Source organism: Streptomyces sp. NPDC017890 (assembly GCF_044328675.1).
Taxonomy (GTDB): domain Bacteria; phylum Actinomycetota; class Actinomycetes; order Streptomycetales; family Streptomycetaceae; genus Streptomyces.
Genome location: NZ_JBIRHU010000002.1, coordinates 56121 through 170354, shown reverse-complemented (window position 1 = coordinate 170354; position 114234 = coordinate 56121). Strand labels below are relative to the sequence as shown.

107 protein-coding genes, 2 pseudogenes and 1 riboswitch (2 of these 110 running past the window's edge) are annotated in these 114234 nt (G+C 69.9%); of the genes and pseudogenes, 45 read left to right on the top strand and 64 right to left on the bottom strand.

Translation table 11 applies throughout. The features are described from left to right. From ACH4F2_RS03640 to ACH4F2_RS03600, 9 genes are all read left to right on the top strand, one after another. Positions 1-287, top strand: partial view of a sensor histidine kinase gene (locus ACH4F2_RS03640; protein ID WP_398131043.1) — the end only. The gene continues 943 nt to the left of window position 1, outside the view; the window shows 287 of its 1230 coding nt (coding positions 944-1230); the start codon falls outside the window, past its left edge; the stop codon is at positions 285-287. 194 nt (positions 288-481) lie between these two features. Beyond that, positions 482-1849 carry a sensor histidine kinase gene (locus ACH4F2_RS03635; protein WP_398131042.1) on the top strand — a complete coding sequence of 456 codons (1368 nt, stop codon included), beginning with the start codon at positions 482-484 and terminating at the stop codon, positions 1847-1849. A gap of 510 nt (positions 1850-2359) precedes the next feature. Continuing rightward, a complete protein-coding gene (locus tag ACH4F2_RS03630; RefSeq protein WP_398131265.1) occupies positions 2360-3019 on the top strand; it encodes a LuxR C-terminal-related transcriptional regulator in 660 nt (219 codons plus the stop codon). A 290-nt stretch (positions 3020-3309) separates the two neighbouring features. After that, positions 3310-5247, top strand: coding sequence for a 2-oxoacid:acceptor oxidoreductase subunit alpha (locus ACH4F2_RS03625; protein ID WP_398131041.1), 1938 nt, complete (start codon positions 3310-3312; stop codon positions 5245-5247). Further along, positions 5240-6319, top strand: a complete 1080-nt coding sequence (locus tag ACH4F2_RS03620; RefSeq protein ID WP_398131040.1) for a 2-oxoacid:ferredoxin oxidoreductase subunit beta — start codon at positions 5240-5242, stop codon at positions 6317-6319. The genes ACH4F2_RS03625 and ACH4F2_RS03620 overlap by 8 nt, the downstream gene beginning before the upstream one ends. 225 nt (positions 6320-6544) lie before the next feature. Further along, positions 6545-7399, top strand: coding sequence for an SDR family oxidoreductase (locus ACH4F2_RS03615; RefSeq protein ID WP_398131039.1), 855 nt, complete (start codon positions 6545-6547; stop codon positions 7397-7399). Between the two features lie 115 nt (positions 7400-7514). Continuing rightward, the gene (gene rarD / locus ACH4F2_RS03610) at positions 7515-8555 is read left to right on the top strand and encodes an EamA family transporter RarD (protein ID WP_398131038.1); all 1041 of its coding nucleotides are present in this window, start codon (positions 7515-7517) and stop codon (positions 8553-8555) included. A gap of 47 nt (positions 8556-8602) precedes the next feature. Next, complete coding sequence (locus ACH4F2_RS03605) at positions 8603-9079, top strand: VOC family protein (protein WP_398131037.1); 477 nt, start codon at positions 8603-8605, stop codon at positions 9077-9079. Positions 9080-9296: 217 nt separating this feature from the next. Next, the gene (locus ACH4F2_RS03600; protein WP_398131036.1) at positions 9297-10286 is read left to right on the top strand and encodes a M28 family metallopeptidase; all 990 of its coding nucleotides are present in this window, start codon (positions 9297-9299) and stop codon (positions 10284-10286) included. 77 nt (positions 10287-10363) lie between these two features. On the opposite strand, the gene ACH4F2_RS03595 is transcribed toward ACH4F2_RS03600, so the two are convergent. Further along, a complete protein-coding gene (locus ACH4F2_RS03595; protein ID WP_398131035.1) occupies positions 10364-11605 on the bottom strand; it encodes a tetratricopeptide repeat protein in 1242 nt (413 codons plus the stop codon). 326 nt (positions 11606-11931) lie between these two features. On the opposite strand from ACH4F2_RS03595, the gene ACH4F2_RS03590 reads away from it, so the two are divergent. Next, entirely contained in the window at positions 11932-12537 is a 606-nt protein-coding gene (locus tag ACH4F2_RS03590) for a flavodoxin family protein (RefSeq protein WP_398131034.1), read from the top strand. On the opposite strand, the gene ACH4F2_RS03585 is transcribed toward ACH4F2_RS03590, so the two are convergent. The 4 genes from ACH4F2_RS03585 to ACH4F2_RS03570 all read right to left on the bottom strand — a co-directional run bounded on the left by ACH4F2_RS03585 (position 12527) and on the right by ACH4F2_RS03570 (position 17154). Next, positions 12527-13492: an ABC transporter permease gene (locus ACH4F2_RS03585; protein WP_398131033.1), complete on the bottom strand. Its 966-nt coding sequence runs from the start codon at positions 13490-13492 to the stop codon at positions 12527-12529. The genes ACH4F2_RS03590 and ACH4F2_RS03585 overlap by 11 nt on opposite strands. Continuing rightward, on the bottom strand, positions 13479-14465 hold the full coding sequence (locus ACH4F2_RS03580; RefSeq protein ID WP_398131032.1) for an ATP-binding cassette domain-containing protein: 987 nt from the start codon (positions 14463-14465) through the stop codon (positions 13479-13481). The genes ACH4F2_RS03585 and ACH4F2_RS03580 overlap by 14 nt, the downstream gene beginning before the upstream one ends. A gap of 52 nt (positions 14466-14517) precedes the next feature. Next, positions 14518-15762, bottom strand: a complete 1245-nt coding sequence (locus ACH4F2_RS03575; protein WP_398131031.1) for an outer membrane lipoprotein carrier protein LolA — start codon at positions 15760-15762, stop codon at positions 14518-14520. Between the two features lie 381 nt (positions 15763-16143). Further along, positions 16144-17154: a polyprenyl synthetase family protein gene (locus ACH4F2_RS03570; RefSeq protein WP_398131030.1), complete on the bottom strand. Its 1011-nt coding sequence runs from the start codon at positions 17152-17154 to the stop codon at positions 16144-16146. A 688-nt stretch (positions 17155-17842) separates the two neighbouring features. Continuing rightward, positions 17843-18010: riboswitch (cyclic di-AMP (ydaO/yuaA leader) on the top strand. A gap of 5 nt (positions 18011-18015) precedes the next feature. Here ACH4F2_RS03570 and ACH4F2_RS03565 point away from each other — a divergent pair. Next, on the top strand, positions 18016-18516 hold the full coding sequence (locus ACH4F2_RS03565; RefSeq protein WP_398131029.1) for a transglycosylase SLT domain-containing protein: 501 nt from the start codon (positions 18016-18018) through the stop codon (positions 18514-18516). 214 nt (positions 18517-18730) lie between these two features. On the opposite strand, the gene ACH4F2_RS03560 is transcribed toward ACH4F2_RS03565, so the two are convergent. Further along, entirely contained in the window at positions 18731-19540 is an 810-nt protein-coding gene (locus tag ACH4F2_RS03560; protein WP_398131028.1) for an HAD family hydrolase, read from the bottom strand. 266 nt (positions 19541-19806) lie between these two features. Here ACH4F2_RS03560 and ACH4F2_RS03555 point away from each other — a divergent pair, with 266 nt between their 5' ends. The 3 genes from ACH4F2_RS03555 to ACH4F2_RS03545 all read left to right on the top strand — a co-directional run bounded on the left by ACH4F2_RS03555 (position 19807) and on the right by ACH4F2_RS03545 (position 23206). Beyond that, positions 19807-20892: a GNAT family N-acetyltransferase gene (locus ACH4F2_RS03555; RefSeq protein ID WP_398131027.1), complete on the top strand. Its 1086-nt coding sequence runs from the start codon at positions 19807-19809 to the stop codon at positions 20890-20892. A 29-nt stretch (positions 20893-20921) separates the two neighbouring features. Next, positions 20922-22349 carry a glycosyltransferase gene (locus ACH4F2_RS03550; RefSeq protein WP_398131026.1) on the top strand — a complete coding sequence of 476 codons (1428 nt, stop codon included), beginning with the start codon at positions 20922-20924 and terminating at the stop codon, positions 22347-22349. A 101-nt stretch (positions 22350-22450) separates the two neighbouring features. Continuing rightward, positions 22451-23206, top strand: coding sequence for a polysaccharide deacetylase family protein (locus tag ACH4F2_RS03545; RefSeq protein ID WP_398131264.1), 756 nt, complete (start codon positions 22451-22453; stop codon positions 23204-23206). Between the two features lie 50 nt (positions 23207-23256). On the opposite strand, the gene ACH4F2_RS03540 is transcribed toward ACH4F2_RS03545, so the two are convergent. The 5 genes from ACH4F2_RS03540 to ACH4F2_RS03520 form a co-directional block, all read right to left on the bottom strand. Next, complete coding sequence (locus ACH4F2_RS03540) at positions 23257-24387, bottom strand: glycoside hydrolase family 26 protein (RefSeq protein ID WP_398131025.1); 1131 nt, start codon at positions 24385-24387, stop codon at positions 23257-23259. Next, positions 24384-24836, bottom strand: coding sequence for a hypothetical protein (locus tag ACH4F2_RS03535; protein ID WP_398131024.1), 453 nt, complete (start codon positions 24834-24836; stop codon positions 24384-24386). The genes ACH4F2_RS03540 and ACH4F2_RS03535 overlap by 4 nt, the downstream gene beginning before the upstream one ends. Continuing rightward, entirely contained in the window at positions 24833-26689 is a 1857-nt protein-coding gene (locus ACH4F2_RS03530; protein ID WP_398131263.1) for a glycosyltransferase, read from the bottom strand. The genes ACH4F2_RS03535 and ACH4F2_RS03530 overlap by 4 nt, the downstream gene beginning before the upstream one ends. 588 nt (positions 26690-27277) lie before the next feature. Then, positions 27278-29884 carry a lipopolysaccharide biosynthesis protein gene (locus ACH4F2_RS03525; RefSeq protein WP_398131023.1) on the bottom strand — a complete coding sequence of 869 codons (2607 nt, stop codon included), beginning with the start codon at positions 29882-29884 and terminating at the stop codon, positions 27278-27280. Beyond that, entirely contained in the window at positions 29877-31133 is a 1257-nt protein-coding gene (locus ACH4F2_RS03520; protein WP_398131022.1) for a DegT/DnrJ/EryC1/StrS family aminotransferase, read from the bottom strand. Before ACH4F2_RS03520 ends, ACH4F2_RS03525 begins: the two co-directional genes overlap by 8 nt. A 404-nt stretch (positions 31134-31537) precedes the next feature. Between ACH4F2_RS03520 and fahA the strand changes: the two genes are divergently transcribed. Together fahA and ACH4F2_RS03510 are read left to right on the top strand one after the other, a co-directional pair. Then, positions 31538-32770 carry a fumarylacetoacetase gene (gene fahA / locus ACH4F2_RS03515; protein ID WP_398131021.1) on the top strand — a complete coding sequence of 411 codons (1233 nt, stop codon included), beginning with the start codon at positions 31538-31540 and terminating at the stop codon, positions 32768-32770. Between the two features lie 242 nt (positions 32771-33012). Next, positions 33013-33951 carry a M56 family metallopeptidase gene (locus ACH4F2_RS03510; RefSeq protein WP_398131020.1) on the top strand — a complete coding sequence of 313 codons (939 nt, stop codon included), beginning with the start codon at positions 33013-33015 and terminating at the stop codon, positions 33949-33951. A gap of 46 nt (positions 33952-33997) precedes the next feature. Here ACH4F2_RS03510 and recQ read toward each other — a convergent pair whose 3' ends face one another. The 15 genes from recQ to ACH4F2_RS03435 form a co-directional block, all read right to left on the bottom strand. Next, positions 33998-36010, bottom strand: a complete 2013-nt coding sequence (gene recQ, locus ACH4F2_RS03505) for a DNA helicase RecQ (protein ID WP_398131019.1) — start codon at positions 36008-36010, stop codon at positions 33998-34000. Between the two features lie 390 nt (positions 36011-36400). Further along, the gene (gene nuoN / locus ACH4F2_RS03500) at positions 36401-38059 is read right to left on the bottom strand and encodes an NADH-quinone oxidoreductase subunit NuoN (RefSeq protein ID WP_398131018.1); all 1659 of its coding nucleotides are present in this window, start codon (positions 38057-38059) and stop codon (positions 36401-36403) included. Further along, a complete protein-coding gene (locus tag ACH4F2_RS03495) occupies positions 38056-39627 on the bottom strand; it encodes an NADH-quinone oxidoreductase subunit M (protein WP_398131017.1) in 1572 nt (523 codons plus the stop codon). The genes nuoN and ACH4F2_RS03495 overlap by 4 nt, the downstream gene beginning before the upstream one ends. A 5-nt stretch (positions 39628-39632) precedes the next feature. Beyond that, positions 39633-41597 carry an NADH-quinone oxidoreductase subunit L gene (gene nuoL / locus ACH4F2_RS03490; protein WP_398131016.1) on the bottom strand — a complete coding sequence of 655 codons (1965 nt, stop codon included), beginning with the start codon at positions 41595-41597 and terminating at the stop codon, positions 39633-39635. Positions 41598-41611: 14 nt separating this feature from the next. Beyond that, positions 41612-41911 carry an NADH-quinone oxidoreductase subunit NuoK gene (gene nuoK, locus ACH4F2_RS03485; protein WP_003974374.1) on the bottom strand — a complete coding sequence of 100 codons (300 nt, stop codon included), beginning with the start codon at positions 41909-41911 and terminating at the stop codon, positions 41612-41614. Beyond that, a complete protein-coding gene (locus ACH4F2_RS03480; RefSeq protein ID WP_398131015.1) occupies positions 41908-42765 on the bottom strand; it encodes an NADH-quinone oxidoreductase subunit J in 858 nt (285 codons plus the stop codon). The genes nuoK and ACH4F2_RS03480 overlap by 4 nt, the downstream gene beginning before the upstream one ends. Beyond that, a complete protein-coding gene (nuoI, locus tag ACH4F2_RS03475) occupies positions 42762-43403 on the bottom strand; it encodes an NADH-quinone oxidoreductase subunit NuoI (RefSeq protein ID WP_398131014.1) in 642 nt (213 codons plus the stop codon). The genes ACH4F2_RS03480 and nuoI overlap by 4 nt, the downstream gene beginning before the upstream one ends. Next, the gene (nuoH, locus tag ACH4F2_RS03470) at positions 43396-44772 is read right to left on the bottom strand and encodes an NADH-quinone oxidoreductase subunit NuoH (protein WP_398131013.1); all 1377 of its coding nucleotides are present in this window, start codon (positions 44770-44772) and stop codon (positions 43396-43398) included. Before nuoH ends, nuoI begins: the two co-directional genes overlap by 8 nt. Beyond that, positions 44769-47285 (bottom strand): NADH-quinone oxidoreductase subunit G, encoded by a 2517-nt coding sequence (locus ACH4F2_RS03465; RefSeq protein ID WP_398131012.1) that lies wholly within the window; start codon positions 47283-47285, stop codon positions 44769-44771. The genes nuoH and ACH4F2_RS03465 overlap by 4 nt, the downstream gene beginning before the upstream one ends. Beyond that, entirely contained in the window at positions 47282-48631 is a 1350-nt protein-coding gene (gene nuoF / locus ACH4F2_RS03460) for an NADH-quinone oxidoreductase subunit NuoF (RefSeq protein WP_398131011.1), read from the bottom strand. The genes ACH4F2_RS03465 and nuoF overlap by 4 nt, the downstream gene beginning before the upstream one ends. Next, complete coding sequence (nuoE, locus tag ACH4F2_RS03455) at positions 48628-49500, bottom strand: NADH-quinone oxidoreductase subunit NuoE (RefSeq protein ID WP_398131010.1); 873 nt, start codon at positions 49498-49500, stop codon at positions 48628-48630. Before nuoE ends, nuoF begins: the two co-directional genes overlap by 4 nt. Continuing rightward, positions 49497-50831 (bottom strand): NADH-quinone oxidoreductase subunit D, encoded by a 1335-nt coding sequence (locus ACH4F2_RS03450; protein WP_398131009.1) that lies wholly within the window; start codon positions 50829-50831, stop codon positions 49497-49499. Before ACH4F2_RS03450 ends, nuoE begins: the two co-directional genes overlap by 4 nt. Beyond that, complete coding sequence (locus ACH4F2_RS03445) at positions 50828-51607, bottom strand: NADH-quinone oxidoreductase subunit C (RefSeq protein WP_398131008.1); 780 nt, start codon at positions 51605-51607, stop codon at positions 50828-50830. Before ACH4F2_RS03445 ends, ACH4F2_RS03450 begins: the two co-directional genes overlap by 4 nt. Beyond that, positions 51604-52158: an NADH-quinone oxidoreductase subunit B family protein gene (locus ACH4F2_RS03440; protein WP_018528252.1), complete on the bottom strand. Its 555-nt coding sequence runs from the start codon at positions 52156-52158 to the stop codon at positions 51604-51606. The genes ACH4F2_RS03445 and ACH4F2_RS03440 overlap by 4 nt, the downstream gene beginning before the upstream one ends. A gap of 12 nt (positions 52159-52170) precedes the next feature. After that, on the bottom strand, positions 52171-52530 hold the full coding sequence (locus ACH4F2_RS03435; RefSeq protein WP_019755222.1) for an NADH-quinone oxidoreductase subunit A: 360 nt from the start codon (positions 52528-52530) through the stop codon (positions 52171-52173). A gap of 790 nt (positions 52531-53320) precedes the next feature. Between ACH4F2_RS03435 and ACH4F2_RS03430 the strand changes: the two genes are divergently transcribed. Together ACH4F2_RS03430 and ACH4F2_RS03425 are read left to right on the top strand one after the other, a co-directional pair. Further along, a complete protein-coding gene (locus ACH4F2_RS03430) occupies positions 53321-54151 on the top strand; it encodes a C40 family peptidase (protein ID WP_398131007.1) in 831 nt (276 codons plus the stop codon). A gap of 95 nt (positions 54152-54246) precedes the next feature. Beyond that, positions 54247-54570, top strand: a pseudogene (locus tag ACH4F2_RS03425) (peptide deformylase); the annotation flags it as partial. A gap of 11 nt (positions 54571-54581) precedes the next feature. On the opposite strand, the gene ACH4F2_RS03420 reads toward ACH4F2_RS03425, so the two are convergent. After that, positions 54582-55916: a geranylgeranyl reductase family protein gene (locus ACH4F2_RS03420; protein WP_398131006.1), complete on the bottom strand. Its 1335-nt coding sequence runs from the start codon at positions 55914-55916 to the stop codon at positions 54582-54584. A gap of 47 nt (positions 55917-55963) precedes the next feature. On the opposite strand from ACH4F2_RS03420, the gene ACH4F2_RS03415 reads away from it, so the two are divergent. Next, positions 55964-56491, top strand: coding sequence for a GNAT family N-acetyltransferase (locus tag ACH4F2_RS03415; protein ID WP_398131005.1), 528 nt, complete (start codon positions 55964-55966; stop codon positions 56489-56491). 145 nt (positions 56492-56636) lie between these two features. Here ACH4F2_RS03415 and ACH4F2_RS03410 read toward each other — a convergent pair whose 3' ends face one another. Genes ACH4F2_RS03410 through ACH4F2_RS03395 form a run of 4 tightly spaced genes read right to left on the bottom strand, consistent with a single transcriptional unit; the run spans position 56637 to position 61185 of the window. Then, the gene (locus ACH4F2_RS03410; RefSeq protein ID WP_398131004.1) at positions 56637-57347 is read right to left on the bottom strand and encodes a demethylmenaquinone methyltransferase; all 711 of its coding nucleotides are present in this window, start codon (positions 57345-57347) and stop codon (positions 56637-56639) included. Positions 57348-57370: 23 nt separating this feature from the next. After that, positions 57371-58477: an acyltransferase gene (locus ACH4F2_RS03405; protein ID WP_398131003.1), complete on the bottom strand. Its 1107-nt coding sequence runs from the start codon at positions 58475-58477 to the stop codon at positions 57371-57373. After that, positions 58474-60732, bottom strand: a complete 2259-nt coding sequence (locus ACH4F2_RS03400; protein ID WP_398131002.1) for a bifunctional polysaccharide deacetylase/glycosyltransferase family 2 protein — start codon at positions 60730-60732, stop codon at positions 58474-58476. Before ACH4F2_RS03400 ends, ACH4F2_RS03405 begins: the two co-directional genes overlap by 4 nt. A gap of 18 nt (positions 60733-60750) precedes the next feature. Beyond that, positions 60751-61185 (bottom strand): hypothetical protein, encoded by a 435-nt coding sequence (locus ACH4F2_RS03395; RefSeq protein WP_398131001.1) that lies wholly within the window; start codon positions 61183-61185, stop codon positions 60751-60753. A 192-nt stretch (positions 61186-61377) separates the two neighbouring features. Between ACH4F2_RS03395 and ACH4F2_RS03390 the strand changes: the two genes are divergently transcribed. Continuing rightward, complete coding sequence (locus ACH4F2_RS03390; RefSeq protein ID WP_398131000.1) at positions 61378-62400, top strand: chitinase; 1023 nt, start codon at positions 61378-61380, stop codon at positions 62398-62400. 43 nt (positions 62401-62443) lie between these two features. On the opposite strand, the gene ACH4F2_RS03385 is transcribed toward ACH4F2_RS03390, so the two are convergent. From ACH4F2_RS03385 to ACH4F2_RS03370, 4 genes are all read right to left on the bottom strand, one after another. Further along, on the bottom strand, positions 62444-63043 hold the full coding sequence (locus tag ACH4F2_RS03385) for a hypothetical protein (protein ID WP_398130999.1): 600 nt from the start codon (positions 63041-63043) through the stop codon (positions 62444-62446). 7 nt (positions 63044-63050) lie between these two features. Further along, positions 63051-64250 carry a cyclic dehypoxanthinyl futalosine synthase gene (gene mqnC, locus ACH4F2_RS03380; RefSeq protein WP_398130998.1) on the bottom strand — a complete coding sequence of 400 codons (1200 nt, stop codon included), beginning with the start codon at positions 64248-64250 and terminating at the stop codon, positions 63051-63053. A gap of 88 nt (positions 64251-64338) precedes the next feature. Further along, entirely contained in the window at positions 64339-65247 is a 909-nt protein-coding gene (locus ACH4F2_RS03375) for a prepilin peptidase (RefSeq protein WP_398131262.1), read from the bottom strand. A gap of 16 nt (positions 65248-65263) precedes the next feature. Then, positions 65264-68248: a BTAD domain-containing putative transcriptional regulator gene (locus ACH4F2_RS03370; RefSeq protein ID WP_398130997.1), complete on the bottom strand. Its 2985-nt coding sequence runs from the start codon at positions 68246-68248 to the stop codon at positions 65264-65266. A gap of 273 nt (positions 68249-68521) precedes the next feature. Between ACH4F2_RS03370 and ACH4F2_RS03365 the strand changes: the two are divergent. Next, positions 68522-68794 (top strand): annotated as a pseudogene (locus ACH4F2_RS03365) (hypothetical protein); the annotation flags it as partial. Here ACH4F2_RS03365 and ACH4F2_RS03360 read toward each other — a convergent pair. Both ACH4F2_RS03360 and ACH4F2_RS03355 read right to left on the bottom strand, forming a co-directional pair. Beyond that, positions 68784-69677 carry a hypothetical protein gene (locus ACH4F2_RS03360; protein ID WP_398130996.1) on the bottom strand — a complete coding sequence of 298 codons (894 nt, stop codon included), beginning with the start codon at positions 69675-69677 and terminating at the stop codon, positions 68784-68786. The pseudogene ACH4F2_RS03365 and the gene ACH4F2_RS03360 overlap by 11 nt on opposite strands. Positions 69678-69710: 33 nt before the next feature. Continuing rightward, positions 69711-70136, bottom strand: coding sequence for an ATP-binding protein (locus ACH4F2_RS03355; RefSeq protein WP_398130995.1), 426 nt, complete (start codon positions 70134-70136; stop codon positions 69711-69713). A gap of 216 nt (positions 70137-70352) precedes the next feature. On the opposite strand from ACH4F2_RS03355, the gene ACH4F2_RS03350 reads away from it, so the two are divergent. From ACH4F2_RS03350 to ACH4F2_RS03325, 6 genes are all read left to right on the top strand, one after another. Next, complete coding sequence (locus ACH4F2_RS03350) at positions 70353-71204, top strand: helix-turn-helix domain-containing protein (protein WP_398130994.1); 852 nt, start codon at positions 70353-70355, stop codon at positions 71202-71204. A 10-nt stretch (positions 71205-71214) separates the two neighbouring features. Further along, complete coding sequence (locus ACH4F2_RS03345; RefSeq protein ID WP_398130993.1) at positions 71215-71406, top strand: DUF397 domain-containing protein; 192 nt, start codon at positions 71215-71217, stop codon at positions 71404-71406. A gap of 82 nt (positions 71407-71488) precedes the next feature. Continuing rightward, the gene (locus ACH4F2_RS03340; RefSeq protein WP_398130992.1) at positions 71489-73027 is read left to right on the top strand and encodes a putative T7SS-secreted protein; all 1539 of its coding nucleotides are present in this window, start codon (positions 71489-71491) and stop codon (positions 73025-73027) included. A gap of 2 nt (positions 73028-73029) precedes the next feature. After that, positions 73030-73350: a hypothetical protein gene (locus ACH4F2_RS03335; protein WP_398130991.1), complete on the top strand. Its 321-nt coding sequence runs from the start codon at positions 73030-73032 to the stop codon at positions 73348-73350. Positions 73351-73379: 29 nt separating this feature from the next. After that, positions 73380-74006 carry a hypothetical protein gene (locus tag ACH4F2_RS03330; protein WP_398130990.1) on the top strand — a complete coding sequence of 209 codons (627 nt, stop codon included), beginning with the start codon at positions 73380-73382 and terminating at the stop codon, positions 74004-74006. A 17-nt stretch (positions 74007-74023) separates the two neighbouring features. Beyond that, entirely contained in the window at positions 74024-74374 is a 351-nt protein-coding gene (locus ACH4F2_RS03325) for a hypothetical protein (protein WP_398130989.1), read from the top strand. A gap of 57 nt (positions 74375-74431) precedes the next feature. On the opposite strand, the gene ACH4F2_RS03320 is transcribed toward ACH4F2_RS03325, so the two are convergent. Then, positions 74432-74584: a hypothetical protein gene (locus tag ACH4F2_RS03320; RefSeq protein ID WP_398130988.1), complete on the bottom strand. Its 153-nt coding sequence runs from the start codon at positions 74582-74584 to the stop codon at positions 74432-74434. A 136-nt stretch (positions 74585-74720) separates the two neighbouring features. On the opposite strand from ACH4F2_RS03320, the gene ACH4F2_RS03315 reads away from it, so the two are divergent. Further along, a complete protein-coding gene (locus ACH4F2_RS03315; RefSeq protein ID WP_398130987.1) occupies positions 74721-75146 on the top strand; it encodes a hypothetical protein in 426 nt (141 codons plus the stop codon). A 24-nt stretch (positions 75147-75170) separates the two neighbouring features. Here ACH4F2_RS03315 and ACH4F2_RS03310 read toward each other — a convergent pair whose 3' ends face one another. The 11 genes from ACH4F2_RS03310 to ACH4F2_RS03260 form a co-directional block, all read right to left on the bottom strand. Then, complete coding sequence (locus ACH4F2_RS03310; RefSeq protein ID WP_398130986.1) at positions 75171-76220, bottom strand: hypothetical protein; 1050 nt, start codon at positions 76218-76220, stop codon at positions 75171-75173. Continuing rightward, positions 76220-76882 carry a hypothetical protein gene (locus ACH4F2_RS03305; RefSeq protein WP_398130985.1) on the bottom strand — a complete coding sequence of 221 codons (663 nt, stop codon included), beginning with the start codon at positions 76880-76882 and terminating at the stop codon, positions 76220-76222. Before ACH4F2_RS03305 ends, ACH4F2_RS03310 begins: the two co-directional genes overlap by 1 nt. A gap of 58 nt (positions 76883-76940) precedes the next feature. After that, complete coding sequence (locus ACH4F2_RS03300) at positions 76941-77402, bottom strand: pilus assembly protein TadG-related protein (RefSeq protein WP_398130984.1); 462 nt, start codon at positions 77400-77402, stop codon at positions 76941-76943. Continuing rightward, complete coding sequence (locus ACH4F2_RS03295; RefSeq protein WP_398130983.1) at positions 77399-77842, bottom strand: TadE/TadG family type IV pilus assembly protein; 444 nt, start codon at positions 77840-77842, stop codon at positions 77399-77401. The genes ACH4F2_RS03300 and ACH4F2_RS03295 overlap by 4 nt, the downstream gene beginning before the upstream one ends. After that, complete coding sequence (locus ACH4F2_RS03290; protein ID WP_398130982.1) at positions 77843-78304, bottom strand: TadE family protein; 462 nt, start codon at positions 78302-78304, stop codon at positions 77843-77845. It abuts the gene before it with no gap. A gap of 58 nt (positions 78305-78362) precedes the next feature. Further along, complete coding sequence (locus ACH4F2_RS03285; protein ID WP_386281809.1) at positions 78363-78623, bottom strand: hypothetical protein; 261 nt, start codon at positions 78621-78623, stop codon at positions 78363-78365. A gap of 76 nt (positions 78624-78699) precedes the next feature. Then, complete coding sequence (locus ACH4F2_RS03280; RefSeq protein ID WP_398130981.1) at positions 78700-79620, bottom strand: type II secretion system F family protein; 921 nt, start codon at positions 79618-79620, stop codon at positions 78700-78702. Next, on the bottom strand, positions 79617-80636 hold the full coding sequence (locus ACH4F2_RS03275; protein WP_398131261.1) for a type II secretion system F family protein: 1020 nt from the start codon (positions 80634-80636) through the stop codon (positions 79617-79619). The genes ACH4F2_RS03280 and ACH4F2_RS03275 overlap by 4 nt, the downstream gene beginning before the upstream one ends. Before the next feature lie 112 nt (positions 80637-80748). Continuing rightward, positions 80749-82056, bottom strand: a complete 1308-nt coding sequence (locus ACH4F2_RS03270) for a CpaF family protein (protein WP_398130980.1) — start codon at positions 82054-82056, stop codon at positions 80749-80751. Further along, the gene (locus tag ACH4F2_RS03265; protein ID WP_398130979.1) at positions 82053-82946 is read right to left on the bottom strand and encodes a hypothetical protein; all 894 of its coding nucleotides are present in this window, start codon (positions 82944-82946) and stop codon (positions 82053-82055) included. Before ACH4F2_RS03265 ends, ACH4F2_RS03270 begins: the two co-directional genes overlap by 4 nt. A gap of 17 nt (positions 82947-82963) precedes the next feature. Further along, entirely contained in the window at positions 82964-83707 is a 744-nt protein-coding gene (locus ACH4F2_RS03260) for a hypothetical protein (RefSeq protein ID WP_398130978.1), read from the bottom strand. A 544-nt stretch (positions 83708-84251) separates the two neighbouring features. On the opposite strand from ACH4F2_RS03260, the gene ACH4F2_RS03255 reads away from it, so the two are divergent. The 14 genes from ACH4F2_RS03255 to ACH4F2_RS03190 all read left to right on the top strand — a co-directional run bounded on the left by ACH4F2_RS03255 (position 84252) and on the right by ACH4F2_RS03190 (position 95600). Then, positions 84252-84992 carry a hypothetical protein gene (locus tag ACH4F2_RS03255; RefSeq protein WP_398130977.1) on the top strand — a complete coding sequence of 247 codons (741 nt, stop codon included), beginning with the start codon at positions 84252-84254 and terminating at the stop codon, positions 84990-84992. 92 nt (positions 84993-85084) lie between these two features. Next, the gene (locus tag ACH4F2_RS03250; protein WP_398130976.1) at positions 85085-85255 is read left to right on the top strand and encodes a hypothetical protein; all 171 of its coding nucleotides are present in this window, start codon (positions 85085-85087) and stop codon (positions 85253-85255) included. Positions 85256-85306: 51 nt separating this feature from the next. Next, positions 85307-85612 (top strand): hypothetical protein, encoded by a 306-nt coding sequence (locus ACH4F2_RS03245; protein ID WP_398130975.1) that lies wholly within the window; start codon positions 85307-85309, stop codon positions 85610-85612. 2 nt (positions 85613-85614) lie between these two features. Next, complete coding sequence (locus tag ACH4F2_RS03240) at positions 85615-86865, top strand: enoyl-CoA hydratase/isomerase family protein (RefSeq protein ID WP_398130974.1); 1251 nt, start codon at positions 85615-85617, stop codon at positions 86863-86865. A 41-nt stretch (positions 86866-86906) separates the two neighbouring features. Then, complete coding sequence (locus ACH4F2_RS03235) at positions 86907-87827, top strand: hypothetical protein (protein ID WP_398130973.1); 921 nt, start codon at positions 86907-86909, stop codon at positions 87825-87827. A gap of 180 nt (positions 87828-88007) precedes the next feature. Further along, positions 88008-88586 carry a hypothetical protein gene (locus ACH4F2_RS03230; RefSeq protein ID WP_398130972.1) on the top strand — a complete coding sequence of 193 codons (579 nt, stop codon included), beginning with the start codon at positions 88008-88010 and terminating at the stop codon, positions 88584-88586. 786 nt (positions 88587-89372) lie between these two features. After that, positions 89373-90044 (top strand): hypothetical protein, encoded by a 672-nt coding sequence (locus ACH4F2_RS03225; RefSeq protein ID WP_398130971.1) that lies wholly within the window; start codon positions 89373-89375, stop codon positions 90042-90044. 59 nt (positions 90045-90103) lie between these two features. Continuing rightward, a complete protein-coding gene (locus tag ACH4F2_RS03220) occupies positions 90104-91126 on the top strand; it encodes a hypothetical protein (protein WP_398130970.1) in 1023 nt (340 codons plus the stop codon). A gap of 279 nt (positions 91127-91405) precedes the next feature. Beyond that, a complete protein-coding gene (locus tag ACH4F2_RS03215) occupies positions 91406-91699 on the top strand; it encodes a WXG100 family type VII secretion target (protein WP_398130969.1) in 294 nt (97 codons plus the stop codon). A 4-nt stretch (positions 91700-91703) separates the two neighbouring features. Beyond that, positions 91704-93065, top strand: a complete 1362-nt coding sequence (locus tag ACH4F2_RS03210; protein WP_398130968.1) for a hypothetical protein — start codon at positions 91704-91706, stop codon at positions 93063-93065. 58 nt (positions 93066-93123) lie between these two features. After that, a complete protein-coding gene (locus ACH4F2_RS03205; RefSeq protein WP_398130967.1) occupies positions 93124-93507 on the top strand; it encodes a hypothetical protein in 384 nt (127 codons plus the stop codon). A 34-nt stretch (positions 93508-93541) separates the two neighbouring features. Continuing rightward, a complete protein-coding gene (locus ACH4F2_RS03200) occupies positions 93542-94150 on the top strand; it encodes a hypothetical protein (RefSeq protein WP_398130966.1) in 609 nt (202 codons plus the stop codon). After that, positions 94147-94749: a hypothetical protein gene (locus ACH4F2_RS03195; protein ID WP_398130965.1), complete on the top strand. Its 603-nt coding sequence runs from the start codon at positions 94147-94149 to the stop codon at positions 94747-94749. Before ACH4F2_RS03200 ends, ACH4F2_RS03195 begins: the two co-directional genes overlap by 4 nt. Before the next feature lie 212 nt (positions 94750-94961). Further along, positions 94962-95600, top strand: a complete 639-nt coding sequence (locus tag ACH4F2_RS03190; protein WP_398130964.1) for a hypothetical protein — start codon at positions 94962-94964, stop codon at positions 95598-95600. 303 nt (positions 95601-95903) lie between these two features. Here the strand turns inward: ACH4F2_RS03190 and ACH4F2_RS03185 are convergent, their stop codons facing one another. The 12 genes from ACH4F2_RS03185 to ACH4F2_RS03130 form a co-directional block, all read right to left on the bottom strand. Then, positions 95904-96473 (bottom strand): hypothetical protein, encoded by a 570-nt coding sequence (locus ACH4F2_RS03185; RefSeq protein WP_398130963.1) that lies wholly within the window; start codon positions 96471-96473, stop codon positions 95904-95906. Positions 96474-96889: 416 nt separating this feature from the next. Then, positions 96890-97483 (bottom strand): hypothetical protein, encoded by a 594-nt coding sequence (locus ACH4F2_RS03180; RefSeq protein ID WP_398130962.1) that lies wholly within the window; start codon positions 97481-97483, stop codon positions 96890-96892. After that, positions 97476-97862 (bottom strand): hypothetical protein, encoded by a 387-nt coding sequence (locus ACH4F2_RS03175; RefSeq protein ID WP_398130961.1) that lies wholly within the window; start codon positions 97860-97862, stop codon positions 97476-97478. Before ACH4F2_RS03175 ends, ACH4F2_RS03180 begins: the two co-directional genes overlap by 8 nt. A gap of 43 nt (positions 97863-97905) precedes the next feature. After that, entirely contained in the window at positions 97906-98109 is a 204-nt protein-coding gene (locus ACH4F2_RS03170; protein WP_398130960.1) for a hypothetical protein, read from the bottom strand. Between the two features lie 38 nt (positions 98110-98147). After that, on the bottom strand, positions 98148-98720 hold the full coding sequence (locus ACH4F2_RS03165; RefSeq protein ID WP_398130959.1) for a hypothetical protein: 573 nt from the start codon (positions 98718-98720) through the stop codon (positions 98148-98150). Positions 98721-99488: 768 nt separating this feature from the next. After that, positions 99489-100196 (bottom strand): hypothetical protein, encoded by a 708-nt coding sequence (locus ACH4F2_RS03160; RefSeq protein ID WP_398130958.1) that lies wholly within the window; start codon positions 100194-100196, stop codon positions 99489-99491. An 85-nt stretch (positions 100197-100281) separates the two neighbouring features. Continuing rightward, positions 100282-100839 (bottom strand): hypothetical protein, encoded by a 558-nt coding sequence (locus tag ACH4F2_RS03155; protein WP_398130957.1) that lies wholly within the window; start codon positions 100837-100839, stop codon positions 100282-100284. Continuing rightward, positions 100836-101537, bottom strand: a complete 702-nt coding sequence (locus ACH4F2_RS03150; protein WP_398130956.1) for a hypothetical protein — start codon at positions 101535-101537, stop codon at positions 100836-100838. The genes ACH4F2_RS03155 and ACH4F2_RS03150 overlap by 4 nt, the downstream gene beginning before the upstream one ends. Further along, positions 101534-102043: a hypothetical protein gene (locus tag ACH4F2_RS03145; protein ID WP_398130955.1), complete on the bottom strand. Its 510-nt coding sequence runs from the start codon at positions 102041-102043 to the stop codon at positions 101534-101536. Before ACH4F2_RS03145 ends, ACH4F2_RS03150 begins: the two co-directional genes overlap by 4 nt. Positions 102044-102119: 76 nt before the next feature. Then, complete coding sequence (locus tag ACH4F2_RS03140; protein WP_398130954.1) at positions 102120-103364, bottom strand: putative T7SS-secreted protein; 1245 nt, start codon at positions 103362-103364, stop codon at positions 102120-102122. 32 nt (positions 103365-103396) lie between these two features. Beyond that, a complete protein-coding gene (locus tag ACH4F2_RS03135; RefSeq protein ID WP_398130953.1) occupies positions 103397-103708 on the bottom strand; it encodes a hypothetical protein in 312 nt (103 codons plus the stop codon). A gap of 98 nt (positions 103709-103806) precedes the next feature. After that, positions 103807-104106 carry a WXG100 family type VII secretion target gene (locus ACH4F2_RS03130; RefSeq protein WP_398130952.1) on the bottom strand — a complete coding sequence of 100 codons (300 nt, stop codon included), beginning with the start codon at positions 104104-104106 and terminating at the stop codon, positions 103807-103809. A 278-nt stretch (positions 104107-104384) separates the two neighbouring features. Between ACH4F2_RS03130 and ACH4F2_RS03125 the strand changes: the two genes are divergently transcribed. Next, a complete protein-coding gene (locus ACH4F2_RS03125; RefSeq protein WP_398130951.1) occupies positions 104385-109034 on the top strand; it encodes an FtsK/SpoIIIE domain-containing protein in 4650 nt (1549 codons plus the stop codon). Positions 109035-109139: 105 nt separating this feature from the next. Here the strand turns inward: ACH4F2_RS03125 and ACH4F2_RS03120 are convergent, their stop codons facing one another. Beyond that, entirely contained in the window at positions 109140-110867 is a 1728-nt protein-coding gene (locus ACH4F2_RS03120) for a serine/threonine-protein kinase (RefSeq protein ID WP_398130950.1), read from the bottom strand. Between the two features lie 122 nt (positions 110868-110989). Next, entirely contained in the window at positions 110990-111838 is an 849-nt protein-coding gene (locus ACH4F2_RS03115) for a menaquinone biosynthetic enzyme MqnA/MqnD family protein (RefSeq protein ID WP_398130949.1), read from the bottom strand. A 301-nt stretch (positions 111839-112139) separates the two neighbouring features. Between ACH4F2_RS03115 and ACH4F2_RS03110 the strand changes: the two genes are divergently transcribed. Together ACH4F2_RS03110 and ACH4F2_RS03105 are read left to right on the top strand one after the other, a co-directional pair. Further along, on the top strand, positions 112140-112343 hold the full coding sequence (locus tag ACH4F2_RS03110; RefSeq protein ID WP_003974443.1) for a cold-shock protein: 204 nt from the start codon (positions 112140-112142) through the stop codon (positions 112341-112343). A gap of 125 nt (positions 112344-112468) precedes the next feature. Then, the gene (locus ACH4F2_RS03105) at positions 112469-112774 is read left to right on the top strand and encodes a hypothetical protein (protein WP_398130948.1); all 306 of its coding nucleotides are present in this window, start codon (positions 112469-112471) and stop codon (positions 112772-112774) included. A 17-nt stretch (positions 112775-112791) separates the two neighbouring features. Here ACH4F2_RS03105 and ACH4F2_RS03100 read toward each other — a convergent pair whose 3' ends face one another. Beyond that, positions 112792-114234, bottom strand: the 3' portion of a protein-coding gene (locus tag ACH4F2_RS03100) for an AMP-dependent synthetase/ligase (RefSeq protein WP_398130947.1). Its footprint extends 528 nt past the window's final position; the window shows 1443 of its 1971 coding nt (coding positions 529-1971); its start codon lies off the right edge, out of view — the gene reads right to left on this strand; its stop codon occupies positions 112792-112794.

Genomic DNA, 114234 nt, shown 5'->3' with positions numbered 1-114234 from the left:
CGGAGCTGCTCCAGAACGTCAGCAAGCACAGCGGGGCGAAGTCCGCGTCCGTGGAGGTGTGGCGGTCGTCCGACCGGCTGCTCATACAGGTGGGGGACGACGGCCGCGGGGGCGCACGCCTCGACGGCGGTACGGGGATGAAGGGCCTCGCCGACCGGCTGACAGCCGTCGACGGCATCTTCGTCGTCGACTCGCCCGAGGGCGGCCCGACAGTGGTCACGGCCGAGCTGCCGTGGCGCGACCGCGAGGGCGTCCGGGACGCCTCCCGCACCTCCGCCAGGAGGTGACGGGCACGAGGAATCCGACCACGAGACAGCTGACGTGGACCGCCCGCCCCTTCCGACTCCCTGCTCCCCACCTCTGGGGGGTGGGGAAAACCCCCCTCTTCAGACGCCGACGAGCTCCATGGCCCGTTGGCGTGCGGCCGAGGAGGGTGGAGTTACGACAGCACAGCCGTAGGACGAGGAGAAGGACGGCACCGATGGCCACGGAACACGCACAGAGTTACGGGTTCGGGAGCGGGCCCGGCTTCCCCGGGGGCACCGGTGCGCGACGCCACCGGCTGCCGGCGGGGCTGCGGGCACCGTTCGAGGCACGCAGTTGGCGGGAGTTCGGCTACGTGCTGCTGAGCCTGCCGATCAGCGTTCTGCTCTTCACGTACGCCGTCACCATGGTGTCGCTGGGAGCGGGCCTGCTGGTGACGTTCCTGGGGGTCCCGGTGCTGGCGGCGGCACTCGCCGGGTGCCGCGGTCTCGGCGCGGTGGAACGGGCGCGGGCCCGCGCCCTGCTGGGTCTCAAGGTGTCCGCCCCGGAGCCGCTGCGGCTGAAGAAGCAGGGCGCGATGGGCTGGATGGGAGCCGTACTGAAGAGCGGCACCTCCTGGCGGAGCCTGCTGTACGCGGTGCTGCAGTTCCCGTGGTCGGTGTTCTCGTTCGTCGTCGCCGTCAACGTCTGGGCGTTCGGCTGGGCGATGCTGACGTACCCGCTGTGGTTCTGGGTCTTCCCGATGTACGCCGGCCAGGACGGGCTCCAGCTGTACGGCGACCAGACGCACCGCATCTACCTGGACAACCCCTTCGAGATCACCGTGACCGCGCTGGTCGGACTGCTGTTCACGCTGGCGACGCCGTGGATCGTCCGGGCGCTGACGACGGTGGACCGGCTGATGGTGCACGGGCTGCTCGGACCGTCGCGGCTGGCGACGCGGGTGGTGGAGCTGGAGTCGGACCGCGGCGTCGTGGTGGACACGGCGGCGGCCGACCTGCGGCGCATCGAGCGTGACCTGCACGACGGAGCACAGGCCCGCCTGGTCAACCTGGCCATGGATCTGGGCCTGGCCAAGGAGAAGCTGAGGGAGGACCCGCAGGCGGCGGCGATCATGGTGGACGAGGCGCACGGCGAGGTGAAGACGGCGCTCCAGGAGCTGCGGGACCTGGCCCGGGGCATCCATCCCGCCGTCCTGACCGACCGGGGCCTGGACGCGGCGCTCTCCTCGGTCGCCTCCCGCTGCGCCGTACCGGTGCGGGTCGAGGTCGACCTGGTGGAGCGCCCGGCGTCGGCGATCGAGGGGATCGCGTACTTCACGGTGTCGGAGCTGCTGCAGAACATCAGCAAGCACGCGCGGGCCACGTCGGCCGCCGTGGAGGTCTGGAGGGTGGAGAACCGGCTGATGCTCCAGGTCGTGGACAACGGTGTGGGCGGGGCGACCGTGTCGGCCGGGTCGGGGCTGGCGGGGCTGGCGGAGCGGCTCGACGCGGTGGACGGCATCCTCGTGGTGGACTCGCCGGCCGGCGGACCGACGCAGGTGACGGCGGAGCTGCCGTGGCGGAGCGAGCCGGTGGCCAGGTGAGCCGCCGCGTGACCGGCCGCTGAGGCCCTCACGACGCGGACGCCACGTCCGTCAGCACCGCACCACGCCACGTCCTCGCGTCGCCACGTCCTCGCGTCGCCACGTCCTCGCGTCGCCACGTCCTCGCGTCGCCACGTCCTCGCGTCCGCCATGACGTGCCGTACCGTGCCGCGCCACATCCGCACCGTGCCGTGACGTGCCGAGCCCTGCTGTGTCCGTGCCGTGCCACGTCCGTGCCGTGCCGTGCCGTGCAGCACCATGTCGCGCAATCGACTGGAAACGCCGGCGCCCTCTCCCCCGGGAGCCGGCGGCGTGATCGGAAACCGGCCATCAAGCGGCCGGACCCGGACTGACGCACCGCTCTTCCCGCTGTCTTCCCGTTGCCCGAACCCATCCGGTCTCCGATGGTGGAATGCTGGACCTGTCGCACGGACGGTTCGTGGGCGCGGCGCGGGCCGCGCGGGCCGTGCGGCGACGGGCTGTGGGGGGCCGAGGATCGTGGAGGACAGGGTGCGGGTGGTCATCGCCGAGGATTCAGTGCTGCTCAGAGAGGGGCTGACCCGGTTGCTGACGGACCGCGGGCACGAGGTGGTCGCCGGTGTCGGTGACGGTGAGGCACTGATCAAGACCATCACCGAGCTGGACGCGCAGGGCGAGCTGCCGGACGTCGTGGTGGCGGACGTACGGATGCCGCCGACACACACCGACGAGGGAGTGCGCGCCTCGGTGCAGCTGCGCAAGGCGCACCCCGGCCTCGGCGTACTGGTGCTGTCGCAGTACGTGGAGGAGCGCTACGCGACGGAGCTGCTGGCCGGTTCCAGTCGCGGCGTCGGCTACCTGCTCAAGGACCGGGTGGCCGAGGTGCGGGAGTTCGTGGACGCGGTGGTACGCGTGGCGCAGGGCGGTACGGCCCTGGACCCGGAGGTGGTCGCGCAGTTGCTCGGGCGCAGCCGCAAGCAGGACGTCCTCGCGGGGCTGACCCCGCGCGAGCGGGAGGTTCTGGGCCTGATGGCCGAGGGCCGGACGAATTCGGCGATCGCCAGGCAGCTCGTCGTGAGCGACGGCGCCGTCGAGAAGCACGTCAGCAACATCTTCATGAAGCTGGGGCTGTCCCCCAGCGACGGTGATCACCGTCGGGTGCTCGCCGTACTCACCTATCTCAATTCCTGACATCGGGCAGCCCGCACCTCGGAAACAGCGGTCGGGCGCGGCGGCCCGCCGCCCATCCGGACGCATGAGTAACCGCGGCAACAGCAGGGTGCGTCTTCACTGAAGTCACCAGTGCCGGGGGGTGCCGGGGTGTGGGAGAACCCTGGAATGCCGGGGCTGCGGGCCATCTCGAGTTGTGTCCATCATGCGAATGTCCACCGGAAGTCAACCCCCCCGGACGTAGGGTTGATCCTGGGACGTTCGGTGCGAGACCAGTCCTCTGACAGCCGCCTCGAGGGAGGTCCAGTTCAGTGACCAGCCAGGTCAGCAGCCCAGCGGAGCAGGCCGACGGAACCGACGAGACCGTCATGGGAGCGCAGCGCAAACCGGTCGGGGCGAAGGACGTCCGCCGGCTGGACCGGGTGATCATCCGGTTCGCGGGGGACTCGGGCGACGGGATGCAGCTCACCGGCGATCGTTTCACCTCGGAGACCGCGTCGTTCGGCAATGACCTGTCGACGCTGCCGAACTTCCCGGCCGAGATCCGCGCACCCGCCGGCACCCTGCCGGGTGTCTCGTCGTTCCAGCTGCACTTCGCCGACCACGACATTCTCACCCCCGGTGACGCGCCCAACGTGCTGGTCGCCATGAACCCGGCCGCGCTGAAGGCGAACATCGACGATCTGCCGCGCGGTGCGGAGATCATCGTCAACACGGACGAGTTCACCAAGCGGGCGATGCAGAAGGTCGGTTACGACACGTCGCCGCTGGAGGACGGTTCCCTCGACGGCTACCACCTGCATCCGGTGCCGCTGACCACTCTGACCGTCGAGGCCCTCAAGGAGTTCGACCTCACTCGCAAGGAGGCCGAGCGCAGCAAGAACATGTTCGCGCTCGGGCTGCTGAGCTGGATGTACCACCGGCCCACCGAGGGCACGGAGAAGTTCCTGAGGGCCAAGTTCGCGAAGAAGCCCGACATCGCCGCCGCGAACATCGCCGCGTACCGGGCGGGCTGGAACTTCGGTGAGACCACGGAGGACTTCGCGTTCTCCTACGAGGTGGCTCCCGCGGTCACGGCTTTCCCGCCGGGCGTGTACCGCAACATCTCCGGGAACCTGGCCCTGGCCTACGGCCTGATCACCGCCTCCCACCAGGCCGACCTGCCCCTCTTCCTCGGTTCCTACCCCATCACCCCCGCGTCGGACATCCTGCACGAGCTGAGCCGGCACAAGAACTTCGGCGTGCGGACCTTCCAGGCCGAGGACGAGATCGCCGGCATCGGTGCCGCGCTGGGGGCCGCCTTCGGCGGATCACTGGCCGTCACCACCACCAGCGGCCCCGGCGTGGCACTGAAGTCCGAGACGATCGGGCTCGCGGTCTCGCTGGAGCTGCCGCTGCTGGTCGTCGACATCCAGCGCGGCGGCCCCTCCACCGGCCTGCCCACCAAGACCGAGCAGGCCGACCTGCTGCAGGCGATGTACGGGCGCAACGGCGAGGCGCCGGTCCCCGTCGTCGCCCCGCGCACCCCGGCCGACTGCTTCGACGCCGCTCTGGAGGCGGCGCGGATCGCGCTGACCTACCGCACCCCGGTCTTCCTCCTCTCGGACGGCTACCTGGCCAACGGCAGCGAGCCGTGGCGGATCCCGGAGCCGGGCGAGCTGCCGGACCTCGCGGTGCAGTTCACCCAGGCCCCGAACCACACCTTGGACGACGGCACCGAGGTGTTCTGGCCGTACAAACGCGACCCGCACACCCTCGCCCGCCCCTGGGCCGTGCCGGGCACCCCCGGGCTGGAGCACCGGATCGGCGGCATCGAGAAGCAGGACGGCACCGGGAACATCTCGTACGACCCGGCCAACCACGACTTCATGGTCCGCACCCGCCAGGCGAAGATCGACGGCATCGACGTTCCTGACGTCGTCGTCGACGACCCGGACGGGGCGAGGACCCTGGTCCTGGGCTGGGGTTCGACGTACGGGCCCATCACCGCCGCCGTGCGCCGGCTGCGCAGCGCGGGGGAGGCGATCGCGCAGGCGCACCTGCGTCACCTCAACCCCTTCCCGCACAACCTCGGCGCGGTGTTGAACGGGTACGACAAGGTCGTGATCCCCGAGATGAACCTGGGCCAGCTCGCCAGTCTCGTCCGGGCCGAGTACCTGGTCGACGCCACGTCGTACAACCAGGTCAACGGCATGCCGTTCAAGGCGGAACAGCTCGCCACGGTCCTGAAGGAGGCCATCGATGGCTGAGACGTCCACGGAAGGCACGGGCACGATCGAGGCGCTTTCCCTCGTCCCCAGGGCAGAGGGCAAGCAGTCCATGAAGGACTTCAAGTCCGATCAGGAAGTGCGCTGGTGCCCCGGCTGCGGCGACTACGCCATCCTCGCCGCCGTACAGGGCTTCATGCCCCAGCTCGGCCTGGCGAAGGAGAACATCGTCTTCGTCTCCGGCATCGGCTGCTCCTCCCGCTTCCCGTACTACATGAACACGTACGGGATGCACTCCATCCACGGCCGCGCCCCCGCCATCGCCACCGGACTGGCCACATCCCGCCGCGACCTGTCCGTCTGGGTCGTCACCGGCGACGGCGACGCCCTCTCCATCGGCGGCAACCACCTGATCCACGCCCTGCGCCGCAACGTCAACCTCAAGATCCTGCTGTTCAACAACCGGATCTACGGCCTGACCAAGGGGCAGTACTCCCCCACCTCCGAAGTCGGCAAGATCACCAAATCGACCCCGATGGGCTCACTGGACGCGCCCTTCAACCCGATCTCCCTCGCCATCGGCGCGGAAGCCTCCTTCGTCGCCCGCACCGTCGACTCGGACCGCAAACACCTCACCGAGGTCCTGCGCCAGGCCGCCGAACACCCCGGCACCGCCCTGATCGAGATCTACCAGAACTGCAACATCTTCAACGACGGCGCCTTCGAAGCCCTCAAGGACAAGCAGCAGGCCGAGGAAGCCGTGATCCGCCTGGAACACGGTCAGCCCATCCGCTTCGGCACCGACGCGGGGAAGGGCGTCGTCCGTGACCCGGCCACCGGCGACCTGAAGGTCGTCACCGTCACCGACGGCAACGAAGCCGACATCCTGGTCCACGACGCCCACGCCGCCTCCCCCACCACTGCCTTCGCCCTCTCCCGTCTGGCCGACCCCGACACCCTGCACCACACGCCCATCGGTGTGCTGCGCTCCGTCGACCGGCCCGTCTACGACACCCAGATGTCCGACCAGCTCGACCACGCCATCGAGAGGGACGGCAAGGGCGACCTCGCGGCCCTGCTGGCCGGCGGCGACACCTGGACGGTCGTCGGCTGAGACCGAGGGCGGTTCACACCCGGAAAGAGGCCCGGACGGATGCGTCCGGGCCTCTTCCCATGCGGCTACAGGCTCAGCTCATCGGCTGACTTGTCCAGTCGACTTACCCAGCCGACCAGCTGACTTACCCAGACGTAGGTACCTTACTTAGAAGTGGGCACTTTCCAGCAGTTAGCGTAGCTCCTATGGTGAGTGACATCGCCCCCCGCAAGGAGTACAGAAGTCATGAGCATCGTCATCACCGGAGCCACCGGAAACCTCGGCCGCCACGTCGTGCGGCAACTGCTGGAGAAGGTGCCGGCCGACCAGGTCACCGCGGTCGTCCGCGACCGCGACAAGGCCGCCGGGCTCGCCGCCCGAGGCGTACGGCTCGCGGTCGCCGACTACAACGCCCCCGAGACCTTCGCCAGCCTGTTCGGGGCCGGTGACCGGGTGCTGCTGATCTCCGGCAACGAGTTCGACAAGGGCCGCGTCCAGCAGCACACGGTCGTGATCGACGCGGCCCGGAAGGCCGGAGTCGCCCTGCTCGCCTACACCAGCGCCCCCAGCAGCCTCACGGCCGCGCTCGCCGACGACCACCGCGCAACGGAGAAGGTGCTGGTCGACTCAGGCGTGCCGTACGTGCTGCTGCGCAACGGCTGGTACCACGAGAACTACACCGAGCAGCTCGCCCCGGTCCTGGAGCACGGTGCCGTCGTGCAGGCGGCCGGCGAGGGCCGGCTCTCCTCCGCCTCCCGCGCCGACTACGCGGCCGCCGCCGTCGCCGTACTGACCGGCGACGGCCATGAGAACAGGACGTACGAGCTGGGCGGCGACGAGGCCTGGAGCTTCACCGAGTACGCGGCCGAGCTGAGCCGGCAGACCGGCAAGGAAATCGTCTACAACCCCGTCTCCACCGAGGCGTACACCGGCATCCTCACCGGCGCGGGACTGCCGGGTCCGCTGGCCGCCGTCCTCGCGGGCGTGGACGCCGCCATCGAGAAGGGCGAGCTGGTCGTCTCCACCGGTGACCTGTCCCGGCTGGCCGGGCGCCCGACCACGCCGCTCGCCGAGGCCGTCGCCGCCGCACTCAAGAGCTGACCTCCACAGCACCCGCCGCCCGCCTGTCATGACCGTATGCCGATACGGGCATGACAGGCGGGCGGGTGCGGCGTTACCTTCGTCCTGGCATGCCGTACGCGAGAAGGAGGTGCCCGTGGCCGGGTCGTCGAGGAGTGAGCAGCGAACAGGCCTGGTGAACGGCTTCGCGGCGTACGGGATGTGGGGGCTCGTTCCGCTGTTCTGGCCGCTGCTGAAGCCCGCCGGAGCCGGGGAGATCCTCGCCCACCGGATGGCGTGGTCCCTGGTTTTCGTCGCCGTCGCCCTGCTCGTCGTACGGCGTTGGGCCTGGGCCGGCGAGCTGCTGCGGCAGCCGCGCAGGCTCGGCCTGGTCACCGTGGCCGCCGCCGTCATCACCGTCAACTGGGGCGTCTACATCTGGGCCGTGAACAGCGGCCATGTCGTCGAGGCCTCCCTCGGGTACTTCATCAACCCGCTGGTCACCATCGCGATGGGCGTGCTGCTCCTGAAGGAACGGCTGCGGCCCGCACAGTGGGCGGCTGTCGGGACCGGCTTCGCGGCCGTACTCGTCCTCGCCGTGGGCTACGGCCAACCGCCGTGGATCTCCCTCTGCCTCGCCTTCTCCTTCGCCACGTACGGCCTGGTGAAGAAGAAGGTCAACCTCGGCGGCGTCGAGTCGCTGGCCGCCGAGACAGCGGTCCAGTTCCTGCCCGCGCTCGGCTACCTGCTGTGGCTGGGCGCGCAGGGTGAGTCGACCTTCACCTCCGAGGGCTTCGGGCACTCGGCGCTGCTGGCCGCGACCGGTCTGGTCACCGCCATCCCCCTGGTCTGCTTCGGGGCCGCGGCGATCCGCGTGCCGCTCTCCACACTGGGGCTGCTGCAGTACCTGGCCCCGGTCTTCCAGTTCCTGCTCGGCATCCTCTACTTCGGCGAGGCCATGCCGCCCGAGCGCTGGGCCGGCTTCGGTCTGGTGTGGCTGGCACTGGCACTGCTCACCTGGGACGCCCTGCGCACCGCCCACCGGACCGCCCGGACCCTCCGGGCGCGGCTCGACCGGGCGGGCGACGGCGTGCCGCCGGTCGAGGGGAGCGCCGCGCGGGCATCGGAGGTCGTGGCATCCGGAGCGCCTGCCCCCGCCACCTCCGGAGCGGGCGTCCAGGTGCGCGGTCCGCGGTGAGCGTGAAGAGGGCGTCCAGCAGAGCCCGCACGCGTATAAAAGGTCGTATGACTTCGACTCCGGGTACGACTCCCGCTCCGTTGCACTTCAAGGTCGTCATCGACGCCTCCGCCCCGCACGCGCAGGCGGACTTCTGGGCCGCGGCCCTCCACTACGAGGTGGAGGACAACAGTGCGCTCATCGAGAAGCTGCTGGGGTTCGGGGCCGTACCGGCCGAGCTGACCGTCGAGTCCCACGGCCGCCGCGCCTGGCGGGACCTGGCCGCCGTTCGGCACCCAGACGACCCCTATCAGGAGGAGAGCGGCACCGGGCTGGGGCGGCGGCTGCTGTTCCAGCGCGTGCCGGAGGCCAAGACCGGCAAGAACCGCATCCACCTCGACGTGCACTCCGCCGAGGGGCGGCGCGCGGAGGAGGTCGCCCGGCTGGAGGCGCTGGGAGCGAGCGTGCTGCGGCACGTGAAGGAGCCGGGCGGGGAGTGGGTGCTGATGGCTGACCCGGAGGGGAACGAGTTCTGCGTCCACTGAGAGGCGACCGAGGGGGCGATGCAGGGCGCGATCAGGGGCGCGATCAGGGCGCGGTCAAGAGGGACGATCAGAAGGCACGATCAAGAGCTTCCGATATACGCGACACCGTGGCCGGATAACGGTCTTGACGGACGGTCAGCCCCGGCCACACCATCCAGGCACCCCATTCACTGCGGAGTCCCCCTCGGGGACTCCCTAGGAATCCGGAGCCCCCCACATGAAGCTCCCCCTTTCCGGGCGTGCGCTGACGGCCGGTGCCGTCGCGGCCGCCACGCTGGTGACCGGCGGATCCGCGGCCGGCGCGGCACCCGCGCCCGAGCACCCCGCCTCCCAGCACCCCGCGGCCGCCTCCGGACCGGCGGCCGTCGCCGCGGCACCCGACATACCGATAGCCAACGTCAAGGCCCACCTGACGCGGCTGCAGTCGATCGCCACGGCGAACGGCGGCAACCGAGCCCACGGCCGCTCCGGCTACCAGGCCTCACTCGACTACGTGAAGGCCGAGCTGGACGCGGCCGGATTCACCACCACCGTCCAGCGGTTCACCGCCTCCGGCCGTACCGGCTACAACCTGATAGCCGACTGGCCCGGCGGTGACGCGAACCAGGTTGTCATGGCCGGGTCACATCTGGACAGTGTCTCGTCCGGCCCGGGCATCAACGACAACGCCTCCGGCTCCGCGGCCGTCCTGGAGACCGCGCTCGCCGTGGCCCGGTCCGGCCACCAGCCCGCCAAGCACCTGCGTTTCGCCTGGTGGGGTGCGGAGGAACTGGGAATGGTCGGCTCCCGCCACTACGCCAACAGCCTCGGCTCCGCGGGCCGCGCGAAGATCAGCGGCTATCTGAACTTCGACATGATCGGCTCGCCCAACGCCGGCTACTTCGTCTACGACGACGATCCCACGATCGAGAAGACCTTCAAGGACTACTTCACCGGCCTCGGCATCTCCACGGAGATCGAGACCGAGGGCGACGGCCGCTCCGACCACGCTCCCTTCAAGAACGCGGGCGTCCCCGTCGGCGGCCTCTTCACCGGCGCCGACCACCGGAAGACGACCGCGCAGGCGGCCAAGTGGGGCGGCACCGCGGGCCAGCCGTTCGACCGCTGCTACCACTCGTCCTGCGACACCACCGCCAACATCAACGACACGGCGCTGAACCGCAACAGCGACGCCATCGCGTACGCGATGTGGGAACTGTCGCAGTAGGACTCACATCCCGGGCGGGCCGCCCGGCCGACCGCTCAGCCGGCAGCCGTTCAACCGGCAGACGTCCAGCCGGCCGTTCAGCCGGTCCGGGTGCGGACGCGGTCGGCGAGTCGGACCATCCGGGTGCGCGCCGAGTCCAGTTGCTCGGCGTCCTCGGCGGCCGGCCCTTCCTCGGCGGCGAGTTCGCTCCACAGCTCGACCAGGTCATGGCCCAGCTCCAGACCTCGCGCCGGATCACGTACGGCGCGCCAGGCGGTGGCCGCGCTCTGGACGTTGCCGTAGGCGGCCTCCCCGTCGCCTGCGCGCCGGTGTATCCGGGCCAGGTCCAGGGAGAGAAGGAAGGCACGGTCCGGGTCACCCGACAAGTACGCGATGTACGCGGTGAGTTCTCGGAGCCGGAGTACCTCCGGGTGCTGCGGCCCCAGCGTCTGCGAGGCCTCCGTCACGGCCTGTTCGGCCAGCTGAGCCGCGACCTCCGTACGCCCCTCCTTGACGGCTTCGTTGATCCGGGCCGTCGGCTCCGCGAGGAGCGCCGGGGCGGTGGCGTCACCGGGCGCGGTGAGCGGCGCGTCCCCGAGTACGGCCTCGGCCACCGCGTCGAACCCGCGGGCGGGGGTGGGCCTGGGATCGGGGCCGAGGTCGACGACCGGTTCAGGGACGAGGGCGGGCTTCGGGGCGGCGGCCCGCCCGGGCGCGGGCTGCGGCCCCGCACCTTCGGGGGTGCCGTCCGCGGGGGCGCCGTCCATCCGGGGCGGCGGTCCGAACACTCCCGTCGGCGGCGCGACCGTACCGGGCGCCGCCGCTCCCCCGGCCGGTTCCGGCAGAGCCCGCAGCGTGAACGTCGGCGCGGATTCGCCGACCGGCGCCCGCTGCGGCTCGGGCGCCGTCGGCAGGCGGAACGTCGGGGCGTTGTCCCTCCCCGGCTCCACCGGCTCCACCGGCTCCACCGGCCGGATGATGTACGTGGGCCGGTCCCGTCGTACGGCCGCCTCATCGGGAGCCGTCGGTACCGGTTCCGCGGCGAGGTGACTGGAACCGTCCGGGTCGACCCGGAGCGGGACGGAACAGCCGATGCGCTCGTCGTGGATCGTGGCGAGGACGGGACGGCCGGCGGCGAGGGCGAGGCGGTGCAGGCGGTTCAGGACGGCGTTCTGGATCTCCTCGCCGGGGGCCGCGACGACCAGTGAACCGTCGATCGACGCGCTGCGTGCGCCGGAACCGGCGTCCGGCACGCGGACGTCGATCGGCGTCGCCGCAAGGGCGGGCGGACGCTCGGCGCCCTCGTGGACCCGCTGCTTGTCGCGGCCGAGTCGAGACATCGTTCCCCCACTCATCGGCGGCTTCCGTCGGCGGTTTCGGTTCCCTGCCGTCCAGAGCCTGTCATGCCTGTCATGCCTGTCTTACACCCACTGTCGAGTCTCTCCGCTCGCTCGCGATTCTCACGTCACCGGGGTGTCACAGGCTCGTTCCAGGAGGTCACGCCCGTATCGGCAGGTCGACGCGGTGCGGCCGCGCGGGGCGGGGGTGACACGGAAGGGGAGCGGACGGGCGGGCAGACATGTGACAGGGACCTGAAACAGCCTCATGCGTGTGCATATAATGCATGCGCTGGTATTCGCGCACGCCGATGACTCCGGGGGACCTCATGACCCGCCGTTTTCTCTTCCTGCTGGGCAGCAGCCGGCCCGAAGGCAACACCGAGCTGCTCACCCGCCGCGCCGCCGAACAACTGCCCGCGCACGCCGAACAGCGGTGGATCGGCCTGGCCGATCATCCGTTGCCCGAGTTCGAGGATCTGCGGCACGACAGCGACCACGTGCGCCCCACGGGGGGCAACGCGGGCCTGCTGCTCGATGCCACCCTCGCCGCCACGGACATCGTGATCGCCTCGCCGCTGTACTGGTACTCGCTGTCCACACCGGTCAAGCGCTACCTCGACCACTGGTCCGGCTGGCTGCGCACCCCCGGCCTCGATTTCAAGTCGACCCTCGCCGGCCGCACCCTGTGGGGCGTCACCGCGCTCGCGCACCAGGAGCAGGAGGTTGCCGACCCGCTGATCGGCAGCCTGAACAACTCGGCGGCCTACATGGGGATGCGCTTCGGCGGCGTACTGCTCGGCAACGGCAGCAGGCCCGGTGACGTCCTGAACGACACCGAGGCACTGGCCCGTGCGAAGACCTTCTTCGCGCAGGAGGCGCCACTCGCCCGTTTCCCGTACGAGCAGGCGGTGGAGACCGTGCCTACGAGGTGATGTCCTTCGCCGTGAACCGCGCCCAGGCCGCCGAGCCGAACACCGCCGCGTAGACGGCCTGAAGGCCGAGATTCCTCACCAGGTCGTCCCAGTAGACCGGTTCGCGCATCAGGTCGGCGAAGGACAGCCAGTAGTGCGGGAAGAAGTACGGCTGGAGCGCGTCGAGCTGCGGGATCTGGTCGAGGATCTGGATGGTGATCAGCAGCCCGACCGTGGTCGCCATCGCCGCGATGCCGCTGCCCGTGAGGGTCGAGACGAACAGGCCGAGGGCCGCGACGCCGACGAGTGAGGCCGCCACGACCAGGGCGATCAGCAGCGCGCGGCCCAGGCCTTCGGCGTAGGTGATGCGGGTGCCGGAGATGGTGGTCAGATCACCGACCGGGAACAGCAGCGCCCCGACCGCGAGCGCCGAGACGGCGACCACCAGTGTGGCGGCGACGCAGAAGGCGATCACCGTGGCGTACTTGGCGAGCAGCAGCCGGGTCCGGCCGGCCGGGGCGACCAGGAGGTAGCGGAGCGTGCCGGCGCTCGCCTCGCCCGCGATCGCGTCGCCCGCGATGACGCCGACGGCCATCGGCAGGAAGAACGGGAGGGTCGCGGCGAGCGCCGTGAAGACCAGGAACAGACCGTTGTTGCTGATCTGCGAGATGAACGCCGGCCCTTCGCCGCCACCACCGCCGAACGACGCCCCGTCGCTCGTCTCGATCTTCACGCCGATCCCCACCAGGACCGGCACGGCGGCCAGCACACCCAGCAGAGCGAGGGTGCGCCAGCGCCGGAAGGTGATCAGCAGTTCGCTGCGGAGCAGTCCGAAGGACCACAGCGGACTCGGAGCACGTACCCCGCTCGGCGCCTCAGCCGGCGAGGCACCCGCCGGCGACGCCCCAGCCCGCGAGACCTCCGTCGGCGCCCCGGCCCGCGACGTCTCACCCCGCGACGTCTCACCCCGCGACATCGAAGCCCTCCCCGGTCAGTGCCACGAACACGTCCTCCAGGGAAGCCCGTTCCACCGCGAAGCCGCGGACCCGCACACCGGCCGCGACCAGGGCGGCGTTCAGGTCGGCCAGGTCGCGGTCGGGCGGCTCCGCCGTCACCCGGTCCTCGGCGACGACCACGTCCCCGGCCCCCTGTTCCTTCAGCAGCCGGGCGGCCTCTCCCGTGTCCGGCGTGGTCACCACCAGCCGGCCGCGCGCCCCGGCCGCCAGGTCGGCGACCGCGCCCTGGGTCATCAGGCGCCCTTGGGCCATCACGGCGGCGTGCGTGCACACCTGCTCGATCTCGTCCAGCAGGTGGGAGGAGAGGAAGACGGTCGTGCCGTCGGAGGCCAGTTCGCGCACGAGCGCGCGGATCTCGCGCATGCCCTGTGGGTCGAGCCCGTTCGTCGGCTCGTCGAGGACGAGCAGGCGGCGCGGCTGGAGCAAAGCCGCGGCGAGCCCGAGGCGCTGCTTCATGCCGAGCGAGTACGCCTTCGCCTTCTTGCCGGCGGCAGCCGCGAGGCCGACCCGGTCCAGCGCCTGAGCGACGCGCTCGCGCCGGGTGCGCGGGTCGGCGGTCGGGTCGGCGGCGTCGTAGCGCAGCAGGTTGTCGCGTCCGGAGAGGAAGCCGTACAGGGCCGGGCCCTCGATGAGGGCGCCGACCCGGGGCAGTACGGCGCGGGCGGCGCGCGGCATGGGCCGGCCCAGCACCCGGGCGGTGCCCGAGGTGGGTTCGATCAGGCCCATCAGCATGCGGATGGTGGTGGTCTTGCCGGAGCCGTTGGGGCCGAGGAAGCCGAAGACGCTGCCCGCCGGGACGGTCAGGTCCAGACCGTCGACGGCGAGCTGTCCGCCGCGGTAGCGCTTGGTGAGCGCGCGGGTGGCGATGACGGCGTCATCGGCGCCGCTCCCCTGGTCCGGTCTCACCGGTTCCGTGGCGGACGGTTCGGCCATCGGCTCCCTCACTTCGTCACAGCTCCCACGCGCCGACGCCTGCGCCGGACACTCACTGGGCCGCGTCGGCCGCCTTCACCAGCGCGTCCTTGGTGACCGCACCGGCGTAGACCTTGCCGTCATCCGTGATCAGGGCGTTGACCAGGCGGGTCTTGAAGACGGTGCCGGAGCCGAAGTCGCCCTTGACCTGGTCGCCGAAGGAGCCGAGGAAGCCGCCGAGGTCGCCGCCCGCGGAGGCCGTGGGCAGGCCCTGGCCGCCGGTGTCGAAGGCGGCGATCGCGTTCCAGCCCTCGCCGATGACCTTCGGACCGTCCTCCTCCGTCAGGCCGCCCGGCTCCTTCAGGCCGTCCAGCTCCTCGGCGAGGTCACCCCCGGCCACCCGCCCGTGCTCCGGCGCCTTGGCCACCTCGTCGCCCTCGGTGACCTTCGCGCCCTTGGGCGGAGTGAAGTCGAACGTCGAGGCGTCCGGCTTCGCGAAGCTGACCTGGGTGAAGCCCGCGTCCACGACCGCGGCGCCGCCGCTCGCCGGAGTCAGCGTGAACTTCAGCGGCATACCGGTTCCGGCGTCCACCGCGACACTGATGGCTCCGACCGTGGAACCGGACTGCTTGGGCTTGATCACCAGTCGGTACGCGTCCCGGCCGGCCACCTGCGCGGTGCCGTCGACGGTCACGGACGTGGTGTCGTCGACCGCCTTGAGGGCCTGGTCGGCGAAGTCCTTCGGGGTGGCCGGCACCTCCTGCTCCGGCTGCTCGACGCTGCCGGACGTGGTGGAGTGGTAGACCTCGTTGGACTTGCTGTCGTAGCCCCAGACGTCCTTGCCGTCGTGGATCAGGCTGTACTCGGCGGCGTTCTCCAGCAGCGACAGCTTCTGCCGGTCGGGGCCGTCAGCGGCGACCCGGAGCGTGTGGGTGCCGGACACCAGCTCGGTGAGCTTGACGGACGGGTCGGCGGAGCCCTCCTCGTCACCACCCGAGCCCGGACTTCCGGACATACCGGACATGAGGCCGCTCTCCAGGCCGCCGAGGTCCGGCAGCCCCAGGTCCGTGCTGATCCTGACCGTGCCGGACAGCTGCTGCACGTCCGACTTGGCGATCTTCTCGATGAGTTGCTCCGCCGTGACCTTCGGAAGGTCGGGGTCCCCGGAGTCGGCGAGCGCCGGGACGAGGCCGATCGTCGCGGCCGCCACCCCCATCACCGTGACCGGGACGACGTACCGCGCGGCCCTGCGCCGTCCTGTCCGCAGGTCCCCGTCCGCCCCGGCGGTCGTGTTGTCGTCGGAATCGATCGGTGCCATGTGTGCCCTGCCTCCTCGTCGGCGGCGGCTGTCTCGCGACCTCGCACTCGTCCACCCTTGAGCCGCCATTCTCACCCGAATCGGTGAGGATTGGTGTTTTCCGTGGTGTCCATCTGACCAAATCGGCCAAGCGGAATCGTCAGACCGCGGGCTCAACTCCGCGTACTCCTGCGGGATGACACGGAGGGGTCACGCCTCCCCCGGCCCGTAGGGGATGGAGTACGCCGCGATCCACCGCCGCACGCCGCCGCACGCCGCACGCCGCCCCGGGCAGCCACCTGCCGTACGCCATTCACCTGCCGTACGCCGCCACCCCGTGGACCGGCCGCCGCGTACGGCGGCGGCCCCCCTGATGCGGGCCCGCGGGAGCCCGGGGAGGACTCAGCCGGCCCGGTGCACCACGGCGTCGCACAGCTCCACCAGCGCGGCCTTCGCCTCACACTCCCTGAGCGGAGCCAGCGCCGCCCGGGCGTCCTTGGCGTACCGGACCGTGTCCCGTCGCGCCTGCTCCAGCGCCGGGTGGGCGCGCAGCAGCCGCAGCGCCTCCGCGTGCCGCGCGTCGTCGCTCAGGTCGGAGTCCAGCAGCTCGCACAAGGCGATGTCCTCGGCGAGCCCCAGCCGGGCCGCCCGCTCGCGCAGCCGCAGCACCGGCAGGGTCGGGATGCCCTCGCGCAGGTCGGTCCCGGGCGTCTTCCCCGACTCCTGGGAGTCGGAGGCGATGTCCAGGACGTCGTCCGCGAGCTGGAAGGCCACGCCGAGCCGCTCGCCGTACTGGGTCAGCACGTCCACGACCGTCTCGTCGGCGCCGGACATCATCGCGCCGAACCGGCAGGAGACCGCCACCAGCGATCCCGTCTTGCCGCCCAGCACGTCCAGGTAGTGGTCCACCGGGTCCCGGCCGTCCTGCGGCCCCGCCGTCTCCAGGATCTGACCGGTGACGAGCCGTTCGAACGCCAGGGCCTGCACGCGGACCGCCTCGGGCCCGAGGTCGGCGAGGATCTGCGAGGCGCGGGCGAACAGGAAGTCGCCGGTGAGGACCGCGACCGAGTTGCCCCAACGGGTGTTGGCACTGGCCACGCCACGGCGCACGGCTGCCTCGTCCATGACGTCGTCGTGGTAGAGGGTGGCGAGGTGGGTCAGCTCCACGACGACGGCCGAGGGCACGATGCCGGGGGCATAGCGGTCGCCGAACTGGGCCGAGAGCATCACCAGCAGTGGCCGGAATCGTTTGCCGCCGGCCCGCACCAGATGCTGGGCGGCCTCCGTGATGAACGGAACCTCGCTTTTGGTTGCCTCAAGCAACCCTTCCTCGACAGCAACCAATCCGGCCTGGACATCGGCTTCCAGAGCCTGGTCCCGCACGCTCAGCCCGAACGGCCCGACGACGGTCACGAGGGGTCTCCTGTCTGCTGGTGTCTACTGGCGATTACCTGGTTTGTCGATAGGTCGCTGCCACCACTCAAGTCAGCGTATCCGGTCACCTTTCGATCACCGCTAGCGCCCACCGTTACAGGCTGGTCGGTATCGGATCATGCACAGTATGTTTTTGATCAGGTGATATGAGCAGGTATTGATCGACATCGCCAGGGCCGGAACCCGCCACCGAAGATCACATCACCCCTCCCAACGGCTCGCACGCCGAATACGTCACCCACTCGGCCCACTGCGCCCCCACCCCGAACGGATGCCCCCGCAGTGCGCGGAAACACCGGTCCGGGCGGGGTCGCGCACGGGGCACGCACGGCGATGGGCCCGCCCGGTCGCCGATCGGCACCCGAAGACCTCCCCACCGACGGCCGATTGGCCCCAATCATCCCTAATGCCCGATTCACCCCTCTTGACGGAGCGGGTGAGTTGGCTCACTCCTCCACACCCGCAGGCAACCCCGCCGCCGGCTGCGCCCTCCCTTTGCCCCGCAAGCCAGTTGAGCCTTGGCAGCCGCAAAGGATCAAGTACCCCAAACCCCCCAGACCAAGGTCAACAGGCGCGTTGGGTGATTCCTGCACTTGTTTCGGACATGTGCTGTCGCATACGTTCCCGGCCTGTCGGGTGGACGCCGAATCCTGCCACCGCCCGAACGCACAGTCATCCGCCAACAAACTCGCAGGCAGGAGCGGGGGACCCAGGTAAGCCGCCGCACCGGTCACCACCGGAGCGGCTCGGGGTGAAGCCGTGCCCGTCAGGGCCCGGCCGGGCACCTCCCCGCCCGAACCCGACAGCTCACCTCGCAGGCGTAAGGAGAGGGACTCACACATGTCTGCCAACGGTCAGAACCGTCACGCCCGGACCAGCCGCCTCGCCCGCAAGCTGGCCGTGGCCGGCACCGGCGCCGCCGTGCTCGCCCTGCCGATCATCGGCGCCACCAGCGCGTCCGCGGCCACCCCGGCCGCCACCACGACCGCCGCGACCGCCACCGCCGCGGCGACGACGTACCCGGACAACCTCGACGGCTGGATCCGGGAGTCGCTCGACATCATGGCCCAGCACGGCATCCCCGGGACGTACGAAGGCATCCACCGCAACATCATGCGGGAGTCGTCCGGCAACCCGCTCGCCATCAACAACTGGGACATCAACGCCATCAACGGCACCCCGTCCAAGGGCCTGCTCCAGGTGATCGCCCCGACCTTCGAGGCGTACCACGTGCCCGGCACCTCCTGGGACCCGTACGACCCGGTCGCCAACATCACCGCGGCCTGCAACTACGCGGCCGACCGGTACGGCTCGATGGACAACGTCTTCGGCGCGTACTGAGCCGCGACGGCTGAGTCGGCACCGGCTCGCCCGTACCGCCTGAACCGCGACGGGCGAGCCGTACCGACTGCCCGTACCGACTGGGCCATCACGGCCGAGCCGTACCGACTGCCCGTACCGACTGGGCCATCACGGCCGAGCCGTACCGACTGCCCGTACCGACTGAGCCATGATGGCTGAGCCGTACCGACTGGGCCGTGGTGGCTGAGCCGTACTAAGGGGCTCCGAAGATCCGCTCGAGGACGACGGCCACGCCGTCGTCCTCGTTCGTCGTGGTGACCTCGTCGGCCACCGCCTTGAGTTCGGGGTGGGCACCGGCCATGGCGACACCGTGGGCGGCCCAGTCGAACATGGGGATGTCGTTGGGCATGTCCCCGAAGGCGATCGTCCGCCGCCGGCTCAGCCCCAGACGCTCGGCGGCCAGCGCCAGGCCGGTCGCCTTGGTGATGCCGCACGGCTGGAGCTCCACCGTCCCCGGCCCCGACATGGTGACCGTCGCGAGGGAACCCACCACCGCGCGCGCCGTCGACGCCAACTCGTCGTCGGACAGCTCGGGGTGGCGCAGCAGGACCTTGCTGATCGGTGTGCTCCAGAGTTCGTCGCGCCGCTCGACCCGCACCGCGGGCAGCGTCGGGTGGGGCATCAGGTACCCCGGCTCGATGAGGGTGAGGCCGTCGACGCCGTCCTGGTCGACCGCGGCGTGCACCTGCCCGACCTCGGCCTCGATCTTGCCGAGCGCGGTCTCGGCCAGTTCCCGGTCCAGGGTGACCGACCACAGCATCCGGTGCGCGCCGGCGTCGTACACCTGCGCGCCCTGGCCGCACACCGCGAGCCCCGTGCAGCCGAGGCGGTCGAGCAGGGACCGTACCCGGGGGGCCGGCCGCCCCGTCACCACCAGATGCCGCGCACCGGCCTGAGCCACCCGCGCCAGCGCGGCCAGCGACCGGTCGGAGACGGTGTCGTCGCCGCGGAGCAGCGTGCCGTCGAGGTCGGTGGCGACGAGTGAATACGCGGTGCGGTCCATGATCAGAGAATACGGACACCGCACCTGTCCGACTCACCAGCGATCGCATCCGAACGAGGACGCGCGAGTCCGGCACGAGTGCGCACGAGTAGGGCACATGGACGCACGAGGACGCTCGAACCTGTCCGAAACCTGGCACATCATCGGCTAAAGCCGGTTCAAGGCCTGTGCACCGGTTGGCAACAACATGGTCCGCTACCTACCGACCGGGTGGCCCCCGGGGGTACCTTCCTGTTGTCCAGGGGGAACTTGATCGGGGGGTCGGGTTGAACAGCGGACGTGTGCGCGTGCTCAGGCCGGAGGAACTGGGCGAGGGGGAACGGGAGCACTGGCGGGAGCTGCGCGCCAAGTCGACGGCACCACGCAATCCCTTCATGGAGCCGGAGTTCACCGACGTCGTGGGCCGGGTACGGCCGCGGGCGCGGGTGGCGGTGGTGTACGACGGCGGGGAGGCGGCCGGTTTCCTGCCGCACGAGCGCGGGCCGCTGGGCCAGGGCCGGGCGATCGGGCTCGGGGTGTCGGACTGCCAGGGCGCGGTGCTGCGCCAGGACCTCGCCCCGGACACCCGTGAACTGCTGCGGGCGTGCTCCTTGTCGAGCTTCGCCTTCGACAACCTGGAGGCGGAGCAGGAGCTGTTCGTGCCGCACGCCGCCGAGGAGTTCACCACCTACGTCATCGACGTGGAGCAGGGGTACGAGGCGTACGAGAGCGTACTGCGCGACCGGTCGCCGAAGTTCCTCAAGACCACCCTCGCCAAGGAGCGCAGGCTCGGCCGCCAGGTCGGTGACGTGCGCTTCGTCTTCGACGAGCGTGATCCGGCCGCGCTGCGCACGCTCATGGAGTGGAAGTCGGCGCAGTACCGCAGGACGGGGCGCCGGGACCGGTTCGCACAGGAGTGGATCAGCCGGCTCGTGGCACGGCTGGCCGAGACCCGGGCAGCGGAGTGCACCGGCACGCTGTCCGTGCTCTACGCCGACGGCCGGCCGGTCGCCGCCCACTTCGGGCTGCGCTCGGCGACGGTGCTGGCCTGCTGGTTCCCGGCGTACGACCTGGACTTCGCCAAGTACTCGCCGGGGCTGGTCCTGCACCTGCGGATGGCCGAGGCCGCCGCCGCCGAGGGCATCGGCATGCTCGACATGGGGAGGGGCGCGGCGGAGTACAAGGACTCGCTGAAGACCGGTGAACTGCCCGTGTACGAGGGAGCGGTGACGCGTCCGGGGGCGGGCGCCGCGCTCCACTGGCTCGGCCGCGAGCCGGCCCGCCGCGCGCACGGCTTCGTGCGCGAACGGCCCCGGCTGGCGTCGCTGGCGGTACGGACGTTGAGGGGCGCGGCCCGGCTTCGCCGGTCGTGACGGAGGGCAACCACGAGGGGGTGGGGCGCATGGCCAGTGTGCGGCGGGCGCGGCAGGAGACACGGCAGGAGATAGCGGAGTTCCTGAGCATCGGGCCGGTGCAGGTCGCCGAGCTGGATATCGAGGCTGAGGACGCCGAAGGAGCAGAGGGCGCCGAGGAAGCTGACGACCCAAAGGGAGCTGACGACGCCGCGGCGGCTGAGAGCGCCGAGGGCGTGGAACTGAGACCGGGGCCGGGAGGCGCGCCGGTGACGTCCGGTGCGGTGTTCGTCCTGGTCAGGCGGGCGGGACGGCCCGTCGGCACGCTGCTCGGGCAGGTGCCCGAGGGTGCGGACCCCACGGTGGTGCTGGCCGGGCTCGCCCGGAAGCTGCCCGGTGGGGAGCCGCCCGGGCCGTTGCCGGGGCCGCCGTCCGCCAGTGTCGTGGTCGCCACCCGGGAACGCGCGGACCAGCTCGCCCGCGCGCTGGACTCGCTGCTCGCGCAGGACCACCCGGACTTCGAGATCGTCGTCGTCGACAACGCGCCCGTGACCGACGAGACCCGGGAACTGGTCGAGCGCAAGTACGGCGAGCGGGTGCGGTACGTGTGCGAACCGGTGCCCGGACTCGCGATCGCGCACAACCGGGGTCTCGCCGCCGTACGGGGTGAGGTGATCGCCTTCACCGACGACGACGTGGTCGCCGACCCGCGCTGGCTCACCGAGCTGACCGCGCCGTTCTCCGCCGACCCTCGTCTGGGCTGTGCCACGGGGCTGATCCTGCCCGCGCGGCTGCGCACTCCCGCCCAGGTGCTGCTGGAGAGCCACGGCGGCTTCGCGAAGGGCTTCACCTCGCGGACGTACGACCCGGCCCAGCCGCCCGCCGACGAGCCGCTGTTCCCGTTCACCGCGGGCCGGTTCGGCTCGGGCGCCAACATGGCCTTCCGTACGGCGGTGCTGCGGGCGGTCGGCGGCTTCGACCCGGCGACCGGCGCGGGCACGCGCGCGCGGGGCGGCGACGACCTCTACGGCTTCGTCCGCGTCCTCGCCCAGGGGCAGCGGCTGCGCTACACCCCGAGCGCGCTGGTCTGGCACCACCACCGGGAGACCTGGCGGGACCTGGAGACCCAGGCGTACGGCTACGGAGCGGGCCTCACCGCGTACCTCACGGCGATCCTGGTGAACCGGCCCGCGCTGCTGCCCGCCTTCCTCGCCCGGGTGCCGGGCGGGCTGGCGCACGCGCGGGGGCTGACCGCCGTACGCGCGACCGGCGACGGTGCGGACGCGGCGGCCAAGGGGCCGGACGCGGTGGCCAAGGGGCCGGACGCGGCAGCCGAGGGGCCGGGCGGGCACGACTCCCGTACGCATCCCTGGCCACGGCGCCTGTCCCGGTTGCAGCGCCGGGGCATGCTGTACGGCCCCGTCGGCTATCTGCGCGCCCGTCGCGCCCTGCGTACGGTCGGACTGGAGGCGCGATGAGCGAGGCGGCCGGGGATCCGGGACCGGCCGGGGCGCGGGAGGGCGGTCCCGCGGCAGGCGGGCCGGGCGGGCACATACCCGTCTTCCTCTACCACGCGGTGATGGACGATCCGCCCTCGTGGATCGCCGAGTTCACCGTCACGCCGAGGGAGTTCGCCGCCCACCTGGACGCGATCGTCGACAGCGGTATGACACCGGTCACGATCAGTGTGCTCGCCGACCACCTCGCCGGGCGGGCGCCGCTGCCGCCCAGGCCGGTGCTGCTCACCTTCGACGACGGCTTCGCCGACCTGCCCGGTCCCACGGCCGAGGCGCTGGCCGGGCGCGGGCTGCCCGCCACCGCCTACCTCACCACCGGGGCCATCGCCCCGGGCGGGCGCAGTCTGCTGCCGCCCGCCCCGATGATGACCCTGGACGCGGCGGCGGAGCTGGAACGTTCCGGCATGGAGATCGGCAGCCACACCGTCACCCACGCCCAGCTCGACACCCTGTCCGCCAAGGGCCTGGCGTACGAACTGCGCACGTCCAAGGCGGTGCTGGAGGACGCCCTCGGGCATCCGGTCCGCCACCTCGCCTACCCGCACGGCTACAACAGCGCGAAGGTGCGGTCACTGTCGGCGCGCGCCGGGTACGAGACGGCGACCGCCGTGCGGCACGCGCTCAGCTCGGACCGCGACGAGCGGTACCGCATCGCCCGGCTCATCGTGCGGCGGAGCCACACGGTCACCGACGTCGAGGCGTGGCTGGCGGGAGGGGGCGCGCGGATCGCCCCCTACCGCGACGGGCCGAAGACGGTCGCGTGGCGGTGGTACCGGCGGGGGCGGGCCATGGTCCGGGGGCCCGAGTTCGCCGGATAGTCGGCGGGCAGGCGCCCGGTAGTCGGCAGGCAGCCGACGGGCGGCTCCCGTCACTCGAGCGGCTGGTTCAGGTGAGGGTCGCCGGCCACCTCGCGCAGGCTGGCCCATGCCCGGTCGCCCGCCACGGCCAGGTTGCAGTGCGGTCCCGGGTCCCGGTAGTTCCACTGGAGGGCGGCCTTGACGCCCTCCAGTTCCTTGAGCACGCCGGGCACCTGCGCGTACCAGTCCGCCTGCCGGTCCGGCCGCTTCGGGTCGGAGGCGCTGCCGAACTCCGAGAGCATCAGGGGCTTGTCGTCGGAGATGTTGGCGCGGATCCAGTCGTGGGTGGCGTGCTGTGTCTGGGCGAAGCTGAGCCAGTCCGTCTTGTGGCAGAGGTAGTAGTTGTACTGGTTGTAGCCGATCCAGTCGACGTACTCGTCCCCCGGGTACATCTTCTCGAACAGGTCGGCGTGGTCCAGGTAGCCGGTGATGATCCAGGTCCACACGACGTTGTCGACGCCCAGCTCCCGGAACCGGTCGTGGATGTGCCGGTAGGCCCGGACGTAGTCGGCCGGGGTGCCGTTGTCCGGCGTACGGGTGTCCATCTCCAGGTCGAAGGAGAGGAACACCTTCTTCCCCGTGCGCTGCCCGTACTCCTTGATGCGCCGCGCCTGGACGTCGATCACGGCGTCGTCCAGGTCACCGGCGGCTATCTGCTTCCAGGTGGGCTGCTGCCGCTTCGTTCCGCCCCACCACTTGCTCTCCCAGGAGAGCAGCAGCATGCGGTCCTCGCCGACGCGCTGTTCCTGCTCGGTGAGCAGCTGCCCCTCGAAGCGGGTCTCCGTGACCGCCGACATGTCGTGGTACGTGTACACGATGTCGAGCGTGCGGCCGACGTTCTTCTCGTACGCGTGCACCTTCTCGGCCAGGTCGGTCTTGTCGTGCGGCACGAAGGCGCCGAACCACGCGCCGCAGGGCGGTTCGAGCATCGCGGTCGGGCGGCACTCGGCGTCGTCGGCCGGGCCGGCCGGGCCGGAGGCGTCGCGCAGGGCGAGCACCGCGACCAGGACCGCGCACGTGGCCGTGACGGATGTGATCAGCAGACGGCGCCGGCCCGGGTCCGTGGGGACCTTGGGCCTGCGGTGCTGTCCGGTCGTCGTCGAGTCCGCAGTCGTGCGGCGAGCGGGACGGGCGAACCTCACAGAGTGGAACCCTTCCGTGTCCGCGGCGCCGCTCCCGGCGGCGTCCTGGGCGTCGGGGAGGCTCGCAGGCGCGGGCAGAACGCGGCGAGCGTGGTCAGCAGGGTGAGTGTCAGCAGGACGCGGTCCCCGCTGAAGGCGTGCGCGGCTATCAGCACCGTGGCGACGAGCATCGCGGCGCTCACGCTCAGCAGGACGGCCAGCATCAGCCGTTCCAGCAGGTCGGAGTGGCGTTCGAAGTCTGCCTCCCGGCGCTCGACGGGGCCCTGGGCGCGTCGGGCCCGCAGCGCGGGTCCGCAGACCCTGACCAGGGCCGCGCCCGGGCCGACGGCCAGGAAGACGGCGACCGCCGCGCCGCGGGGCGGTGAACCGCCGGGCAGGGCGAGCGCGGCGAGCGCCAGCCAGCCGCCGAACGGGGGCACCATACGGATCACGAGCTCCTGCGGAGTCATGGCCTGATTCCCTCCCCTTCCCGGTTCGCCGGTTTCAGGACGTAGAGCACGCCGGCGCTGTTCTCCGCCACGCGCTCGAACCGCGGCGAGTTCGCGACGGACTCCCGCACGCGTCTCAACTGCGCCTTGTTCAGCTGGCCGTTCATCTCCGAGTTGGCGACCTGTCCCCGGGTGAGCAGGAAGTAGGCGCGGGCCGGTGCTTCCACGGCGGCCATGTCCCGGGCGAGGACGGCGGCCGGGTCACGGACGATCTCGTCGATGTGGCTCCGGTCGTCGTCGAGGAACCAGTAGTGGTCGACCCGCCAGTACTGCTCGTAGGCGAGCGGATAGTTCCGGTTGGCGGCGACGACCAGGGAGTCGTCGGGCGCGTGGTCGAAGAGCTGCTGGACCATGGCCACTTCCGCGGACGGGAAGTAGTTGATGCGGTCCTTGCCCGAGTAGCTCGGCACGAAGGCGAGAGTCCCGGCGAGCAGCGCGAGCGGCGGCGCCCAGACGCCGTACCGCAGCGGGGGCAACGAGGGCAGCGGAAGGCGACGACGACGGGCGGCCGCGGACGGCGAACGTCCGCCCGTCTCCCGCGCGGCGGCGTCGGCGGCCAGCGTGCGGACCTTCGGCAGCAGCGCGGCGGCGGCGAAGAAGGCCGCGCCGGGCAGCGTGAACATCAGCACCCGGAAGATCATCTCGCTGCCGTAGCTGCTCGCCACGAACATCGGCAGCGGCGCCGCCGCGACCAGCAGCAGCGGCAGTGCCCGGTGCCGCAGCACCCGCTGACGCAGTACGCCGGCCAGCGCGAGCAGCAGTACCGAACCCGAGAGCAGCCGGGCCGCCCATGAGGTCATCACCGCGCCGGTGCCGGTGGGGGTGGCCCCGTATCCGGTCTCCACGTTGGCGCCGACATCGCCGACGGAGCGGATCATGTCCGGCATGGCGGCGGACAGGAAGGGCAGCGCGGCCGTGAGGCACCAGGCCAGGAAGACGACGACCGTGGTGACCGCCGGAACCCAGTCCCGGTGGCGGCGCGTGAAGGCCAGGGCGACGAGCGTGACGACGAGCATGGCGGGGGTCAGCTGGTGCGAGACGACCATGGCGGTGACCAGCACGCTGAGCAGTACGGTCCACACCGCCTGCCCCTGCCGGCCGCGCCGCCCGTCGGAACGGCCGTAGCGGCGCAGTACGACCGCGATGACGCCCAGGTGCAGGGCGAAGGCGACGGACTGCGGGGAGAAGTAGTCCTGGCCCACCCAGTTGCCCACGCAGAACAGCCACACGGCTGTCCAGATCAGCCGACGGTCCTCGGTGAACGTCCGGTAGATCAGCAGCAGTGGGAGCAGCAGCATCAGGCTGGACACCAGCGGCCACCAGGCCATGTACATCGCGGCGTTGTCCACGCCCAGCAGTCGCACCAGCGCGGCCTGGGCGGCGAAGAAGCCGGGCCACTGGTCGTAGACGGCCATGTCGCCGAGCTGCTCCGCGGTCTGGAGCTCGCCGGACGTCAGGAGGTGGTCGATGACCGCGTCGTGCTTCCACGCCCACGCGTAGAGCGGCGTCGAGTAGAGGACTGCCTGGGTGGCCCGCTCCATCACCAGCAGGCCCAGGACGTACGCGAGCGACCAGATGTTTCGGCGGCGCGGGTTGCGGACCGTGAACCAGAAGCCCGCGGTGAGCACGGCGAGGCCGGCCCAGAAGGTGGGGTGCAGTGCGCTGACCAGGCCGAAGTCGTCCAGGCTGGACACGTCGGTGTGACGCATCGCGTAGCCCCACAGGGCGAGCGCGACGAGCAGGGGCACGGCCGGCCAGGCGGCGGCCGCGCGGGCCGGCCAGGCGGCTGGGGTGAGGTCGGACAGATCCGTCACGGGCGGCTCGGCGGCGGAGCCGGGTGGCTCCGGGGTAGGCGGGTGGTGGGCGCTTGCGGTGGTCCCCCGGCCCGGCCGGGCGGACACTTCCTCCGAGGTCGTGGTGGCCGACTCCTGCGAGGTACGGGGAGTCGACTCCCGCGAGGTGCGGGAGGCCGAATCCTGGGACGTACGGGAGGATGCGAACGACTCCGGCGTGCAGCCGAGCTCGTGCTCGGGTTCGCGGTCGTCACGATCGCGGTCGTCGCGGTCGTGACGGTCGTCGCGGTCGTGGCGGTCGTCACGGTCGTGGCGGTCGTGGTCGCCGTTGTCGCGGTCGTCGTGCTCGTCGTGCTCGTCGTGCTCGTCGTGCTCGTCGTGCTCGTCGCGGGCACGGTCGCGCTCGCGGGCGGCTTCGGGTCCGTGGTCCTGTTCGTGCCCGCGCACGGGGGCCGACCCGGTGGCCGACGCGTCCGAGGGAGTCGGTGCGTCCCGGTTCGACGCGTCCGGGGTTTCCTGCCCGGGCGCGGGCTCTGGTACGGATCTCTCCCGTGGAGTTGCTGGCGGACGCACGACGGTTCCCCCCTGGCTGTTCGGCTCTGTGCTTGATCAGTCCCTGGACATGTCGTTCGGTCTGGTGCGGTGCTGCGGGGGCGGTGCCGTGTCCGTCGTGCCCCGCATCGGGGCCGGGCGGCGCAGGGACAGGAGAAGGACGACGAGGACGAGCAGCAGGAGGAGAGGCGGCGCGACCGGCGCGAGCTCCTGACGCCAGACCCAGCCACCCACCGCGGCGAGATACAGGACCCCCCAGCGTCCCTGCCACGGCAACCGGCCGCCCGCCTTCGCGAGCAGCAGCCACAGCGGTACGAGACACAGCAACTGCAGGACGAGCGGCGTCCAGCGAAGCAGTGGGCCGGGCCCGTCGAGCCCCACCGCTTCCGCGAGAAATCCTGCCGTCTCGGTATATAACGTCCCGCCTACCGCCTCAGGTTCCCGGCCGAGGGCGACGGGTGCCGCGTACAGGGCGAGGACGGCGGCGCCCAGCGCGGTGCCGGGCAGCCATGGGTCGGGCGAGACGCACAAGGTCACGGATGCCACGAACACCACGAGCAGCAGGGCTCCCGCGACCAGCGCCGGCAGGGGCAGCCCGCGCAGCAGTTCCTGCCCCGTGAGATCGGCCGCTGTCCCGGTCGCGCCGCCCAGCCAGGGAAGTTCCCGCATCGCCACCAGGAAGACCACGGTGGCGACGCCGAGCAGCAGCCACAGGGCGGGCCGCAGACGTCGCTCGGGGATCGCCCCGATTCCGTCGTCGTCCTCGGCGAACTCGTCGTCACCGACGAACTCGTCCACGACGAAGCTGCCGTCACCGCCGAACCCGCCGTCACCCCCGTCACCGCCGAACCCGCCGTCGTCGCCGTCAGAACCGCGGTCCCCGTCGGGGCCGAGGCCACCGGTCTCGGGGCGGTCGGCATCGTCGTGCCGGTCGTCGCCCGGTCGGGGACCGGAATCGGAGGCGGCGTCAGGAACGGAGCCGAGGGCCGGGTCCACGTCGGTGACGTCGTCGTCCACGCCGGATTCCGGGTCCTGGCCGGCTACGGGTCCTGGCTCGGTGCCGGGTTGGCGTGGCCGCCGGACGATCACCGCGAGGGTGTCCGCCTCCAGGGCTTCCCGCTCGTACCCCGGGCGCCCGATGAACAGGGCGACGGTGTCGTCCCGTGACGCCTCGTCGGACTGCCCGTGCTCGTACGCCGCCCGCCGCGCCCAGTTCGTGCCGTACCCCGCGGTGGCGTTCAACCGCGCCCAGTGGGTGCCGTAGGAGGTGCCGGGGCCGGGCTTGCGCCCACCTCGCAGTCGGGCGCCGTCGGAGTCTCCCGAGGTTCCGGGCTCGCCGGAACCACTCGCTCCGTCGATGCCTCGCAAGGCGGCGCGCAGGCCGGGCACGCAGCCGACGGCGACCACCGTCATGCTCCCCATCACCGCCCAGCCGGCGCCCGCGATCCCGGCCGGGGTGAACAGCATCGCCGCGCTGCCCAGCACGAGGAGGCACATGGTGCCCTGCACGGCGGCGAGCACGCCGGTACGTCCCTGGACGCGGAGCACACCGATGTACAGCTCGACCACGATGCGGGGCAGCGCGCCGATGGCCAGCAGACGCAGCACCGTGGAGCCGTGCTCGGCGTAGTCCTCGTCGAAGGGCGCGAGGATCTGCGGGGCGAAGACGACCAGGAAGAGCACCACCGGCACCAGCAGCAGCGTCATGCGGCGCAGCGCTCCACGGACGCCGTCGGCGAGGCGGCGCGGGTCGTGCGAGGCGTGCGCGGTGAGGGAGGAGGCCATGTTGATGGCCATGAACTCCATCGTGCCGCCGACGGTGTAGGCGACGTAGAAGTAGCCGTTCTCCGCCGCGCTGAAGTTGACCGCGACCATCACCGGCAGCAGGTTGATCATCGCCAGGCTGAAGAGCGCCCCCAGCGAGTCCCCGGCGAGAAACCGCCCCATCTCGCGGACCTTGGGCGGCTCCACGTCGTGGTCGGCAGCGGCCTGGCGCGGGATGAGTCTTCGGAAGATCAGCCAGCCGAGGGGTAGGGTGGAGAAGGCGATGGCCACGGCCCAGGACACGAAGATGCCGAGCACCGGCAGCGTGGTCGCGAAGACGGCCAGCAGGATCAGCTTCCCGACCGAGAACACCGCGTTCCCGGCGGGCACCCACTCCGCCTTGCGCAGTCCGGTCAGCACGCCGTCCTGGAGGGTGAGCAGCGCCCAGGCCACGCACGCCGCGACGAACAGCGCCCCCGCCTCGGCGGTGCCCAGCGGTGCGTACGACGCACCCCACAGGTCGAGGGTGAGCAGGAAGACGACGGCGGCCACGGCGACGATCACCGAGCTGGCCGCGTACGCACGCCACACCAGCCACCCGGTCGCGCGGCCGGCGCGCGGCACGAAGCGGACCACGGCGCCGATCATCGTGGTCGCCGTGATGCTGGCGAGCAGCCGCATGGCGGCGATGGCGGCGGAGCCCTGGCCGACGGCCTCCTCCGAGTAGTAGCGGGCGGCCACCAGCCAGAAACCCAGGCCGAGCACTGCGGAGACACCGGTGCTGAGCATCAGGAAGTAGGCGTTCTTGAAGAGCGAGTCGCCACCGCGCCCGCTCCCGGACACCGCCGAACCACCGGACGCGGAAGCCGCGGCGGTCTCGTGCACCTGTGTCTCAGCCACCGGACGGAACCAGCCCTTCCGGTGCCTCGGCAGGCCGTACCCCGGACTCCTCCAGCGCCGCGACGACCGCACGGGCCCGCAGCGGGTCCACGGGCAGCGCGTGCCGCGCGAACCAGCGCGCCCCCTCCGGCGAGGGCGACGGGTCGGTGAAGGCGGCGCCCGCGTAGTCGTCCAGCGGCGGGTCGTAGAGGTATCCGACGACGATGCCGCGCCGGGCCAGCGCCCGGGCCGCCGCGTCCCTGTCCGCCACCAGCAGCGGCACCCGGAACAACGGCTGAGCCGTGCCCGGTGACCGGCTCCTCGCGCCGTCCCACGCGGCCGGCCGCGCCCAGCGGGTCGACAACAGCAGCTCCGTGCCCGCACGGCAGTCGGCGAGTACGTCGTCCAGCCGGTCGAGCCCGCGTCCGATGCGCCCGAGCCGGAACCGGCCGGCCCGCAGCCGGTAGTCGTGCATGTCGACGCGGACCCAGGAGTCGTGAGCGTCCAGGCCGGGGGCCGAGGCGACCGCGCGGGCCAGCTCGTCCGGACGCAGCGGCATCCGGATCTCGTCCCGTTCCGTCAGCCCCAGCAGCCGCATCGTGGCCCAGGCGGCCGGCCGGAGTCGCAGTCCGCGTACGGCGGCCTCCGCGTACGGCCGCACGGCATAGGCGAGTTCCGCCGTCGCCCGGCGGGGAAGCAGCAGGTCGTCGCAGGCCTTCTCCAGCGCCTCCCGCAGCCCCGGATCGGCGAGGGCGAGGATTCCTCCGGCCTTCGCTCCGACGTGCTTCGACAGGCTGAAAACGGAGGCGTCGCCCCAGGCACCGACCGGCCGTCCACCCACCTCACTGCCGATGGCGTGCGCCGCGTCCTCGAACAGCGGGATGCCCAACGCGTCGCAGCGGTCCCGCAGTCCGGGCGCCGCATCCGGGTTCCCGTACAGGTTCGTCGTCAGTACGGCGGACAGCGAGCCCCACGTCTCCTCGGGCACGGCATCGATGTCGATGGACGCGTCCGACGGATTCAGCGGCGCCTGCACCGGCCGCAGTCCGGCGGCGAGCACGACGAAGAAGATGACGTCGTCGTTGACCGGCGACATCAGCACCCGGCCGCCCGGCGGGCACCAGTGACGCAGTGCCGCGTACAGCCCGAAACGGCATGACGGTACGTACACGCATTCCCGGCCGAGTCGGCTGCGCATGGTTTCTTCCAGCCGCTTCCTCGGCTGCGAACCAGACCGCACCGAACCCGGACCGGCCTCCCCTGTGGCCATCCGCCCCCCTGGTGTGCCATCGAAGGCCCCCTCCCCGAGGCCTTCCGGCACCCGCCCAGAGTCACCCCGTTCGCACCGCTCCGTCAAGATTGCGTACCGGCCTGTGGACAACTTCCCGCATTCAAGCGGAAGCGGAGCGCCACATCCCCGGCCGTTCACGCGGGCGTACGCGGGCGGTGCGGGAGCCGCACCACCGGTCACTCCACCCGCCTCCCGCACCGGCGCCCGGGCCACTTGGCGCACGTCAGCCCGCCGCGCACGTCCTCCCCCGCCACACTCCGCCACCTCCCGAGGCACTGCCCAAGACCGGTATGCCACCCGTAACGTGTGGCCCGGCCACGACCCACGTGGCGCACACGGCGCGCACGGCGCACATGGCGAGCACGAAAGCGAGGCAGCACCCGATGCCCCCCTTCGACGTCCCCGAGGGCGACCCCTTCGGCCCGCACAACCTTCCGTACGGCGTGTTCTCGATCCCCGGCACGCAGGAGCGGACGGTCGGCGTCCGGCTCGGCGACCACGTCCTCGACGCCGGCGCGGCGGCCCACGCGCTCGGATCGCCGTACGCCTCCCTGCTCGCACGGCCCACCCTCAACCCGCTGCTGGCGGCCGGCCGCACCGCCTGGTCCGACGTACGACGCGCGCTGACCGCCTGGGTGACGGTCCCCTCCCACCGCGAGAGCCTGGAACCCCTGTTCCACCCGCTGTCGTCGGTGGCCCTGCACCTCCCCTTCGAGGTGGCGGACTACGTCGACTTCTACGCGTCCGAGAACCACGCCCGGAACGTCGGCCAGATCTTCCGCCCCGACGCCGCCGACTCCCTCACCCCGAACTGGAAACACCTCCCGATCGGCTACCACGGCCGCTCCGGCACGGTCGTCGTGTCCGGCACGGACGTCGTACGGCCGTCCGGGCAGCGCAAGGCCCCTGCCGACGCCGCTCCCGTCTTCGGCCCGTCCGTCCGCCTCGACATCGAGGCGGAGGTCGGCTTCGTGGTGGGCGTGCCGTCCGAGATGGGCAGCCCGGTGGCGCTCGGCGACTTCCGCGAGCACGTGTTCGGACTCTGCCTGCTCAACGACTGGTCCGCGCGGGACGTCCAGGCCTGGGAGTACGTCCCCCTCGGTCCGTTCCTCGGCAAGTCCTTCGCCACGTCCGTGTCGGCCTGGATCACGCCGCTGGACGCCCTGGAGGAGGCGCGGGTGGCCCCGCCGGAGCGCACGCACGCCCTGCTCCCCTACCTGGACGACACGGCCGGGGAGCAGGGCGAACCCGGAGGGTACGACCTGCGGATCTCCGTCGCCGTCAACGGCCATGTCGTCTCCGAACCGCCGTTCTCCACCATGTACTGGACGGCCGCCCAGCAGCTGGCCCACATGACCGTCAACGGCGCCTCCCTGCGCACCGGCGACCTCTACGGATCCGGCACGGTGAGCGGACCGACCGAGCGGGAGCGCGGGTCCCTGCTCGAACTGACCTGGAACGGACGCGACCCGCTGGAACTCCCCGACGGCAAGCGGACGTTCCTGGAGGACGGGGACGTGGTGACCCTGTCGGCCTGGGCCCCGGGTCCGGACGGCGTCCGAGTGGGGCTGGGCGAGGTGACCGGCCGGGTGACCGGGCCGCGGGCCGGACGCTAGCTCCCGGGGCGCCCTCACGCCCGGATCAGTTGCCCGTCGGGGCCTGACTCGCACCGCCCGTCACCGTCATACTGGCGTCGGGCGGTGTGCGCGGCACCTCCGCACCCGCGCGACAAGCACCGCCGCACCGAGGAACACCAGGGCACCCCGAAGCCTCGGCACCGCCCACCGGAACCGCACCACAGCCCAGAACCGCACCACAGCCAGAGCCGCCCTTCCGACCAGGATCCGGAGCCCGTGGCATGACCGTCTGCCTGCTCCTGCTGTTCGTCGTCGCCGTGACCGCCGCGGTGCCGGTGCCGCGCGCACTGACCCGGTCCGCGTGGCCCGAACGGGATCCGGTGGTCGCACTGTGGGTGTGGCAGTGCCTGGTCGCCACCGTCCTGCTGTGCTGCCTGACGGCTCTGGTCCTCGGCGCCGCCGCCGTCTTCGGCACCGTCCGCGCCCAGCTCTTCGCACCGGCGCCGCCCGCGGTGACCGCTGCCTACAACCTCTCCGCCGGCCCGCCCTGGGCGTCCGCCCTCACCCTGCTGCTGGCCGGCGGCGCCGCCTGGACGACCGCCATGCTCGCCCGCGAGCTCGTCGAGGCACGCCGACGGCGCACCCAGTCACGCGCCCACCTGCGCGAACGCGCCCCCGACCTGCCCGCCGGACTCCCCGCCGCCCGCGGCCCCCTGCTGGTGCTGGAGGACGAGTACCCGGACGCCTGGTGGATGCCCGGCAACCCTCCCCAGCTGATCGTCACCACCGGCGCCCTGCAGCGCCTCACCGACCGTCAGCTCGACGCCGTCCTCACCCACGAGCGCGGCCACGCCCGGGCCCGCCACGACTGGCTGCTGCACCTGTCCACCGCCCTGGCCACCGGCTTCCCGCGGGTCCCGCTGTTCGCCCACTTCTGCGACCAGACCCACCGCCTGGTCGAACTCGCCGCCGACGACACCGCCTCCCGCCGCTGCGGTCACCTGACCACCGCGCTTGCCCTGATCGAGCTGAACCAGCACCGAGGCGTCCTGTCCTGTTCCTCCAGCCACCGCCTCCTCGGCGAACGCGTCGACCGCCTCTTGGAACCCCCGCCGCGTCTGCTCCCCCGGCACCGGGCCCTGACCACGGCGACAGCCGCCCTGGTCCCCCTTCTGCCGCTTCTGATCACCTTTGCGCCGGGCCTGACGGCGCTGGCGTAGGCAGCCGCGCCGCGCAGGACGCCCGGCCGACGTCCCGGAAAGTCCTCTATACCCACTCGTCGGGCTCGGGCTCCGGCTCGGGCTCCGGCCAGTCGTCCGCGTGGTCCTCGCCAGGGCCGGAACCGGCCGACGGACGGCCCGGTGCGGGCGCCGTGGCGGCGGCCGGCCCGTCCAGTCCCGCCAGCACCGCCAGCACGCCCTCCCCGTACGTCGCCAGCTTCTTCTCACCGACCCCGCTGATGCCCCCGAGCTGCCCGATCGAGGTGGGCCAGGTGGTGGCGATCTCCCGGAGCGTGGCGTCGTGGAAGATGACGTACGCCGGAACCCCGTGCTCGCGGGCCTGCTCCGCACGCCAGGCGCGCAGCGCCTCGAAGGCGGGGAGCAGTTCGTCGGGGAGTTCGGCCGCGGCGGCCTTGGACTTGCGGTCCCCGCGTCCGCCGCCCGCCGACCGGGCCGTGGCCGGCTTCCTGGGCTCCTTTCGCAGCGGCACCTCACGCTCCCGCCGCAGCACCGCCCCACTGGCCTCGGTCAGCACCAGCGTGCCGTACTCGCCCTCGACCGCGAGCAGGCCCTGGGCGAGCATCTGCCGGGCGACGCCCCGCCACTCTCCCTCGGTCAGCTCCTCGCCGATACCGAAGACGGAGAGCTGGTCGTGGTCGAACTGGATGACCTTGGCGGTGCGCTTGCCCAGCAGGATGTCGATGATCTGACCCGCGCCGAACTTCTGTCCGCGCTCCCGCTTCAGCCGCACCACCGTCGACAGCACCTTCTGTGCCGCGACCGTGCCGTCCCAGGTCTCCGGCGGGGTGACGCAGGTGTCGCAGTTGCCGCAGTCGGCCGCGTCCGGGTCCTGCCCGAAGTAGGCGAGGAGCTGACCGCGTCGGCATCGGGCGGTCTCGCACAGGGCGAGCATCGCGTCCAGGTGGGACTGGGCCCGGCGCCGGAACGCCTCGTCGCCCTCGCCGGACTGGATCAGCTTGCGCTGCTGTATGACGTCGTTGAGTCCGTACGCCATCCAGGCCGTCGACGGCAGCCCGTCCCGCCCGGCGCGGCCGGTCTCCTGGTAGTAGCCCTCGACCGACTTGGGCAGGTCCAGGTGGGCGACGAACCGCACGTCCGGCTTGTCGATGCCCATGCCGAACGCGATGGTCGCCACGACCACCAGGCCCTCCTCCCGCAGGAACCTCGACTGGTGGGCGGCGCGGGTGCCCGCGTCGAGGCCCGCGTGGTACGGCACCGCTTCGACGCCGTTGCGGGACAGGAACTCGGCGGTCTTCTCGACGGAGTTGCGCGAAAGGCAGTACACGATGCCCGCGTCCCCGGGGTGCTCCTCGCGCAGGAAGCTCAGCAACTGCTTCTTCGGGTCCGACTTCGGCACGACCCGGTACTGGATGTTGGGCCGGTCGAAGCTCGCCACGAAGTGCCGCGCCGTCGGCATGTTCAACCGCTCGGTGATCTCGCGGTGTGTCGCGTGCGTGGCCGTCGCGGTGAGCGCCAGGCGGGGCACGTCGGGCCAGCGCTCACCGAGCAGCGACAGGGCGAGGTAGTCGGGCCGGAAGTCGTGGCCCCACTGCGAGACGCAGTGCGCCTCGTCGATCGCGAAGAGGGAGATCTTGCCCCGGGAGAGCAGGTCGAGGGTGCCCTCCAGGCGCAGCCGCTCGGGCGCCAGGTACAGCAGGTCCAGCTCGCCCGCGAGGAACTCGGCCTCCACCACGCGCCGCTCGTCGAAGTCCTGCGTGGAGTTCATGAACCCGGCCCGCACACCGAGCGCCCGCAGCGCGTCCACCTGGTCCTGCATCAGCGCGATCAGCGGCGAGACCACGATGCCCGTGCCGGGCCGGACCAGGGACGGAATCTGGTAGCACAGCGACTTGCCACCGCCGGTCGGCATGAGCACGACGGCGTCGCCGCCCGCCACCACGTGGTCGACGACCGCCTCCTGCTCGCCGCGGAAGGCCTCGTACCCGAAGACCCGGTGCAGCGTGGCCAGCGCCTCGCTGTCCACGTCCCTCACCTGTGCCGCCTCTGCCATCTCGCCGATCACGCCCGTCCCGCCCATCGTCCCGTCCCCCGTACGTCCTGCCTCGCCCGTCTGGTCTGTCTGGTCTGTCTGGTCCGTCCTGTCCCGACCACTGCCTCAACGATAGGGGGCCGCGCCGACAGCCCCGGAGTTATCCACAGGCCCGCCCGCTGTAACGACCGTCACCGGCGTCAAGAACACGGCAGTCGGTCACACGTTCGCGGTAGACCCGTCCGTTTCAGCCGAGGCCCGCACCAGCGTCGGCGTCTTCCGCGAGCGCATGAAGGTGAGCGCGTCCTTGCCGATGGATCTGGACCTGACCGCCATCAAGGCCAGCCCCGGCGGCGAGCAGCTCCCGTGCACACGGCAGCGGCCCGGCATACCCCGAGAGGATGCCGGGCCGCTGCCGTGGAAGGCGCGAGCGCCGCGTCAGCGCACGAACACCCCCGCCTGCCCCGCCAGGTCCAGGAAGTACTGCGGCGCCACACCGAGCACCACCGTGACCGCCACTCCGACGCCGATGGCCGTCATCGTCAGTGGTGACGGCACCGCGACGGTCGGGCCTTCCGGCCTCGGCTCGCTGAAGAACATCAGGACGATCACGCGGATGTAGAAGAACGCCGCGATCGCCGACGAGATCACACCGATCACGACCAGCGGCGCCGCGCCGCCCTCCGCCGCCGCCTTGAACACGGCGAACTTGCCGGAGAAGCCCGAGGTCAGCGGGATACCCGCGAAGGCCAGCAGGAACACCGCGAACACGGCCGCCACCAGCGGCGACCTGCGCCCGAGACCGGCCCACTTCGACAGGTGCGTCGCCTCGCCGCCCGCGTCGCGCACCAGTGTCACGACCGCGAAGGCGCCGATCGTCACGAAGGAGTACGCGGCCAGGTAGAAGAGGACGGACGAGATGCCGTCCGGCGTGGTCGCGATGACACCGGCGAGGATGAAGCCCGCGTGCGCGATCGACGAGTACGCCAGCAGCCGCTTGATGTCGGTCTGCGTGATCGCGACGATCGCGCCGGCCAGCATGGTGACGATCGCCACGGCCCACATCACCGGCCGCCAGTCCCAGCGCAGGCCGGGCAGGACGACGTAGAGGATGCGGAGCAGGGCGCCGAAGGCCGCCACCTTGGTCGCCGCCGCCATGAAGCCGGTCACCGGCGTCGGCGCGCCCTGGTACACGTCCGGCGTCCACATGTGGAACGGCACCGCGCCCACCTTGAACAGCAGGCCCATGACGATCAGCGCGGACCCGACGAGCAGGAGCGCGTCGTTGCCCATGGTGTCGGCGAGCGCCGGGGTCACGTTCTGGACGGTGCCGTCGACGACCTGCGCGATCGTGCCGTACGACATGGAGCCCGCGTAGCCGTAGAGCAGGGCGATGCCGAACAGGGTGAACGCGGAGGCGAACGCACCGAGCAGGAAGTACTTGACCGCCGCCTCCTGCGACATCAGCCGCTTGCGGCGGGCCAGCGCGCACAGCAGGTACAGCGGGAGGGAGAAGACCTCCAGGGCCACGAAGAGCGTCAGCAGGTCGTTGGCCGCCGGGAAGACCAGCATGCCGGCGACGGCGAAGAGCAGCAGCGGGAACACCTCGGTGGTGGTGAACCCGGCCTTCACCGCCTTCTGCTCGCTCTCGCTGCCCGGTACTGCGGCGGCCTGCGCGGCGAAGGAGTCGACGCGGTTGCCGTGCGCCTCCGGGTCGAGTCGCCGCTCGGCGAACGTGAACAGGCCGACCAGGCTCGCCAGCAGAATGGTGCCCTGCAGGAACAGGGCCGGTCCGTCGACGGCGATGGCGCCCATCGCCGCGATGCCCGCCTTGGTCGTGCCGTATCCGCCCGCCGCCAGCGCGACCACCGCGGCGAAGGCGGCGATCAGCGCGACGGTGGACACGAACATCTGCACGTAGTAGCGGGACCTGCGGGGCACGAAGGCCTCGATCAGGATTCCGATGATCGCCGCGCCGATGACGATCAACGTGGGCGACAGCTGCCCGTACTCGATCTTCGGCGCGTCGATCTTCGAGATCGGATCGGCCGCCGTCGCCGCCGTTGTCCACAGGCTGTGGACGGCTGTTGTGCTCACTTGGCCGCCTCCACCGCAGGCTGGGGGTCCTTCTTGTGTACGTCGGACATGGTCTGCTCCACCGCGGGGTTGACGATGTCCGTGACGGGCTTCGGGTAGACGCCCAGGAAGATCAGCAGCGCCACCAGCGGCGCCACGACCACCAGCTCACGCACCCGCAGGTCGGGCATCGCGGACACCTCCGGCTTCACCGGGCCCGTCATCGTCCGCTGGTAGAGGACGAGGGTGTAGAGCGCGGCGAGGACGATGCCGAAGGTGGCGATGATGCCGATCACCGGATAGCGGGTGAAGGTGCCGACCAGGACCAGGAACTCACTGACGAAGGGCGCGAGGCCCGGCAGGGACAGGGTCGCCAGGCCGCCGATCAGGAAGGTGCCGGCGAGCACGGGGGCGACCTTCTGCACTCCGCCGTAGTCGGCGATGAGCCGCGAGCCGCGCCGCGAGATCAGGAATCCGGCGATCAGCATCAGCACGGCGGTCGAGATCCCGTGGTTGACCATGTAGAGCGTCGCGCCGGACTGGCCCTGGCTGGTCATCGCGAAGATGCCCATGACGATGAAACCGAAGTGGGAGATCGACGCGTAGGCGATCAGCCGCTTGATGTCGCGCTGGCCGACCGCGAGCAGCGCCCCGTAGATGATGCTGATGACCGCCAGGACGAGGATGACCGGCGTCGCCCACTTGCTCGCCTCCGGGAAGAGCTGGAGGCAGAAGCGGAGCATCGCGAAGGTGCCGACCTTGTCGACGACCGCCGTGATGAGCACGGCGGTCGGAGCGGTCGACTCCTGCATGGCGTTGGGCAGCCAGGTGTGCAGCGGCCACAGCGGCGCCTTCACCGCGAAGGCGAAGAAGAAGCCGAGGAACAGCCACCGCTCGGTGTTGGTCGCCATGTCCAGTTCGCCGCTCGCCCGTGCCTCGGCGATCTCGGTGAGGGAGAAGTTCCCGGCGACCACGTACAGGCCGATCACCGCGGCCAGCATGATCAGCCCGCCGGCCAGGTTGTAGAGGAGGAACTTCACCGCGGCGTACGACCGCTGCGTCGCCGCCGTCTTCTCACCGTGCTCGTGGGCCCGGTCCCCGAAGCCGCCGATGAGGAAGTACATCGGGATCAGCATGGCTTCGAAGAAGATGTAGAAGAGGAAGACGTCGGTGGCTTCGAAGGAGATGATCACCATCGCCTCGACGGCAAGGATCAGGGCGAAGAAGCCCTGCGTCGGCCGCCACCGGCTGCTGCCGGTCTCCAGCGGGTCGGCGTCGTGCCAGCCCGCCAGGATGATGAACGGGATCAGCAGGGCGGTCAGCGCGATCAGCGCCACCGCGATGCCGTCCACGCCCAGCTCGTACCGGACGCCGAACTCCGCGATCCAGGAGTGGGACTCGGTGAGCTGGTAGCGGTCGCCGTCGGGGTCGAACCGGATGAGGACCGTGATCGCCAGTGCGAGCGTGGCCAGTGAGACCAGCAGCGCCAGCCACTTGGCCGCGGTGCGTTTCGCGGCCGGCACGGCTGCCGTGGCGATCGCCCCGACGGCCGGGAGGGCCGCCGTGACTGTCAACAGGGGAAAGGACATCGGTATCAGACCGCCCTCATCAGCAGGGTCGCGGCGACGAGGACCGCCGCACCGCCGAACATCGAGACCGCGTAACTGCGCGCGAACCCGTTCTGCAGCTTGCGCATCCGCCCGGACAGGCCGCCGACCGAGGCCGCCGTGCCGTTGACGACCCCGTCGACCAGGGTGTGGTCGACGTAGACCAGGGAGCGCGTGAGGTGCTCGCCGCCGCGGACCAGGACGACGTGGTTGAAGTCGTCCTGGAGCAGGTCGCGCCGGGCGGCCCGGGTGAGCAGCGACCCGCGCGGGGCGACGGCCGGGACCGGACGGCGGCCGTACTGCGCCCAGGCGGCCGCCACGCCGATCACCATCACGGCGACCGTGGAGATGGTGACCGTCAGGGCGCTGATCGGCGCGTGGCCGTGGTCGTGCCCGGTGATGGGCTCCAGCCAGTGCACGAAGCGGTCGCCGATGCTGAAGAACGCACCGCCGAACACCGAGCCGACGGCCAGCACGATCATCGGGATCGTCATGGTCTTCGGCGACTCGTGCGGGTGGGGAGGCGTGTACTCGCCGCGGGTTTCGGCCGCGGGCTCCACGTCGGGGGCCGCGGGCGACGGCGTCGGGGCCTTGCGCCAGCGCTCCTCGCCGAAGAACGTCATCAGCATCACGCGCGTCATGTAGTACGCCGTGATGGCCGCGCCCAGCAGGGCGCAGGCGCCGAGGATCCAGCCCTCGGTGCCGCCCTTGGCGAACGCCGACTCGATGATCTTGTCCTTGGAGAAGAAGCCGGACAGACCCGGGAAGCCGATGATGGCGAGGTAGCCGAGGCCGAAGGTGACGAACGTGACCGGCATGTACTTGCGCAGTCCGCCGTAGCGGCGCATGTCGACCTCGTCGTTCATACCGTGCATGACGGAGCCGGCGCCGAGGAACAGCCCGGCCTTGAAGAAGCCGTGCGTCACCAGGTGCATGATCGCGAAGACGTAGCCGATGGGGCCGAGACCGGCGGCCAGCACCATGTAGCCGATCTGCGACATGGTCGAGCCGGCCAGTGCCTTCTTGATGTCGTCCTTGGCGCAACCGACGATCGCACCGAACAACAGCGTGACCGCGCCGACGATGGTGACCACCAGCTGCGCGTCGGGCGCGCCGTTGAAGATCGCGCCGGAACGGACGATCAGGTACACGCCCGCCGTCACCATGGTCGCGGCGTGGATGAGGGCGGAGACCGGGGTCGGGCCCTCCATCGCGTCCCCGAGCCAGGACTGCAGCGGCACCTGTGCCGACTTCCCGCAGGCGGCGAGCAGCAGCATCAGGGCGATCGCGGTGAGCTTGCCCTCGTCGGCCGAGCCCGCGAGCCCGGCCTCCCCGTGGCCACCGAGCACCGGCCCGAAGGCGAAGGTGCCGAACCACAGGAACATCAGCATGATCGCGATGGACAGGCCCATGTCGCCGACGCGGTTGACCAGGAAGGCCTTCTTCGCGGCGGTGGCGGCGCTGGGCTTGTGCTGCCAGAAGCCGATCAGCAGGTAGGAGGCGAGACCGACGCCCTCCCAGCCGACGTACAGCAGCAGGTAGTTGTCGGCGAGGACGAGCAGCAGCATCGCCGCCAGGAACAGGTTCAGATAGCCGAAGAAGCGGCGGCGGCGCTCGTCGTGCTCCATGTACGCGACCGAGTACAGATGGATGAGCGAGCCGACGCCGGTGATCAGCAGGACGAACGTCATCGACAGCTGGTCGAGCCGGAAGGCGACGTCGGCCTGGAATCCCTCCACCGGGATCCAGCTGAACAGGTGCTGCGTCAGGGTGCGGTCCTCGGCGCCGCTGCCGAGCATGTCGGCGAAGAGGACGACACCGATCACGAAGGACGCGGCGGCCAGCAGCGTACCGATCCAGTGACCGACGGCGTCCAGCCGGCGTCCGCCGCACAGCAGGACCGCCGCTCCGAGCAGGGGCGCCGCCACCAGCAGCGCAATCAGATTCTCCACGATTCAGCGACCCCTCACAGCTTCATCAGGCTGGCGTCGTCGACCGAGGCCGAGTGGCGGGAACGGAACAGGGACACGATGATCGCGAGCCCGACCACGACCTCCGCGGCGGCGACGACCATCGTGAAGAAGGCGATGATCTGGCCGTCGAGGTTGCCGTGCATCCGGGAGAAGGCGACGAACGCGAGGTTGCAGGCGTTGAGCATGAGCTCGATGCACATGAAGACCACGATCGCGTTGCGCCTGATCAGCACGCCGGTGGCGCCGATCGTGAACAACAGGGCCGCGAGGTAGAGGTAGTTGACGGGGTTCACTTCGACGCCTCCTCGGACCGCTTGGAGTTGCCCGGCTCGCCCGCATCGCGTTCGAGGCGCTCCTCGGACCGCTGCTCCAGCGCCTTCAGGTCGCCCAGCGCCTCCATCGACACGTCACGGATCTGGCCCCGCTCGCGCAGCGTCCTGCTGACGGTGAGCTCGGACGGGGTGCCGTCGGGCAGCAACCCCGCGATGTCGACCGCGTTGTGCCGGGCGTACACGCCGGGCGCCGGCAGCGGCGGCAGGTGCTTGCCCTCGCGGACGCGCCGCTCGGCCAGTTCGCGCTGGGTCGCCGCCCGTTCGGTGCGCTCGCGGTGGGTGAGCACCATGGCGCCGACCGCGGCCGTGATGAGCAGGGCGCCGGTGATCTCGAAGGCGAAGACGTACTTGGTGAAGATGAGGGAGGCGATGCCCTCCACGTTGCCGTTCGCGTTCGCCTGGGCCAGGCCGCTGAACTCCGTGACGGACGCGTTGCCGATGCCGGCGACGAGCAGGATGCCGAAGCCGAGCCCGGACAGCAGGGCCAGCCAGCGCTGGCCCTTGATGGTCTCCTTCAGGGAGTCCGCCGCGGTGACACCGACGAGCATCACCACGAACAGGAACAGCATCATGACCGCGCCCGTGTAGACGACGATCTGCACGATGCCGAGGAAGTAGGCACCGTTGGCGAGGTAGAAGACGGCCAGGACGATCATGGTCCCGGCGAGGCAGAGCGCGCTGTGCACGGCCTTCTTCATGAAGACGGTGCACAGGGCGCCGATCACCGCGACGGTGCCGAGGATCCAGAACTGGACGGCCTCTCCCGTGGAGGTGCCGGCAGAGAGAGTCGCTGCGGCGGCGAGCTGCCCGGTCATCGGCGGATCACCTCCTCCGACGCCGGTTCGGTCCCGCCGAACGTCGAGTCGCCCTCCTGGACGACCTCGCCCTCGGAGTGGGCGACCTGCTGGACCGTGCCGGGCGCGGCCTCGGTCACCAGGCCCCGGTAGTAGTCCTGCTCGTCCGTGCCCGGGTAGATGGCGTGCGGCGAGTCGACCATGCCCTCCTCGAGGCCGGCGAGCAGCTGCTCCTTGGTGAAGATGAGGTTGGCACGGCTGGAGTCGGCCAGCTCGAACTCGTTGGTCATCGTCAGCGCGCGTGTGGGGCACGCCTCGATGCACAGGCCGCACAGGATGCAGCGGGCGTAGTTGATCTGGTAGACGCGGCCGTACCGCTCGCCCGGCGAGTAGCGCTCCTCGTCGGTGTTCTCCGCGCCCTCCACGTAGATGGCGTCGGCCGGACACGCCCAGGCGCACAGCTCACACCCGACGCACTTCTCCAGGCCGTCCGGATGACGGTTGAGCTGGTGCCGTCCGTGGAAGCGCGGAGCGGTGGTCTTCTGCTGCTCCGGATACTGCTCGGTCAGCCGCTTCTTGAACATGGCCTTGAAGGTCACGCCGAAGCCGGCCACGGGGTTCATGAAACCGGGATCGGTCTCCTTGGGTTCCTCAGCCATCGGACGCCTCCTTTCCATCCGTAGATCCGCCCAGAGGTCCGTTACTCTGAGTATCGGCCCCGCCACTGACAATGAGCTCTCGCTCCCGGCGCGGACGCCGCCTGGGCACCGGCGGCGACTCCTGTCCGGGCATCGGCGGTACGGGGAACCCGCCGGCCATCGGGTCGAAGGAGGCCGGCTCCTCGACGGGCTCCTCGGCCTGCTTGCCCTTCTCGCGGTACATGTCCACGACGAAGGACAGCACCAGCAGGACCAGGACGCCGCCGGCGATGTAGAGGGCGATGTCGGTGAAGTCGTAGCCCTCGTTCCTGAGGGCCCGCACCGTCGCGACCAGCATCAGCCAGACCAGGGAGACCGGAATGAGCACCTTCCAGCCGAGCTTCATCAGCTGGTCGTAGCGGACCCGGGGGAGGGTGCCGCGCAGCCAGATGAAGAAGAACAGCAGCAGTTGCACCTTGACCACGAACCAGAGCAGCGGCCACCAGCCGTGGTTGGCGCCCTCCCAGAAGGTGCTGACCGGCCAGGGGGCGCGCCAGCCGCCGAGGAACAGCGTGGTGGCGACCGCCGAGACCGTCACCATGTTCACGTACTCGGCGAGCATGAACATCGCGAACTTGATCGACGAGTACTCGGTGTTGAAGCCGCCCACCAGGTCGCCCTCGGACTCGGGCATGTCGAAGGGTGCGCGGTTGGTCTCGCCGATCATGGTGACGATGTAGAGGACGAAGGAGACCGGCAGCAGCACGATGTACCAGCGGTCGTTCTGCTGGGCGACGATCTCCGACGTCGACATCGACCCCGAGTAGAGGAACACCGAGGCGAACGCGGCGCCCATCGCGATCTCGTAGGAGATCATCTGCGCGCAGGACCGCAATCCGCCGAGCAGCGGATACGTGGAGCCGGAGCTCCAGCCCGCGAGCACGATGCCGTAGATGCCGACCGAGGCGACCGCCAGGATGAACAGCATCGCGATCGGCAGGTCGGTGAGCTGCATCGCGGTGCGGTGACCGAAGATCGAGATCTCGTTGCCGGCCGGCCCGAAGGGAATCACCGCGATCGCCATGAAGGCCGGGATGGCCGCGACGACCGGCGCGAGGACGTACACCGCCTTGTCGGCGCGCTTGACGATGACGTCTTCCTTGAGCATCAGCTTGATGCCGTCGGCGAGCGACTGGAGCATGCCCCAGGGGCCGTGCCGGTTCGGGCCGATGCGCAACTGCATCCAGGCGACGACCTTGCGCTCCCACACGATGGAGAACAGCACGGTAACCATCAGGAAGGCGAAGCAGAACACCGCCTTGACGACGACCAGCCACCAGGGGTCGGTGCCGAACATCGAGAGGTCTTCAGCGGCGAGGTACGCACTCATGCCTCCACCTCCTTGGGGGCTGTGTCCGTCGGTGTCGCCGGTCCGACGCGGACGAGGGTGCCGGGCAGTACCCCGGCGTCGGAGGCGACGCCGGTGCCGGCCGAGTTCAGCGGCAGCCAGACCACCCGGTCGGGCATCTCGGTGATCCGCAACGGCAGTTCGACGGCTCCGGCCGGGCCGGTCACGGCCAGGAGGTCGCCCTCCTTGACGCCCGCCTCGGCGGCCGTGGCGGCCGACACGCGCGCGTGAGCGGCGTGCCGGGTGCCGGCGAGTGCCTCGTCGCCCTGCTGGAGGAGGCCCTGGTCGAGCAGCAGCCGGTGCCCGGCCAGTACCGCCTCCCCGGCGGCCGGCCGCGGCAGCCCGCTCGCGGTCTGCAGCGGTTCGCCGGCCCACGGCCCGTCCCAGGTGCCGAGCCGGTCGATCTCCGCGCGCGTGGTACGCAGATCCGGCAGACCCAGGTGTACGTCCATGGCGTCGGCGAGCATCTGGAGCACGCGGGCGTCGGACGGCGCGAGGCGACGGGTCATCTGGTCGGGCTTGAGCGCGGCCTCGAAGGACCGCACCCGGCCCTCCCAGTTCAGGAAGGTCCCGGCCTTCTCGGCGACCGCGGCGACGGGCAGGACGACATCGGCGAGCTCGGTGACCTCGCTGGGCCGCAGCTCCAGCGACACCACGAAACCGGCCTCGGCGAGTGCCGCACGCGCGCGTGCCGGATCGGGCAGGTCGGCGACTTCCACGCCCGCCACCAGCAGGGCCTGCAGCTCGCCCCGGGCCGCGGCCTCGACGATCTCACCGGTGTCGCGGCCGTAGCGGTGCGGAAGGTCGGCCAGACCCCAGACCGCGGCGACCTCCTCGCGCGCGCGGGCGTCGGTCGCCGGGCGGCCGCCCGGCAGCAGCGACGGCAGCGCGCCCGCCTCGACCGCGCCTCGCTCTCCGGCACGGCGCGGGATCCACACCAGCCGGGCGCCGGTCGCGGAGGCGGTCCGTACGGCGGAGGTCAGGCCGCCGGCCACGGCCGCCAGCCGCTCGCCGACGACGATCACGGCGCCCTCGGCGCGCAGTGCCTCGGCGGCCCGGGCACCGTCGTCCTGCAGGCCGACGCCGCTCGCGAGGGCGTCCAGCCACTCGGTCTCGGTGCCCGGAGCGGCGGGCAGCAGCGTGCCGCCCGTCTTCTCCAGACCCCGCGTGGCGTGCGTGGCCAGCGAGAAGACCCGCTGTCCGTGCTTGCGCCAGGCCTTGCGCAGCCTCAGGAAGACGCCGGGCGCCTCCTCCTCGGCCTCGAACCCGACCAGCAGGACGGCGGGCGCTTCCTCCAGCGCCGTGTACGTGACTCCCGTACCTCCCCCGGCGCCCGCGAGATCACGGCCGCGTCCGGCGATCCGGGAGGCCAGGAAGTCGGCCTCCTCGGCGCTGTGCACGCGCGCGCGGAAGTCGATGTCGTTGGTGTTGAGCGCCACGCGCGCGAACTTGCTGTACGCGTAGGCGTCCTCCACGGTGAGCCGGCCGCCGGTCAGCACACCGGTCCGGCCCCGCGAGGCGAGCAGCCCCTGCGCGGCGATCTGCAGGGCCTCCGGCCAGGAGGCCGGCTCCAGGTCGCCCTCCGCGTTGCGCACCAGCGGCGTCGTCAGCCGGTCCCGCTGCTGCGCGTACCGGAAGGCGAAACGCCCCTTGTCGCAGATCCACTCCTCGTTGACCTCGGGCTCGTTGGCCGCGAGGCGCCGCATGACCTTGCCGCGCCGGTGGTCGGTGCGGGTCGCGCAGCCGCCGGAGCAGTGCTCGCAGACGGACGGCGAGGAGATCAGGTCGAAGGGACGGGAGCGGAACCGGTACGCCGCCGAGGTGAGCGCGCCGACCGGGCAGATCTGGATGGTGTTGCCGGAGAAGTACGACTCGAAGGGGTCGCCCTCACCGGTGCCGACCTGCTGGAGCGCACCGCGCTCGATCAGCTCGATCATCGGGTCGCCCGCGACCTGGTTGGAGAACCGGGTGCAACGCGCGCAGAGCACGCACCGTTCGCGGTCGAGCAGCACCTGCGTGGAGATCGGCACGGGCTTCTCGTAGGTCCGCTTCTTCCCCTCGAAGCGGGAATCGGCCTGGCCGTGCGACATGGCCTGGTTCTGCAGCGGGCACTCACCGCCCTTGTCGCAGACCGGGCAGTCCAGCGGGTGGTTGATGAGCAGCAGCTCCATCACACCGTGCTGTGCCTTCTCGGCGACGGGCGAGGTGAGGTGGGTCTTCACCACCATTCCGTCGGTGCAGGTGATGGTGCAGGACGCCATGGGCTTGCGCTGGCCCTCGACCTCGACGATGCACTGGCGGCAGGCGCCGGCCGGGTCGAGGAGGGGGTGGTCGCAGAACCGGGGGATCTCGATGCCGAGCTGCTCGGCGGCCCGGATGACCAGGGTGCCCTTGGGCACGCTGATCTCGGCGCCGTCGATCGTCAGCGATACGAGGTCCTCCGGCGGGACCGCCGCCTGCCCCCCTCCCGAGGGAGCATTGGTGGTCACGGTCATGCGTTCACCTCCGTGCGGTCGGCCCAGGCCGTCGACTTGGCCGGGTCGAAGGGGCAGCCGCGGCCCGTGATGTGCTGCTCGTACTCCTCGCGGAAGTACTTCAGCGAGGAGAAGATCGGCGAGGCGGCACCGTCGCCGAGGGCACAGAAGGACTTGCCGTTGATGTTGTCGGCGATGTCGTTCAGCTTGTCGAGGTCGGACATGGCGCCCTTGCCGGCCTCGATGTCACGCAGCAACTGGACCAGCCAGTACGTCCCTTCGCGGCACGGTGTGCACTTGCCGCAGGACTCGTGGGCGTAGAACTCGGTCCAGCGGGTGACGGCGCGCACGACGCAGGTCGTCTCGTCGAAGCACTGGAGCGCCTTCGTGCCGAGCATGGACCCCGCGGCGCCCACCCCTTCGTAATCGAGAGGGACGTCGAGGTGCTCGTCGGTGAACATCGGCGTCGAGGAGCCGCCCGGTGTCCAGAACTTCAGCCGGTGACCGGGGCGCATGCCACCGCTCATGTCGAGGAGCTGGCGGAGCGTGATGCCGAGCGGGGCCTCGTACTGGCCGGGGCCCGCGACGTGGCCGCTGAGGGAGTAGAGCGTGAAGCCCGGGGACTTCTCGCTGCCCATCGACCTGAACCAGTCCTTGCCCTTGTTCAGGATCGCGGGAACCGATGCGATCGACTCGACGTTGTTCACCACAGTCGGGCACGCGTAGAGGCCCGCGACGGCAGGAAAGGGGGGACGGAGCCGCGGTTGGCCCCGGCGGCCTTCGAGCGAGTCGAGCAGTGCGGTCTCCTCACCGCAGATGTACGCGCCCGCGCCCGCGTGCACGGTGAGTTCGAGGTCGAGCCCGCTGCCCAGGACGTTCTCGCCGAGGAAGCCGGCCGCGTAGGCCTCGCGCACGGCCTCGTGCAACCGCCGCAGCACTGGGACGACTTCACCACGCAGATAGATGAAGGCATGCGAAGACCTGATGGCGTAACACGCGATGACGATGCCCTCGATGAGGCTGTGCGGGTTCGCGAAGAGGAGCGGGATGTCCTTGCAGGTCCCCGGCTCCGACTCGTCGGCGTTGACAACTAGATAGTGAGGCTTGCCGTCCCCCTGGGGAATGAACTGCCACTTCATCCCCGTCGGGAACCCCGCGCCGCCGCGTCCGCGCAGACCGGAGTCCTTGACGTACGCGATCAGGTCGTCCGGCGACATCGCCAGCGCCTTGCGGAGCCCCTCGTACCCCTCGTGCCTCCGGTAGACGTCCAGAGTCCAGGACTCGTCCTCGTCCCAGAAGGCCGACAGCACGGGTGCGAGCAGCTTCTCCGGGCTGGTGCCCTTGATCTCGGCTGCCACGGTCATCACTCCCCCTCCTCGGCGGTAGGCCCTGCCGGGTTGGAAGGGTCGGATGCCGATGTGTCCTGCGGCGCGTCGTGCGAGCTCAGGTGTTCCGTCGGGGACGGGTCGTGCACGGCCCGGTCCTGCGGCGCGTCGTGCGGTCCGCCGTCCCGCGGGTGCACCACGCGCGCGGCGGGCGCCTCACCCTTGGCCAGCCGCAGGCCGGCCAGGGAGGCGGGACCCGCGCTGCCGCCGGCCGCGACGGCGCCGTCCCGTTCGTCGGGGAAGCCCGCCAGGATCCGGGCGGTCTCCTTGAAGGTGCAGATCGGCGCACCGCGCGTGGGCGTCACCGGCCGTCCCGCGCGCAGGTCGTCGACGAGGGCGCGGACGCTCGCCGGGGTCTGGTTGTCGAAGAACTCCCAGTTGACCATCACGACCGGCGCGAAATCGCAGGCCGCGTTGCACTCGATGTGCTCCAGGGTGACCTTGCCGTCCTCGGTGGTCTCGCCGTTCCCGACGCCGAGGTGCTCCTGGAGGGACTCGAAGATGGCGTCGCCGCCCATGACCGCGCACAGCGTGTTGGTGCAGACGCCGACCTGGTAGTCGCCGCTCGGCCTGCGCCGGTACATGCTGTAGAAGGTGGCGACCGCGGTGACCTCGGCCGTGGTCAGGTTCAGCATGTCCGCGCAGAACCGCATCCCGGTGCGCGTGACGTGCCCCTCCTGCGACTGCACGAGGTGCAGCAGCGGCAGGAGGGCGGACCGGGAGTCCGGGTAGCGGGCGATGACCTCGCGCGCGTCGGTCTCCAGCCGGGCCCGGACGTCGTCCGGGTAGTCGGGCGCGGGCAGTTCCGGCATGCCCAGGCTGACGCCCCGCTCCGAAGAAGAGGTGGTCACCGGTCGACGCCTCCCATCACGGGGTCGATGGACGCCACGGCGACGATGACGTCGGCGACCTGGCCGCCCTCGCACATCGCCGCCATGGCCTGCAGGTTGGTGAAGGACGGGTCCCGGAAGTGGACCCGGAAGGGGCGGGTGCCGCCGTCGGACGCGACGTGCACGCCGAGCTCGCCCTTGGGCGACTCCACCGCCAGGTAGGTCTGGCCCGGTGGCACGCGGAAGCCCTCGGTGACCAGCTTGAAGTGGTGGATCAGGGCCTCCATGGAGGTGCCCATGATTTTTTTGATGTGGTCGAGGGAGTTGCCCAGTCCGTCCGGTCCCAGCGCCAGCTGGGCGGGCCAGGCGATCTTCTTGTCGGCGACCATGACCGGGCCGGGCTGGAGCCGGTCCAGGCACTGCTCGACGATCCGCAGCGACTGGCGCATCTCCTCCAGCCGGATCAGGAAGCGGCCGTAGGAGTCGCAGGTGTCGGCGGTCGGGATGTCGAAGTCGTACGTCTCGTAGCCGCAGTACGGCTGGGCCTTGCGCAGGTCGTGCGGCAGGCCGGTCGACCTGAGGACCGGCCCCGTGGCGCCGAGGGCCATGCAGCCGGCCAGGTCGAGGTAGCCGACGTCCTGCATGCGGGCCTTGAAGATGGGGTTCCCGGTGGCGAGCTTGTCGTACTCCGGGAGGTTCTTCTTCATCTTCTTCACGAACTCGCGGATCTGGTCCACCGCGCCGGGCGGCAGGTCCTGGGCGAGTCCGCCCGGGCGGATGTACGCGTGGTTCATCCGCAGGCCGGTGATCAGCTCGTAGATGTCGAGGATCAGTTCACGGTCGCGGAAGCCGTAGATCATGATCGTGGTGGCGCCGAGTTCCATGCCGCCGGTGGCGATGCACACCAGGTGCGAGGAGAGCCGGTTCAGCTCCATCAGCAGGACCCGGATGATCGAGGCGCGGTCCGGGATCTCGTCCTCGATGCCGAGGAGCTTCTCGACGCCCAGGCAGTACGCCGTCTCGTTGAAGAACGGCGTCAGGTAGTCCATGCGCGTCACGAACGTGGTGCCCTGCGTCCAGGTCCGGTACTCGAGGTTCTTCTCGATACCGGTGTGCAGGTAGCCGATACCGCAGCGGGCCTCGGTGACCGTCTCGCCGTCGATCTCCAGAATCAGGCGGAGCACGCCGTGGGTGGACGGGTGCTGCGGTCCCATGTTGACGACGATGCGCTCGTCGTCGGCGCGGGCGGCGGACTGGACGACCTCGTCCCAGTCGCCGCCGGTGACCGTGTAGACGGTGCCTTCGGTGGTCTCGCGCGCGGAGGCCGCGGACGCTGACTGTGTGCTGCTCACGAGTACGACCTCCGCTGGTCCGGAGCCGGGATCTGGGCACCCTTGTACTCGACGGGGATGCCGCCGAGGGGGTAGTCCTTGCGCTGCGGAAAGCCCTGCCAGTCGTCCGGCATCATGATCCTCGTCAGGGCCGGGTGACCGTCGAAGACGATGCCGAAGAAGTCGTACGTCTCGCGCTCGTGCCAGTCGTTCGTCGGGTAGACGGAGACCAGTGACGGGATGTGCGGGTCGCTGTCGGGGGCGCTGACTTCGAGGCGGATCAGCCGGTTGTGGGTGATCGAGCGCAAGTGGTAGACGGCGTGCAGCTCGCGGCCCTTGTCGTGCGGGTAGTGGACGCCGCTGACGCCGGTGCAGAGTTCGAAGCGCAGGGCCGGGTCGTCGCGCAGGGTGCGGGCGACGCGGACCAGGTGCTCGCGTTCGATGTGGAAGGTCAGCTCGTCGCGGTCGACGACCGTCTTCTCGATGGCGTTGTCGGGCAGGAGTCCCTGCTCCTCCAGCGCCCCCTCCAGCTCGTCGGCGACCTCGTCGAAGTATCCGTATGCGCCTTCGGCGCGCGGGCCGCCGTAGGGCCTGCTCGCCGGCCCGGGGAGCCGGACGGAGCGGACCAGGCCGTCGTAGCCGGAGGTGTCGCCGCCGTTGTTGGCGCCGAACATCCCGCGCTGGACGCGGATCTCCTCGCCGCCCTGACCGCGCCGGCCGGGCAGGTTCTCCGCGGAGAGGTCCTTCTCGGGGTTCACCCCGTTCGCGTCACCTGCCGTGTTGTTCGCGTCGCTCACCGCAGCAGCCCCTTCATCTCGATGGTGGGCAGGGCCTTGAGCGCCGCTTCCTCCGCCTCGCGGGCCGCCTCCTCGGCGTTCACCCCGAGCTTGGAGCTCTGGATCTTCTGGTGGAGCTTGAGGATGGCGTCCATCAGCATCTCGGGCCGCGGCGGACAGCCGGGGAGGTAGATGTCGACCGGGACGATGTGGTCGACGCCCTGGACGATCGCGTAGTTGTTGAACATGCCGCCCGACGACGCGCAGACCCCCATGGAGATCACCCACTTCGGGTTCGGCATCTGGTCGTAGACCTGCCTCAGCACCGGCGCCATCTTCTGACTGACCCGGCCCGCGACGATCATCAGGTCCGCCTGCCGCGGTGAGCCGCGGAAGACCTCCATGCCGAAGCGCGCCAGGTCGTAGCGGCCGGCGCCGGTGGTCATCATCTCGATGGCACAGCAGGCGAGGCCGAAGGTGGCGGGGAAGACGGACGACTTGCGTACCCAGCCTGCGGCCTGCTCGACGGTGGTCAGCAGGAAGCCGCTCGGCAGTTTTTCTTCGAGTCCCATGTCAAAGGCCCCTCAGTCCCATTCCAGGCCGCCGCGCCGCCATACGTACGCGTACGCGACGAAGACGGTGAGCACGAAGAGCAGCATCTCCACGAGCCCGAAAATCCCCAGGGCGTCGAAGCTGACGGCCCAGGGGTAGAGGAAGACGATCTCGATATCGAAGATGATGAAGAGCATCGCCGTCAGGTAGTACTTGATGGGGAAGCGCCCGCCGCCGGCCGGCGTGGGGGTCGGCTCGATGCCGCACTCGTAGGCCTCGAGCTTCGCCCGGTTGTACCGCTTCGGACCGATCAGCGTGGCCATGACCACGGAGAAGATCGCAAAGCCTGCCCCGAGGGCTCCCAGTACGAGGATGGGCGCATACGCGTTCACCGCTCCTCGCTCCTCTCAGTCGGCATTGACTGCATGGGGTCCCCCCTGGTCACGCGGAGCCGAGACCTGGGGGAGGTCGCATCAGACTCACCACCGCCCCAGCAACCCCACGAGCCCCGCTCGTCCCGGCGAAGATCGCGAACATGTGAAGCAGGTCACAAGCCCAACTGCCTCGCATCCTATGCCCGCCGCTCTGTGATCTGCGACACGGGGTATTGCACAAGCTTTGTGATCTCCACCACCTGACGAAGGATCATGAAGTCGGATGAGCGGTGATCTTCACACAAGAAGCGTTCACCTGATCACCAGACGTGACATTTTCGATCGTCACTGCTGGCCAGAGGGCGCGAGCAGGGGGCGTCTCAATATCAAGATGCTTCCCTTGCATGCAAATTGGTGCTGGACGGGATCCCTTGATAGAGGACGCGTTCACACATCGGAGGGAGCCGACGGGCACGGTGTGGACACGTGCACGCGTTCACGAGCGCCGGGGGTCCGGTCCCGCGCCACGGACGCGGCCGACGAGGTAACCGTTCCGTGACGTGCGCCACATCCATGAGAGCCGCCTGAGAACCGGGCTTGGCCAACGGTCCCAACAAGTGGTAAGCGCGGGGCAATTCGGGCGTAACGATCAAAGTCCGTGATCACAGGCCGGTTACGGGCCGCCCGCAATGTCCGCTAGGGCGTCAATAAGGAGCGACACGCCCGGGATTCGGAGCCCGGTTGAACAACTGTGGCGCAGCACACGTTTCTTGAAGGTATGGAGGAGCTCCTGATACCGGTTGTCCCTATGTCCCACACCGCTCACATACGCAGCCACCGGAAGCCCCGCCGCAGCGCGTCGACCATCGCGATGCGGGCCGGAGTTGCCGGTGGCGTCCTCAGCACCCTGGCAGTGGCCGGGGCGTCGGGTTCGGCCAACGCGGCCGAACCGGTGACGCAGACCCTCGAGCTGCCCACCCTGACGGCCGACCTGGCCGCTCAGGTCGCCCAGTCCGCGGACGTCACGCAACAGGCGGCCGCGAGCTACGAGCTGCAGGCCGAGCGTGACGCGGCCGCCGCGAAGGCCGCCAAGGAGGCCAAGGCGGACCTCGCCGAGGCCAAGAAGAAGGCCGCGCAGAAGAAGAAGGCCGCGGATGCCGCGCGCAGGGCGGCCGCCGAGCGTGCCTCGCGCACCGCCGAGCGTGCCACCCTGAGCGCCTCCGTGGGCACCGGGTCCTCCGACGGCTCGGGCAGCAGCGTCGGCAGCAGCTCGTCCTCGGCCACCGGTTCGGCCGCCGCCGTCGTCTCCTTCGTGCAGTCCCAGGTCGGCGACGCCTACGTCTCCGGCGGCACCGGTCCCAACTCCTGGGACTGCTCCGGCCTGGTGCAGGCCGCCTTCAAGCAGGTCAACATCGACCTGCCGCGCGTCTCCCAGTCCCAGTCCACCGCCGGCACCCAGGTCGGGCTGGACAACCTCCAGCCGGGCGACATCCTGTACTGGGGCGGCGCGGGCAGCGCGTACCACGTGGGCGTGTACGTCGGTGACGGCATGTTCGTCGGCGCGCAGAACTCGTCCACCGGCGTCGTCAAGGCGTCGCTGTCGTACGACCCGCCGAGCGGCGCGGTGCGCGTGCTGTAGTCCACGCGCGTACGCACTCGCACAACGCGGACACATCCGCACGAAGGACCGCAGCCGCTCAGGGGCAGCGGTCCTTCGGCCTCTCCTGACACGCTCCGGTGCTGGAGCCCCTCGACCCGGCCGCCCGGCGGCTGCTCGACGAGGGTGAGGGGTGCCTGTCGGTGCCGGGCGCCGTCATGGCCCTACCGCGGCCCGACCGGGCCGTCGTACGAGGCCTCGACCGGGACGGCGGCCCGCTCCTCGTCGAAGGCACCGGCTGGTTCGCGCGCTGCCTCGCCCACGAGACCGACCACGTGAACGGGCACGTCTGCCTGGACCGGCTCTCCGGACGGGAGCGGAAGGCGGCGCTGCGGCAGTCGGCGGACCGGCGGGACGAGGTCCTCGCGCGCCGGGCCGCCAACGCCGCGGCTCTCGACTGACCGAAGGCCGGTCAGGCCTTCGGCGCGACCTTGCTCAGTCCGTTGATGATGCGGTCCATCGCGTCGCCGCCCGTCGGGTCCGTCAGGTTGGCGAGCATCTTGAGGGTGAACTTCATCAGGATGGGGTGGGTGAGGCCGCGCTGGGTCGCGATCTGCATGACCTTCGGGTTGCCGATGAGCTTCACGAAGGCGCGGCCCAGCGTGTAGTAGCCGCCGTAGGTGTCCTTCAGGACGCGCGGGTAGCGCTGCAGGGCGATCTCGCGCTGCGCCGGCGTGGCCCGCGCGTGCGCCTGGACGATGACGTCGGCGGCGATCTGGCCGGACTCCATGGCGTAGGCGATGCCCTCGCCGTTGAAGGGGTTCACCAGGCCGCCGGCGTCGCCGACGAGGAGCAGGCCCTTGGTGTAGTGGGGCTGGCGGTTGAAGGCCATGGGCAGGGCGGCACCGCGGATCGGGCCGGTCATGTTGTCCGGGGTGTAGCCCCAGTCCTCCGGCATGGAGGCACACCACGCCTTGAGGATCTCGCGCCAGTCGAGTTCCTTGAAGGAGGCGGAGGTGTTCAGCACGCCCAGGCCGACGTTCGAGGTGCCGTCGCCCATGCCGAAGATCCAGCCGTAGCCCGGCAGGAGCCGGTCCTGGGCGCCGCGGCGGTCCCACAGCTCCAGCCAGGACTCCAGGTAGTCGTCGTCGTGGCGGGGCGAGGTGAAGTACGTGCGGACCGCGACGCCCATCGGGCGGTCCTCGCGGCGGTGCAGGCCCATCGCCAGGGACAGCCGCGTGGAGTTGCCGTCGGCGGCCACGACCAGCGGCGCGTGGAAGGTGACCTCGCGTTTCTCCTCCCCCAGCTTGGCGTGCACGCCGGTGATGCGGCCGGTGCGGTCGTCGACGACGGGGGCGCCGACGTTGCAGCGCTCGTACAGGCGGGCGCCCGCCTTCTGGGCCTGCCGGGCGAGCTGCTCGTCGAAGTCGTCCCGCTTGCGGACCAGTCCGTAGTCGGGGAAGGAGGCCAGATCCGGCCAGTCCAGCTGGAGTCGGGAGCCGCCGCCGATGATGCGCAGGCCCTTGTTGCGCAGCCAGCCGGCCTCCTCGGAGATGTCGATTCCCATGGCGACGAGCTGCTTCACCGCGCGCGGGGTGAGGCCGTCACCGCAGACCTTCTCCCGGGGGAAGGCGGTCTTCTCCAGCAGCAGGACGTCGAGCCCTGCCTTGGCCAGGTGGTAGGCGGTGGTGGAGCCGGCTGGCCCCGCGCCCACGACGATCACATCGGCGGTGTTGTCGGAGAGGGGCTCGGTCACGGCGGGATCTCCCCAGAGTTCGAAATCTGCGTGCCGACGGGCACTGGACATGGGCAGTCTATTCAGCGACATCGATCACCCGGCTGAAGGGCTGCCCAGTGAAGCGACCTCTCCCCGCTGTACGGTTGCGCGTCCCCACCGACGAGGACGCCGTCGCCTGGCACCGGGTCTTCGACGACCCGGACGTCATGGAGTTCCACGGCGGGAGGTCCGCGGAGCTGTCCGTCTACGAGGAACTCACCGCCCGCCAGCGCCGGCACGACGCCGAGCACGGCTTCTGCCTGTGGTCCATGGTGGACGAGGACGGCCGGGTCATGGGCTTCACCGGCGCCCAGCCGTGGCCGCAGGACTGGGGCCCCAAGGGCGAGATCGAGATCGGCTGGCGCCTCGGGCGGGAGCACTGGGGCAAGGGGTACGTCACGGCGGCGGCCCGGCAGACGCTGACGCGGGTGCGGGCGGCGGGTGTGGCGGAGGTGGTCGCGATGGTCGACGCCCGCAACGCACGGTCCATCGCGGTCACGGGGCGGCTGGGCATGCGACTCGCCGAGGTCTTCACCACGCCGGCCTCCCAGCGGCAGGGACACTGCTACCGACTCCCCCTGACCACGGACCACGACGAACAGTGATCGACTGTCACAGTAGGCCACTCGGTACTTCCGGGCGGTACGCGGCGGGGCTGCCCTGCCGGGTACCGCTGGGGGTGGCGTTTCCCCGGCTCGCCCTGAATCCCCTCAGCTCGCCCCGAATCCCCTCAGCTCGCCCTGAGCCGCCTCAGCTCGCCTCGAGCCCGCTCTCCTTGAACCCCCGGTGCAGCGCCACCACGCCGCCCGTCAGGTTCCGGTACGCCACCTTGGACCAGCCCGCCTTGCCCAGTCGCTGTGCGAGCGCCGGCTGGTCGGGCCAGGCACGGATGGACTCGGCGAGGTAGACGTACGCGTCGGGGTTGGACGACACCGCGCGGGCCACCGGCGGCAGGGCGCGCATCAGGTACTCGGTGTAGACGGTCCGGAACGGCGTCCAGGTCGGGTGCGAGAACTCGCAGATGACGACCCTGCCGCCGGGCCTCGTCACCCGGTACAGCTCGCGCAGCGCCGCGTCCGTGTCCTGCACGTTGCGCAGCCCGAAGGAGATGGTGACGGCGTCGAAGACGTCGTCCTTGAACGGCAGCCGCGTCCCGTCGCCCGCGGTGAACGGCAGCCACGGGTGCCGCCCCTTGCCGACCTGGAGCATGCCGAGGGAGAAGTCGCAGGGGACGACGTAGGCACCGGTGCGGGCGAAGGGCAGGGAGGAGGTCGCGGTGCCGGCCGCGAGGTCCAGGATCTTCTGCGCGGGGCGGGCGTCGACGGCTCTGGCGACCTCCTTGCGCCATGCCCGGTCCTGGCCGAGCGACAGCACGGCGTTCGTCAGGTCGTACCGTTCCGCGACGTGGTCGAACATCGAGGCGACTTCGTGCGGCTGCTTGTTCAGGGAAGCGCGGGTCACCGGCCCATTGTTGCAGCACGGGCTCACGGCAGCAGGCGCGGCCTCTTCCGCGCGGCGACATCCTCCACCCACCCGAACAGAAGCACGAACACCGCGATCAGGGCCCACCCCACCCCCAGCAGGAACCACTGGCTGTCCAGCGGCAGGTAGGCCTCGAACGCCGGCACCTCCCAGAGCCGGTCGATCAGCGGCACGGCCAGGACGAGGGCGAGCTCGTGCCAGAGGTAGACCGTCACCGCGCGGGCGTTGAGGACGGTCACCAGCCTGTCCGGGCGCCGGAACCTGGCGAGCCTCGTGAAGCCGATGCCGAGCCGCTCCTTGGCGTACATCAGCAGCGTCACGAACCCGGCCGACCAGAAGGCCTGGGCGAGCGGGATGTCGTCGAGGTCGTACGTGCCGTACTCCGCCCGGTGCGCGAACGCGTACCAGCCGCCGTAGGCGAGCGCGGCGACCGACAGGGCGAGGACCCCGGCGGGCTTCAGGCGCCGCAGCACGCCGTCGCGGTGGGCGAAGCCCAGGAGCCAGCAGAAGAGGTACGTCGCCAGGTCGAGCAGTCCGGCCCCGAAACGGTTCTCCGGCGGCTGCCAGACGAACCGGAGGACCACGACCGGGGCGAGGGACAGCAGCAGTACCGGCACCGGAGCGAGCCGGAACACCCGGAGCAGCAGCGGCGAGAGCAGCACGAACCACAGGTAGGTGCGCAGGTACCAGAGGATCTCCCAGACCTGCTCGCCCCAGGCGCTGCCGGGCGGATCGCCGAGCGGCACGACCCAGAAGACGATCTGCCACCCCGGCATCCAGCCGCGCACCAGCATCGCGCCCACCACGACGGCGCCCCAGCACCAGAACGGCGGGAGCAGGCGGCGCAGCCGGCTCCGGATCACCGCCGGGGCGGGGCGCCCGAGCGACTTGGCCATCAGGGTGCCGGCCAGGCCGAACATGACTCCCATGGAGGGGAAGACCAGCCCGGCCCAGGGCCAGCAGAAGGCGTGGTACGCGACGACGCGGACCAGGGCGAGCGCGCGGAGGGTGTCGAAGTACCGGTCGCGCTCCGGCGCCGCGCCCACCGCGCTCCCGGGGTGCGCCGCGGGGGCGCGGCGCACCGCGCCCTTCCGGTGGGCGCCCGTCACCCGGTCCCCGTGGTCCCCGTCGGCGTCCCCACCTCGCCCGTCCGCTTCAGTTTCTGCCAGCGCAGCCGGCCGCCGGTGAGGGCGGTGACGCAGGAGTGGATGAGGACGAGGTACATCATCTGCCGGTACGCCAGCTGCTGGAGCGGCATCATCAGCAGGTACCGGTACTTCTCCCGGTCGAGCCGGAAGGCGTAGGCAGCGCACACCAGCTGGATGCCGAGCACCGCCAGCCACGCGAGCAGCGCCGACCGGAAGTCGACGAAGACCATCGAGTAGACGGTGAACACGTCGATGAGCGGGGCGAAGACCGGCGTGACCACCTGGAAGAGCACGACCAGCGGCATGCCGACCCGCCCGAAGCGGCCCGAGGGCCCCTTGTCCGTCAGGGAGCGGCGGTGCTTCCACAGCGCCTGCATGGTGCCGTAGGACCAGCGGTAGCGCTGGGACCAGAGCTGTCCCAGCGAGCCCGGCGCCTCCGTCCAGGCCCGGGCGTGCTCCTCGTACACCACCCGCCATCCGGCCCGGTGCAGGGCGATGGTGATGTCGGTGTCCTCGGCGAGCGTGTCGTCGCTCATGCCGCCGGCCTCCAGGACCGCCTCGCGGCGGAACGCGCCGATCGCGCCGGGGATGGTCGGCATGCAGCGCAGCAGGTCGTACATGCGCCGGTCGAGGTTGAAGCCCATCACGTACTCGATGTGCTGCCAGGCGCCGATGAGAGTGCGCCGGTTGCCGACCTTGGCGTTGCCCGCGACCGCGCCGACGCCGGGGTCGGCGAAGGGCTGCACCAGGTGCCGCACGGTGTCCGGTTCGAAGACGGTGTCGCCGTCCATCATCACGACGATGTCGTACCGGGCGTGCCGGACACCGTTGTTGAGGGCGGCGGGCTTGCCCGCGTTGGCCTGCCGGACGACGCGGACGCCGGGCAGTCCCAGTGACTCGGCGATCTCGGCCGTACCGTCCGTCGAACCGTCGTCCACGACGATGATCTCGATCGGGTGGGTGCTGCGGGCCAGCGACCGGAGGGTGGCGGCTATGCACTCCTTCTCGTTGTACGCCGGGACGATCACGCTCACCGGCCCGGTGACGGGTGGCCCCCAGCTGAAGCGGCGTCTGTCGCGCTGTCCGTGGTGGCGGCGGGCGAGGATCAGCATCATCCCGAAACGGCCCATGACGGCGACGCCCACGACCATGAGGCCGACGGACAGCGCCGGCACCGTCCACTCGGCGACGGCGACGGCCGCGATGAGCGCCTTGCCCTCGTAGAGGGTCGTGCCGGTGGCCTTGTGGTGGGCGGCCTGGAGAGGGTCTTCGGTACCGGCCCGGGCGTCGGCGGGTCCGCCGGCGGGCTGCTGGTCGGCCATGACGCCGCTGATGGTGGTGAAGGTGTAGCCCTTCGCCTTCATCTTCTCGATGTACTGGGGCAGCGCCTCGATCGTCTGCGACCGCTCGCCGCCGGAGTCGTGGAAGAGGACGGAGGCACCCTCGTCGCCCTCGGGCGTCGCCCAGTCGACGATCTTCGAGACGCCGGGCTGTTTCCAGTCGTCGCTGTCGGTGTCGATGAAGACGCTGGTGTAGCCGTCCTCGCCGAGCTGCTCGTAGACGGGCCAGCTGTAGTTGTCGATGGCGTCCGTCTCGGAGGAGTACGGCGCCCGGAACAGCGTGCTGGTGATGCCGGCCGCACCCGCGAGGGCGAGCTGGGTCTGCTCGATCTCACGGGTGACGCGCGCTTCGCTCTGGTAGGAGAGATCGACGTGGGTGAAGGTGTGGACGCCCACCTCGTTGCCCTGCTCGACCAGGTCCCGCACGACGTCCGGGTAGCGCGCGATCATCGACCCGACCAGGAAGAACGTGCCGGGCACGTCGTACTCCTCCAGGATCTCCAGCACCTTCGGCGTCCAGGTGGGGTCCGGGCCGTCGTCGAAGGTCAGGACGATCGTCTTGTCCGGGACGGAGGCCGTGGTGGCCTGTCCGCCGCGGAAGGTGAGGATCGGCCCGCCCTCGAGGACTTCTTCGGGAACGTCGCTCGCGGCGGCGCCGGTGCGTACGCGGTGGTCGCCGCCGACCTCCGCGCGCAGGTAGCCGTCGAGGAGCATCACGCTGGTCAGCGCGAGCAGGAGCAGCAGGGCGAGCAGGACCCGTGGCCGCTGGAGCGCCGTGGCCCGGCCGGCGGCCCGCTCGATGCGGGAGGGGGCACGGCGGCGGCCGCGGGAGGACGGGGAAGGCGGGGCGGGGGGCGTGGGTGAGGGCGTCGTCATGGGGTGGGGACGTTCCGGTCAGTCGGAGGTGGCGGTGGCGGAGGTGGTGGAGGTGGAGGTGGCGGTGGCGGTGGCGGTGGCGGAGGGTGCGGTGGCCGCGCCGGTGGGTGCGCCCGAGGGCCGCGTGGCCGCGCCGGTGGGCGGCGTGCCCGTCGGCATGAGGCCGCCCTGCGGGCCCGCACCGCCGCCGGGACCCGGGCCGCCGTCCTGTCCGCCGCCGAAGGGCAGCAGCGAGGACGGGGACACCGAGGTGCCGATGCCCATGAAGGCCAGGCCCAGGACGGCCGCGTAGCCGACGCAGACCGCTCCGACGAGGAGTCCCAGCCGGCGCAGCAGCCGGGCCCGGCGTCCCGAGGCGTCGACGAACACGGGCCCTTCCGCGGACCCGTTGCCGCGTTTGCGACGGCGACCGCGCGTGGCGGCGCGGGATGCGATGGCAGGCTCGGATTGCATTCCCCGGACGTTAGGGAGCTTTGCCTGGCGCCGACTCTGACCTCGTTGTGAGATCCCGGTGAAGAGCGGCGCAGTCTGTCCGCACCCTGTGAGACGGCGGGAAACCGCGCCCTTTCCTCAGGAAAGCCCCAGCAACGCGTGAGAGGTTCACTCGTCCGACGACGAGAACGCGAGAACAGGAGCGTGCTGCACATGAGGGCTTACCGGAAGGCGGCGGCCGGGTGCGCCCTGCTGCTCGCCCTGGCCACCGCGGGCTGCGCCGGGCAGGACGACGGCGCGGGCGGCACGGGCGCCGCGGAGGACAAGGCCACCACGGCACCGTCCGAGTCGTCCGCGCCGGTCACCGCCTACGCCCCCTACGTCAACGCCACCACGGCCTCCGCGACCGACTCCAACGGCTCCCCGGCAACGTACAACCTGGCGTTCGTCATCTCCTCCGGCAACGACTGCGTCCCGCGCTGGAACGGGGCCCAGGACATCGACGACACCTCCGTCGCCTCACGCGTCGCGAAGCTGACGGAGTTGGGCGCCGACGTCCGCGTCTCCTTCGGCGGCGCCTCCGGGACGGAACTGGCGGCGGCCTGCGACAGCGCCTCGGACCTGGCGGACGCGTACGGCGCGGCCCTGGACGCGGCCGGTGCCACGCGGGCGGACTTCGACATAGAGGGCGACGACCTGACCGACACGGACTCCGTCGCCCTGCGCTCGGAGGCGATCGCGCTGCTCCAGGAGGAACGCGACGGACTGGAGGTCTCCTTCACCCTCCCGGTGATGCCCTCGGGCCTGGACTCCGACTCCCTGACACTGCTCGCGTCCGCCAACGACCACAGCGTGCGGGTCTCCACGGTCAACCTCATGACCATGAACTACGGGGAGTCCTACGACGGCGACATGGGCGAGTACGCCCTCACCTCGGCCCAGGCCGCGCACACACAGCTCCGTGAGATCTTCGGCACCTCGGACGCGGACGCCTGGCGGGGCATGGCGCTCACCTCGATGCTCGGCGTCAACGACGTCGCCGGCGAGACCTTCACCCTCGCCGACGCGGCGGAGGTGCGCGCGTTCGCCGAGGAGAAGGGCATCGCGTGGGTCTCGATGTGGGCCGCCTTCCGGGACAAGCGGTGCGCCGAGGACGCGTCGGCCACCGACGCGCTCACCACGTGCAGTGGCGTGGAGCAGGAGGACGGGGCGTTCGGAACGGTGTTCGGCGCGTAAGCCCGTCGGACGTTCCGCGCGTAGGCCCCGTGGGGCCGCGCGCTCAGCGTCCCCGGTACACCAGACGGCCGCCCACGACGGTGGCCACGCACGTGGACGCGCCGTCCCGCACGAGCGCCGTCCGGTCGGGTACGTCGAACACCGCGAACCGGGCGGGCTTCCCGGGAGCGAGCGCGGGAAGCAGCACCAGCGGCACCGGCGAGAAGGACGCGGGCCCGGGCAGGGCGGCCGGACGCGCCGCCACGGCGAGCCCCGCTCCGCGCACCGCGTCCAGGGCCGCGCGGCTCCGCAGCTCTCCGGCGACGGCGACCGTGCCGTGCGCCAGCATGCGCTGTACCCCTCGGCGCGCGCTGGCGCCCCGCGCGGACGCGTTCGCACCGAGGAGGGCGAGCCCGCGCTCCCCGAAGACCGGCTCGGTGCCCAGCCGGTCCGCTTCGCGCGGGTCGGGGTGGTAGGTCCGCTCCAGCAGTTCCGGGCCGTACGGGTTGAGCAGGCCGGGCGTCAGGATGCCGGGCCACCGGCGCACCCGCGCCCGCGGGTGGTCGGCGGCCAGTGCCTCGTACGGGCCGACGGCGGCGAGATGCGCGCCGTCGACCACGACGGCCGTCTCGGGCGAGGCTTCGCAGGTGTGGATCGTCAGCACGACGGCCTCAGTTGGAGGCGAGCAGCTTCAGCTCGGGATGCGCGGTGCCGCCCTCGATGGCCGTCGACGAGATGTGGGAGACGACGCGCTCGTCGACGGGGTCGTTCGCCGGGTCGTCGTGCACGACGAGGTGCTCGTACGTCGTGGCGCGCTGCGCCGGTACGCGCCCCGCCTTGCGGATCAGGTCGATGATCTCCAGCCGGTTGGAGCGGTGCTTGGCACCGGCCGACGACACCACGTTCTCCTCCAGCATGATCGAGCCGAGGTCGTCGGCGCCGTAGTGCAGGGAGAGCTGGCCGACCTCCTTGCCCGTCGTCAGCCAGGAGCCCTGGATGTGGGCGACGTTGTCCATGAACAGCCGGGCGATGGCGATCATCCGCAGGTACTCGAAGAGAGTGGCCTGCGTGCGGCCCTTCAGGTGGTTGTTCTCGGGCTGGTAGGTGTACGGGATGAAGGCGCGGAAGCCGCCGGTGCGGTCCTGCACGTCCCGGATCATGCGCAGGTGCTCGATGCGCTCGGCGTTGGTCTCGCCGGTGCCCATGAGCATGGTGGAGGTCGACTCCACGCCCAGGCCGTGCGCGATCTCCATGATCTCCAGCCAGCGCTCGCCGGACTCCTTCAGCGGCGCGATGGCCTTGCGCGGACGCTCCGGGAGCAGCTCCGCGCCGGCGCCGGCGAAGGAGTCGAGCCCGGCCGTGTGGATGCGCTGGATCGCCTCCTCCACGGAGACCTTCGAGATCCGCGCCATGTGCTCGACCTCGCTCGCCCCCAGGCTGTGGATGACGAGCTGCGGGAACTCCGCCTTGATGGCCGCGAAGTGCTTCTCGTAGTACTCCACGCCGAAGTCCGGGTGGTGGCCGCCCTGGAACATGATCTGCGTGCCGCCCAGCTCGACGGTCTCCGCGCAGCGGCGCAGGATGTCGTCGAGGTCGCGGGTCCAGCCCTTCTTGGTGTCCTTGGGGGCCGCGTAGAAGGCGCAGAACTTGCACGCGGTGACGCACACGTTCGTGTAGTTGATGTTGCGCTCGATGATGTACGTGGCGATGTGCTCGGTACCGGCGTACCTGCGCCTGCGTACGGCGTCGGCGGCGGCGCCCAGCGCGTGCAGCGGGGCGTCGCGGTAGAGGACGAGCGCCTCTTCGGGGGTGATCCGCCCACCGGCGGCGGCGCGGTCGAGGATGGGCTGAAGGTCGGCCTTCTCGGTCACCGGCGTCCCTTTCGCAGAGTTCGTAAGGGTTGTGGACGGACGCGACCAGCCTACGCCAGAGCTTTCACGGGGTGATCCGGGGTGATCCTCAGGCCGCGTAGGCCCCCGCGAGGACGCCGAGGAACGCGCCCGCGATCAGGAACGGCCCGAACGGGATGGCCGTTTTGCGCCCCGCCCGGCGGGCGACGACGAGGGCGCCGCCGTAGAGCGCGCCGAGCAGGAACCCGGCGAAGGTGCCCAGCATCACCGTCGGCCAGCCGTACCAGCCGAGGATCGCGCCGGCGCCCAGCGCGAGCTTGACGTCGCCGAAGCCCATGCCGGCCGGATTGATGAGGAACAGCACGAGATAGCCGGCGCCGAGGGCGAGGGCGCCCAGCAGGGCGGTGGTCCACTCCCCGGCGTGCTCGGGCACGAGCGCGGTGAGACCGAGGAGGACGAGCGCGGCGCCGGCGAGCGGCAGCGTGAGGGGGTCGGGCAGGCGCCGTACCCGCAGGTCCACGGCGGCCAGCAGCACGCCGGCCGGCGCGAGCAGCAGCCAGACGGCCAGCTCGGGCCGGGTGCCGGTGGCGGCGGCGAGGGCGGCGCAGACGAGAGCGGTGACGGCGGCGAGGGGGGCGGCACGGGGGCCGTACCCGGCCGACCCGGCCGACCTGCCCGATTGCCCACCCGCGACCGGCCCACCCGGCTGCCCGTGCGCGACCGGCCCATCCGCCGCCGGCCCGTCCGTGACAGGCCCATCCGCCGCCGGCCCATCCGCGACCGGCCCGTCCGCGACCGACCCGCCCCGCTGTCCGCTCGCGACCGCGTCGGCCGCGCACTGCCCGCACCGTGCCCGCCCGAGCCAGCCCCGGACGGGGTGCGCGCCGGGGCATCGCTCGCGCCAGGCCTCTCCCGAGGGGGCGGAGAAGCGGTAAGCGGCCCGCGGTAGCAGCGCTCCCGTCACCGCGCCCCACCCCGCGGCGACGACGATGACGATGACGTCGAGGTGATCGAGGATCAACCGGCGGCTCTGCTCAGCCCGCTGCCGCGACGCCGTCGCGCCAGGCCGGCAGCAGCTCGTCGAGCAGCGCCTCGGTACGCGGCGGCAGGCCGCGCGCTCCGCTGCGGCCGATGAGGTCGGCGGCGAGGCTGTGCAGCCGGCCGGTGTCGTCGGTGGCGTGCGTGGCGCGCAGCAGTTCGTGCCACAGGCGCTCGTCGTCGGGGGCGGTGCGCAGCGCCGCGTTCAGTGCCTCGATGGCCTTCTCCGCGCGGTTCTTCTCCAGGTGGAACTCGCTGAGCGCCAGCCCGGTGTCCGCGACGAGCAGCGGGAGCTGGGCGTCGATGATCTCGTGGGTGAGCCAGCGGTAGCGGCCCTCGGGCCGGTCGGCGAGCAGGGGGCCCCGCACCAGCACCAGCGCGTCGGTGAGCAGCCGCCCGCGTACCTGGCGGCTGCCGGTGCCCCGGCCCTGCGTGGCCTCGTAGTAGAGGGAGCGCAGCACGTCGAGGTCTGAGACGACGGTCTTGGCGAGGGTGAGCCGCCCGGTGGCGTCGGTGGCGAGCCTCGGTGTGCCGTCGGGGTCGGTGCCCAGCCAGGCCCGCAGGCGTTCGAGCAGGGCGTCACGCACGTCCGCCGTGACGCCGCGCGGCCACAGCGCGGAGGACAGGACGCGCGGGTGGACGCCCTCGCGGTGCAGCAGGAGCAGCGCGAGCGCCTCGTGGAGCTGGGCACTGCGGTCGCCGTCGGGTGCGTCGAGGCCGATGATCTCGTACGGCCCGACGAGGCGGGCGTACACGGCGGGCCGCCCCTGCTCGCTGATGTCGACGAGGAACGGCGGGGTGTTGGCCGGCCCGCCGGGCCCGCCCGGCCCGTGCTCGGGGTCGGCGTCGGTGAACAGCTCCACGACGGCCCGCCGCTGGGCGGCCGGCAGCAACTGGGCGTCCAGCTCCAGCCCGAGGAGCGGGGCGAGCAGCCGGCCCTCGCCGGTGATCTCCATCTCCCAGGCGGCGCCGGTCAGGCCGGTGCCCCCGGTGCCGACGAGGTAGCCGATGCCGAGCCGGCCGGCGTCGGCGGCGAGTTCGGCGAGCCGGAGGGCGTCCTCGTCGGACGGCTCGGCGGCGAGCAGCACGAGGTGCGGTGCCCAACGGGTGTGCTGGGCGGGCCCGGTGCGGCCGGTGAGGACCGAGTCGTGTCCCGCCGCGCCGAGCGCTCCGCGCCGCTGCCGGGTCTCGGCGGACATGGTCTCGAAGAGGTCCTCGAACCCGTCGAGGTGGCGGATCCGGTTGGGCGCGAGGGGCGTGAGGTCGTCCCCGAACCCGACCAGGGTGATGGTCATACGGTCCGACCAGCCGTTGGTGGCCAGTTCGGCGGCGACCGACGCGAACACGGCCGCCCGGTCGGCCTCCGCGCCGCTCAGCGAGACGAGACCGGGCACCGCCTCCAGGTTGAGCAGCAGCCGGGAGTCGTCCATCGTGCCGAGGCTGACGAGACCGGGGTACGGCGCGGCCGTGTCGGCGTCCTCGTACCGCTCGGCGTCGGCGCGGGCGAGCACCCAGAAGGTCTCGTCCTGCCCGGACTGCCAGGGCGTGGGCGGCTTCCCGGACGGCTGGGCGAGCTGCAGGTGCAGGTCGCCGTTGCCGCTCATCCAGGCCGCGTAGACGACGGGCAGCGCGCGGGACTCGGCGGTGAGGGCGGCGGCCAGCCCGCGCAGCGACCGGTCGAGCAGGCGTACGCCCTCGGGGTCGGCGCCGACGAGCAGCGCGTCGCTCACGTCCTGGGCGTCGCCGGTGGGCGTGGGCGGCTCCATGCCACGCCGTCCGCCGACGCCGCCGAGCGCCGACTGCCACAACGCCTGCCGGCGCCGGCGGCCGAGGGCGCCGAGGAGACCGGCGGCGAGGAGGGGCGCGGCGAGGAGTGCCTCGGGAAGCCCGAAGGAGTGCCCGGCCTCCGCGGGGGCGGCGTGCTCCTGCCCGGCGCTGGGTGCGGGCGCGGGGGCCGGGTTCGCGGGCGACGCGGGGGCGGGCCCGGGCCGCTGCTCGGGGAGGGAGACCTGGGCGTCGCTCCCGCCCGCGGCTCCACCGCTCCCCTGCGCGTGGTCCCCGGTCTGCGCGTAGTCGTGGATCTGCTGCCGCACCTGCTCGGAGACGTTCGGCGCCTCGTCGGGCATCTCGACGAGCTCGCCGCCGCGGGCGTCACCGGGCATCTCCATGATCCACCCGGGCCGGATGAGGCTGGCCTCGGACAGCTTGGACCCGTCCGGCTGCACCCGGTCCTTGTTGAGCTCGAAGATCTCGTGGTACCGGCGCCCGTCACCGAGGTGCCGGTCTGCGATCTCCCAGAGGGAGTCGTGGTGGCGCCCCTCCGGTGGCTGGATCCGGTAGTACTTCGTGTCGCCGTGCGCGGCCGAGGCACCGTCGGCGCGGGCCGCGGCCTGCCCGGCCTGCTCGGCGAGGGCGTTCGCGGTACCGGCGGCCTGCTCCTGATGCTGGGCGAAGAGCCCCGGCGTCTGCTGGGCGGCGGCGACGGACGGCTTCTGATTGCCCTCCATGCCCTGCCCGAGCTGCGACAGCCCCGGCGTGAGGCTCGCCGCGGTGGCGCCGACGAGCAGCAGGGCGGCGACGAGCTGCCGCGCCAGCAGCTGACTGGGCCCGGACCCCGGCACCCGCCCCGGCACCCCGACGCCGGACAGCGCGGCCTTGACCTCGACGAGCACGCAGGCGGTGAACTGCGCCCACGCGAACCAGACGATGACGGTCAGGATGCTCAGGAAGGTGTTGACGGTGATCTCGCGCTGCAGCCAGTCGAGGCCGGGCGCACCGTCGGGGAACGGCCACCCGGCCGTCATCGCCAGCGCGAGAGGCACCCCGACGACCAGTCCGGCCAGGACAACGAAGGCGAGGAACGCCTTGACGAAGTCCCCGAACGACCGCCGCCGCACCCGCACCGGCTGAGGCGTCCGGTTCCTCGGTGCCGCCGAAGCAGCCGTCGAGCTTGCGGAGCTTGAGGTGCGGCGTCGCGGCATGGGCGGTGTCCTGGGTCGTGGGCCGTGTGGGACGGAAGCGGCGGGAGCGTCCGGTATGAGGGATGTGCTGAGCCTACAGAGATCTTATGGACTCCCGCCGACACCGTCGAAGGCCCGCGCACGGACGCCCACGCAACATCCGCCCGCTTCAGGCACTTTGCCCCGTAACGCCGTCACCCCTTCACCGCCCCCACACAATCCTCAGAAACCGGCCAGGTCCCTGCACCGCCCCCTGACAGCTTCGCTCCCTGTCGCAACGCCGCACCCCCGGGCGACGCGAAAACCTGCCCCGCCTCCGGCGACTGCGAGATCAACGCCGACGGCTCCACCGGCACGCCGTCCACGACGGGCAAGGCCGACCGGACCCCGCCCTGCGGCATCCACTACCTGCGCGCCTCGAACGGCGAGCCGTACCAGCTGAAGGCGTCGATCCCCTGGGAAATCTCCTGGGAGGGCAACGGCGGAGCCACGGGCGACCTGCCGGACGGCACCTTCGAGACGACGCAGGACATGGAGGTCCAGGAGATCCAGTCCATCAACCGCTGAACAGATCCTCGGCCCGCTCCGCGGTCACCGCACGCTGAGCCCAGACTTCGAGCTGGTTCAGATCCGAGCAGGCAAGCACGCGCTCCCGCACCGCGTCGGGCACCGGGACGTCCCGCCATTCCAGGATGCGCAGGGTCATCTCGGCCCGGTCCTCTACGCGTCCCTCCTCACGTCCCTCCACCCGTCCTTCCTCGCGGACCTTCTCGGCCACCGGGTTGTTGAAGAAGTAGCGGATCTCCGACATCAGGTCCCTCCAGATCTCCTTGGCCCGGGAATCCGCCAGGCACGATTCGATGAGCTGTCCGAACACCGCCGCACTCTCGGCATCGACAGTCCGCAGAGCGAAAGCCAACGGCTCCAGTATGGCGGCGGCCTTGGCGCCCCGCCCATGCGTCATGGCCGACAGGACGGCGAGCGGAATGTCCCTCTCGGCCTCCCGCTCACTCGCGATCACCGGCACGTTGTCCGGGCCGATCACGAGCGGACGCACCGTCATCGAGTGCCAGCCGGGCAGGCCCCGCCGAATGGGCTGCGCCGCCCAGCGCGCCGTCGCGCTGTTCTGTGTGATCACGACGAGCACCGGCTCCCAGCCGTACTTCGCGTACAAGTACGAGAGGTAGTAGGGCCAGCTGCCGCGCTTGCCCTCGTCCTGCTTCCCCTGCGCCTCCACGACGAGGAGGTAAGTGCCTTCGTCGGTGTCCACCCGCATCAGGGTGTCCACCCGCCGTTCGACGGGCTCGATCTCCGTGACGTCGGTGTTCAGGACCGCGAAGTCGCGCGGTTCCGGGAACGGAACACGCAGCACGCTCTGAAACGCCCGCGTCAGCAGCGCGGGGTCCTTCTGGAAGACCCAGTGCAGCGCCTCGTGCGACGAGCTGACCATCAGCTCTCCTTCCTGTACGAAGCGATCAACGCGCTACGCCGCGACGAGGTCACACCACACGTACTTGCCCCGATTCCCGCCCCTGACCAGTGGCTGCCACCCCCACACGTCGGCACACGCCCGCACCAGCGCGAGCCCTCGCCCTTCCTCCGCCTCGGCGAGCGACTCGAACCTCCCCGGCGGCTCGGGCGGCTCCGGGTCCGCGTCCCACGCCCCCACCCGCAGCACGCCTGCCGCCCACCGCACGCGCAGGGCGGCGGGGCCCTTGGTGTGGCGCACGGCGTTGGAGACCAGCTCAGCCGCGAGCAGTTCGGCGGTGTCCACGAGGCGGATGAGGCCGTGCATGGTGAGGATCAGGCGGAGGGTGCGGCGGGAAACGGTGACCGCGCGGAGGTCGTTCGGAATGTAGAGGGTGTATTCCCAGGGGGTGGCCGGGTCGGTCGGCGGGGCTTCGGACATGACTGATCTCCGATCAGATAGAGGAGAGGCGGGCCGGTGGCATCGCCGCATCGTCAAGGCACGACAAAGCGGTGCACTTCCGGCACTGAGGCCAGCGCAACGTGTTCCGCGCGTCACCGACGGTAGAGCAAAAATTTTTGCTCACGCAAGCCGTTGCCTTAATCTGACCCCGTAAGCGGTACAGCCGAAGGGCGAGTTGGCAGCGGGAGGGGTCGCGTGGCGCCCAGAAGTCGACCGACGGCGCGACAGGTGCGTCTGGGTACGGAGCTACGCAGACTGCGGGAGGCCGCCGGGCTGAAAGCCCGTGAGGTGGCGGGGCTGCTCAGCTCGACTTCGGCCCAGATGAGCCAGGTCGAGGCCGGCTTCGCCGGAGTGAGCGAGGAGCGCGTGCGCAGACTGGCCGCTCACTACGCCTGCGCCGACGACACCCTGGTCGACGCCCTGGCCACGATGGCCACCGAGCGCACCCACGGCTGGTGGGAGGAGTTCCGGGGTGTCCTTCCCCCGGTCTTCCTCGATGTCGCCGAAGTGGAACACCACGCGACGTTCCTGCACGAGGTCGTGATCACGCACGTGCCCGGCCTGCTGCAGACCCCGGACTACGCTCGCGCGGTCTTCGGCTACATGGTCCCGGAACTGCCCGACAGCGAGCTGACTCCGCGTGTCGAGCACCGGCTGAGACGCCGTGCGGTCATCGAGCGCGTCCCTCCGGTCCCGTACGAGACCGTCGTTCACGAAGCAGCGCTACGCATCCGCGTAGGCGACCGCAAGGTAACTCGTACCCAACTGCAGAGAATTCTGGACGAGACGGACAGGGAGCACGTCACGGTACGAGTCGTCCCGTTCGACACGGATCATTTCGCCGGTGCCAGCGCCGCCATGATGCATGTGGGCGGGCCGCTGCCACGCCTGGACACCGTACTTCGCGACTCCCCCAGCGGCACTGCCTTCCTCGATGCCGAATCCCAGCTCGGTCGCTTCCGGGACCTGTTCCATAAAGTGAAGAAGGCTGCACTCGACCCCGCCCGGACGCGGGACTTCATCCATCAGCTGGCGAAGGAACTGTGAGGCTCGCGGCGTGACCGGACCCACCGACTGGCGAAAGTCCTCCTACTCCGAGGGCGGCGACGGCAACACCTGCGTCGAGATCGCCCCGCTTCCCACCCGCGTCGCGATACGCGACTCGAAGGCCCCCTCCCGGGGCACAGTGACCGTCCCGGTCGAAGCCTTCGCCGCACTCGTCCAGAACCTCAAGACGGCATCCTGCTGACCCTTCCCACCCGTGCGATAAATTCCTACGCACGTTCCCAGCAGTAGGCATCGCACGTGCACGTGCACAGGGGGAGAACACGGTGTCGCACAGGCCGACGGACTGGCACGTACTCGACCTGGAGAAGGACCCGACACCGGGCGACCCGCAACGCGTACGCAAACTCGCCGGCACCCTGCACGACTTCGCCGACGATGTCGCGGATGCCCTCCGCGACCTCAAGGGGATAGCCAAGGAGGACGAGATCCTCTCGTGGGCGGGCAAGACGGCGGACGTGTTCGCCGAGGAGTTCGAGGACGCCCCGAAGAAGCTCCGGAAGCTGAAGAAGTCGTACGGCCTGGCGGGCGACGCGCTGGCGACCTTCTGGCCCGACCTCCAGGACGCCCAGGAGAAGGCCGACAAGGCCCTGCGCGACGGCCGCAAGGCACGTGAGGAACTGACCACCGCCCAGACCGCGCTGACCGGCGCCGACGACTGGGTCCGCAGGGCGACCGAGAAGACCGACTCGTACGACCCCGCCAAGAACGGCGGCAAGGACGTCCCCAAGCCGGACGAGGCCGACGTCCGCCGCGCGACCCGCGACGCCCAGCACGCGAAGGCCCGCCAGGCGGCGGCGGAGCGGAACGTCGAGAGCGCGCAGACCGCGCTGGACGCGGCCAAGAAGCTAGCCGGTCAGGCCAAGGGCCTGCGCGAGGAGGCCGCCCGCCGCACGGTGACCAAGCTCCAGGAGGCCTCCGACGCCGGAATTCCGAACCGGCACTGGTGGGAGGAGATCGGCGACTGGGTCACGGACAACTGGGACGAGATCGTCACCATCTGCAAGTGGGTCGTCACGATCGTCGGCATCATCGTGATGATCGTCGGCGGACCGCTGGGGTGGCTGGTCTTCGCGGCGGCACTCGTCGTGATGGCGGACACGATAAGAAAAGTCATCAAGGGCGAGGCCGGGTGGGGCGATCTCCTATGGGCGGCCCTGGACTGCATACCCGCCACAAAGGGCTTCACCAGCCTCGCCAAGCTGGGCAAGCTTTGGAAGGCGGGCGGTCTCAAGGCACTCGGCGCCGGCTTCATGGGCGGGATCGGCGGCGGCCTCAAGAATGTGGCGGCCTCAGTCCGGGGAATGCGCGATGGAGTCACGCGGCTGGTACAGGTCGAGCGCCTCCTGCAAACGGGAGGAGCCCTACGTCGTGTACGTGGCGACGTGGACTTCGTCACCGACTGGGCGGACGAAGCATACGATGTAATCCGTGGTTCCGACGACCTCGACAACGTGGCCAGGACTGCTGCCGATCACGGGTTCTCCCGATCCGAGGTCGAACAGATCAAGAACCATCTTTTTCACGAGGAGCATCTCCTCGACAGCTACGGCGACGCCTACACGGCGAGATTCGACGCCAATCCACGTATCGCAGAGGCTTGGCAGCGACTCGAGAGCGGCAATCCGCACCCTGCCGACATCGATCTCCTGCGGCACGAGCTACACGAGTCCAACCACATGCGGGACACCGGGAATCAGAGCTACAGCATCGCTCACAAAGCCACGATCGACGCTGGCTACACTTGGGACCAAGCAGCCGCAGCCCGTGACGGTCACGGGCGACCGGTCGGAGTAGGAGAATGACGATGGCTCACTCTTTCCAACTGAAGCTGACGTCAGATGGAACGTCTCCACACCTCTACCAGGCGTTTGTCGACGGCACCACGGAAGCCTTCCTCATCCTGAACGAGGAGTCTGCAACCGTGGACCTCGCAGATCGGGATGGAAATATCTCGGGCGGCATGCAGTTGTCGATTCCGGGCGGTCAATTCAAGCTCGCGGGCGAGAACCCGGCCGGATCCACTTCGCTCACAGTGGGGGACTTCAAATTGCTGGCGGCACACCTCGTCTCCCAGTGGCGGAAGCAAGGTAAGGCACCGGCTGACATCCGGAAGTTCTTTTCCTGATCCATCACCGTTCCAGCAGAAGAGCAGTCATGACCTCAAAGACAAGTCCGCCAGACGGGTTCTCTCTCTCCGTTCCGGATACGTGGTGGGAGTTCGATATCCGCCCAGAAGGCCGCGAAGCGACCATTCGCAGACTCGTCGACGAGCGCTCACGGACGTTTCCCGAGCTGGCGCCGTACCGGGCCGATCTGACCACGATGCTCCGCAAGATGGCCAACGACGCACACGAGTCAGGCGCTCAGTACATGGGGTGCATGGCGGAGAACTTCGAAGCCGTACCCCTGTCCGCGACCGTCACGGTGTCCATCGTCGGGGCCAAGAGCGACCATGGCGCCGCCCTCTCCACCGACCCCCGCGCCATCGCCGAAGGCCTGCGCACCATCACCCCCCGCCGCGAGGGCGACGCCTGGCGCGAGGTGACGACCGTCGACATCCCGGACGTGGGGACAGCGGCCCGGACGTACGGCGTCGAGGACGTGCCCGTCGCGCAGAGCGACAGCCGTACCCTTCGTATGGTGCTGACGCAGACGTACATCCCGGTCCCTGGAACCACCGACCAGGTCGTCCTCGTCTCCGGAGCCAGCCCGGTGCTGGACCTCGCCGAGGCGTTCCACGACGTCTTCGACGCTGTGACCAGTACCTTCCGTTTCGTCTGACAAGGGGGGGTCAGGCCATGGGCAAGGGCAAGAGCGACTTCGCGCTGCCACTGACGGAGATGGAGGACTACGGGCGCCGGCTTCGGTCGCTCAAGACACGGCTGAGCCACACCAAGAAGCTCTTCGAGTCGTACAAGGACGACATCGGCGACGGCAGCGTCAACGACGCCCTCGGCGACTTCGAGTCCAACTGGGAGGACGGCCGCGAGGACATCACCCAGCAGCTCGACGCGCTCGCCGATATGTCGGACGCCGTGGTGCGGGAGTTCAAGAAGCTCGACGACGAACTCACCAAGCAGGTCAGCGGCGCCGTGAAGACGGAGGACAGGCGGGGAGGGAAGAGCGGCAGGGGCGGTGGCGAGAAGTAGGCGCGTCGGGGGCGGACGGTGGCTTTCTCTCCACGGGTGACCCTCGTACGGGAGCTGTCACCCGCCGTCTTCCTCTTCCGGGGAGAAGTCGACGGCAGCGTCGCCATGCATCTCGTGGTGGACCGAGAGGCCGGTACGATTCGGCGGGCCGACAAGAACGGGCACGCTGTCGGCGACGTCCGGCTCGACCTCCGCGACGAGGTCTTCCACGGGACGCGCCCCGGTGACCACTTCGTCCCACTGGCCACCCATATGGCTTCTCAGTGGCGCAGGCAGGGTACTTTGCCGCGAGAGGTCCGCAAGTACTTCGGCTGACGACGAACCGACGTGAGGAGCCCCAGTGGCCATGGGATCCGCCCGGAGTGAGCGGACGGTCCGTCCTGTCGGCTTCTTCGCCGAATTCCAGCCCGGTTGGGGTTTTCCGATCGAGGGCTCCATCACGGACGCGGTGAGGGGCTCCGCGGTGGCCGACGAGAGCCGAGTCGTCTCGTACCTTCGGAGAGGTGCCTGGATCTGGGCGGAGATGGGGGCGGAGCGCGACGTGCTGAACCCCGAGGGCCCGACACTGGTCAGCGCCGGGTCGCTCTACACGGACGGGGCCTGGGTCTGGCGGGAGGACCTGCCGTATTACTCGGCCACGTATCACCTGGCGCTGCCCGACGACTTCGTCGCGCGGGTCCGGGCGCTGGACTATTCGCCTCCGGTGGTCCCGGAGAGCCGGCTCATCGAGATCGCGACGCGAGATCTCGGGATATCCATGGACCAGGCATAGTCGCTCAGCTTGATGCCGTGAGCCTCAGCGGTTCACCGACTGGATTTCCTGCACCGTCACGTCCTGCGCCGCACCGAACGTGCCGTCGGGGAGGTCGCCGCCCTCTCCCGTGGTGCTCGTCCACGAGATCTTCCAGGTGACGGTGGCCTGCAACGCGTACGCACCCCCGTCGCCGGACGCGCGCAGGTACGTCACGCCGCAGGGCGGGGTGTCGTTCGCCCGGCCCTGCGCATACGGCTCACCGATGCTGCCGTCGGCGTTGATCGCGCAGTCACCCGACGCGGGATACGTCTGGGCGTCGCTCGTGCCCGGGTCGATGTGCAGGGAGACGGGTTCGGCGGTGGTGGTCGCGGACAGCCCCGTACCGGGGAGGGCGGCGGTCACCGAGATCTTCCTGAACTTCGCCTTGTCCAGCCAGACCCAGGTGGGCAGATTCACCTTCGTCGCCCCGGCCGGCGCCATCTTGATCTCGGTGCCGGGGACGGGGAGTTCGTCGTAGGCGTACTCGGCGAGGATCTGGGGGGTGAGGGCCAGAGGCTCCTCGGGCACATCGCCTTCGTCCACCCAGAACGGCTGCCTGTTGCAAGAGTTGGCCTCGGGATCATCCTTGCGGTTGGGGTTCTTCACCGCCGCCCAGAACATCCCCTCCCCCTCTTTATCGAGGTTGTAGTCCTTGTAGGGGTCGCCATCCTTGTAATACGCATCCAGCGAGTCACCGACGAAGTCCCCTACGCCGCTCAGGAACGGCAGTCCGTCAATGCCCCGCCACAGCTTTACGGTCTTCTCGATCTCCTTGGGCGAGAAGGCGGGCTCGTACCAGCAGGCCGGTGGCGTCCAGTTGCTGTTCTCCGGCGTGAGTGTTCCCGTACTGGTTTGCTGGGTACTGCCATTGACGCTCGTCGTGACCTTGGTCTCCGCCCTGATGACACCATCCTGGGCGGACCCGCTGGAGCTGCCCTCCATACCGCCACCGGCGTCTCGGCCGCCGGCGGCGACCGCCACGGACGGCACGGCACTCACGGCCAGGGCCAGGACGGGGGCGAGGAGCAGGCGCGTGGTGGTCACAGGGCGCATCACATGCACCTCTTCGCCGCCTCGGTCGAGGACACGCTTGTGGTCTGCCACACGCCTTCGGCGTTCTGTTCCAGCCGGGTGTTGTAGAAGACGTAGTCGCTGGATGACGCCTTCACCGACCTGTCCACCTTGCCCGTCCCACGGTCCTTGGGGTAGGTATCGCTTCCGTCCATGCAGTACGTGACCGACGCCGATCCGTCTTTCGCGAATGTGACCTCACGGTCGTAGTAACGGGTTTTGCCCGTGAAGCTGCGGCCGTTGTCGTAGAAGGACTTGATGTAGGTGGCAGCCGAAATGAGGGCGTCGCCCTTCGAGTAGAACTCGAGCGCCGGATGCTCTGCCGCGTCTACGACAATCGCCTCGTCGATCGAATTGACGCGCCTCTCGCTGTCCGCCAGCACCGCGTCCTTCTTCGCGTCACCCGTCGAACCGCCCTCGAAGACGTTCTCGATGTCCTTCGGCAGCCTGATCTCAGGCCGATCGATGGCGTCGGCCGAGACGGACGGAGACGGAGACGCGGACGCAGAAGCCGCTGTATCCGCCCCCGCGATCTCGTCCTTGACCGAGTCCTCGGACTCGGACCCGCCGCAGGCGGACAGCAGCAGGGCCACCGCTGTCGTCAGGGCGGCGGCCGCGGTGGCGGTGGTCGTGTGTGTGCGCATGGGAGTCGTACCTCCGTTGGTGGGGGGATGGGTCACGGGAGGGGGAGACGTGGTCGGATCAGCCCACCTCGTTCTCCGCCACCGCCTGCCCGTGGACCACCACGTCGCCGCCGTAGAACATCCCCGTGAAGACCGGGGAGTAGGTGAGCTGGACCTCGACCTGTACCTGTTCGGCGTCGGCCGTGACGCAGTGGGTCGCGGCGATGTCCTGACCCGCCATGTCCATCTCCGCGGCGAAGGCCTTGACCCTCGCGTCGCAGGTCTCGTAGTTGATCGGGGCGGGGCCGCCCACGTCATCGTAGAGGGCCTCGCGGTCGATGTCCTGGGCGGCGTAGCGGGCGGCCTGTTCGGCTATGTCCGCGGCGCGTTCGCGCTTGGAGATGGACATGCCGCCGTCGATGACGAAGGCGGAGAGGGAGAGGAAGACCAGGGCGAAGACGATGACCGCGCCGGCGCCCGAGCCGCGGTCGTCCAGGCGGGTGTGTCTGTCCGCGAGCCACGCGCGTACGAGGGACCTCACGCCGTCCTCCGGTACGGGTCCAGCGGAGAACTGAAGCTCGCCGTCAGCGTCGTCGGGATGTTCAGGCCGAGCGAGGCCAGGCCACGCACCTCGCAGCTGACCTCGACCGTGAAGAGCGTGTCGGGTTCGAAGCCCGCGCTCTTCTGGACGACGGTGACCGGGCCGGAGCAGACGTCCTCCAGGTTGGCCTGGGCCGCCTTCCTCGCCTCCGCGATCGCCGTGCCGTGGTCCTTCTGGATCGAGCCCGCGCGTGCGGCGTCCCGTGCCGCGCCGTCGAGCGCGCCGCGGCCGTCCACCAGCTGTCCGAAGGCCACCAGGACGAGGATGAACAGGATCATCACCGGGGCCAGGATGACGACCTCGATGGTGGACAGGCCGGCGTCCCCGGGACGCGGAACTGGACGTCCGTCACGGCCGTCCCTCGAACGGGGAAGGTTCATCTAGTTCTCCCCCTCCTGCACGAATCGCTCCACCGGGCCCATCGACTGCGCGTGCACCGTCAGGTCGAGGCCCGGGAACACCGTCGGGATGCGTGCTGTGATCTCCACACCGACCGTGTCCTGTTCCGGCTGGAGCATCCTCACGTCCGGTGCCAGCACCAGTTGCGGGCCGAGCTGGCGGATGTAGCTGTCGACCACGTCCTGTGCGTCGCCGCGCCAGCCGCCGGGCTGGTCGTGCGCCGTCGCACGGGCCTTGCGCGCGCCCGCCTGGGCCGCCGCCTGCGCTACGTGGTCGGCGAAGAAGTACAGCCCGAACTGCACCGTCGCGAAGATCATGAAGAACAGGACCGGGGTCAGGAACACGAACTCGATCGCGGTCATGCCTGAGTCGCCGCGGGTGGCCGCCGCTTCACGCGCGGCCTCCACTCTGCGACGTACCCGTCCGAGCACGCTTGTCCACATCCCCGTATACCCCGTATGCCCCGTATGCTCGTAGATCCCGTAGATCCCGTACGTCCGATCAGCAGGTGCCGTTCGCGTTGGCGCCCCTGATGCAGTCGCCGACCTTGTTGGCGCCGTCGTCCAGGGCCTGGGTGATGATCGCGGCCACGACCCCGACGATCGCGACGACGACCGCCGAGATGATGACCCACTCGACGGCGGACGCGCCGCGGTCCAGTTCGCCGGAGCGGGCGCGCTCCACACGGGCCTTGAAGAAGGTGATCAGGAAGTCCACGGGCACGACGCCCGTGGTGCCGGTGCGGAAGTTCCGTCCGTTCATGGTGGTTCTGTCCTCTCGTATCAGTTCTGGGAGCGAAGCGGCTCGGAGCTGCTGAATCGAAGCTGAGAAAGCTGCGTCACACCTGAAACACCCGCATCGCCGCCGGATAGATCAGGAACACCAGGAACCCGGCGCACAGCAGGAGCTGGGCCACGAGCATCGACTGGGACTTCTCACCCGCGCTGCCCTCGATGTCGGCGAGTTCGCGGTGCCGCATGGTCTCGGCGCGGGAGGCGAGGGACTCGCGGACCTTGGCGCCGTCGTCCGCCACCAGGGCGAGTGAGGCCGAGAGGTCCTTGAGCTCCTCGACGCCGAGGTCCTCGCCGAGCTGGCCCAGCGCCTGCCACTGGCTGATGCCGGTGATCCGCGCGTCGGACAGGGCGTTGCGGATGCGTTGGGTCGCCCATCCGTCCGACACCTCGGCCGCCGCCATCAGGGCCTCGGGCAGGCCACGGCCGCCGGCCAGGCTCATGGAGACCAGATCCAGGTAGGCACCGATCACGCGTCGCAGGTCGCGGCGCTTGTCGGCCGCGTCCCGGCGTACCTCCAGGTCGGGGAGGAAGAAGAAGAGCGCCGCGCAGAGCAGGGCCAGCCAGACCGGGATGATCGGGCTGTCGCCGAAGCCCAGCTGCCAGACGATCGCGAACAGGAACGGGCCGAAGAACAGTCCGCCCACGGCCAGCAGCGCCTTCGTCGCCAGGAAGTTCTCCCAGCTCCGGTCCAGCACCGCCAGGTCCGCGCGCAGCGAGCGCTGCTCCCAGCCCTGCTGGAGGTAGAGCTCGGCGACGCGCGCGCCGACCCGCTCGCGCAGTGAACCGAGGCGGCTGGTGTCCTTCGCCACGCGGGCCGACTCGTACGCCGTGCCGCGTGCCCGCATCGCGTCGATCCGCGCGACCTGCTGGATCGGGCTGCGCCTGCTGGGCATCAGGGCGCGGACCAGGGCGTAGACGCCCAGGCCGATGACCGCGCCGACCAGTACCGGCATTGTCAGGTTCATCGTCGTACCCCCTCGTCCCCAGACGCCTGCGACGCCTGTGACGGTTGCGGCAGCCGCTGCGCGGGCTGGCCCGGGCGGCCGGACTGACCCGGCTGGCCCGGCTGACCTGCCTGGCCCGGCGTACGGGGGCGCACGAACTGGACGTCGGAGCCCTCCCGGACCAGGAAGCGGTCGGGCGTTTCGATGGTCGACAGCTTGCGCATCCACCAGAAGCCCAGCGCGAACAGGCCGCACACGCAGGCCAGGACGAGCTGGCCGACGGGCGAACCGTACGGCTCGACGAAGTCCCGGTTGAAGATGGACAGCCCGAGGACGAACAGCACCGACACCGCCACGACGATCTGCACCGACCGGCGGGTCGAGGCGCGCTGCGCCATCACGCGCTGGCGCATGTCGACCTCCTCGCGCGCCGACTTGGCGAGCGCGCCCAGGACCTGGCGCAGACCCGGACCGCGCAGTCGCGCGTTGAGGATCAGCGCCGCGACGATGATGTCGGCGGACGCGTCGTCGATCTCGTCGGCGAGATGCTGGAGCGCGTCGGGCAGCGGGGTGCGGGAGCGCAGCCGGTCGACGAGGGCGTCCAGGTGCGGGCGCAGTACCGGCGCGGCGGCGCGGGCCGAGGCGGGAATGGCCTGTTCCAGACCGACCGCGCCCGCGATGGTGTCGCGCAGCGACTCCGTCCAGGAGGCGAGGGCCTCCACCCGCTTCATGGCGGCGCGTTCCTCCGCGGCGCCGCCGAAGAGGCGGTCCCAGAAGAAGACGAGGACGCCGGCCGCGATGCCCAGCACCGCCCAGCGGGTGAGGAGCAGGACGACGAGTCCGACGATGGCCGCGAGGGAGCCCCGCCGGCCCGCCCAGCGGATCAGTTCGTTGGCACGCTCGGCCGCCTGCCGCTTCTCGTGCTCGGGCTTGGCGGGCAGGCCGCGTACGGCGACGAGGAGCAGGGCGAGGCCGCCGCCGACGGCGACGCCGCAGCCGAGCGCGTACAGGACCGTGGGGGAGAACAGGCCGCCCATCCCGCCGAGCGAGTCCAGTGCCGCGAGCGGCGTGCCCGAGGTGGTCGGGTCGGTCGAGACGGTGAAGGTGCTCGGGTCGGTCGAGACGGTGAAGCTGGTCGAGGTCACCGGGTCACCCCCACGTTCCGTTGGGCCGGTAGCCGTAGGCGATGAGTTCCTCCAGGCAGGCTATGGGGGCGTGCGGGACGACCCGGCCGTCGGGCGTCTCGGCGAAGACCTCGCTGGACAGCACGCGTCCGTCCACGCCGTTCACCTCGCGGACGGAGGTGACCATGCGCTGGAGGCGTCCGCCGCTCTGGAAGTCGTTGCGCCGCTGGACGAAGACGACGAAGTTCACGGCGCCCGCCACCAGCATCTGGCTGGCCTCGATCGGCAGCCGCTCCGTCGCCTGCAGGGCGTACGTCGAGATGCGGTTGAAGACCTCGTGCGAGCTGTTGGCGTGGATCGTGGAGAGGGAGCCGTCGTTGCCCTGCGACATCGCGTTCAGCATGGTCACGATCTCGTCGCCGAGCACCTCGCCGACGATGACGCGGGAGGGATTCATGCGCAGGGAACGCCGGACCAGTTCCGCCATGCTGATGGCGCCCTGTCCCTCGGAGTTGGGCAACCGCTCCTCGAACGCCACGACGTTGGGGTGGAGTTCGGGGAAGGTGTCGAGCCCGAGCTCCAGGGCCCGCTCCACCGTGATCAGCCGCTCGTGCGGCGGGATCTCGTTGGCGAGGGCGCGCAGCAGCGTCGTCTTACCGGCGTTCGTGGCGCCCGCGATCATGATGTTCTTGCGGGCGCGGACCGCGCAGGCCAGGAAGTGGCCGAGCTCGGGGGTGAGGGTGCCGTTGCCGACCAGGTCGGAGATGAAGACCTTGCCGAGGCGGGAGCGGCGGATGGAGAGCGCGGGGCGCCGGGCGACGTCCATGACCGCCGACAGACGGGAACCGTCCGGCAGCCTGAGGTCCAGCTGCGGGTTGGCGGAGTCGAAGGGGCGGGACGACAGACCCGAGTAGGCGCCGAGGATCTGGATCAGCTCGATGAGCTCCTCGTCGGTCTCGGCGACCGGCTCGCCGCGCTCCTCACGCCCGTCGGAGTAGCCGACGAAGACGTGGTCGCAGCCGTTGATGTCGATGTTCTCGACCTCGGGGTCGTCGAGGAGCGGCTGGAGCCGCCCGACGCCGAACAGCGCGGCGTGCACGGCGGCGGCGTACGCCTCCTCCGTCTCCGCGTCCAGCGGCGTACGCCCGGAGTTGATCTCGGCGCGGGCGTACTCCTCCAGGATCTGTGCGATGACGGCGCGCGCGTACTGCCGTTCGTCCTCGGTGGACATCGGCGTGACGCCGCTGACCTGGTCCTGGCGGCGCTGCTCGGCGATACGGTCGCCGGCGTCCTGCCGGAACCGCTTGACCAACGAGTGGTCGACAGCGGTCATCGCCCGGCCCCCGCGTGGCCGGTCATGCCGGTGCCGGCGGGGCCGGTGGAGCCGGTGGAGCCGGTGGAGCCGGTGGGTACGGTGGGTACGGACCAGGCGGCGCCGAACTGCTGGTAGAGGTCCGAGGTGACCTTGCGGGCCGAGCGGATGAGCAGCGACTTGTCCAGCCGCCCGCGCCTACGCCCGGCCAACTGGTCCGCCCCCGCCGGGTCGTCGGCGATGGTTCCGACCACGCGGGCACCGGTCTGGGCGTGCACGAGCATGTCGTTGACCTGGCCGGAGAGCTTCGCGGCGTTGTTCGTGTCGGCGACGAGGACGACGCCGATCATCGGCATGCCGAGGCTCGCGGCACCGCGCGGGCCGCCGTGCAGCTTGGCGGTCAGGGCGGCGGCGCGGTCGCGGACGCGGGCGATGGCCTCCGGCTCGGTACGGGAGATCAGCAGGACCAGCGCGGCGTGCGGGAACAGCTCCGTCGCCGGGGAGTCGCCGCTGACGCGGCCGCAGTCGGCGATGACGTCGGCGGGCGCGTTCGGGGAGTCGGCGAGCGAGGCGAAGGCCCGGCCGAGGGTGGGCCACAGGCCCGCGAGCCCGGCGGCCTGCTCGGAGATGCCGAGCCCGACGAGGACGTCGAGGCCGCCGCTGAGCGGCTGTACGTGGTCCCAGAGCTGGTCGGGGACGAGGCCGCGCCGCGCGGTGGCGGCGATCGACAGCATGCCGGTGTTGGGGTTGAGCGGGCCGCCGTGCGCGGCGGCGGACCGGTACACCAGGTCGCCGCCCGCCGGGTCGGTCTCGGCGAGCAGGACACGGCGCGGCCAGACCGCCGCCAGGGCGACGGCCGCGGTGGTGACGCCGGGGGAACCCTTGTCGGCGGCGAGGGCGATGAGGGCCATGGCTTCCGGTCCGCCTTCTACTTGCCGGGGACGCGTACGACGGCGACCTCGCCGGCGGCTGCCGCCGAGGCGAGGGCAGCGGCGTCGGCCTCGTCGACGAGGACGGTGACGGCCTTGTTGCCGGTGCTGATGGTCGAGTCGTCCTCACCCATGACGGCGGTCACGCGGGCGTCGCCGACGATGGCTCCACCGGAGGCGGACGACGACGCGTCCTTGTCGGCGGAACCGGAGGAGCCGGAGGAGCCGGAGGAGCCGGAGCTGCCGGCGCCGTTCGCGCCGACGCGGTAGGCGGCGACGACGTCACCCGACTTGATGCCCGTCGGGTACTGCCCCTCCTTGAGGGCGAGACCCACGGACGCCTTGCCCGCGGGAAGCGCCTCCCCCTCGGCGAACATCTGCCCCATCACGACCGTGTCCTTGTAGATCGTGGACTTGGCCTTCAGGGCCTGGAGGGCGTCCAGCTGCGACCACTCGACGTAGTTGAGGCTCTCGTCGGCGGCCACCATCACGGACGTGACCTTGTCACCGACGGACTCGCCGGCCTGGATGTCCGCCGTCACCTTGACGACCTCGACCCGGTCCCCGACCCGCAGCACCAGCATCGTCGCGCCCAGCGCGCCCAGCAGGATCAGCAGCACCGCCAGCGCGGCCAGCGCCGGTTTGCGCTCGCGAGGGGGACTGGGAAGCCGGTCACCGACCGACGGCTGAGCCGGAGCCGCGGAACGCCCCGCGCCCGCCCCCGTACGCTCCTGGATCTTCACGCAACCGCTCCCCGTACACCCAAGAAATTGTCTGCCACGTCATTACTCGAACAGGAACTGCTCAAGTACGCAGAATCCTCTGCACATTCGGACACTCCACCCGTGCCCGCCCGACCGGTGGCGTCCAGGGACATCCCCTGACGCACCCGCCCGACCTGGGCGAATAAGCAGCAGCGAGGCGAGTGTCAAGCCATCGCACCGTATCAGCAGCACATAAGCCCCTCAAGGCGCGCCCGCCCCTTCGAAGCACACCCCACCCACCGTTATTCATCTGCAACTGCGCGACCGGGCAACCCCTTTGAGGGCCACGCCGTGAGCCACCGACCCAACTGTGCGCGTGCGAATCCCGAGCCGCCACCACCGAGCACCGCCTCCGTGCTGTTCGGCACGGCGCGGCCACGATGCCTGCACGATTCACTCACGAGGGAACGGATCGGCCGTGCCATGATCTTCGCTCGGATCAGTGAGTCGGGGAGGCCCGAGGACGTTCTTCTCGGGTTCCGTACCAGGCAGCTGCCCCTCCCCCACCGTTGAGGAGTCCCCCATGAAGCGCGCCACGTCAGCCGCCCTCTCCGCTCTGACCCTGCTCTCCCTGGCCGCGCTCACCGCCTGCGGCGGGGACTCCGGTCCGGACGCGGACCCGGCGGAGAAGCCGGCAGCGACCGCCTCACAGGAGAAGCAGACGCTGGAAGATCAGCTGAAGCAGTTGGTGATCACGGAGGCGGACGTGAACGGCATGAAGGTGTCCGACGCGGACGTGGCGACCTCCGACAACAGCGACTTCGCCTTCGCCAAGTCCCAGCAGGAGGTCACGGTCGACAAGCCCGTCTGCGCCCCGCTGGCCCACGCCATGAACCAACTCCCCCTCGGCGAGCCGCGGGCCGACCTCACGCGTTCGGTCAGCTCGTCGCTCAACGAGCCCTTCACGTACGTGATGCTCACGACGTACGAGTCCGGCAAGGCCGAGTCCGCCCTGGCCGCACTGTCCGAGGCGGTGGACGCCTGCGCCGGGGGCTTCACGGCCGAGGCCAACGGCAACACGAGCACGTACGACTCCGTGACCGCCGAGAAGCCCGCGGTGGCGACCGGCGACGAGCCCCTCGCGTTCCGGTCCGGGCTGACATTCCGGGGCGTCCCGCACACCGTGCACACACAGGCCGTACGCAGCGGTGACGTCCTGGCCGTGTACTACTCGGTCGACGGCATGGCCATCGCCAACGGCAGGCCGAGCGACGCGAAGCTGAACGCGACGGTGGTGAAGGCGCAGAACGCCAAACTGGGCTGAGAGAGGGCGGTTTCGCGGCAGCGAAGCGCCCTCAGTAGAGTCCCCCGGGCAAGACTCACGACCGGGGACAGGGGCACGGGGGGGGGCGACCGGTGACCACACTCACTGCGGCTGGACGGCCGCCGACCGACCGCACCGCAAGCGGCGTGCTCCGCCTGCTGCTCACCCTCTGCGGCATCACCGCCCTGCTCCGGGCAGCCACGTTGTCACGAGGAGCGCCGGTCATTGATGACCGGTTCGCGCTGGCGAAGCACGGCGATTGATCGATACGGTCAACAGGCCCGCACCCACCGCCCGCAGACACGGAATGGCGCATGAGTGACCTGACGCTCGACGACACCATCTTCCACCATCTGAAGACCACGTTCTCCACCATCAGCGACCGCATGGAGTCCACCCGCCGGACACTGCGCGGCACGGACGCCTCGGCCGTCGGCGAGGCGAAGCTCGTCGAGGACGTCCAGGACTTCGCCGACGAGTGGGGATACGGCATCAAGCAGCTCGGTAAGCACACCCACGGGGCCGTGAAGATGATCAACACCATCGGTGACGCGTTCGGCAAACTGGACCTGGATCTGGCCGCGTCACTCAAGACCCCCCGGGCGGAGAAGGGCGAGTAGACGTGGCCGGCACGCGCCCTGCTTTCCCGCACATAGGCTGGGATCCGACGCCTGGCGACGTCTACGACACCCGCGAGATCGCAAAGAAGCTCGGCAGACTGGCGAGCGAACTCGGCACGGCGGTGAAAGAACTCGAACGCATCGAGTGCGGGGCCTGGAAGGGCAAGACCGCGATCGCCTTCACCGAGTACGTCGGCGAGGACGTCACCCCGCTTGTCCGCAAGAGTTTCGAGTCCTTCGACAAGGCTTCGCGGGCGTTGCACCGCTGGGCCGATGACCTGGATGGCTTCCAGGGCGAGGCAGACCGGCTCGAGAAGTCGGCCGGAGAGAAACTCGACGCCAGGGCCGACGCCGAGGCCAAGGCCGACGGCAAGGGCAGCAAAGAGCTCGGTGAGGCGTCCAGCGCGGTCGACGGGATCATCCAGAAGGTCCATGACCTGGAGGAGCGGTACAAGGAGGCGGCCCGCGCGATCAGCAAGGAGCTGGACAAGGCCGCCGACATAGCCCCCAACGAGCCGGGCTTCTGGGACAAGCTGGGCCAAGGCATCGCCGATGCCTGGGACGCCACCGGCGAGTGGTTGAAAGAGCACGCTGACCTGATCAAGGCGATCGGGGACGTGCTCAGCAACATCACGGCGGTGCTGGGCCTGCTGGCGATCGTCACCCTGCCGTTCCCACCGCTTGCCGCGATTTTCGGCACGGCCGCGCTCATCGGCGCCGGGCTGTCACTGGCGACCCATGGAGTGGCCAAGGCGGCAGGAGCGGACGTCAGCTGGGCGACCCTGGGACTCGACGCGCTCGGGCTGATGCCGGGCATCGGGATGTTCAGCAAGGGCATCAAGGTGGCCGGGAAGACCGCCGATATCGCTGAGGGGGCCGCAAAGGCAAAGGTCGCCCTGCTTGGAAAGGGGTTCCAGTACACCGAGCTCGGCAGCTCCCGCATCCTGATGGCTTTCGGCAAGAACTCGGAAGGCCTGACGGGCGGCCTGGGAAAGGCCGGCCTGGTGAAGATTGGCGGTATGTCGAGAAACGTCTTCGAAGTTTCGCACACGGGTAGTGGGCTGGCTTCACGTATGGGCGGCCTTGTGAGCGCGGGGTACCACGAAGGACAGTGGCTGGGCACCAAGGGGATCAATACCCTGTTCAAGGGCAACATGGATCCGCTCAGCGCTCTCGGCAGGACGATCGACGGCGGTCTGAAGATCGCGCCGAAGATCGCCACGCCCATCGGCCAAGTGGTGTCCGGAGATTGATTGCGGTAGCAGGGGGTCTACATGAGGAGGCACTCACACCGATGAACATCTGGCAACCGGACCCCGGTGAGAAACTGGTCGCCCGTGCTCCCGTGGCGTTTGCCACCGGCGCTGCACCACGCGTCAAGGGCATGCGCTGGTTCCGGGACAGCGAACGTCATGACATCCAGGGGGAGCTGTCGGGCTGGCCCGACGGCCCGACCTTCACCACGCGATCCGTCGGTAACTCTCGGGTCCAGAATTCGATGAGAACAGCAGCCAAAATCGCAGGCGTGGCGGTGATGGCCCTGCTCAGTTCCGCGGGAGGCAACATCAGCGGCGGCAGCGTCGTGGCGTCCGAAGACGGTACGGACACTCCCGACGTTCCCGCCGACGAAGTCGAGGACTTTCCGGTGATGTGGGCGGACCCCATGACGATCGCCCGCACCCTGCCCTGGCAACTCGATCCTGGCCGCATGACAGAAAAGTACAATGCCACCCACCTGATTGTCACGGACCGCAGGATGGTCGTGGTCCTTCTCCCTGTCTGCGGGGATGACTTGCAATCCATTGAAGACGACGAGATCTGGCAGTGCCGGCTCGCCGACGTCGAGGATGCGGCACCCCGCAATTTCAAGAAGGGTGAAGACTTCGTCATCACTTTCGTGGACGGGTCTTGGTGCAGACTGGCCTCCAATGGGCGTCGGCAACTTCTGCGCTATCTCGCGCCCCCTCGTGAACTTATCCATCTGGACACTCTGCCGCCTCAGCAGAGGCAAGCCATTACAGATTTCGCTGCGGAGAAGAATATTCCGGACTCGGTTTCTGCGAACATCACCCGCAACCCGACCGGCCGGATCCGGGTCGAGTTCCTTCCACTCAGCCGTCTTACGGCGGCATTCGGCGCTACTGAGGTCCGCGTGACGTTGGACTCCGACGGGAACAGGGTCGACATTGACGACTACCTTCCCGGCGACCTCTGACCCCCAGCACTCCAGACGTTCCTGAAACGAGCGCACAAGTCTATGTCGCCATATTCCGAACCCGAAGTTCCGGCCCCGTCCTCCGCCCCTCCGCCCATTTGGTTCCTCACACCTGACGGCTTCTACGCGCTGCCGCTCGCTGAACGCCCCGATGACCGCGCCGAGCGGGCAGCGGTCTTCGTGCGCGACCTCTACTCACGTGGCGACGAGGCGATCTGGGAGCCCTCAGCGCCGTACTTCGCAGGGCTGGCCGAACTCCTGGGGGACGCCGGTGTCTCCTACGCCGCGCTAGGCCTGTTCTCCACTGCCGAGGAGTCACTCACCTCGGTCGGCGATACAGCCGGACACGAGCCCACCGAGGGTGCCGCCCAATGCGCCTTCACCCTGGCCGCCGTCCCGACGGGCCACGGGGCCACCGAGACCGACACGGTGGCTCAGGGGATCGTCGCCACTCTCTCGAAGCAGCCCCACGACGAGGTCCGTTGGCTGGACCTGCCCTGCGGCCCAGCCGTTGCATGCATCACCTGGCGCCAGTACGGGATCAGTCCAGAGGCAACCGCCGACGGTGAAGCCACCGATGTCGTCACCGCACAGATCCAGGTCCACGTCCCCTTCCCGACGGGTCCCTTCACTGCGGTCTTCACACTGCTCACGGCATATGTAGATCATTGGCCGGAGTTCTGCCACATGCTTGAGGCCATTCTCCAGACCGTTTCATTCGTGGACCCGGTGGGCGAACCACATCCAGAGACACGTTGATCCGTTCCGAGGACGAGGCCGAGGCCGAGGCCCGAGACGATGAGCGGGCGTCGTGAAATCCTCCCTCTCACGTGAATCCTCGACGGCAACGCTTCTCGGCTCGTACGCGCCCATACGTCATGACCCGGCCGAGCGCGGCCGCACCATTCGCATGGCGCCGCGCGGCGCCTACGTGGAACGCAAACACGCCCACTACGCACGCGTACCGGCGGCGATCCGATGACCCGCCCCGCCCGGCGCATGTGCGCCCGCTGCCAGCGCACCACGGACGAACCGGTTCTGCTCCACGAGGTCCACGCCGCCACCGGCCCCAGCTTCGACGTCTACGCACGCCCCGAGTGCGCCCCTCACTACCCGCCGATGACGGACCCACTCGAGATCCTCGACGCCGCGGCTCGCCGCCGCTCCCGCCTGACAATCCGCGTCTGCGACGTCAACACGGACGGGGCCGCGACCGTCTCCACCCTCAAGACCGAAGCCCACGCCGGCGACCCCGCCGAACCAATCCCCTGCACATCGGCGCACCCACCCCGCGCCTGCGCGAGGTACCGACCGCCCCCTCAACGGGCGGAGCACCAACAGGACCGGTCACGGGTCCGGACGCAGCACGTCGCTGCATCCGGAGCCGTGCCCCGTCTGGGCACAATCAGGACACAGTGCAACGCCACTTCGACCCAGACACCCGAAATGCCCTACTTCTCGGGATAGTTCGCTCTGGCGAAACCAGCAACCTCATCGATAGCGTCTGTGCTCTTGACTGAACCTTTGTCTCACGGGGAGTCCACTGTGAAGCGCCGCTCTTTGCCCGTCACTGCCGCACTGGCCACCGCGGCAGCCCTGCTGCTGACGGCCTGCGGGAGCGGGGACGAGAAGCCCAGCGACAACGACAAGATCGCGGGGGCCGACCAGGGAACGGAGACACCCAAGGAGTCGGCAGAGCCCTCAGCGGCGCCGGCAGAGGACAAGCCGGACGGCGTGGACCTCTCCCTGCCCAAGGACATGAACCTGGTCTTCGACTGGGACAAGCCGAAGGACGAGAACGAAGCGGCCGCGATGGACGATGCGGCGAACTACCTCCGCGCCATCTACCGAGGCGTCGACAAACGCACGGCCGAGGATGCGTCCGTAATCGCCTATTCCACGGGCGAGGGGCTGCACTATGCGAAGACCCAGATCGACAGCCGAGTGGAGGGTGGCTGGACCGCAACCGGCACCCGCCGCCACTACCAGGCCACTACCCGTTCCGCACCGAACGGCAAATCAGTAGAGATCGCCTTCTGCGTTGACTCCAGCAAGTTTTATGGGAAAGAAGTCGAGACTGGGAAGGTCCTGAAGAGCGAGCCCAGCATCGCCGACTACGACCACTTCAGGATCATCATGACCAGGTACCCCACAAGTGAGGACCTGTGGCAGGCATCCAAGGTGTTCGTCGAGACAAAGGCGGAGGACTGCCGGTGAACCGGTCGCGACGTGCAGCGATCAACACAGGTGCTGCCTTCCTGACACTCGCCTTCTGCATGGTGATTCTCGCGGAGCCTGCCTACTCGGCAGAGCCGACGGGAAACGACCAGGGCGCCACCACCAACCAGAGCGGCGGCAGCGACAACACCGGCATCTACGCCGCCGCCCGCATCCAGTACTCCGGATCCGTCGCCGCCGACGGCGGTACAGGAAACGTGACTTCCGCCGACGTCAGTTGGGACCCGCCACCCTGCTGGTACGCCCCCTACCTCGGCGCCAATGACTTCAAGAAGAAGATGTCCACGGAACTGAAGAAGGCTGCGAGCGCCCCCGGTATGGCCGGGCACGCAGGATCGGCGATCGGCCAGACGAAGGCTCACTACGAAGACGAATTCAGTTGGGGAGAGAATCCCGGCTACAAGGACTACAACGTCGACAAGGACGGCGAGGGAATGTTCTGGGCCGGCGTCGAGAACCCCAACGAGCCCGACGTCCTCAAACGAGGCTCCTGCACCGACCTCCCCTTCTGGGTCGACAACGGCGAGGCCCCGCCGCCACGGTACGAGCAGGCCATCACCCCGGAGATACTGGCCGCCCTCGCCTACCAGCACATGGAACTTCCCGACACCGAGGTCACCCTCGCACCGGCCCAGGCCACGAAGGTGAACCTGCCGACCTGGGCCTGGCTCGACAAGGCGGACTTCCACGAGGTTCAGGCCACGGCGGCCATCAACGTCCCCGGCTTCGCCCTCCAGGCCACGACCACCGCCAAGCCGGTGTCGCTCAGGCTGGAACCGGGCACGGAGGACGCCGAGACCTACCCGGCCTCCGGCGAGTGCACGATCAACGACGACGGTTCCATCGGTGAGCCCTACGCCCAGGGCAAGGCCGACCAGACCCCGCCCTGCGGCATCAAGTACCTCCGCTCGTCCGGAGACGGCACCTTCGATCTCCAGGCCACCATCACCTGGGAGATCGCCTGGACCGGCACCGGCGGCGCGGGCGGCGACCTGCCCGACGGCACCTTCGAGAACGCACAGGCCGTCACGGTCCAGGAAATCCAGGCAGTCAATCGCTGATGAGATCCGCAGGCCTCGCAAAGACCGAGAAGACGCGACTCGGCCTTGACGCCGAATGTGCCGCCTGGTGCCGGGTCAGCAGGTTTCCCGTTACCGATCGCGACACGGACAGGACACGACCACGCTGGCAAAGCACCGTACATCCCACTTTGTCAGCGATCTCGGAGAAATAAGCTGTGGCGAAGCCGATAACCCCACCACCAGCGACAGTCGTCTTGGCCGACCCTCTGCCCAAGGGCGCCCGCCACAGCATGATCAAACACGGGGGAGGGAAGTTGCATGGGTGAGCCGGATCTGACGGTCGACTACGACTTCCTCGCAGACTGCGAGCGCAAGCTCAGCCAACTCAAGAAGACCTTCAAGGACATCGAGAACCGCCGGGACGACATGAAGGAACACTGGGGCTCCGGTTCCGTCGCCGGTGCCATGGAAGACTTCGTCGACAACTGGGACGACTACCGCACCAGGCTCGTCGAGTCCATCGAATCGGTCGGCAAGCTCGTGGCAGGCACCAAGAAGGCGTTCGAGGATCTCGACGACGAGCTGGCCAAGGCGAACAAGAAGAAGAAGTGACGCCATGACACCGACATCCAAGCGCCGCCCGGTGGACTGGCAGCCGCTGTGCGAATCCGATCCCGTTCCCGGCGATCCGGAGGAGATACGTGCCGAGGTCAAGCACATGGTCTCGGTGGCCAAGAAGCTCCGGGACCAGGCCAAGAACCTCAAGGCGATCAGCGACGACGAGACCCTCAAGGGCAAGTACGTAAAGACCCTGCGCGACGAGTCCTCCACTCTGGAGAAGCACATGCGGGAGGTGGCCGGACGGTACGAGCGCGTGCACGGCCATCTGACCAAGTGGTCGAACGAGCTGGAGGACTTTCAGAGCGACGCCGACAAACTCCTGCGCCAGGCCAAGGAGAAGCAGGAGGAGGTCGAGGCGGACAAGGCAAAGAAGGCGGCCTCGGAGGACAAGGACGTCCCGCACACATCCCCCAGCGGCACCAGCCCCGCCGACGACCCCATCCAGCCGTACCGAACCCTCCTGCACACACTTACTGGCGACCGGACCACTCGCGCCAACCACTATGCCGGGAAGATCCGCGACGAGATCGATGACGTTATCGAGGATTCGTGGTGGGACGATGTCAAGGGATGGGTGCACGACAACGCGGACTGGATCAAGACCGTCCTGGATGGGCTCGGGTGGATCGCGACCATCGCCGGGATCGTTGCCATCTGGATTCCCGGACTGAACCTATTGGTCCTCGGTATCGCCGTACTCACCATCCTGACCAGATCCCTGCTGGTCGCCTCCGGTGACGCGTCCTGGACCGATTTGGCCTTCGACGTCGGCGGCCTGCTTCTGATGGGCATTGGCCGAGGCGGCATCAACGCGCTCAAGGGCGCCAACAAGGCCGCCTCCACCGCCGCGCAGACAAGCAGGACCGCAGGCCTCAAGGGAGGGCTCCGCTCCCACAGGGGCATGCTGAACGACCTGAGCCGGGCCATGGCGGGCGCGCAGGACGACGTTTCCCGGAAGTTCTTCTCCGATCTGCGGCACTTCACGCTGAAGAAGATTTCGAGGGAGGCCGGCCTGGTCACAAAGGGGCCCACCCCGGTCTCGACGCTCTCCAAGTGGAAGCACCTGGGGGACGACGAAGCGGCGGGTCTCCTGGGGCAGCTACGCGCGAACAAGGGGGTCTTCCCCGGCGCGGTGTCGAGCGGCACCACCGCACTGGGAAACCTGGGCTACGGGGCCGCCATGACCGCCGGGTACGGTGGTATGGCCGTCGACGTCATGGACAAATCGCTGAGCAAGAGCGACTCGATGGGATGGTTGGCCGAACACGATCTGCTTCCCGGCGACAAGCCCTACAACGAGGACTTCAACACCTGGAAGGAGAGCGGCTGGATGCCGGCACCGGACACTCACTGGTGATCGCTCGGACAGGGCGCCGGTGAACGGTAGGACGCACGCGGCAGGAAGAGCGGGAGACATGGCAGGCTCGGTCAGAGAACAGTTGGGTACAGGCGCGAACTTCAGGGTTCGGGTGACCATCATCGGCGCCCTGGCGTCGATCGTCCCGTTGATCAGTATCGCGCTACTTCTACCCGATTCCGGCCGGGACGTCCTGTTCTGGATCTACTGGATCCTGCTGGCGGGCTGCCTCGTACATCTGCTCTGGATCCTGATCAAGAACCCGGTGCCCAGCGCCCGGCCGCCGCTGCTGACCCGCGACCTCGCCATGGGCTGGGCCCTGCTGTTGCCGAGCCTTTTCACCTCCTTCTGGCCGGGCATCGTCGGAGCCCCGCTGTTCACCGTGCTGGTCGGTGCGACGTCGGTCGCGGAAAGGGTCCGGAACCGCAGTGCCGCCTCGTGAAAACGCCGTGGACGACCGGGAGGCAACGGACTCCGTGCGCATCCCGACCGGCTTCAACCTCGTTCCGCCGCCCGGCTGGGACACCGTTCCGCTTCAGTCCGGCACGAAGGAAGCGATCCAGCGGATCGTGCGCACCTCCGTGACACAGCTCCCCGCCGGCTTTCCGAAGGACGACATCCCCAAGGCCAGGATGCAACTCGTCAAGGAGCTGAAGCAGACAGTCCGCAAGGCCCGCGACTCCGACGGGCTGACGCTGTATCTCCCCGTCGAGCGCGTGCACGGGATGCTCATCCCAGCCTCCCTCATCGCCTCCGCACCGCTGGGCTCACCGGCGGGCAACGCGAAGCACGAGTCGGTACTGGTCGGCCTCGCCCGGGACGCAGAGGATGCCTCGGTGCGCGAACTCGACGGTACGGCCGCCGTCCGTACCCTGCGCAAGCTGCCTGCCGACCCGGACCGGGGCATCGAGGTCCCCTCCTGGCGAGTGCAGTACACCGTGCCGATTCCGCACAGCGCCCCGGCCAAGTGGCTGACGTTCTCCTTCAGCACGTTGGTCGTCCCCGACATGGATACCGAGTTCACCGAGACACTGGTCGAACTGTTCGACGCCGTGATGACCACCTTTCGCTGGAGCCACACATGATGATCGTCGACACCGACGCGGACCCGGGACTCTGGTTCCACATGCCCCTGCGGCTCGGCAAGTCGGAGTTCGCCCAGTGGCTGGACCTCCAACTGGAGGCGACCGGCCTGCTCCACCGGCGCAAACTCACCTGGCGCGAGAAGCGGCAGATGAAGAAGTATCTGGAGGGCTCGGCGGCCATGCTGGGCCACCGCGTCGAGGCCGACCAGGCGTTTCTCTTCGGACCCATGCCCCCGCAGGCGGCCCCGCTGGTGTTCTTCGCCAAGCAGTTCGCCTGCGACGAGGAGCACAGCGAACTGCACCTGAGCATGCTGGCGGAGCCCGACCCAGGGACCGCGGAGGCCAGCGAGCGAGTGGAGACGGCGCCCTTCGACTCCCCGCACTTCGGCACCGGCCTGCGTTGCCTGCGTAGCTGGACGGCCCCCGAAGGACATCTGATGCTCTCCGTCAGCTACGCGTGGAACGACCCGTCCAACAACATCGACCTGCTCCTCAAGGGCCACTACGACGACCCGGCCCTTCTGGAGACATCCTTCGACGCGATCGACGACTTCGCCAGGAGCGTTCGGCTGCGGAAGGCGTCCGAGGAGCAGGGCTGACCGAGAGTTTGACTCCCGGATCAGGGCTTGCGTCGATGTTCTCGGCTGGTTACCGACGGCTGCAGCATTCCTGACGTTGCCCTGATCGCGCCCGGCTCGGATCCCGCCTTCTACGACACCCTCGTGGAGCTGTTCGATGCTGTGATGGGCACCTTCCGCTGGAGCTATGCCTGAAGGCTCACTTTTACCGTGCCCCCTGAAAGAGGCCACTCATGTCCGAAGGCACCCTGTGGAGCACCGACCTCGGGGCACTTCATGTCGATACGGATGCCAGTAAGGGCCTTTGGGGCTACCTCTGGCTCCAGATGGACAAGAAGACCTTCAAGGAATGGCTGGACGCGACTCTGGCCGACCTGGCCGCCATCCACGGCGTCGAACTCACCCGCAAACTCCGTCGATTCCACAAGAGCTTCTACGAGCAGACGATCGTCACGCTCCGGGACAAGCTCCAGGCCGACGAGGCGTTCATCTACCACCCCGTTCCCCTGACCTACATGCCGCTCGTGATGCACGCCACCCGCACCCACTGCGAGGCCCGTGATGCGGCCTCCTGCGAGGGAATCACCGCGCTCACGGTGCCGCACCCGGAGATCCCCGAGTGGCAGCAGCGAACCGGAAGCATCCCGTTCGCCTCTCCACACCTGGGCGCGGACGGGGTCCGGGTCACCCGCTCCTACCCCGCGGACAGCAGCATCATGATGACCTCGGTGACGTACCACTGGCACACCCCGCCCGGCCTCCCCGACGTCCTGCTCCGCGGGCACCACGACGATCCGGAAGTGTTCGCCGCGGCCATGGAGCCGCTGGACGACTTCGCGCGGACGCTCCGGCTTCCCGGGGCAGCCCATTGACCGGCGCCGCCGGGGCGCATTCAGGCGGTGAGCTGCTCTCGGCTCCGGGGAGTTCTTCGGACGGGCTGCCTACGCCCCCTCGGCCCTGATCAGGGCATGGTCGTGCATGGTTCTGCGGCATTCCGCAGGCCCGTCCTGGAGGTCAAGTGTGGTCTGGTGAGCTCATCCAGTGGGCACATCCGTCGGCGCACGACCGCTTCCAGGTCAGCTGTGAGAGCCGGCCGCCTGTCGAGTACGACGGGCTGACCGCGGCCGACACCCGCCATGGTGGTATCAGCTCGGTGTGTGCGGCCTGGCTACTCGCTAGGCCTCTTCCCTAGCGGGCATGGGACGTTCGGGCGCCTCCGGGAAGAACTTCCGCGAGCTGGCGTACATGCCGTAGTAGGGGTACGTGCGCGGAATGTCGGCACCGCCCTTGCGAGCGACACCGACGATCTTTCGGTACAGGCGAGCCCGGCAGCGTACATTCCTCACCACGGGGTCGAGAAGGGTACGCCGCCGTACGAGGTAACCAGCGATGATCGCACCGCAGACGATGAAAGCGTCCACGGCAATAAAGGTGATCTGGAACTGACGCGACTTCTGAGATGCGACGAGATCCCAGAAGGGCCAGGCCCCCACACCGAAGACGAACAGCGGAACGACGAGCAGACAACCGAGAAGGCTCGCCTTCTCCGTGTCCTCGCGCCGCTGGAAGAGCATCCACTGCACCACCTCGTCGTCGAGGAAGTCGAAGCGTACCTCCCGCCCAAAACGCTCAGCCGCGTCCTTGGCCGCAGGAACAGCCGCCACGACCGACGCCGGCACCATATTGTGGACAGTGCCCTGGTCGTCGACGAACGTTCCGGGTTCCAAGGCGTGGTAGTCGCTCACGGGTCATCTCCTTACTCAGCGGGGACCAGCGCAGTGTGGAATGAGCCTTCTCCATCCTCCCACTGAAGTGGCGAGATGAAGCGTGAGCATGGCCTGGACCGGGTGTCTCCCAGCGGCCCCAGAATGGGAGGCGGACCGTGCCCCGGGCGCCCCGGTACTCCTTGCCCGCCGCCCAGCACGTGATGCCTGCGTTGGCGAGAGCGTCGATGACGCCGTGCTCACGGGCGGCCCGGACGTCATGAACGGCGACGTCGCTCAGGCGTCTGCTGTGAGACGCGACATGGTGACGAACGCCGATCCACAGGGAGAGATGGATGTAGCGCCACGGCGCACGCACGCCCCTGCATTGTCTGCGGATGCTTCGCCGCCCGGCAAATCCGCTACGCGATCCAGTGAAAATCCCTCGGCCGGGCTCGTCAGAGGTCCACCGTCAGCGTCTCCGCAATGCTGTCCGCGGCTTCCTCCATCACCTCCGCAACCCCCGGCACAGTCCACGACATGAGCATCATCAGCGCAGACTCGGCACCGGTCGGCACAACCCCGTATGTCAGTGTTTCCATGACAATCCTCGGCCTGCGACGTAAACGAGCACCGGAGGCGAAGTTCTGTCTGATGCGCACGGCAGGGCCGATCGGCAGGTCAGTACGGGAGATCTTCGGGGGACCGAAATCGTCGGCGCTGAAGGTCTCTGCCAGCCAGTCGAGAGTGATCTTCGGGACCGTGTCGTCGGGATAGATCAGGTCGACTTCCAGGATCGCGAGGGCAAAGTCGAAACCGTCGGGGTAAAGGGCAAAGGCGTAGAAGGGTTTGCGGCTTCGGCTGTCCTCGGCCCTGGACCGCAGATCCCTCCTCAGAGTCGTCTTGTCGATGTCGTAGCCCTCTGCCTTGCTGCGGTCCCGAAGCTCCGCCGCAGTGGTCTTCGACCAGCTCCGGACATCGTCCGACGGCTCGATCGGGAGCGGCACCCAGTCGTTCGGGGTCACGATGCCGACGGCACTGATGTCACTCACCGGTGCCATCACCGCCCATCCACGTCAGCGATCCCGCCACAGCGTCGAAGAGCTCAACCATGGCGTCGGCGATCTGCACCAGGGGCGTGGAAAAGGTCATGAGCAAGTGGGCCTCGGTTCCTGGCACCGGCAGTTGGTAGTCGAGCGTGATCGCAGGCAGCGCTTCCTCAGCTTTCCCGGGCAGGCCGGCGGGCGGCGCCTGATCAGGCCCACCTGTTGCTCGGCGAACGCGTACGGCTGTTCCCGCGGCGAGTTCGACGACCTCAACCTCTGCCTGCCCGTCGGACGCCAGCCGAGTGGCAAGGTCCTCAAGACTCAGGGTGGTTCCGCTGGACGAGGCCGGCAAGAAGGTGACCAGGAGGGAGGCCGGAATCGTCAAGGGTCCCGCTTGCTGCAGGCTGAGGTACAACTCGATCCCGCCCTCACGACACGCAGCGGCTGCCTGTGCCAGCGAGTTGCCGCTTGATGTGCGGCACATTGTCCATGCCCTCGAAACGGCGGTTCACCAGGGCGTCGACCGAGCGTTCACGTCGCTCGGGGTCGATGTCCAGACGAAACCACCCCTCGGGCATGAGCAGGCGGTAATCAGCAGGCGGCGCCATGTGGCTGCCTGGGGGCATGGTCACCAGTGCTCCGTTGTCGTCGACTCGTATCACGTCTAGCCCTACGCCGCCTCAATCGTTCTGTCGTACGAGATGCGGCCGACCAGCGCGCCCGCCGTAGCCGGCCCCAGCGACAGCACGATGGTCAGAGCGGACAGCAAGCCCGCCAGAAACCCCGGCACCTCGTCACTGAAGAGCCCAACCAACAGCAAAGCACTGAAGAACGGGAGAACCACGGGTTCGTTTGCTCCGACGACCGAGCGGTACCAGCCGATTTGCTTACGAGCTGCCTTGCCTTCCATCGGTGACATCCTGCGGGCGTCCCCCGCGAGCTGGTGCCCCTGCCACCACGGTTGCGCATCTGTGAGCTGCTGATACTTCTCGTCCGAGACCGGCACCCCCAACGCTCCTGCCAACGCCGCCCAGCCATCGCTTCCCTGCGGCCCCGCGAACCAGAAACGCCACGGCAGCAGTGCCCGCGCTTCACCCTCTCTGTCCCGTACCTCGACGCCGAGCGGCTCCCCGGTCGCGGCGTCGACCAACCGCACCAGTCGCGCCACCCCGTGCGCGCCGGCGCGCCCGAGCCAACGTTCCTGACCGAGCGCATTGGTCAGGACCAGGTCATGGGCAAGCACACATACAGATGCTGTGCGCAAGAATCGCCTCGTCCCTCCGCTCCCTGCTGCCGGAGACGGCCTGATCTCCGTCTTCTCGACAAGGCGACGATGCTGTCTGTTGCGCCACCAAGCCCGGACGCGCACCACCGCATCAGCTGCCGGGAGGAGAAAGAGGGCCCCCGCAGCGGCCGTCAGGGCCCAGCTGAGCTCGGCAGCAAAGCCGATCACGAGAGCGATGAACCATCCAAAAGGCCGACACCTCTGGCCCAGGTGTGCCACCCCGGCAATTCGGAATAGAGTGCCCGATACGGCCTGCTTTCCCGGCCGTCGTCCGGCACCCCGGAGGCAGTGACGGGCTCCGGGCTCTCCTCAAAGGGGATGCCGAGCGTTTCGACGAGCTGCCTCAGACCAGTGCGACCGAGGCATTTGTGCGGTCGCACGTCCAAGGCACCGACACTTTCCGCCTCGGGAAGCCATCCGGCGAGGGGCACGTGCAGGAGGTCCCGCCCGTCATCGCCCTTGAAGACCAGGACACCCCAGCGGTCGGCCGGACGGTTCTGCACGATCCCCCACACGTCTTTGGGTGGAAAAAAGATCGCGCGCCGAATGCCATCGGCACCAACGGCATATCTCCGCTCCTGGCATCGGGCGTCACGTACGACCAAGCTCCGCCCGTCGGCGTACAGCCGAGCACGACGTACGACGTGAGTCCCATGCGGCGGCATGCCTCCGGGGCGTACGGCCAGTTCCTCCAGCTGCCGCGGCACACGGCCTCGACCTGGCTGCTCAGACATCACTCACCCACTCGCCACCAACGTGTCCGCTGCCCCCGCCGGTGGTCTCTCCCCAGGCGGGAGTCGAGGCGCCTCCCGTCGAGAGCGGAGTGATCCGCATGGTCCGAACCGCTTCGTCGGCCAGGTCGGTGATCTGCTCCGTGAGGGCGATCTTCTCCCAGGTCACCGTGACGACGATGAGACTCTCCATACCGGGCGGGAAGACGGCGTACTTGATGAACTCGGTCAGCTTGCGGCCGAAGCCGAGCATCCGCTTGACCTTGAGCATCGCCTGGATGCGCACGGCGGGCCCCGCGGGCAACTCGAGGTGAGTGGTCCGGGGTGCACCCGTGATCTCCGCGTTTCCCCATTGCAGAAGCAGCGGGACGACCTCTTCAGGGCCGGGACGGGGTACGCCCTCGTCACCGTACGAGTCGACCATGAGGGTGGCCAGGGCCTCCCCCGTCCCGGAGTAGTACGCCGCCGCGAGTGTGGGCACGTCGTCGTTGAGGTCGACGGCCCGCTCGACCATGTCGTCGATCACCGCGCTCTTCTCGATCTTGAGGCTGAATGGCTCGAGCCGGTTCATGACCTCTGTGGCCAGCACCTCGGCCTCGGCCCTGGTCCCGTCGCGCAGCGTGAGATCGACCCACCCTGGCTGGAACTCGAAAGTGCACTCGAAGACCTCATCCAGCGGAGCGGGACCGTCCGCTGCGGTCATGCTCGGTCCTTTCATGCGGGTGCGGCCGAGGCTCAGCCGACTCCGGCCATTTTCTGGAGGTTTCCGACCGGACTCGGCCAGAGCATCAAATCCACCGGAGAGAGTGGGCAATGGCGTCACACAGGTTCCCCATGGGACCCTCCGTGCCGCTCAGCGGCATCGAGAAGGCGAGGTGGAAGTAACCCACGTCGCCGGGCATCCGGACGTGGTAGTCCAGGGTGGTCCCGGTGCGGACGTGCACCGTCCGGCCGACAGGCAGGTCGATGACTTCCACCTCGGCTTCCGGCCCCGTGCGGTCGGCCAGCGCCTCGGCGAACTCCTCCGGTGTCGGGGCCAGCCCGCGGGGCATCGGTGGCCAGGAGACCAGCAGTGAGGCCGGTGTCAGGGAGGACCCTTCGGGCGATTCGGTCCGCAGAAAGAACTCGAGCGCGCCTCGCGCCAGGCCGTTCTCGGCGGTGTTGCGGAGGGTGCCCCACACGCTGCGGGCAACCTCCGCGGAGGTGCGGCTCCCAGCGAACTCCTTGTCCACGAAGGTCTTCAGCTGGCCTCGCCAGCGCTCCCGCGTCAGGTCGACACGGAACCAGTCGCGGGGGACGAGGAGACGGTAGTCCGAGGGCGGGGCTTCGGGCATGGCCGCTGTCATGCTTCCACCGCGGAGGTGATCAGCGGTGAGCCGTCGGCGTGGAACAGCCGGATGCTGCTCACGATGTTGCCGAACATGGTGGAGAACATGTCCCAGCCAGACATGGTGGGCGTCGAGAGCTCCATCACAACGGTGGTGTGATTGGGAAGAGGCACATAGACACGTATGTATGAAGTCGGCAGAGTCACGTTGTCCTCGGTGCTCATCAGTTCCCCGGAAATACTCGCGTCCCGGTTACCGATGCATGAAACTGCGGCACCACAAGGAAGCTCGATCACGGAGATCTCACCCGCCTCCGCCTTGTTGAGGCTCGAGGAGATCGCACGGACCACTGCCGGGATTCCCGCAACCTCCGGGCTCTCCACGAGAGACACGGAAATCGTGGCGATACACGGGATGCCGCCCTCTACGGTCAGACAGATCGCGGCGTGCTCGACACCTGCCGCGGACAAGTCATCGAGGGCAAGCGCGCACATGACGCCGAACTTGGTCTTGTCATCGTATTCCGCACCCGGCAAGACTTTGTCCCCGAGTTCCTCCAACAACTGCACGGCTTCGTCATCGTCCCGCGCCTGCACGGGCAGGTCGTGGAAAATTTCCGGCATCACCCAGCGGAGGCAGATGTCGTCAACCTGAAGGACAATGGGTGCGGCGGTCCGGGACGGGACTAAATCGGGGAGTTCGAACGAGGTCGTCACGCGGGTCGTTCGCCTTCCGGTGTTGGAAGCTCCGGAGCATCTGGGAAAAATTGCCGGGAGGATGCGTACATTCCGTAGTACGGGTACGTGGCGGGAATTTCGGCACCACCCTGCCGGGCGATCCCTGCGATCTGCCGGTACCGCCGCGCCCGGATCCGCACGTTGCGCATGGACGGATCGCGAAGGCTGGGACGCCGCCAGAGGTACAGACCCACAAGAATACCCACCACGATCAGCGCGTCCACTGCGATGAAGGCGAACTGGAAGGAACGTGGTTTATCGACAGCCACCAAATCCCAGAACGGCCAGGCCCCCGCGAGGAATGGGAACAGCACGAAGCCAGAAAGGCATCCGCGCTTACGCCACTTCCTGTTGTCCTCCCAACGGTGGTGCAGGAGCCAGTGGACCGCCGCGTCGTCAAGGAAGTCGAACTGCACTTCGCGCCCGTACTTCTCAGCTGCCGCCTTGGCTTCAGGCACGCCAGCGATAACGGACGAGGAGACCATGTTGTGGACCCCTCCGTCATCTCCCACGAACTGACCGAAGGGGAGCCCACCTTGTTTGGGCATACGTTCTCCTCTGTTATCCCGTAGGCGCCAGAGCGGCATGGAACGGAGTAGATGACGGGCTCGGTCGTGGTGAAGGCGAAGGCGTCCTGGGCACGCTTGGGGTGGGCTTCACACTGGGCGCGGGAGTGGGGCCTGGGCCCCCTGAGGGAACCGACGGGTCCCCCGCGCGCTTCTCATCCTGCGCATCCACCAGACGGTCGAGGCCCTTCAGGCCAAGGAACCCCAGGCTGGCACCCTTGATGTACCTGGTGACAATTTCGGGCTTGAAGCCTTCGGCGGGTAGCTTGATCCGCTTTCCGAGGTATTTGGAGGCAAGCCCTGTGACCTTGTTGATGCCCTTCACTCCAATACCATTGGTGAAGCCCTCCCACAGTTGGGCCTGAGCGCCCGCCAACCGTCCTGCCTTGCTGCCGACCGCCAGCACCTTCAGTGCGCCGAGGCCCGGGAATACACCCACGACATCCAGGGTGATCTTCAGCAAGTCGAGCTTGCCGCCCCGGGCGAAGACGTCATAGAGCCTGCCGGAAAGAGCTGTTCCACTCGCCGCCGCAGCCAGGGCCGCGATGATGGGTGCCGCGAGTCCTCCCGAGAAAACGATGGCAGCCGCCAGAGCCAGGCAGGCCAGAATCGTCGCGGCGGCGGAGAACCAGTCGGCGTGGTCCGCGATCCAGTTCATGATCCCGCCGGGGTCCCGGACACCGTCGTGATGGATCACATACTTGATCTTCTTGGCCGCGCGGTTCGCCGCGTCGTCGCGGATGTCCTTCGCCTGCTCGATCTTGTGGCGTGCCTGCGCCATGAAAAGTGCGGCGTCGTCCCGTTTCTTGCCCTGCTTGGTGCGTTCGGCGCTGTCCTTGGCGTCGGACGGCACCGTCCCCTGGGTCGGCTCCAGTGCCTTGAGGGCCGCCTTGTCGTCCACCTCGGCCGCGCGGAAGTCCTCCAGCGCCTTGTCCGCCTTGCGCTGGGCCCGGCGCAGTTCGCTCGCGTACTCGGACGACTCCCCGTCGCCCTCCTGCACCTTGGTGCCCATCGCGAGCGCGGCCTCGTCGTACCGGTCGTAGGCGTTCTTCAGGCGGCCGGACGTGTCGCCCGCGATCTCGTGGAAGGCGCGGCCGGCGTCGCTGTCCCAGCCCTCGACCGACGCCAGCGCCTTGATGTTCCTGGCCTGCTTGTCGATCTCGTCGGCCATGCCGCGCAGTTCCTTGCCGAGCCGTGCCACCTCGTAGGGGTCACCGGGCACCGGGTCGGAGTCGTACATCGGTGACCAGTCCTTCGGGCGGGCTGTCACTGCTACTTCTCCTTGTTCCCGCTCTTCTTGGCGTCCCGGAGCGCGTTCGCGAGTTCGTGGTCGATGTCCTCGTACGCCTTGGCCGCGTTCGCGGTGTACTTGGCGAGGTTTTCGATGTCTTCCATAAGCTTTTTGCGGTTCTTCTTCCAGGTATCGGAGAAGTCACCGAAAACGTCGCGCAGTTTGTCGCTGCCCAGCGCGTCACCGTACTCGTCGGCAGGGTTGCCGTTGTCCTTGAACTCCCGGTGCATGCGGTAGAGCGACTTCGAGCATTCCTTGATCAGGTCGAGGTCGTACCGAGTTCTGTCTGCCACCCGTTCAGACTTTCTTCCTCAGGGGCCGCCTGCCCGGGCGCGGCCCCACACGATGTGTGCCGCGCCGCGCCCGGGCAACGTAGCCGCCGCCGACGTCACTAGCCCTTGGCGCTCTTCGCCAGCTGCTCGTCCAGGTCCTCGTACGCCTTCTTGGCGTTGGTGAGGAACTTGGACAGTCCCTCCAGGCCCTTGACGGTCTTGGCCGCGCCCTTGGTGAAGTCCTTGATGGACTCGTCGTAGGCGCCGGAGGCCTTCTGCGTGGTGAAGCCGTTGGCGACGAGTTCCTCGACGCCCTTCTCGATGGCCTTCAGCATGTCTTCCATCTCACCCATCGCCTTGATGAGGTCGGTGGCCTTCTTGTCCATCTCGGCGTAAGTAAGGTCTGCATCCTTGGCCATGACAGCTCTCCCTCCCGTTGCCGCAGGGCCTTCCCCCGTGGCTCGACTGGCGCGGTCCGTCCGGTCGTCTACCGGCGGTCCGCATGAGCAAAGATCTTACGGGCGGGGCTGTTGGGACAACAGGGATGCCTGGCAAGGGAAGCGTGAACCAGTGCGCATCCCGGGGGGCCGTGATGGCAGTGTGCATCCCGTTGCACAGGGGAAAGGTGCGGCGGCTAAGGTCGCTGCACTGTGTTCAGCGTTCCGGGGGCGGCCTCAGCCCAGCGAGGAGGACGAACGTGCGCCTGAGTCTGACCGTCGTCGACCCGATCGGCGGCGCCAGCGCCGACGTGGTGCTCGACGCCGATCCGGAGTCGTCGATCGGCGACATCACTCGGGAACTGGCACGCCATGTCGGTGTCGCCGGTGGTGCGGAGATCATCCCCATCGGCGGGCGTCCCGGCCCCGGCGGCGCACCGCAGGCCTTCGTCGACGGCTACGCCCTCGATCCCGACGCCAACGTCGTCGGCTCACCGCTGCGCGAGGGCGCTGTCGTCAGCCTGCACGATCCGGCCGGCTGCGTTCCCGGTGAGCCGACCGGTGTCGTGGAGTTCCGCGTGGCCGGCGGCCCAGCCGCCGGTGCCGTGCACCGGTTGGGCGTCGGTCGGTACGACATCGGCAGCGGTCCAGCCGCGCACATCCGTATCGATGATCCCGAACTCGCCCCGCGTGCCGCGACTTTGTCCATCGCCATGAACGGCACCTGCGACGTCGCCCTTCACGGTGTCGAGAAGAGGAACACCGGGGTCACGGAGGACGAGAAAAAGAAGAAGAAGAAGCGGAAAGGGGAGGAGAAGGGGGAAAAGGAAGAGGAGAAGGGCGGCGACAGCGGTCACCCTCGGCTCGACGGCGAGGAGTTCGACGGCGGCACCTGGCCCCTCGGCTCTCAACTCGCCCTCGGCAACACCCTTTTGGAGATCGACGGCTACTCCCCTCCCAACGCTGCCCTGAAGTGGTCGGAGGACGGGGTCGGGCTCGACTACAACCGGCCTCCGCGACTGCGCCCGGCAGAGCGCGAGACGCTCTTCCGGCTGCCCACTCCGCCCAGGGACTACGAAGCCCGCCCGCTGCCCTGGCTGATGGCCCTGTTCCCGCTGGTCGGCGCGGTCGTGTCCGTCATGATCTTCGGGCGCTGGTACTACATGATCATGGCTCTGCTGAGCCCGGTCATGCTCTTCGGCAACTACTTCATGGACAAGAAGCACGGACGCAAGTCCCATGCGCAGCAGGTCAAGGAGTACAAGGAGACCAAGGAGCGGATCGAGAAGGACGCCCAGGACGCGCTGCGACTGGAGCGGCTCGAGCGACGCGGCACCATTCCCGATCCCGCCTCCGTGCTCGCCTTCGGCACCGGCCCTCGTACCCGGTTGTGGGAGAGGCGGCGCACGGACGCCGACCATCTGCTCCTTCGGGTCGGCACCGGCCGCGTGCCGTCCGAGGTCGTTCTCGACGATCCGGAGCAGGACGACCACAAGCGTCAGGTCACCTGGGACATCGAGGACTCGCCCGTCGCGCTGCCGCTGAAGGACCTGGGGGTCATCGGTATCGCGGGGCCCGGCGACTCGGCACAGGCACTCGCGAGATGGGCCGTGGCGCAGACCGCGGTACTGCACAGCCCGATGGATGTTCAGTTCTGCGTGCTCACCGAGAACCACGCACAGCCGCGCTGGGACTGGGTCCGCTGGCTCCCGCACGCCCGCCCTGCGAACGGCCAGGACGTCAACGTGCTGGTGGGGACGGACTCCGAGACCGTGAGCGCCCGGGTCGGTGAGCTGACGCAGTTGCTCGACGCCAGGCAGAAGGCCCTGAAGGAGAACAACCGCGGTGGCGCCGGTCCCGCCTTCTCCGACCCGGACATCGTCGTCGTGTGGGACGGGTCGCGTCGGCTGAGGTCGCTGCCGGGCGTCGTACGACTCCTGCGGGAAGGGCCGGCGGTCGCCATGTACGCGATCTGCCTGGACGAGGAGGAGCGTTTCCTGCCCGGCGAGTGCCAGGCCTTCGTCGTCGCCGAGCCGCTGCGTCACAGCGGGACCGTCCCCGCCGCTCAGCCCGGGAACCCGCCTCAGGCCGCCGCCGGTGGCTTCCCCTCCTTCCAGGCCTGGCACCAAGGCGCCCAACAGACCCGGCAGGACGCCGAGCGGGCACTCGAACTGCGACTGCGTGTCGAGCAGACCGGCGCCCGGCGCAGGTCCGGGGTACGGCCCGACCTCGTCTCCCCCGCCTGGTGCGCCCGGCTGTCCCGAGCGCTGTCGCCCCTGCGCGACATCAGTGGCGAGACCGAGGACTCCGCGCTCCCGTCGTCGAGCCGGCTCCTCGACGTGCTCCAGCTGGAGCCCCCGACGCGCGACGACGTCGCCGCGCGCTGGCGCATGGGCGGTCAGTCCACCATGGCGGTCATAGGTGAGTCGTACGACGGTCCGTTCGGCATCGACATCCGGCGCGACGGCCCGCACGGGCTCATCGCCGGTACGACCGGTTCAGGTAAGTCGGAGCTGCTCCAGACCATCGTGGCAGCGCTCGCCGTCGCCAACACGCCCGAGAACATGACGTTCGTCCTCGTCGACTACAAGGGCGGGTCCGCCTTCAAGGACTGCGTCAAACTCCCGCACACCGTCGGCATGGTCACCGACCTCGACGCACACCTCGTCGAACGCGCCCTGGAATCGCTGGGCGCGGAGCTGAAGCGGCGCGAGCACATCCTCGCCGCCGCCGACGCCAAGGACATCGAGGACTATCAGGACCTGGTGCGCCGGGACCCGACCCACGAATCCGTGCCCCGACTGCTCATCGTCATCGACGAGTTCGCGTCCATGGTCCGCGATCTGCCCGACTTCGTGACGGGTCTCGTCAACATCGCCCAGCGAGGCCGCTCCCTCGGTATTCACCTCCTGCTGGCCACGCAGCGACCGAGTGGTGTCGTATCGCCCGAGATCCGCGCCAACACCAACCTCCGGATCGCCCTGCGCGTGACCGACGCCGGTGAGTCGACCGATGTCATCGACGCTCCCGATGCCGGTCACATCGCCAAGAGCACGCCGGGCCGCGCGTACGTCCGTCTCGGCCACGCCTCCCTCATCCCCTTCCAGTCGGGCCGTGTCGGTGGCCGCCGCCCGGGTGCCGCCGATCCGGCGGCGCTCGCCCCGTGGGCCGGGGAGCTCTCCTGGCAGGAACTGGGACGGGCCGGGCTCGCCAAGCCCAAGTCCGAGGCGCGGGAGGACGACGAGATCACCGATCTCAAAGTCCTGGTGGACGCCATCCGGGAGGCCAACGACGCCATCGGCATTCCGGCCCAGCACTCTCCGTGGCTGCCCGCCCTGGACGAGTCGCTGCTGCTGGACGACATTCCGGTGGTGCGCGGCCAGGGGGTGCTGCCGGCGGCCCCGTACGGCATCGCGGACCTGCCGGCCGAACAGGCCCGCCGCCCGGTGGTCGTCGACTTCGCCACGTTCGGGCACCTGCTCATCGCCGGTGGCCCGCGCAGCGGCCGCTCACAGGTGCTGCGTACCGTCGCGGGCTCCCTGGCCCGCACCCTGTCCAGCGCCGACGTCCATCTGTACGGCATCGACTGCGGCAACGGCGCCCTGAACGCACTGACCCGGCTGCCGCATTGCGGCGCGGTCGTCAGCCGCAACCAGCAGGAGCGGGTCATCCGGCTCTTCAACCGGCTCACCGGCGAAGTCACCCGGCGGCAGGATCTGCTGGCGGAGAAGGGCTATGCCGACATCGGGGAGCAGCGGGCCGCCGCGGCCGAGGACGAGCGGCTGCCCCACCTCGTGGTCTTCCTCGACCGCTGGGAGGGCTGGCTGCCCACGCTCGGTGAGTACAACCACGGTGACCTCACCGACCAGGTGATGGCGATGATGCGCGAGGGCGCGAGCGTCGGACTGCACCTGGTGATCACCGGTGACCGGCAACTGCTGGCGGGGCGGATCTCCTCGCTCACCGAGGACAAGTACGGTCTGCGCCTCGCCGACCGCGGCGATTTCTCGCTGCTGGACATCAACGCGCGCAAGATCCCCGAGGAGATCCCGCCCGGCCGCGGCTTCGCGAGCGGTACGGCGATCGAGACGCAGTTCGCCCTGCTCGCCGAGGACACCACCGGTCAGGGTCAGGCTGCCGCGCTCGTCGCGATCGGCGAGGCGGCGACCGCCCGGGACGCCGGGCTGCCGCGCTCCCGCCGCCCGTTCCGCGTCGACGTCCTGCCCAGCCGGATCTCCTTCGCCGATGCCTGGGCCATGCGCGACCCGGTGGCGAGCGCCTCCCCGCTGTGGGCGCTGGTGGGTGTCGGCGGCGACGAGCTCACCGCCTTCGGCCCCGACCTCTCCCAGGGTGTCCCGGCGTTCGTGATCGGCGGTCCCGCGAAGTCCGGGCGCAGCACGGTGCTGCTGAACGTCGCCCGCTCCTGCCTCGCCCAGGGCGTACGGCTGATTCTGGCGGCACCTCGCCCGTCCCCGCTTCGCGAACTGGAGGGGACGGAAGGCGTCCTGAAGGTCTTCACCGGCCGGGACATCGACGAGGACGAGATGGAGGAGCTCATCGAGTCTGCCAGTCCGGAGCAGCCGATCGTCGTCCTGGTCGACGACGCGGAGGTGCACGACGACTGCGACGCCGAGGACGTCTTCAAGCGCATCGTCGAACGCGGTGCGGAGGAGGGCCTGGCCGTCGTCATCGCCGGTGACGAGGAGGAGATCTGCGACGGCTTCTCCGGTTGGCAGGTCGACATGAAGAAGGCCCGCCGCGGCATCCTGCTGTCTCCGCAGGACAGCTCCGCGGGCGAGTTGATCGGCATCCGTACCAACCGGAGCATGGTCGGCGGCCAGATCACTCCGGGCAGGGGCATGCTGCACCTGGGCAGTGGGGAGCACATGACGGTCACGACGCCGATGTGACGGGCACCGGCCGCCCGGAAACGACGACGGGCCGCAGGACCGAGGGGTTCTCGCGGCCCGTCGTCGTTGCCGGGGCAAGGCCGGTCCACCGGTGCGATGCCCCGGCTACTCGACCTTCGACAGGCGCGCCTTCGGCCGCCCCGAGTCCTTGCTGTCGGACTCGTACTGGAGGTCGTCGCCGACCGGTGTGAGGCGGACGGTGTGGAGGGCCTGGTTGCAGACGTCGCGGTTGCCCTCGGCGCCCACGGCGCTCGTGACGATCTGTTTCTCCGTCACCTTCTTCAGGGTCAGTACGTCGTCGCAGGTGCCGCCGAAGATGTCGGTGTGGCGCAGGGTGCCCAGCCGCTCTCCCAGGCCGGCCTTCCCGACCGTCAGCCGGAAGGTGCCGAGCGGCAGGTTGCCCTCGACGGCGACTGCCTGGCCCTCCCAGGTGCCGAGGTAGCGCTCGGGGACGGTGCGGGGGGCGGCGGGCGACTGCGTGGCGGTGTCCTTGCCGCCGGGGGTGGCCTTGCCGCCGTCGCCCGGCAGCAGGTCCAGGACGAACACCGACCCGACCGTCACCGCCGCCAGTGCCCCCGCCGCCGCAAGTGCCACGGTGCAGCTGAGCCGCCGGCCCCGTCCGCCGGCGCCCCGGGTGGCGGTCGCCGCGACGGAGAGGGCGAGCCCGCCCGGTGCGGGGGCGCCCGGTGCGGGATCGCCCGGTGCGGGGGCGCCCGGTGCGGGATCGCCCGGTGCGGGGGCGACGCCTCCCGGCCGGCCGCCGTCCCGCGGTGCGGGGAGCGGGGTGGACGGTGCGGGCATCACCGGTGGCGGGCCGAAGACGCCTTCGGCGGCGCCCGCGTCGGACGGCGCCGCCGTCACCGACGGTCGGCTGAACCCCACCGGCCCCGACGAGGGACCCGACGCCGGCTCCCCCGCCTCCAGGTTCAGCAGCTGTACGGCGCTCCGGCTGACCCGCTCCACCAGCGGCCCCGGCAGCCAGCCGCCGGTCACGAGCCGTGCCGCGCCCTCGGGTGCGAGACACCGGGCCACCTCGCCGGGGGACGGCCGGGCGGCCGGGTCCTTGGCCAGACATGCCGCCACCAGGTCCCGTAGAACTCCGCCCCTCTCCCCGCCCGTCTCCCCCTCCAGGGCATCGAGCTGGGGCTCCTCGTGGACGACCTTGTAGAGGAGCGCGGCCGACGAGTCCCCGGGGAAGGGCGGCGCGCCCATCGCCGCGAAGGCGAGGACGGCACCCAGCGAGAACACGTCGGCCGCGCCCGTGACGCCCTTGCCGAGGATCTGCTCGGGGGACATGTAGCCGGGCGAGCCGATCGAGACGCCGGTGGAGGTCAGGGACGCGGTGCCGTCCGTGGCGCGGGCGATGCCGAAGTCGATCAGGAGGGGGCCGTCGAGGGTGAGGAGGACGTTGGACGGCTTCACGTCACGGTGGACGAGGCCCAGCTCGTGCACCGCCGCCAGCGCCTCGCCGAGGCCCGCGCCGAGCGCCCGTACCGAGTGGGCCGGCAGCGGGCCGTCGTCCGCGACGGCCGCCGTCAGGGACGGACCTGCCGCGTACGCGGTGGCGACCCAGGGCACCCGCGCCTCGGGGTCCGCGTCCAGTACGGGCGCGGTCCAGGCTCCGCCCACCCGGCGCGCCGCGTCCACCTCGCGCCGGAAGCGGGCCCGGAACTCCTCGTCGAGCGCGAAGTGCGGGTGCACGATCTTCACGGCGACCGTGCGGCCGCCGGTGCTGCGGCCCAGGTAGACCCGGCCCATGCCGCCGGAGCCCAGCCGGCCGAGCAGCCGGTAGGGCCCCACGGTGGTGGGTTCGTCGTCTTCGAGCGGCCGCATGGCGTCCACCCCTCCCCCGTACGCCAGTACCTGGCAGCAGGGTAGTGGGCCGCCCCCCTCGAAAGGCCTCCCCGACGGACCGGGGCACGGATCGGGACCGGCGGATCAGGGCCGGCCGCGGATCAGGGCTGGAGCAGCTCCACCTTCACGTCCGCCGGGAAGCCGGTGGTCGGGCCCACGCGGCGGGCGAACTCGGTGACCGCCTCCAGCTGCGGGGCGCCGAGGCGGAAGTCGAGGGTGGTGAAGTACTTCGCGAGGGTCTCCTCGTCGAAGGCCTCCCAGCGGGCCGCCTGCTCGGCGACCTTGCCGACCTCCTCCAGGGAGAGGTTGCGGGAGGCGAGGAACGCCTCGTGCACCTTGCGGGTGATGACCGGCTCGCGCTCCGCGTAGTCGCGCCGGGCCGCCCAGACCGCGAAGACGAACGGCAGGCCCGTCCACTCCTTCCACAGCGCGCCCAAATCGTGCACGTCGAGGCCGTAGCGCGGGCCGTCGATCATGTTCGCGCGCAGGGCGGCGTCGCCGATGAGGACGGCCGCGTCGGCCTCCTGCATCATCAGGCTCAGGTCCGGCGGGCAGGTGTAGTAGTCGGGCTGGACGCCGAACCGCTCGGCCAGCAGCAGCTGGGCGAGGCGGACGGAGGTGCGCGAGGTCGACCCGAGGGCGACCCGGGCACCGTCCAGCCGGTCCAGGGGGACCTGCGAGACGATCACGCACGACATCACCGGGCCGTCGCAGCCGACGGCGATGTCGGGGAAGGCGACCAGGTCGTCGGCGTTCTTGAGGAATTCGATCAGGGTGACGGGACCGATGTCGAGATCGCCCTGCACCAGCTGCTCGCTGAGCTTCTCCGGGGTGTCCTTCGTCAGCTCGAAGTCGAGGAGCGTGCCTGTTCTCGCGAGCCCCCAGTACAGGGGCAGGCAGTTCAGGAACTGGATGTGGCCGACGCGCGGCCGGGTGCGAGAATTGTCCACATCGCGAGGCTAGCCCTCCCCCGGTATCCGCCCGCCGCCGACCCCCGTCGGCCCCCGCCGTCAGCCGAACGCCTGAGGCGTTCAAACATTCGGGTGAAGTGATCTTGGCCTCTGTTGCGCTCGGGGGCCTGCGTGCTAGGCTCACAGCAAGTTGCAGTTTGGTTTCCCTTGCAGTACAGAGCCTGCGGAGCATGTGACCGCGGGCTCTCGTCGTTCTCAGACGTATGCAGTTGTGCAGAATTCCAGTCTTCACACTTGCTGGTTCTGGAGCAGGGCAACCCTTTGGGCCCAAGGAGGGCTTATGGCTACCGGAACCGTGAAGTGGTTCAACGCCGAAAAGGGCTTTGGTTTCATCGCCCAGGAAGGCGGCGGCCCGGACGTCTTCGTCCACTACTCCGCGATCAACGCTCAGGGATTCCGTTCCCTGGAGGAGAACCAGCAGGTGTCCTTCGACGTCACGCAGGGTCCGAAGGGCCCGCAGGCGGAGAATGTCACTCCTGTCTGATTGACAGCAGTACCCAAGGAGCCCCGCGCCGACTTCGGCGACGGGGCTCCTGCCCTTTCCCCGCCCGGCCTTTCTGAATTCTTGGTGAAGTCCGGCTGTCAGTGCCCGCCACTAGGGTCCTCGCCATGACTGACGCCACCGGCCACCCGGACACTGGCCACCTGGACACCCGTCGCCCCCGTCGCCCGGACACCGGCCACCCGCACACCGGCTTTCCGGACACCCGCCACCCGGACCCCGGCTTCCTGGAGACCACCCGGAACTTCTACGACACCATCGCCGAGGACTACGCCGACCGCTTCCGGCCCGCGGGCGCCGGCACCCCGCTGGACCGGGCGCTGATGGGCGCCTTCGCCGAACTGGTGGGACCGGAAGGGCAGGTGGCCGACGTCTCGCAGGTCCCGCAGGCCTGCCTGATCGCCCGTCGCTGAGCCCCCGGCCCCCTCTTCTACCTCTTCTTCCCTCCCCCTCCTCCTCCCTTCCTTTCCTCCTGCCCCTCGTACAGCCCGTCGACCGCCCCTGCGAAGTCCCGCATGATCACGTCTCGCCGGAGCTTCATCGAGGGGGTCAGATGGCCCTCCCACTCCGTGAAGTCCCTCGGCAGGACGGCGAAACGGCGGATGGACTCCGGGCGGGAGACGAGCTTGTTGGCCTCGTCGACCGCGCGCTGGAGCACCGCCAGGATCTCCTCGTCGTCGGTCAGCGACTCCGGCGGCACGGCGTGCTTGCCGTTCATGTGGCGCCAGTGGGTGACGCCGTCGGAGTCGAGGGTGATCAGGGCGGTGACGTAGGGGCGGCGGTCGCCCAGGACGATGCACTGGGAGATCAGGGGGTGGGAGCGCAGCCAGTTCTCCAGCGGGGCCGGGGCCACGCTCTTGCCGCCCGCGGTGATCAGCAGTTCCTTCTTGCGGCCGGTGATCGTCAGGTAGCCCTCGTCGTCGAGGCTGCCGATGTCGCCGGTCGGGAGCCAGCCGTCGGGGGCGGCCGGGACGACGCCGCCCGCCCGGGTGTCCCAGTAGCCGTGCATGACCTGGTCGCCGGCGACGAGGATCTCGCCGTCGGCGGCGATGCGGACGCGGGTGCCGGGCAGCGGCCAGCCGACCGTGCCGAGGCGCGGCTTCAGCGGGGGCGTCACCGTCGCCGCGGCTGTCGTCTCGGTGAGGCCGTAGCCCTCGAATATCTCGATGCCGGCCCCGGCGTAGAAGGCGGCCAGGCGGCGGCCGAGCGGAGAGCCGCCGCAGATGGCGTACCGGACCCGGCCGCCCATCGCGGCACGGATCTTCCGGAAGACGAGCGGGTCGTAGAAGGAGCGGGCGGTCTTCAGGGCGCGGCCCGGGCCGCCGCCCGCGCCCGTCTGGCGGGCCTCCAGGGCCTCGCCGTAGCGCACCGCCACGGAGGCGGCGCGGTCGAAGGCCGAGGCCCGGCCGCCCGACTCGGCCTTGGCGCGGGCACTGTTGAAGACCTTCTCCAGCATGTACGGGATCGTGAGGAGGCAGGTCGGGCGGAAGGCCGCCAGGTCCGGCAGCAGGTCCCGGGGCTTCAGGCTCGGCGCGTGGCCGAGACGGACCCGGGCGCGGACGCAGGCGACGGCGACCATGCGGCCGAAGACGTGGGACATCGGGAGGAAGAGCAGGATCGACGGCTCCTCGCCCGTCTGCGCCTTGAAGACGGGGTAGAGCAGCTCGATCGCGTTGTCCACCTCGGCGAAGAAGTTGCCGTGGGTGAGCGCGCAGCCCTTGGGGCGGCCGGTGGTGCCCGAGGTGTAGATCAGGGTGGCGAGCGTGCTCGGGCTGAGCATGCCCCGGCGGACGTCCACCTCCGCGTCCGGCACCTGCGCGCCCAGCTCCGCCAGCCGCTCGACGTGCCCCTTCTCCATGACCCACAGGTGCTT

What these genes read in the sequence shown, in the direction of transcription:
- ACH4F2_RS03275 (WP_398131261.1), bottom strand. Translation starts at nt 80,636, where the DNA reads ATGGGCGGCCTGTTCTCCCCCACGGTCCTGTACGCGCTCGGCTGCGGC.
- ACH4F2_RS03120 (WP_398130950.1), bottom strand. Translation starts at nt 110,867, where the DNA reads ATGCGGCCGCTCGAAGACGACGAACCCACCACCGTGGGGCCCTACCGG.
- ACH4F2_RS03635 (WP_398131042.1), top strand. Translation starts at nt 482, where the DNA reads ATGGCCACGGAACACGCACAGAGTTACGGGTTCGGGAGCGGGCCCGGC.
- ACH4F2_RS03600 (WP_398131036.1), top strand. Translation starts at nt 9,297, where the DNA reads ATGAAGCTCCCCCTTTCCGGGCGTGCGCTGACGGCCGGTGCCGTCGCG.
- ACH4F2_RS03465 (WP_398131012.1), bottom strand. Translation starts at nt 47,285, where the DNA reads ATGACCGTGACCACCAATGCTCCCTCGGGAGGGGGGCAGGCGGCGGTC.
- ACH4F2_RS03605 (WP_398131037.1), top strand. Translation starts at nt 8,603, where the DNA reads ATGACTTCGACTCCGGGTACGACTCCCGCTCCGTTGCACTTCAAGGTC.
- ACH4F2_RS03620 (WP_398131040.1), top strand. Translation starts at nt 5,240, where the DNA reads ATGGCTGAGACGTCCACGGAAGGCACGGGCACGATCGAGGCGCTTTCC.
- ACH4F2_RS03315 (WP_398130987.1), top strand. Translation starts at nt 74,721, where the DNA reads ATGGGATCCGCCCGGAGTGAGCGGACGGTCCGTCCTGTCGGCTTCTTC.
- ACH4F2_RS03160 (WP_398130958.1), bottom strand. Translation starts at nt 100,196, where the DNA reads ATGACCGCAGCGGACGGTCCCGCTCCGCTGGATGAGGTCTTCGAGTGC.
- ACH4F2_RS03295 (WP_398130983.1), bottom strand. Translation starts at nt 77,842, where the DNA reads ATGAACCTTCCCCGTTCGAGGGACGGCCGTGACGGACGTCCAGTTCCG.
- ACH4F2_RS03210 (WP_398130968.1), top strand. Translation starts at nt 91,704, where the DNA reads ATGACACCGACATCCAAGCGCCGCCCGGTGGACTGGCAGCCGCTGTGC.
- ACH4F2_RS03510 (WP_398131020.1), top strand. Translation starts at nt 33,013, where the DNA reads ATGACCGTCTGCCTGCTCCTGCTGTTCGTCGTCGCCGTGACCGCCGCG.
- ACH4F2_RS03270 (WP_398130980.1), bottom strand. Translation starts at nt 82,056, where the DNA reads ATGACCGCTGTCGACCACTCGTTGGTCAAGCGGTTCCGGCAGGACGCC.
- ACH4F2_RS03495 (WP_398131017.1), bottom strand. Translation starts at nt 39,627, where the DNA reads ATGTCCTTTCCCCTGTTGACAGTCACGGCGGCCCTCCCGGCCGTCGGG.
- ACH4F2_RS03535 (WP_398131024.1), bottom strand. Translation starts at nt 24,836, where the DNA reads ATGACTCCGCAGGAGCTCGTGATCCGTATGGTGCCCCCGTTCGGCGGC.
- ACH4F2_RS03480 (WP_398131015.1), bottom strand. Translation starts at nt 42,765, where the DNA reads ATGACCGGGCAGCTCGCCGCCGCAGCGACTCTCTCTGCCGGCACCTCC.
- ACH4F2_RS03355 (WP_398130995.1), bottom strand. Translation starts at nt 70,136, where the DNA reads ATGTCCGAAGCCCCGCCGACCGACCCGGCCACCCCCTGGGAATACACC.
- ACH4F2_RS03285 (WP_386281809.1), bottom strand. Translation starts at nt 78,623, where the DNA reads ATGAACGGACGGAACTTCCGCACCGGCACCACGGGCGTCGTGCCCGTG.
- ACH4F2_RS03560 (WP_398131028.1), bottom strand. Translation starts at nt 19,540, where the DNA reads ATGGACCGCACCGCGTATTCACTCGTCGCCACCGACCTCGACGGCACG.
- ACH4F2_RS03390 (WP_398131000.1), top strand. Translation starts at nt 61,378, where the DNA reads ATGAGGGCTTACCGGAAGGCGGCGGCCGGGTGCGCCCTGCTGCTCGCC.
- ACH4F2_RS03280 (WP_398130981.1), bottom strand. Translation starts at nt 79,620, where the DNA reads ATGAACCTGACAATGCCGGTACTGGTCGGCGCGGTCATCGGCCTGGGC.
- ACH4F2_RS03245 (WP_398130975.1), top strand. Translation starts at nt 85,307, where the DNA reads ATGAGTGACCTGACGCTCGACGACACCATCTTCCACCATCTGAAGACC.
- ACH4F2_RS03110 (WP_003974443.1), top strand. Translation starts at nt 112,140, where the DNA reads ATGGCTACCGGAACCGTGAAGTGGTTCAACGCCGAAAAGGGCTTTGGT.
- ACH4F2_RS03195 (WP_398130965.1), top strand. Translation starts at nt 94,147, where the DNA reads ATGATGATCGTCGACACCGACGCGGACCCGGGACTCTGGTTCCACATG.
- ACH4F2_RS03310 (WP_398130986.1), bottom strand. Translation starts at nt 76,220, where the DNA reads ATGCGCCCTGTGACCACCACGCGCCTGCTCCTCGCCCCCGTCCTGGCC.
- ACH4F2_RS03145 (WP_398130955.1), bottom strand. Translation starts at nt 102,043, where the DNA reads ATGGTCTCCTCGTCCGTTATCGCTGGCGTGCCTGAAGCCAAGGCGGCA.
- ACH4F2_RS03595 (WP_398131035.1), bottom strand. Translation starts at nt 11,605, where the DNA reads ATGTCTCGACTCGGCCGCGACAAGCAGCGGGTCCACGAGGGCGCCGAG.
- ACH4F2_RS03565 (WP_398131029.1), top strand. Translation starts at nt 18,016, where the DNA reads ATGTCTGCCAACGGTCAGAACCGTCACGCCCGGACCAGCCGCCTCGCC.
- ACH4F2_RS03140 (WP_398130954.1), bottom strand. Translation starts at nt 103,364, where the DNA reads ATGTACGACTCCGACCCGGTGCCCGGTGACCCCTACGAGGTGGCACGG.
- ACH4F2_RS03580 (WP_398131032.1), bottom strand. Translation starts at nt 14,465, where the DNA reads ATGGCCGAACCGTCCGCCACGGAACCGGTGAGACCGGACCAGGGGAGC.
- nuoH (WP_398131013.1), bottom strand. Translation starts at nt 44,772, where the DNA reads ATGAGTGCGTACCTCGCCGCTGAAGACCTCTCGATGTTCGGCACCGAC.
- ACH4F2_RS03130 (WP_398130952.1), bottom strand. Translation starts at nt 104,106, where the DNA reads ATGGCCAAGGATGCAGACCTTACTTACGCCGAGATGGACAAGAAGGCC.
- recQ (WP_398131019.1), bottom strand. Translation starts at nt 36,010, where the DNA reads ATGGGCGGGACGGGCGTGATCGGCGAGATGGCAGAGGCGGCACAGGTG.
- ACH4F2_RS03335 (WP_398130991.1), top strand. Translation starts at nt 73,030, where the DNA reads ATGGCTCACTCTTTCCAACTGAAGCTGACGTCAGATGGAACGTCTCCA.
- ACH4F2_RS03105 (WP_398130948.1), top strand. Translation starts at nt 112,469, where the DNA reads ATGACTGACGCCACCGGCCACCCGGACACTGGCCACCTGGACACCCGT.
- ACH4F2_RS03550 (WP_398131026.1), top strand. Translation starts at nt 20,922, where the DNA reads ATGGCCAGTGTGCGGCGGGCGCGGCAGGAGACACGGCAGGAGATAGCG.
- ACH4F2_RS03205 (WP_398130967.1), top strand. Translation starts at nt 93,124, where the DNA reads ATGGCAGGCTCGGTCAGAGAACAGTTGGGTACAGGCGCGAACTTCAGG.
- ACH4F2_RS03255 (WP_398130977.1), top strand. Translation starts at nt 84,252, where the DNA reads ATGAAGCGCGCCACGTCAGCCGCCCTCTCCGCTCTGACCCTGCTCTCC.
- ACH4F2_RS03325 (WP_398130989.1), top strand. Translation starts at nt 74,024, where the DNA reads ATGGGCAAGGGCAAGAGCGACTTCGCGCTGCCACTGACGGAGATGGAG.
- ACH4F2_RS03575 (WP_398131031.1), bottom strand. Translation starts at nt 15,762, where the DNA reads ATGGCACCGATCGATTCCGACGACAACACGACCGCCGGGGCGGACGGG.
- ACH4F2_RS03585 (WP_398131033.1), bottom strand. Translation starts at nt 13,492, where the DNA reads ATGTCGCGGGGTGAGACGTCGCGGGGTGAGACGTCGCGGGCCGGGGCG.
- ACH4F2_RS03220 (WP_398130970.1), top strand. Translation starts at nt 90,104, where the DNA reads ATGGTGATTCTCGCGGAGCCTGCCTACTCGGCAGAGCCGACGGGAAAC.
- ACH4F2_RS03330 (WP_398130990.1), top strand. Translation starts at nt 73,380, where the DNA reads ATGACCTCAAAGACAAGTCCGCCAGACGGGTTCTCTCTCTCCGTTCCG.
- nuoI (WP_398131014.1), bottom strand. Translation starts at nt 43,403, where the DNA reads ATGGCTGAGGAACCCAAGGAGACCGATCCCGGTTTCATGAACCCCGTG.
- ACH4F2_RS03370 (WP_398130997.1), bottom strand. Translation starts at nt 68,248, where the DNA reads ATGCCGCGACGCCGCACCTCAAGCTCCGCAAGCTCGACGGCTGCTTCG.
- ACH4F2_RS03615 (WP_398131039.1), top strand. Translation starts at nt 6,545, where the DNA reads ATGAGCATCGTCATCACCGGAGCCACCGGAAACCTCGGCCGCCACGTC.
- ACH4F2_RS03440 (WP_018528252.1), bottom strand. Translation starts at nt 52,158, where the DNA reads ATGGGACTCGAAGAAAAACTGCCGAGCGGCTTCCTGCTGACCACCGTC.
- ACH4F2_RS03290 (WP_398130982.1), bottom strand. Translation starts at nt 78,304, where the DNA reads ATGTGGACAAGCGTGCTCGGACGGGTACGTCGCAGAGTGGAGGCCGCG.
- ACH4F2_RS03430 (WP_398131007.1), top strand. Translation starts at nt 53,321, where the DNA reads ATGTCCCACACCGCTCACATACGCAGCCACCGGAAGCCCCGCCGCAGC.
- ACH4F2_RS03360 (WP_398130996.1), bottom strand. Translation starts at nt 69,677, where the DNA reads ATGGTCAGCTCGTCGCACGAGGCGCTGCACTGGGTCTTCCAGAAGGAC.
- ACH4F2_RS03305 (WP_398130985.1), bottom strand. Translation starts at nt 76,882, where the DNA reads ATGCGCACACACACGACCACCGCCACCGCGGCCGCCGCCCTGACGACA.
- ACH4F2_RS03190 (WP_398130964.1), top strand. Translation starts at nt 94,962, where the DNA reads ATGTCCGAAGGCACCCTGTGGAGCACCGACCTCGGGGCACTTCATGTC.
- fahA (WP_398131021.1), top strand. Translation starts at nt 31,538, where the DNA reads ATGCCCCCCTTCGACGTCCCCGAGGGCGACCCCTTCGGCCCGCACAAC.
- ACH4F2_RS03265 (WP_398130979.1), bottom strand. Translation starts at nt 82,946, where the DNA reads ATGGCCCTCATCGCCCTCGCCGCCGACAAGGGTTCCCCCGGCGTCACC.
- ACH4F2_RS03520 (WP_398131022.1), bottom strand. Translation starts at nt 31,133, where the DNA reads ATGGCCACAGGGGAGGCCGGTCCGGGTTCGGTGCGGTCTGGTTCGCAG.
- ACH4F2_RS03590 (WP_398131034.1), top strand. Translation starts at nt 11,932, where the DNA reads ATGACCCGCCGTTTTCTCTTCCTGCTGGGCAGCAGCCGGCCCGAAGGC.
- ACH4F2_RS03155 (WP_398130957.1), bottom strand. Translation starts at nt 100,839, where the DNA reads ATGACAGCGGCCATGCCCGAAGCCCCGCCCTCGGACTACCGTCTCCTC.
- ACH4F2_RS03545 (WP_398131264.1), top strand. Translation starts at nt 22,451, where the DNA reads ATGGACGATCCGCCCTCGTGGATCGCCGAGTTCACCGTCACGCCGAGG.
- ACH4F2_RS03395 (WP_398131001.1), bottom strand. Translation starts at nt 61,185, where the DNA reads ATGCAATCCGAGCCTGCCATCGCATCCCGCGCCGCCACGCGCGGTCGC.
- ACH4F2_RS03420 (WP_398131006.1), bottom strand. Translation starts at nt 55,916, where the DNA reads ATGTCCAGTGCCCGTCGGCACGCAGATTTCGAACTCTGGGGAGATCCC.
- ACH4F2_RS03235 (WP_398130973.1), top strand. Translation starts at nt 86,907, where the DNA reads ATGAACATCTGGCAACCGGACCCCGGTGAGAAACTGGTCGCCCGTGCT.
- ACH4F2_RS03400 (WP_398131002.1), bottom strand. Translation starts at nt 60,732, where the DNA reads ATGACGACGCCCTCACCCACGCCCCCCGCCCCGCCTTCCCCGTCCTCC.
- ACH4F2_RS03215 (WP_398130969.1), top strand. Translation starts at nt 91,406, where the DNA reads ATGGGTGAGCCGGATCTGACGGTCGACTACGACTTCCTCGCAGACTGC.